This is a genomic window from Planotetraspora kaengkrachanensis, assembly GCF_016862895.1.
Lineage (GTDB): Bacteria > Actinomycetota > Actinomycetes > Streptosporangiales > Streptosporangiaceae > Planotetraspora > Planotetraspora kaengkrachanensis.
Genome location: NZ_BONV01000035.1, coordinates 56,678 through 159,293, shown reverse-complemented (window position 1 = coordinate 159,293; position 102,616 = coordinate 56,678). Strand labels below are relative to the sequence as shown.

Sequence of the window (102,616 nt, the reverse complement as noted above, 5' to 3'; positions counted from 1 at the left end):
ACTGACACACGACGGCAAGCTGCGTTTCTGGCTTCCCACGACGGCCAGTGGCTAGAAGCGATTTCGCTTCGGGCTCCGAGCGGTCATTCGCCCCGCACTTACGCGGGTGTGGATCCATCGTCAGACCCGGTCACCATTCCGTCCCGGCTGACAACTGCCCGCACGTCCCTCACCAAGGCGGCCGCGTCGGCCACAGTCTGCTCGATCTGCTGCGTTGACTCGCCAACGTGCCCCAGCAGCCTCTGCGCCCGGGCGGCGAAGTCCTGCGGGGCCATGGGCAGCCGGCCGGCCGAGGCCACCATGCCCTTCTCGTTGATCAGCCACCGGCCTGCGTGACCGTGCAATGCCTGGCAGGCGACACCCACGGCACGAAACAGGCAGCCGGCCGCATAAGCCGGGTCGACGCCGGCCGCGCCGTACCGGGCCAGTCCCACGGAGAAGTCCGCCTCCCAGAGCCCGTCCACGAGCGCGGCGCCCAGCGCCGCAGGGTACGCCTGAGTACTTTCCCGCAGGTCGGTGAGCTCCCCGCTGGGATCGGCCAGCACCCGGCACAGCGCCACCTCACCGGCATAGGCGTGGGAGTAGAACCCGAGCGGATGTCCGGCCTGAACTCCGTCGTAGCGACCTTCCCGGCAGCCGTCCCAGACCCGATGGACCCGGTCCAGATCGCGGTAGATCCAGTCGACTCGCCAGTCGCCGATGGTCAGCCAGCCACCGCCGTCGACCCATGGTCCCCAGCCACCGGGCTCGGTGACGCCGGCCTGTTCGCCGGTCTCCCGCACGGCGAGTGCTCGCAGCGCCGCCACGTCCAGATCGCCCCGGTAATACAGCCCAAGATCGATGTCTGAATCCGGGCGATGCGTGCCACGGGCCCGACTGCCACCGAGCACGACCGCGACCACCCCGGGGATCTCAACCAGCCGCTGTGCAAGCTCCCCCAGTGCCACACCATCCACAAGCACTCATGATCACACAGGGTATTGACCTAGGTGACGACCGGGAGATTCGAGCCCCTGGCGCTCGCAAGATCCTCGAGACCGAGCCACTGCGAGCGCGCATTCAAGACTTCATGCGCCACGGGCATAATGTGCGCTTCCAGCCTGCACCCTCGTCGACGCAGCCTCCGTCGCTCCCGACAAGCCCTTTTACGGGCACAAGCTGTCTCGCGAGGAAGCTCTCTCACACCCGATGTTGAAGGACTACTGGGAGACGGTCGATCACCTCCTTGAGGCGGAGCAAATGCTCCATGGCCATATCTACGGTCAGCCGAACTGAGGCAAGAGCTCAGCGCTGGACCAGCAGACTGCTTCGGGCTGATCCCTCGGAGCCGGAGTGCCAAGGGCGCAACTCGCGGCAAAATGATGCGTCTTGTGTCAGTGGTTCGATCTGGAACGGATACGGCATGGCATCCATCGACGGAGCACGCTCTATAAAACAGTGGCGGCGCTATCTCGCCGAGTACAGCGCCGAAGTGTTACGTGCCTCCTCTGACGACGACCTGCGCGAGGTCTCCGATCTGCAGCGGGCCGCATGCTGGTTGGGCTTCGACGGCGCCGACGAGGGCCGGCTCGCCACGCTCGAGCAGCATCTTGGCACTCGCCTGCCGCCCAGTTATCGGTCGTTCCTCACCGTGTCGGACGGGTGGCTGAACATCGGTCCGTTCATGTGGGCGATGCGCCCCTCTCGTGACGTCGGCTGGCTGCGTGATGCCGATGCCGGACTGTGGGAGATTCTGCGGGAGCACGGTACGGATGAGGAGATCGTCCTCGCGGACCGCGCGTTGCTGATCTCCGGGGATGGTGACGCCCAGTACTGGCTGCTCGACCCCGGCGATGTGTCCCCTGACGGCGAGTGGGCGGCCTACGTGTGGGCCAGCTGGTACCCCGGTTTTGGGGACCGGCATGAGTCGTTCGCCGTGCTGGTCGACGCCGAACGTGCGTCCTTTGAAAAGCTCAGTGGCCGCGAGGGTCGTGCGGTACATCCGGACGGTGCGGATGAGCTGATCGCCGTGGGCCGCGCGAGTGCCCTGCGAGGCGACGTCCACGCCGCCGCGGACGCTTTCGCGCGTGCCACCGTCAAAGGCTCGGGAGCGGGTGCGTACCTCGCCGTCATCCTGAACGCGTTCCTTGATCTGAACTACACGCACCACGAGATCCGCAACGACATCCTCGGCCACCCGCACGTGATCGAGGCGGTCGGTCTCGAACAGGTGCGTGCCGAGGCCGTACCGCTGTTTCTATATGGGCTGATTCGCAGCGGATCCTCAGTTGCCCCGTATCGCCGGCTCCTCACCGGAATCCTGACCGACGAGGAGATCGAGCGCATCGACGCGTTCATCCCACCGCAACTGCCCGAGCCACCCGATTTCCAGACGGCGCTGCACCAAGCCCGCACGCTCGCACGAGATGGTGCGACCGACCGGGCTTGGGCCGTCCTGGAAGCCGCCCTACCCCAGTGGCATTCCGACTCCCCGTACCGCATTGCCCCAGTCGTGCTGCTCACCGACCCGGCACTGCGCGAACTGGTCACGCCCGAACGAGCCCGAACCATCGTCACCGCACCGCGCGGCAACGAAGACTCCTGAGGACTCTCGCTCGGCACGGTGTCTGGCCGCGCGACCTGAGTGGACTCCGCAGGAGTCTCGTGAGCTTGTGCACGCGTGATCACCGGATGCGGACAGGTTGACCGCACGGTCATTACGCAACAAGAGGTTGCGGATCGCAAGCACGGACCACTAGATTCATTCGCAACCGATGGTTGCATATTGGAGGCCCGTGGTGGAGTTCGGAAAGTTGGAGCGCGAGATCCGCATCGACGCCCCACCGGAGATCGTGTTCGATGTGGTGAGTCGTCCCGAGCACATCAAGATGTGGTGGTCCGATGACGCGTCGTTCGACCGCGCGCCAGGCGCGGTCGGCGAACTGGTGTGGGGCGCCCACGCCGGGGTTGAACCGATCACGGTGGTCGACGTGGATCCGCCCCGCAGGTTCGCGTTCCACTGGATCGCTCCTGATGGCCGGCTGCCCGACGCAGGCAACTCTCTCCTGGTCACCTTCGAGCTCGAGCCCTCCGGTGACGGCACGATTCTGCGCCTGACTGAGAGCGGCTGGCGGGAGAAGGGCTGGGAGGCCGCCGTGCTCGAGGAGACCTTCCACGACCACGAACGCGGCTGGGACATGTTCCTGCCCAGGCTGCAGAGTTACGCCCCTTCCGTGGTGCCGCGATGACCATCGCCGTCGACGACGAACTCTGGTCGGCCATCGGCGACCCGATCAGGCGTCGCCTGCTCGACCTGCTGCTCGCGGAAGGAGTCGGTACGCCGACCAGCCTGAGCGATCGTCTCCCGATCTCGCGCCAAGCGGTCACCAAGCACCTGGGCGTCCTCGATCGCGCAGGTCTCGTGCACGCGACACCGATGGGCCGCGAGCGGCGCTACGAAGTCGACGAGGCGCAGCTCGCCCGCGCCGTCCGGCAACTGAACGAAGTCGGCAGGACCTGGGATGCGCGGCTGAACCGCATCAAGCGCATCGCAGAACAGATCCAGCGCCAGAAACACGACTGACCGGCAGACCGCCGGAAGAGATCTCCAACGACCTCCTCGACCGATGTCCTTTGGAGGACACATATGAGTGGATTGCTGCTTGGCGACAAGAACGCTGTGATCTATGGAGGCGGGGGCGCCATCGGCGGCGCAATCGCCCGGGTATTCGCCCGGGAGGGCGCGAGGGTCTTCATCGCCGGGCGGACGCAGGCGAAGCTCGACGCCGTGGCGCGTGATATCGCCGCGATGGGCGGAACAGTCGAGACCGCACAGGTCGACGTCTTCGATCAGCAGGCGGTCGAAAAGCACGCCGATGCCGTCGCCGAGACGGCCGGCGGCATCGACATCGCCCTCAACGCCGTGAGTGTCATGCACGACCAGGGGACTTCGCTGGCGGACCTCTCGCTGGAGGAGTTCATGCGGCCGATCGATGGCTTTCTGCGGACGCTGTTCATCACGAGCAAGGCCGTGGCACGGCACATGGGTCGCGAGCGTCCCGGCGTCATCCTGACCTTGTCCGAGCCGGGTTCCAAACTGGCTGTGGGCGGCATCCTGGGGCACAGCGTGAGCGCGGCCGGAAAGGAGGCCTTCTCGCGGGTTCTGGCCGCGGAGCTGGCACCCGGCAACATCCGGGTGATCTGCATCCGTCCACACGCTGTCGTGGATGCGCCGGCGGCGGGTTCCTACACCAAGGACCTCTTCAAGCAGACTGCGGCAGCGGCCGGGCAGTCGGTCCAGGAAATGCTCGAAGGCGGGGGGATGGTGCAGGGGACGCTTCTGAAGAGGCTGCCTACGCTCTCTGAAATCGCAGAGACGGCCGCGTTTCTGGCTTCAGATCGAGCTGGAGCCATGACCGGGGCAATCGCCAATCTGTCCGCCGGCGCACTCGTCGACTGAGGCCGCCATGTCCGATCAGGCCGAGAAGGCCAAGCTGCTTCGTTCCCTGCACATCCCGGGCGCTCCGCTGGTGCTGCCGAACGCCTGGGACGTGGGCAGCGCCCGCGCCGTCGTCGACGCGGGCTTCCCGGTGGTCGCGACCGCGAGCAACGCGATCGCCGCCGCTCTGGGCTACGACGACGGTGAGGGCGCCCCGAGCGAGGAGATGATGTTCGTCGCCCAACGCATCGCGGCCTCCGTCGACGTTCCGGTCACCGTCGACGCCGAGGCCGGCTACGGGATGGCTCCGGAGGAACTGGTCGAAGTGCTGATCGGGATCGGAGCCGTCGGCTGCAACATCGAGGACAGTGATCACGCCGACGGCGGCCTGATCGACGTCGGCGTCCGCGCCACCTACATCGCGCGGATGCGCGCGGCCGCCGGCCGTATCGGGGTGCCGCTGGTCATCAATGCCCGGATCGACTCCTTCTTCCCCACCTCGCCTCTGGCCGAGAATCAGAAGCGCGCCGACGCGATCAGCAGGGCTGAGGCGTACTGGTCGGCCGGCGCTGATTGTGTGTTCCCTCCCGGAGCCGGGCCGGACGACCTCCGGGTCATCGTCGCCGAGGTCGGCGCGCCGGTGAACGCCGGCCTTCCACTAGGACGCGGGTCGCTGGACGAGCTCCGTGCAATCGGTGTGGCCCGGGTCTCCGTGGGACCCCAGTTGTACCGCAGCGCACTCGACCACCTGCACACCGATCTCCAGCCCCTCCTCGAGGTCAGGGGGTGACGATGTCGAAGTCGGGGTCGGGGGCGTCCAGGAGGTCCATCAAGGTGGTGAGCGCCCGGCGGTCTCCGGTGGCCTGGACGCCGCCGAGGTCTCCGGAGGCGAGCAGGGCGAGCAGTTGGGGTTCGGCCAGGGTCACCGTGAGATCGGCAGGGGTCGCCTCGCGTGACCGGGTCTGGGTGAGGACCCCGTTGGCCAGGCTGGTCCTGATCCCCTCTTCGAGGTCGGTGAAGTTCCAGTCGATGGTCAGGCGGGTGTCCCAGGCGCGGGGACCGTTGACGCGGATGGCAAGGGAGTCGAAGATCTGCTCGGCGCTCAGAGCGCGGGCGAGGTCGGGGCCGGCGCTGTCGATGGGGTTCCGCGGCTTGTCGCCGCGCAGTTCCGCGGCGCCTTGCAGGTAGAAGTTCCGCCACGTGCCGTTCTCACTGCCCCGGCCGAGTCCGTCGTAGACCTTCGCCAGAAGTTCCCTGGCGGCGTTGTCGGTCGGGTCGGCGAACACGACGTAGTTGAGGATCTGGGCGGCCCACCGCCACTCCCCCGCCCGATAGGCCTCCTCGGCCTTGGACAGGATGTTCGGTGCTCCGCCCATGAGCTCCACGTGCCTGCGGGCCGACTCTTGCGGGGGAAGCTCCCACAGATGGGCCGGGTTTCCGTCGAACCAGCCCATATAGCGCTGGTAGACGGCCTTGACATTGTGGGACACCGAGCCGTAGTAGCCGCGAGCGTGCCATGCCCGGTCGAGTGCCGGCGGAAGCTCGATCATCTCGGCGATCTCCAGGCCGGTGTGGCCCTGGTTGAGCAGTCGCAGCGTCTGGTCGTGCAGGTAGGCGTACAGGTCGCGCTGTTGGGACAGGAACACGGTGAGCTCCCGCGTGCCCCACGTCGGCCAGTGGTGCGAGGCGAAGAGCACATCGGAGTCTGCGGCGAACATCTCGATCGCCTCGGTGAGGTAGCGGGACCAGGCCCGCGGATCCCGGACGAGCGCGCCGCGCAGGGTCAACACGTTGTGCAGATTGTGGGTGGCGTTCTCGGCCATGCACAGGGCCCGGCGGCCGGGGAAGAAGAAGTTCATCTCGGCCGGTGCCTCGGTGCCGGGAGTGAGCTGGAAGACGATGCGAACGCCGTCGATCACCTCATCCTGCCCGGTACGGGTGACATGGAGCGTCGGCTCGATCAGCGAGATCGTTCCGGTGGACGTGGTCTGGCCGAGCCCCGCGCCGATCTGGCCGGTGGCGCTCTTGGGCAGCGCGGCCCCGTACATGTAGATCGCCCGCCGGTTCATCGCGGTCCCGGCGTACACGTTCTCGGAGACGGCGTGCTCGAAGAACCCGGCGGGAGCGATGACCGGAACGTCCCCTCCGTCGGGCACCACTCCCCTGACGCCGCCGAAGTGGTCGGCGTGGGAGTGGCTGAAGACGACCGCGGTCACCGGCCGGTCTCCCCGATGCCGCCGGTAGAGCTCGGCCGCGGCCGCCGCACACTCGGTGGACAACAGCGGATCGATGACGATGACGCCCCGCTCCCCCTCGACGAAGGAGACGTTGGACAGGTCGAACCCCCGGACCTGATAGATCCCCTCGGCAACCTGGTAGAGGCCGTGCTTGGCGGTGAGCTGGGACTGCCGCCACAGACTCGGGTGCGCCGTGTCGGGGCACGGCCCGGTCAGGAACGCGTAGGCGCCGAAATCCCACACGATCCGGCCCCGGGCATCCCTGATCGTGTCCTGCGACGTCGTCCCGACGAACCCCCGGTCCGCGGCCTCGAAATCGGCCCGGTCCTCCAGCGGCGGCATGACAGTCACGGCATCCCCTCGAAAACCATCCGAACCGTCCATGGGTGTCAGCGTCCATCTTCGGCGCGAAACATCCTGCGGAACCCGGCCGTCAGACTCGTGTCGGACCAAAACGCGGTCAGTCTGTCGTCCGCCTGGCTGCGGGTGAGGATCGAGAGCCTCGATGAGGGCCGCGGTCGTGCCTCACGCCGGTGGTCGCCTTCCCTCCATCAGCGGCAGCCGAAGAACGAACCGGGCGCCGTGGGCGGAGTCCTCGATACGCAGGGTCCCCCGGTGGGCGTGGGCGATGTCGCGGGAGATCGCCAGGCCGAGTCCGCTGCCGGCCGCATCGCGGCGGCGTCCGTCTTCCAGGCGGACGAACCGCTCGAAGACCTGCTCACGGTAGGCCGGTTCGATGCCGGCTCCGTCATCGGTCACCGCCACGACCGCCAGGCCGTCGCCGGACGTGACGCATACGATCACGCCCGACTCCGCGTGGCGTCGCGCGTTGCTCATCAGATTGCTCAGCAGCCGGCTCAGCTGGGTCCGTGACCCGTGTACCCGGACGTCCCCGGTCACCCGAACATCCACCGGCACAGGGTGGGAGGTCGTCCGCGCCTCCTCCGCCACCAGCGCGCCCAGGTCGATCACCTCATGGGGCGCCGACTCGCCGCCGCGCAGCCGGGCGAGCAGCAACAGGTCGTCGATGATCGCCTCGAGCCGGTCGGTGGTCGACAGGGCTCGCTGAATCGTGTCGCGTGGATTGACGTGATCGGGGTAGAGCAGAGCCTCCTCCAGCTGAACCCGCAGGCCGGCGATCGGGTTGCGGAGCTCGTGGGACGTGGTGGAGGCCAGTTGGTACTGCCGTTGAACCGGGCGCAGTGACCGGCCCGTCACCCGCCACGTCAGCCATCCCGCCAGGACGGTCATGATGAACGCGGCCGCCGCGATGACGTACTCGAGGTCGTGCGTCGCCAGAATCGACGGCTCCACCGCGCCCGCGTACACGACGGGGGAATCGGCATTGGGTGAGATCCTGTCGGCCGTCAGCAGGACACACCGCTTGCCTTGAGGGCACTCGGTCCACCGTCGCAAACGGTCGCCGGGCTCCGGCCTGAATCTGCTGAGGCGCGCCCGCCCCGTCTGAGGGCTCGAACTCGTGATCCTGCCCCGGGCGTCCACCACTTGGACCAGGTCTACGTCGTCGGAAACGGGAATGGGGCGCGGCACATGGTCGCTCCGCACCTGCGCGCTCCACTGGAGGGCGGTCCTTTCCACGCTGAGGAACGCCTCGTCTCGAACCCTGTAGCGGACCGCCAGGTCCATGCCGGCGCCGAACACCACAACGATCATGAGGACGAGCAGCGTCACCACCGTCGCGTAACGCACTTGAATGACACACAGCGACGGCACCGCGTCATCGTCTCCCCGCGCGCCCGACCGGCTCTTCCGAGCAGCCGACGGCCACACACCATGGGCGATCTCGGCTGGGTGTCTCATCACGGCTGTGTCTTTCACGCTGATCACTGATCCACACGGACAATGGGCGGCTCAGCAGCGGCCGGTCCGCGAGTTCCTCCTCGCGTAGCCGCCGCCTCCTTTCCTGGAACATCGCCTGCCGCCCGTACAGCCCCGGCGATCCGTCCAGTACGACTGACGTGACCGAACTGGGGATGACGACCGGCCGCCGGCACCTGGCCGTACAGGCCTGACCAAAATTGGACGATATCGTCCACTTAACTTGGAGTTACCCACATTTGTCAAACCGACATATGGGGCAGCCCCGGATGTGCCGTGCCGCCGCACCAGGTCCGGACGACATGGGCGACGAGCTCTGATGGAGGATGGCGCGGCCCGCCTGTCTTGCGATCACATCGGCGATCAGGGTGATCACAGTTGCCGGGGTCGCGCCCGATCCGCGCCGTTCAGGTCGTCGCAGACGGGAAGATTTGACAGAATTCACACATAATCACAAAATGGACGAAATCGTCCATTGGAGACAGCGGCCTGGCGCGAGCACACCAGGTGGGAGCCGGCCACGATCTGATCGGCCGGAGAACGCGCCATCACTGCGGCGCGTGACGGCTGAGTGCCGGTCGATCATCCGCCAGTCGCGTCATCGGTATCCGGGCAGCGCGCCGGGTAGCGGATGGGAGCGCGAATATGAGAAGGGCCTTCGGTCACGAACCCGAGGCCGCATGTCTCGATGCCGGCTCCCACGGAGCGGGCCGTCCCGCCGGAGCATGCGCGTCCTGCCGCATTCTCCGCCTGGCGGCCCTTCGGCCGTTCGTCATCGCCGGGGCGTTCTGCATCGTGGTTCCAGTGGCATGGACCAGGTGGCGTGCGCGGGCCGGGGTCCTTGAACGGCTCGACCATGCGGACAAGCGCGCCGAACGAGCGCTCGACAGGCAACGGCAGTTCGCCGTGGACGCCGCACACGAACTACGCACACCTCTCGCCGGGCTGCGCCTGCAACTGGAAGACGCCCAGATGCATCCGGACGACACCGACCTGCGAAATCTCCTCGATCACGCTCTCCATGACCTGGGCCGGGTGCAGAACATCATCACCGACCTGCTCCTGCTGGCCGGGCTGGAGACGGGCGCCCAGACCACGATGGAAGAGATCGACCTCACGGCTCTGGTCCGGGAGGCGGTCGCCCACCGCCAGGGCGTGCAGGAGGTGCGGTTTCACCTCGATCCCGCGCTGAAGATCCGCGGCGTGCCATCGCACATCACTCGCCTGCTCGCCAATCTGCTCGACAACGCCCAGCGTCACGCCGCACGGACGATATGGATCGACCTGCGCCGCAAGGGCGACAGCGCCGAACTGACCATCGCCGACGACGGAGCCGGCATCGCCCCGACCGACCGCGAGCGGATCTTCCACCGTTTCGTCCGCCTGGACTCGGCCCGCAGCCGTGACTGCGGAGGCACCGGCCTCGGCCTGGCCATCGCCCGCGACATCGCCTCCGCCCACAACGGCAGCCTCCACGTCGAGGACTCCGCCTCCGGTGGTGCGTGCTTCGTCCTCCGGATGCCCCTGACCACGAACCGCTGATCAACGCCGCGAGGGACATTCGGCGACCCGGCTCCTTCATGGTCCTGCAACTGCCGTACATGAGGGACGCGACCACTCAACGGGCCGGCGGGAGTCACACGGAAAACGTCACCCCGGTCAGTTCCTCTGAGATCGTCCACAGCCGGCGCTGGGCGGCCATGTCGTAGGACCGCGCGCTCGACTCCACCACTTTCGGGTGTCCCCTGCTCTCCTGGAATCCGTCCGGACCCAAATACTGGCCGCCCTGAACGGTCGGGTCGGTCGCGGCGCGCAGCGAGGGCAGCGCCCCCATCTCGGCAGGCTGGATCAGCAACGGCCGGACAAGCGCGAACAGTGCCCGGAAGTACAGGGGCTGGCGCGCCACCGATGTCCTGGACCCACCGGTGTCGGATCCCCCGGGATGAGCCGCGACGGCGACGGTCTCCCCCGTTCCGGACAACCTGCGCTGGAGTTCGTAGGTGAACATCAGATTGGCCAACTTGGAGTTTCCGTACGCGGCGACCCGGCTGTACTCACGGGTGTTCCAGTTGATGTCATCGAAGTCGATCGGTCCGCCCTGCCGGTGCCCCGCACTGCTGACGGTGACCACGCGAGAGCCGGGAATTCGCAGCATCCTGTCGAGCAGCAGTCCGGTGAGAGCGAAGTGGCCGAGATGGTTCGTGCCGAACTGCATCTCGAAGCCGTCCGCCGTGGTCTTTCGCGGGGCGTACATGATGCCGGCGTTGTTGATCAGAAGGTCGATGCGATCACGGGTGGCCCGCAGTTCGTCGGCGGCCGCGCGGACTGAAGCCAGCGAAGCGAGGTCGAGATGTTGCACCGTGACGTCTGCACCGGGGGTGACCGCGATCTCGGCTGCGGCCCGTTTGCCCCTGTCCATGTCCCGTACGGCGAGGACCACGGACGCTCCTCGCGCGGCGAGCACCTTGGCGGTTTCGAAACCGATGCCGGTGTTGCCTCCGGTGACCACGGCGACGCGACCCCGCTGATCGGGCACGTCGGCGAGGGTCCACCGCTGTCGGGGCATGGTTCCTCCAGATATAATCGGGGCGCTCGTTCCGGTTAGGAACATACCGGAACGCACGCCCCGGTTGTCAAGGAGACCCGTTGTGACTGAGAAATCCCGGCCGCTGCGCGCGGACGCCGCCCGCAACCGCGCTCGCGTGTTGCAGGTCGCCTACGAGACGTTCGCCGAAGAGGGCGCGGGCGTCCCGATCGACGAGATCGCCCGCCGCGCGGGAGTGGGTGCGGGCACGGTGTACCGGCACTTCCCCACCAAGGAATCGCTGTTCCAGGCGATCGTGGCCGACCGGTTGCGGCAGGTCGTCGAGCGGGCACGCGAACAGGCGACAACCGACCCGGGAGAAGGGCTGTACGCGTTCCTTTTCCAGATGGCCGAACAGGGCGCGACCGACCTGGGGCTAACGGAGGCCTTCGCGGGAATCGGCTTCGACCTGGCGGCGGCCCTGCCCGACGCCGAGAAGGAGTTCACGGGGGTGATGACCGAGATCCTCGCCCAGGCCCAGCGTGCGGGGACCGTGCGGCCCGACCTGGATGTGGCCGACATCAAGACTCTGATCGTCGGCCTGCAGGCGATGCGGCGCTTCCGCGGCGACAGCGAGTTGATGCGCCGCGTCTACCCGGTGATCCGGGCCGGCCTGGCCGCGCCGGACTCGGCCGACGCGTCCCCCGCAAGCGGCACGGCACAAACCTCTTGATTAAGGCGCGAGCGGCATGACCTGGCTCAACGAGACGATCCGCGGTCGGCACATCAGTCTGACCACCTTCCGCGGGAACGGCCGGCCCGTCCCCACCCCGGTCGGGTTCGTCGTCGACGGCGACGAGTTGTTCGTGCTGACGGCACGGGACAGCGGCAAGATCAAACGACTCCGTAACAACACGTCCGTCGTGGTCTCACCGTGCGACGGCAGGGGGCGCATCGCCGAGGGCGCACCGAGCACGAGGGGCACGGCCCGGCTTCTGGACGAGACGGAGACGGCCCGAGTACGAAGACTCATGTCGCGCAGGTACCCCGCGGCTCGGTTGGTGTTCTGGTGGAACCGGTTCCGCGGTGACCGTGACCGTTGGGTCGGAATCGAGGTGACGCCATGAGCATTCAGCCGTGGGCTGGACCGAACCCACATCAACTATCATCACAAAGGCATCCTTTGTGATCACTGCCAGAGCTCAGGCGCAGGACTTCGATCCGGCCAGGGCCGCTCACGGCGGCTTCGGGCTCACGGTGACCGATTGGCTCTGCCGAAGTCGTAGTAGTCCGAGCCCAGAGATCTGTTTTGCCTGCCGTGTGCCGTCGGCAGCTTGATCGGCACCCATGCACTGACACGCCCTGCCGGCAGGCCGGAGCAAGGAGGGAACACGGTGTCCAGGCGCATGAGCACTCCGTCGGCGGCGCAGATCCGTTGGATCAACGCTGCCGCGATCTACGAGGCCATGCGTGCGCGGGAGTCCTGCACTGCCGGGGATCTCATGACGGCCACCGGTCTGTCCCGCCCGACCGTCCACACGACGTGCGACTGGCTCATCGCCCAGAATCTCGTGGCCGAGGTGGTCTCCGATCTCGTCCAGGACGCGCAGCCGGGCCGCCCCGCCCGCCGCTACCGGATCAACCCCCGCGCCGGGTTCGTCCTCGCGCTCGACATCCGGGAGAGCCGGGTCACGGGGGCCGTCGCCGACCTGACCGGCGGGATCTGCAGCGAACTGTGCCGCGACATCGCCGCCGACCCGAGCCTGCGATCACAGGCGGCCGTCCACGGGCCGTCGATCGCCCACGAACTCGTCGAACTCGCCGGTATCGATGCCGGCTCGGTGTGGCAGGTCTGCGTGAGCATCCCCGCGCCCGTCCAGTCTCGTGAGTACGCCCCTTCGACCGCCGCCCAGTATCGGGCGGACACCCGGGACGTGATCACTGAGCTCGAGCAAACCCTCCCGTGGCCGGTGGTCGCCGAGAACGACGCCAACCTGGCGATGATCGGCGAACAGTGGCAGGGCGCCGCACACCACCACGACAACGCCGTGCTTCTCGACGTGTGCGAGCACGGCTTCGGGGCCGGGCTCATCGTCAACGGCCGCCTCGTGCGGGGCAGCAGCGGCCTGGCCGGCGAGATGACGTCCGTCGACCTGCTGTCCGGAATGGGTCCCGCCGGAGGGGTGGCGCGCAAGGTGGCCCAGCTTGGAGCCGAGGCGGTCCGCGACGCCTCCGGTACGGGTCCGTCCCCGGCGCAGACGGGGGCGCTCTTCGACCTCGCGCACGGCGATCCCGAGCAGGTGACGGACGAGATGGTGTTCGCCGCACTCGACGTCGGCGACCCCGCCGCACGGAGAATCGCCGACCAGGTGGGCGCGATCGTGGCACGTCCCATCGCGATGCTGGCCACACTGCTCGACCCGGAACTGGTCGTCATCTGCGGACTGTCGGCCGAGGCCGCCGACCGGCTCATGCCACCGATCGAAGAGCAGACGCTGGAGCTCTACCGCAGGCTCGCCGCCCCGCCGCCGCGGCTCGCGCTGTCGGCCCTCGGCGGCAGGGCCACCGTCATCGGCGGAGTGCGCCGCGCGCTCAACGAGGTAGAGGGCCGGCTCTTCGGGTCACCTCACAGCGACCGCTGGCCGGCCACGGCCCTTCGCGCCGCCGACGCTCAGTAGTCGCCGGGTCCACCCTCCACTTCAGGACGCCCCCGCGGGCGGGCCTTCGATTCCTTCCGTACGCACCTGATCCACGGGCGCGGGATGTCCCTTCCGGTCCCGGCTTACGGGCGGACTCCCATGACGCGGACGCCGTCCGCGGGCAATGCCGGCCAGGCCGCCGTGATCTGCCCTGGCCATTCGCCATTCCGACCGTTGACGCCCCGATCTACGTGGGGCTATGGTATCGAAAAACCTTTAATAAATACCCCTTCGTAACATTGCGGTAACACCCCTTCAGTACTTCACAACACGACCGAGGCAGTCGGCATCGGGACCCACGAACAGACGCGGACCCTCCGCGGCGTCGAGGACGCCGCATACGAGACGCCCGCTCATGGGCGACCCCTCGCCCCCGGCGCTCACACCGGGGACGCCTCGCCATACCAAGAAAGACTCCAGTGAGACAGAACAAGCCGAACATCGCCGTTGCCGCCCCGCCTCTCACGGCGCCGGCCTCCCACAGTCGAGGCCCCACCGGACGGATCGCCTGGCCCAAGCGCTCGGGGCGACCAGGCTGAACAGGTCCCAGTTCGGCCTGATGGACCGGCACCGGATCGGGGCTCGCCGCTGCATGGGCCCGGATCCTCGACGCCGGCCACAAGATCAGGCAAAAAAACAGACATTAATGATGTAAACGTGACAATTGACACCCAAGCTTCTTGAATAGGAAGCTTGAACGCGGCCGAGCTCCAGCCACCGTAATCGGCGGCGGGTCCCCCCTGGCCGTGCTCCCGTCTCACCGGTCCCGCCGGTCCGTGACCTGGTCGGCGGCCTGTCGGCCCGATGGTCCATGGCCACGTGGTTCGCGGACCAGCCGGTGGCGGCGCGGCTGGAGATCCCACGCCAGGCCGGAGTCCGCGCCCGGCGGTCGACGAACTTGTCCATCCCTCATATCAGCCATCGCTGATCGATCATCCTGACCCGCGTCGCCTGGGAGGGCGGAGCGGTCCCTTCCGGAATTAGTGAGGAACAACCGTGCTCACACGCAAGCCCTACGTCTTCGCCGTCGCAGGCGCTCTGATGTTCGCCGCCGCGGCCTGCGGCAGCAGCGACGACTCGTCCGCCAGCGGGTCCTCCGGCGGAGGCTCGGGCTCGATCACTTACTGGGCGTCCAACCAGGGCACGAGCCTGGAGAGCGACAAGCAGATCCTCCAGCCGGAGCTCGACCGGTTCACCAAGGAGACGGGCATCAAGGTGAACCTCGAGGTCGTGCCCTGGTCCGACCTGCTCAACCGCATTCTGGCCGCGGCCACCTCCGGCAAGGGCCCCGACGTCGTCAACATCGGCAACACCTGGTCGGCCTCGCTGCAGGCGACCGGCGCGTTCGTCCCGCTCGACGACACCCAGCTGAACGCCCTCGGCGGCAAGGCACGTTTCCTCGGCCCGAGCCTCGCGGCGACGGGCGCCCCCGGACAGCCCCCCGTGGGCGCGCCCCTGTACAGCACGGCCTACGCCCTCTACTACAACAAGCACATGTTCAAGGACGCCGGCATCGCCGACCCGCCGAAGACCTGGGACGAGCTGGTCGCCGACGGCAAGAAGCTCACCAAGGACGGCAAGTGGGGCCTGGCCGTCGAGGGCGCCAGCGTCAGCGAGAACGCCCACATGATCTTCACGCTCGGTCAGCAGCACGGTGGTGACCTGTTCGACGGCTCGGGCAAGGCGCAGTTCGACTCGCCGGCGAACGTGGCCGCCGTCAAGCAGTACCTGAACTTCATCGCCTCGGACAAGATCACCAACCCGAGCGACGCCGCGTACTCCAACGGCACCGAGGCACTTCAGGACTTCATCGGCGGCAAGGCCGCGATGGTGATGTGGCAGTCGGCCAGCGGCACGCTGAAGACGGGCGGCATGACCCCCGACGACTACGGCGTCGCGCCGATCCCGCTGCCCGACCCCTCCTCGGGCGGCAGGCAGATCGACAGCATGGTCGGCGGCATCAACATCTCCGTCTTCGACAGCGCCGCCAACAAGGACGGCGCGCTGAAGTTCGTGAAGTTCATGACCAGCAAGCAGACGCAGCAGGACCTCAACAAGGCCTACGGCTCGCTGCCGACGGTCACCGACGCCTACGACGACCCGGCGTTCCAGACGCCGGAGATCAAGACGTACCAGCAGATCCTCGCCAACACGGCCGCGCCGCTGCCCCAGGTCACGAATGAGAGCCAGTTCGAGACGCTGGTCGGCAACGCGATGAACCAGCTGTTCGCGGACGCGGCCAGCGGCAAGCCGATCACCGACGAGACCGTGAAGGCCAAGCTCACCGAGGCCAACCAGCAGATGACGAACTGAGCCGACGTGCTCCGGGGTGCCGGGCGGTGGATGTCCACCGCCCGGCACCCGTGCCTGACCACGTAAGAGTGAAGATCGAAAGGACGTCCATGGTCGTGTCCGCCACGTCCCGGCCCGGCGGGGGGCGGGGATCAGGAGACCCGGGGGGGCCTCCGCCACCATCCGGTGCCGGAAGGGGCCGGGCCACCGCCCGGCTGTCGGTGAGGCTACGCCGTGTAGGCCTGCCGTACCTGCTGATCCTCCCCGCCCTCGTGCTGGAACTGCTCGTCCATCTGATCCCGATGGTCATCGGGATCGGCATGAGCTTCATCAAGCTCACCCAGTTCTACATTCGGAACTGGTCGGCGGCCCCCTCAGCGGGGTGGTCGAACTACCACTTGGCGGTGGACTTCAACGGCCCGGTCGGCCGCGCGCTGCTCCACTCGTTCTTCGTGACGATCACGTTCACCGTGGTGACGGTCGCGCTGTCCTGGTTCCTCGGGATGGCCGGAGCCGTGCTGATGCAGGGCGAATTCCGTGGGCGTGGCTTCCTGCGCGCGTTGTTCCTCGTGCCGTACGCCCTCCCCGTCTACGCCGGCGTGATCACCTGGAGCTTCCTGCTGCAGCGCGAATCGGGGCTCATCAACCACGTGCTGGTGGACCAGCTGCACCTGTTCAGCGACAAGCCCTTCTGGCTCATCGGGCAGAACAGCTTCTTCTCCATCATCGTGGTGTCGCTGTGGCGCTGGTGGCCGTTCGCCTTCCTGGTGCTGATGGCGGGCCTGCAGAACATTCCCCAGGACCTGTACGAGGCGTCGGCGATCGACGGCGCGGGATGGACGCGTCAGCTGCGCAAGATCACGCTTCCGATGTTGCGCCCGGTCAACCAGGTCCTGGTCCTCGTCCTGTTCCTGTGGACCTTCAACGACTTCAACACGCCGTACGTGCTGTTCGGGAAGACGGCGCCGCAAGAGGCCGACCTGATCTCGATCCACATCTACCAGAGCTCGTTCGTCACCTGGAATTTCGGCACCGGCTCGGCCATGTCCGTGCTGCTTCTGCTGTTCCTGCTGCTGGTCACGGCGGTCTACCTGCTCATCACCTCGCGGAGGAGGAGCGATGCGTGACCCCAGATGGCTGAAGTGGGTGCGCATCATCGGGCTCGGCCTGCTCGGCCTGTTCACGGTGCTGCCCATCTACGTCATGATCACGTCGTCGATCAAGCCGCTGAAGGACGTCCAGGGGGACTTCCACTGGATCCCCACGACGATCACCTTCAGCGCCTTCCGCGACATGTGGTCGACGGTGCCTCTCGCGCACTACTTCGTCAACAGCCTCATCGTGTCGACCATCGCGTCGGTGATCTCGGTGGTGGTCGCGATCTTCGCCGCCTACGCCGTCAGCCGCTTCAAGTTCGCCGGGCGCAGGGTCTTCTCGATCACGGTCCTGTCGACCCAGATGTTCCCCGGCATCCTGTTCCTGCTGCCGCTCTTCTTGATCTACGTGAACCTCGGCAGCGCGATCGGCGTGGACCTGTACGCGAGCCGCACCGGGCTGATCATCACGTATCTGACGTTCTCACTGCCGTTCTCGATCTGGATGCTGGTCGGCTACTTCGACTCCATCCCCGTCGCGCTCGACGAGGCGGCCAAGGTCGACGGAAGCGGGCCGGTCGGCGCGCTGATCCGCGTCGTGATCCCCGCGGCGACCCCCGGCATCATCGCCGTCCTCATCTACGCGTTCATGAGCGCGTGGGGTGAGGTGCTGTTCGCCTCGGTCATGACCGACGAGTCGAGCCGGACGCTCGCCGTCGGCCTGCAGGGATACGCCACGCAGAACAACGTCTACTGGAACCAGATCATGGCGGCCTCGCTGGTCGTCAGCATCCCGGTGGTGGCCGGGTTCCTGCTGCTCCAGCGTTATCTCGTGCAGGGGCTCACCGCCGGCGCGGTCAAGTGACCCGTCCCGATCCGCACGACCCGATCCATCACCGCACTTACGGCACAACCAGGGAGAACAACACCATGAAGTCGCACGGGGGCGACGGCCCGGACCTCGCTGCCTTCGGAGGGGACTTCGTCTGGGGCGTGGCCACCTCGGCCTACCAGATCGAGGGCGCCGTCGACGAGGACGGCCGACTTCCGTCCATCTGGGACACCTTCAGCCGCGTGCCCGGCGCGACCGACGGAGGCGACACCGGTGACGTGGCCTGCGATCACTACCACCGGTGGCAGGAGGACGTCGGCCTGATCAAGCAGCTCGGCGTGGACGCCTACCGGCTGTCGATCGCCTGGCCTCGGGTCGTGCCCACGGGCTCGGGAGCCGTCAACGCCAAGGGACTGGCCTTCTACGACCGGCTCGTCGACGCGCTGCTCGAGGAGAACATCCGGCCGTTCGTGACTCTCTACCATTGGGACCTGCCGCAGGCGCTCCAGGACGAGGGCGGCTGGCCACGGCGGGACACGGCCTACCGCTTCGCCGACTACGCCGGCGCCGTGGCGGAGGCGCTCGGCGACCGCGTCGCCGACTGGACCACGCTGAACGAGCCGCTGTGCAGCTCGTGGATCGGTCACCTCGAGGGCGCGATGGCGCCCGGCCTGAAGGACCTTGAGGCCGCCGTGCGCACGTCGTACCACCTGCACCTGGGCCACGGGCTGGCCACGCAGGCCATCCGAGCCGTCGCCAAGAGGTCGCCCTCCGTCGGCATCGTCAACAACCTCAGCCCGATCGAGCCCGCCACGGACGGCGACGCGGACCGCGCCGCCGCCCTGCGCATGGACGGGCACGTCAACCGGTGGTGGCTCGACCCCATCCTGGGCCGGGGCTACCCCGAGGACATGGTCCGGGTGTACGGCGTCGACCTGCCCATCCAGGACGGCGACCTGGAGACGATCGCCCAGCCCCTCGACTACCTGGGGCTGAACTACTACTTCCGGCAGATCGTGACCGACGACCCCGATGGGCCCGCGCCGTACGCGCGGCAGGTGCCGGTGCCGGGCGCGACGACCACCGCCATGGGCTGGGAGGTGAACGCGGACGGGCTGGAGCAGCTGCTGCTCCGCCTGACCCGCGAGTACGGCGCCGAGCGGATCTACGTCACCGAGAACGGCTCGGCCTGGGACGACGAGGTCACCGCCGACGGGACAGTCGAGGACCCCCAGCGGGCCGCCTACCTCGAGGACCACCTCGCCGCCTGTGCCCGGGCCGTCCGTCAGGGCGCACCCCTGGCCGGGTACTTCGCCTGGTCGCTCATGGACAACTTCGAGTGGGCCTACGGCTACGCGAAGCGGTTCGGCCTGATCCACGTCGACTACGAGACCCAGGTCAGGACCATCAAGGCCAGCGGTCACCGCTACGCCGAACTGATCCGCGCCGGCAAGGACCCGCACGTGGGCTGAGCCCCCGTCAGGTCGTTCCGTGGTCCGTCAGATCAGGCATGCTCTGACGGGCCACGGGAACAGTGGCCGGCGCCGGCGTTCGACCCGGCATTGAGCGACCAGGAGCAGTTCCATGGACAGATACCTTCTGCCGGAACAATCGGCGGAGTTGTACGTGCTTGATGTGAACACGGGTGACCGGAGGCTGGTGTACCGGTCGTCGGACCTGCTGTTCGAGGCACCCAACTGGAGCAGCGACGGGCGATGGCTCGTCGTCAACGCCGACGGGCTCCTGTTCCGTCTTCCCGCATCCGGCGGAACCGAGCTGGAACAGATCGACCTCGGCGGTGTGCCGCCGATCAACAACGACCACGTTCTCAGCCCGGACGCCGCGACTGTTTATGTGTCGGCCGAGGACGGTCATATCTACGCGGTGCCCATGGCGGGAGGCCACCCCCGGCGCGTGACGAACGACCACGGACCGGATTTCGCCCACTACCTGCACGGGGTCTCTCCGGACGGCACGTCATTGGCGTACATCGGGTTGCGACGTCGCGACGACCGGCCGCCCGTCACCAACGTGTACGTCATCCCCGTCGCCGGCGGAGCCGATCAGCAGTTGACGGACGACGGCTTCCCCGACGACGGATCGGAGTTCGGACCCGACGGCCGGTGGATCTACTTCAATTCGGAACGTGCGGCCTCCGTTCCCGGCCACGCACAGTTGTTCCGCATCACAACGGATGGATCGACGACGGAGCAGCTCACCGGCGACGAGCGGGTGAACTGGTTTCCACATCCGTCTCCGGACGGCACGCGGATCGCCTACATCAGCTTTCCGCCCGGCACGCTCGGCCATCCGGCGAACGTCGATGTGATCGTCCGGATGCTCGATCGCGACGGTGTCCACGATCTCGTCCACCTGTTCGGCGGCCAGGGGACGATGAACGTGCCGAGCTGGGATCCGACCGGCGACTCGATCGCCTACGTTGCCTATCCCCTGGGCGGCGACACCGGAGACGAGGACTGACCGTCGACGTGCGGGCCCTTCCGGCTGCCGACGGCCGGTTCGCGCTCATCGGCACGAGCGGATGTGTCGCCGGGCGACACATCCGCTGATCGGCCGCTCACTTCCCGGTCGGCTCCAGCACGAAGACGGGGATCTCACGGTCGGTCTTCTGCTGGTAGTCGGCGTAGGGCGGATACGCCGCGACCGCCCGCTCCCACCAGGCCGCCTTCTCCTCGCCCGTCACCTCACGGGCCGTCATCTCCTGACGCTGGGGCCCGTCCTGGAGCTCCACCGTGGGGTGCTGCGTGAGGTTGTAGTACCAGACGGGGTGCTTGGGCGCTCCGCCCTGCGAGGCCACCACGGCGTACCGGCCCTCGTGCTCGACGCGCATCAGCGGAGTCTTGCGGATCTTGCCGCTCCTGGCGCCCAGACTGGTGAGGATGATCACCGGCATGCCGGTGTCCAGGAGGGTCGTGCCCCGGGTACCGCCCGAACTCTCGTACAGCTCGACCTGGTCCCGTACCCACTGCGCCGAACTCGGTTCGTACTCTCCTTCAAGAGCCATGACATCCGTCCTATCTCGCGTACAAGTACTGTCACGTTCGTGGTCCGACGGTGCCGCCGAACCTCGCATTCAACACCAGCCGGCCATGCTTTCATCCGGAGCACGCACCCCGGACGCCATGACGTGTCTTCCCTGTTCACGAGTCATCGAGTAGGCGCAGGGCCGACTCCAGGAGCGGTTTGTCGATCATCTGCCCGCCGACCCGGACGGCTCCGCCCTCGCCGGCCTTCTCCAGCAATCGGCGGGCCCAGGCGAGTTCGGCCTCCGTGGGGGTGAACGCCTGGTTGACCGGCTCTATCTGGCGTGGGTGGAGGCAGAGTTTGCCCCCGAAACCCAGCCTGCGTGCCCGGTGGGCGTCCGCGGCCGCATGGGCCGGGTCGTCCAGGTCGGTGGTCACCCCGTCGATCGGCGCCGCGATCCCCCGGGCACGCGACACCACCACCAGACGGGATCGGGCGTAAACGAACTCGTCGTCGGTCGCACCGATGTCGAGGCCGAAGTCGACGTTGCCGAAGGCGAGCCGGACCACGTTCGGATGGGCGGCGACGAGTGACGCGTTCTCCAGCCCGGCGGCGGTCTCCACCAGTGCGACCACCGGGCTCCGAATCCCGTCCAGCGCATCCGGGGTCTCGGCCTTGGGCACCATCACGCCCAGCAGGCCGGGCCGGCCGGCGATCGCGGCGAGGTCGTCGTCGTGCCACGGGGTGCCCGCCCCGTTGACCCGCACGTATGCCAGGTGCCGGATCAGCGCGTCCGCGACGGCCGCACGAGCGGCGGGCTTGTTCTCCGGCGCGACGCCGTCTTCGAGGTCGAGGACGCCGACGTCCGCACCGCTCGCGGCCGCCTTGGCGAACCGGTCCGGGCGGTCGCCGGGCGTGAACAGCCAGGACCGTTCTCTCATGGTCGTTCCATCGTTAGCAGCACCTGCCAGGAGCGCTCAGTCGCGAGCGAGGCCGAGCAGCAGGCCGTCGGCGGACACCGCGGGGCTGCTGGTCAGGAACAGCGGCGTACCCGCCTCGGGCGCGCGGACCTCGGCGAACACCTCTCCCCATACGTCGCTCATGGTTCCGAGCAGCCCGCCCGCCGGCACGGCCTCCCCCACCGTCACCGCGGGCTGCCACCAGCCGGCCTGGTCGGTGCGCAGCCAGTGCCAGCCCTCGTGCCGGCGGGCGTCGCGCACCGGCCACGGATCGCCGTCCAGCACGCCGATGGACCTGGCGATGTTGGTCAGCCCGGCCAGGTGCCTGTCGACGGCAGCCCGGTCGAGCAGGCCGTTCTGACCGGATTCCGCGATGACCGCCGGGATGCCGGCGTCCGCCGCGGCCGCGGCCGTGCTGCCCGCCACCGTCCGCTCCACCGCGACCTGCCGGACGATGTGCCCCGCGCCGTAGGCCAGGGCGAGGTCGAGCGAGACCTCCTCAACCGGCGAGGCCTCGAACATGGTGAACGGCTCGAGCGCCTCGGGCAGGTCGCCGGCGTGCATGTCGACCAGGTAGTCGGAGCCGAGGACGAACGTGGTGAAGACGTGGTGGGCGAGCACCTCGGTGAAGGTGCCATGGGGGTCGCCGGGGAAGCTCCGGTTCAGGTTCTTGCCGTCCGCCGGGACGACGAACGGCGTCCTGGCCCAGAACCCCGGCACGTTCAGCAACGGGACGGCGACGATCCGCCCGGAGACGGCGCTCACGTCGAGATCCCGCACGAATTCGCGGACGGCCGCGATCGAGGCGTACTCGGCGCCGTGCACGCCGGCCAGCACCGTGAGCCGCGGCCCGTCGCCGCGACCCTCGATGTCGAAGTACGGAATGTCGAGCCCGTCGAGTCCGGGCAGGCTCAGCAGCCGGCGAGTGATCATCGCTTCACCTCGAGATCCGGCAGGGCCTCGGCGATGAAGTCGCGCATCGTCCGCTGGAACAGCTCCGCCTCCTCGAACTGCGGCGAGTGCCCGGACTTCTCGAAGATCACAAGCTCGGACTTGGGGATGAGCGAGGCGATCGTCTCCGACGACGACACCTGGGTCACCCAGTCGTGGCGGCCCACGGTGACGAGAGTGGGGCAGGTGACGGACGGAAGCTTCGGCTTGACGTCATAGATCGGCGCGTTCTGCTGGAAGCACCAGTTGTGCGCCTCGTGACGGTAGATGCCGGCCTCGACTCGAGCCGACGCCGTCACCGGGTCGTACTCGAAGTCGTACAACGGGATCAGCTCGGCCCAGCGGGCCTTCAGATCCTCGTCGTCGTGGATCCGGCCGGTCCAGTACCGCTCGTAGTTCTCCCAATCGAGCTCCACCCGGGTCTGCCTGCGTGCGTTCTCGTGGGCGAGCTTCAAGTTGTTCCAGTCCGGCGAGGTGTCGCGCAGGATCATCGCGCGCACCCGGTCCGGATACGCGATCGCGTACTCCATGGCGATGAACCCGCCGTAGGAGCCACCTGCGATCACGATCTGGTCCGCCCCCGCCCACTCGCGCAGGGCGTCGACGTCCGCGGCCCACTGCGCGTGCGAGTACGGCGGGACGCCCTCGCTCAGCCCGCAACCCCGGGCGTCGAACACGATCACGCGGAACAGGTCGGAGAGCGGGCCGAAGGTCGACTTCGGCTCTGCCAGCGAGCCGATGCCTCCGCCGCCGTGGTGTGCGATCAGCACCGGGGCGCCCTCCTCGCCGAGGACCTCGACGTTAAGGCGCGCTCCGTTGATGTCTACGAACATGGTCACTCCTCACTGTTTGGCGCCCGGTCAGGCGGCCGCCGAATCGATCCAGGCGTTGACGACCTGGTCGAGCACGCCGAGCGGGATCGCGGCGTTGCCGAGCACGGTCCCGTGGAAGGCGCGGATGTCGAAGCGGGATCCGAGCCGCTCCTCCGCCAGGGTGCGCAGGCGGCGGATCTCACGTCGGCCGATCATGTACGCCAGGGCCTGGCCGGGCCAGGAGATGTAGCGGTCGATCTCGTTGCGGACGTTGGCGCGCGTGGTCGCGGTGTTGTCCCACATGAACCGCATGGCCTGCTGCCGCGACCAGCCCATGTGGTGCATGCCGGTGTCGACCACCAGCCGGCACGCCCGCAACGCGTCGAACGAGAGCATGCCCAGCCGGGCGAGGTCGGAGGTGTACAGGCCCATCTCGTCGGCCAGCCGTTCGCTGTACAGGCCCCAGCCCTCGACGTACCCGCACACCTCGGCGTCCAGGAAGCGCCGGTACGCCGGCAGATCCGTCAGCGTCTGCGCGGAGGCGATCTGCAGATGGTGGCCCGGTGTGCTCTCGTGGAAGGCCAGCGCCTCGTATTCGTAGGCGAACCGCTCCTCCGGGGCGACCGTGAGCACGCAGTGGGCACCGGGACGGGACCCGTCGCCGGCCGGCGGGCGGTAGTGCGCGAGCGCGGCGTTGCCGGCTTCGATCGGGTTGATCTCCTCGATGACGCAGTCGGCGATGTCGTACGTGGGGAACCAGTCGTCGCGGGCCTCCTCGGCGCGGCGCAGCGCGTCGGCGACCGTGTCGACGATCTGCGAACTGGCGCTGAAGCGCAGTGAACGGTCGTCCCGCAACCGGGAGAGGATCTCCTCCACGTCGGTCGTGCCCAGCGCCCGGCCGCCCAGCTCGGCCCACTCCTGCCGCAGCTCGGTGAGGCAGTCCAGACCTATCTGGTGGATCTCCTCCGGGCTGAGGTCGGTGGTGGTGTGCCGGCGCACCGCGTTGCGGTAGCCGTCCTCACCGCCGGGGACGAAGCGGATGCCCACCTGGTCGTCGGGCCGGGCCACCGGCAGCAGCTCATCCTCGATGCCGGCGAGCAGCCGCCGCATGGCCGGCCGTACGGACTCCTCGACGATCGAGGCCGCGCGGGCCCTGACCCGTTCGTGGTCGACGCCGTCGGGCAGGCGCGGGCTGAGCAGGGTGTCGTCGGCCAGGCTCAGCGCGAGGTGCCCGTTGAGCTGGTCCATGGCCTGGCCGACGCCGACGCGGGTCGGGATCCGCCCGTCCGCCTTGGCCTCCCGGTAGCGGTCGAGGACGGCGTCGAGGAACGCGGGCAGGGCGGCCAGTCGCTGGAGGTACTGCTCGACCGCCGGGGCGTCGGTGATGGACGCGGCCGGGACCGACATGAACATCATCGCCTGCGGCGCCGAGTAGCCGTCCGCGGACGCCGTCGTCTCCCACAGCGCGTGCTCGAGATCGGACCGCACGCCCCAGGCGAGCCGGCCGAGTACCGCGTGGTTGACACGGTCGGCCGCGTTGAGGCCGTCCGGGTCGATCTCCTGCAACCGCCGTTCGATGTCCGCGACCTTCGCGGCGTCGGCGGCGGCGCCCGCACGGCTGGGGTCGGGCACCAGGCCGTCGAAGCCCGAGACGCCGAGCATCGTGGCGCTGAACGGGTCTGCCGTGTGCTTCACCTCGAAGAACTCCGCGCTGAGCTTCGCGAGCCTGTCGTTCGGCTCGCCGCTCACCTGGACGGGGGGCTGGTCGTCGGTGGCCACTGGGTCCTCTTTTCTACCGGCCGGGTTCCTGATCGATTCCTAGGGGGCTGATGCGGGAGGGCGCGGTTCCGGCCCGCCCGCGGCTACGCCCAGATCCGCTGGAGCGCTCGGAGGATGTTGCCGCCCAGCACGGCGGCGATCTCGCTGTCGGAGAACCCTTCTCGCACCAGCCATCCGGCGATGTTGGCGAAGTTCTCCGTCGGGTTCTCCAGCCCGTCCACGTACTCCACCTTCGGGAAGGACGGGCCCGCGGGGGCCGCGGCGCCCACCTTCAGCAGGTGCCCGAAGACGGTGTGCAGGCCGACGTGGTCGCCGTACAGGGTGTCGGGCCCGAACGCGACGTGGTCGATGCCGACCAGATCGAGGCAGTACCGGAAGTGGTCCATCACCGACAGGATGGTGTGCCGGGGATGCGCCTCGGACAACGTCGTGTGGGGTGCCGCCGACATCCCGATGACGCCGCCCGTCTCCGCCACGGCCCGAAGGACGTCGTCCGGCTTCATCCGGGGCGTGTTCCAGACCGCACGGGCTCCGGCGTGCGTCATGAAGACCGGGCGCTCGCTGACCGCGCAGACGTCCAGGCCGGTCCGGTCGGAGGAATGCGAGATGTCGACGGCGAGGCCCAGTTGGTTCATCCTGGCGACCGCGCGTCTGCCGAAGTCGGTCAGGCCGCCGTCGGTGGTCTCGTTCAGGCCGCTGCCGAGCGCGTTCGCGTCGGAGTAGGCGATGCCGATCTGCCGCAGACCGAGCCCGTAGAGCACGTCGAGCCGGTCGATCTCGTTCTCGATCGGCGTGGCCGCCTCCAGACCGAACAGCAACCCCACCTTGCCGGACCGGTGGGCGTGTTCGATGTCGTCCATCGTCCGGATCACGATGACGTCGCTCTGGTGGGCGATGTCGGCCTGGCGCATGCCGAGGTCGGTGATGATGTCGAGCCAACGCCATGGCGCGTTGCCGGTGACGCAGGCCGTGCCGTCCATCATGTTGTCGAACACGACGGTCATGCCCGACGCGAGGAGCCCGGCGAACGCCGTGTGCTGCCGTCCCGTGCGGTTGTACTCCGGCGTCTGGCGCATGTCCGCGGGGAACCGTACGGGATGGTCGTGCAGGCTGATCACGATGGTGTCGCGCAGCAGCCGGCCGGCCCGTTCCCGCTCCTGCTCGCTCAGCCCGCCGCTGTACGGCGGAACGCGGCCGAACTCGGGGGCCAGGTCGAAGTCGGGGAGATCGGCACCCGGCCTGAGATAGCCGTACGACCGGTACATCAGGCCGATCCGTTCCGGATGACGGGAGCCAGCCGGTGCGGGCCGTCGGCGAGCAGGCGCCACAGGTGCTCCCAGGCGCGCATGCCCTCACGCAGCCGGGAGATCCGCATGAACTCGTTCGGCGCGTGCAGGTTCTCGTCCGCCGTGGAGAAGGAGAAGAACAGCGTCTTCGCGCCGAGCGCCTCCTCGAACAGCGCGGTGGCGGGCAGCGTCCCCGCGATGACGGCCAGCAGCACGTCCTGGCCGGGGTAGACGTGCGCGAGCGCCTCGGTGGCGGCGCGGATCGCGGGATGGTCCTCGGGGATCGTGTACGCGGGGACCCCGGCCTCCTCGGGCCGGACGGTGACGCGGACGCCGGGGACCTTCTGGGCGAGCACGTGGTCGGTGATCGCCTGGAGCACCCGTTCCGGTCGCTGGCCGGGGACGAGACGGCAGGAGATGTGCCCGGTCGCGATGTGCGGGATGACCGTGTACTTGCCTCCGGCCCTGACGCCGTTGATCTCCAGTGTCGGACGTTCCCACAGCCGTTCCAGGGTGCTGTAGCCCGCTTCGCCGAAGACCTCGTCCAGGCCGAGGCTGTTCCGGTAGCCGTCCTCGTCGAAGGGCACCGCCGCGATGGCGGCGCGGCGCTCGTCGGTCAGTTCGGGGATGCCGTCGTAGAAGCCGTCGACCGCGACCCGGCCGTCGGCGGCGTGCAGGCCGGCCAGGATTTCCGCCAGTGCGTGGACGGGGTTGGCGACGGTGCCGCCGAACCGGCCGGAGTGCAGGTCGGCGTCGGCCCCGGTGACCTCGACGTCCAGGGTCACCAGGCCTTTGGACGCGATCGACAGTGAGGGCTCACTGGGACGCCACATGGCTCCGTCCGCGGAGATCACCAGATCGGCCGCGAGCTCGTCGGCATGCGCGCGCACGTACTCCGGCAGGTGGGGGCTGCCGATCTCCTCCTCGCCCTCGAAGAGGAACTTGATGTTCAGCGGCAGCGCGCCCTCCTGCTCGATGAACGCCTGCGCCACCTTGAGCACGATGAACACCGGGCCCTTGTCGTCGGTGACACCGCGCCCGCGGATCACGTCGCCGTCGGTGACGAGCTCGAACGGCGGGGTCCGCCACTCGGCGAGGTCGCCCGTCGGCTGCACGTCGTAGTGGCCGTACACGAGGATGGTCGGAGCATCCGGTGCCCCCAGCCAGTCGGCCCGCACCGCGGGGTGACCCTGGGTCTCGACGACGCGCCCGCCGGCGAACGACAACTGCGCGGCGAGCCATTCGGCCGCGGCACGCATGGTTTCGTGAGTGGCGTCCCGGCTCACGCTCGGGACCGCGACGTAGGCGGCCAGTTCGTCGACGTACTCGGCGTCGGTCGCATCAAAAGAGAGCATGTCCACCATCAATCGAGATTGTCTGACCGGTTATCCAGGACGATTCCTCGGACACGAAGAACCGCACGCCGTGGGCGATGTCCTCTGGCCTGCCGAGCTTGCGTACGGCGATGCCCTCGACGAGCGCGGCCTGGCCCTGCTCGCCGTAGCTCTCCCACTGCTTGATCGTCGTGGGGTTGGACAGGACGAACCCCGGCGCGACGCAGTTCACCGTGATGCCGAACGGGCCGAGCTCGTGGGCCATCTGGCGGGTGAAGCCGATCTGCCCGGCCTTGGAGCTGGCGTAGGCCTGGATGCCGGTGAGGCTGACGCTGCGGCCCGCGCCGGAGGAGATGTTGACGATGCGGCCCCAGCCGCGCCGTTTCATGCCCGGCGCGACCGCCCGGGTGCACAGGAAGGTGCTGGTCAGGTTGGCTGCGACGACGGCGGCCCAGGCGTCATCGGTGATCTCTTCGATCGGGTGGTGCACCTGGCCGACGACCCCGCCGGCGTTGTTCACCAGGATGTCGACGTCGCCGATCTCGGCGAAGAAGGCGTTGACCGCGGACGAGTCGGTGAGGTCCGCGATGTCCTTGTCGACACCGTGCACCCGCACGCCTTCGGCCTCCAGGGCGGCGGCGATGGCCGACCCGATCCCGTGGGCCGTTCCGGTGACGACGGCGACCCTGTCCTTTTCCTCGCTCACTTGATCCATCCCTTCTCGAGCAGTTCGCGGACCTCGGCCACGCCGGCATCCCACACGGCCCGCATGTCGTCGTCACCGCGCTGGTAGGCCCCGCCCAGACTGCCGTCGGGGGCGAGTTCCTTCATCTCCCGCGCCGTCAGGTTCTCCACCAGCGCCCTGGGCAGCACGGGGGCGGCGCCGTCGGGGATCTCGACTCCGGCGACCCTGGTCCAGGGGAAGTTCTCCAGCCAGGAGCCGTGGAACTGGTCGTCGTCGAAGCGGCTCGCGGCCTCGGCCGTCCGCGGCGCGTTGTACCAGCTGTGGAACACGACCTGCACCCGGTCGGCCCGGGGCTGGGAGATCCATTCGCGGATGAGTCCGGCCACGGGTGCGTTGCCTCCGTGGCCGTTGACCACCGCGATCCGCCGGAAACCCTGGGAGGCGAGGCAGTCGAGCAGGTCGCGAACCACCTCGATGTAGGTGGAGATGCGCAGGCTCATGGTGCCCGGGTACTCGGTGAAGTACGGCGCCATGCCGAACGGCAGGACCGGCAGGACCGGCACACCGAGCGGCTCGGCCGCCTCCACCGACACCCGTTCGGCCAGCAGCGCGTCCGTCCCGAGCGACAGGTACCCGTGCTGCTCGGTCGAGCCGACGGGTAGCACGATGCGGTCGTCGCGCCGGAGGTAGTCGGCGATCTGCATCCAGTTGCTGTCGAAGACCCGCACCGGTCCTCACGCTCCGTTCTGGTCGTCCCGTGAAACGCCCGCACATCCGGCTTGCGAAGTGAAAGCCGAGTCGATCTCCTGACTAGTCATCTGTAAGGGGATCTGGGTCCCATACTAACCATTCGCCCCACCTTCATCACCAATCACCCCTCAAATGCTTATCTGATCATCTGGGCTGCGCACGCCCGAACGACCACCGCCGTCACGGGAATGCCGGTGTGTTCACCCTCATACCGGGTAGTTCGCAGGATTTGCGCTCTCCGCACGTCCAGCCGGGTAGCCTTCCCGCCATGTCCTCTCGCCGCCGTGCCACCGCGCCCAACGCCTCGAAATCTCCGTTGCGCGACCTGACCGACGTGCCGCCCCAGTCACCGCCCGTACCGCTCGACGAAGTGGACCGGCAGATACTCGTGCTGCTCAGCGAGGACTCCAGGCGCTCGCAACGTGCGCTGGCCCGCGAGCTGGGCATGTCCGCCCCCTCGGTGAAGGAGCGCATCGCGCGACTGGAGCGCCTGGGCGTCATCCGCGGCTACGGCGTGCGTCTCGACTGGAGCGCCGCCGGCTTCCCGATGACGGTCTACCTGACCATCACGGCGGTACAGGGCTACCAGCAGAAGGAACTCGTCGAGAAGCTCGCGCTCATACCGGAGCTCGAAAGGCTCGACATCGTCACCGGCGCCATCGACCTGCTCGCCACGCTCCGGGTGCGCGACCACCTGCATCTGCGGCACCTCCTCATGGAGCGCATCTGGCAGATCGAAGGCGTGCAACGCACCGAGACGTCGCTGAGCCTCGTGGAGATCGGGCCGAAGGACCTGGTCGGAGAGTTGTTGTCGAAGCCGGCCGACGGCCCGGCCTGACGGGGCCGGACACACCGGCGGTCATCCGCCGGGCTTCGGCCCGTGCGCGGGCCCGAAGCCTCGCCGGTACACCATCACCGTCCGGTTGAAGGTGATGACGACGGTCCCGTGCTGGTCGGTGCCGGTGGTCCGCACGGTGACGATCCCGACCTCCGGCCTGGATCGCGACTCCCGCACCGCCAGCACCTCCGACGAGGAGTAGACCGTGTCCCCCTCGAACAGCGGGTTCGGCAGTCGAACCTCGTCCCAGCCCAGGTTGGCCATCACGTTGTAGGACACGTCGTTGACCGACTGCCCGGTCACGAGCGCGATCGTGAAGGCGGAGTTGACCAGTGGCCGGCCGAACTCCGTCTGCGCGGCGTAGTGCGCATCGAAGTGCAGGCGGGCGGTGTTCTGGGTGAGCAGGGTGAACCAGACGTTGTCCGCCTGTGTGACGGTGCGCCCAAGCCCATGCCGGTACACGTCACCCACCTCGAAATCCTCGAAGTAGCGGCCCTGCCATCCCTCGCGGAGGGTCATGTCAGCTCTCCTCCTCCGACGGCGCCCCGCGCAGCCGCGCGATACGGCCGGCGTCGTAACCGAGCACCTTGGTGAAGACGTGGTCGGCGTCCTCGTCGCGCCGAGGAGCTCGGCGATGGCGGCCTTCTCCGGAACCCACTCTCAGCGGGCTCGCCACCTGCCGCACGGTCCCGAAATAGGGGTGCTCGGTCTCGACCACCATGCCGCGGGCGACCGTGTGCGGATCGCGCAGGGCCTGTGCCACGGAGTTCACCGGCCCGCACGGCACTCCCGCTTCCCGGAGGAGCCCCAGCCAGTGCTCGCTCGTGTTCGTGGCGAACACGGTCTCGAGTTCCGCGAGCAACGTCTCGGAGTTCTCCCTCCGGGCGGCGAAGTCCCGGTACCGGGGGTCGTCCGGCCACTCGGGATGACCGACGACCTCGGCGAGCCTGCGGAAGAACTTCTCCTTGGGACAGGCGACGACCAGCCAGCCGTCTCCGGTGGGGAACGCCTGGAAGGGAACCAGGGACGGATGGGCCGAGTGGTGCGTCCGCCTGGGTTCGAAATCACCGTTGAGCTGCCATGCGGCCGGATATGTCAGCATCGAGATGGCCGTGTCGAAGAGGCTGACGTCGCAGTCGGCGCCGATCCCGTCGCGACGTGCCGCGTGTAGTGCGGCCAGAATCGACGCCGCCGCCACCAGACCACCCGAATAGTCGACCAGGGAAAGGCCGGACTTGGTCGGCGGTCCCCCGGGCTCACCGGTGATGTCCATCCAGCCGGCCATGCCCTGAAGCACGTAGTCGTAGCCGGGCTCCGCGCTTCGCGGCCCCGTCATACCGAAGCCGCTGAGCGAGCTGCAGACGATGGCGGGGTTGAGATGCTTCAGGTCGTCGTAACGGATGCGCAGCTTGGCGGGGACGTCACCGCGCAGGTTGGAGTGCACCACGTCGCTGACCTTCACCAGGTCCTCGAAGACGGCGCGACCCTCCGGCGTGGAGATGTCGAGGCTGAGGCTGCGTTTGTTGCGGTTGAACGTCTCGAAGAACAGGCTGTCCTCACCGTGCTGCTCGGGGACGACGTACCGGCCGATGTCTCCACCGGTCGAGGGGTCCTCGATCTTGATGACCTCGGCCCCCAGGTCCGCCAGGTGCACGCTGCCGAACGGCCCCGCCCCGTATTGCTCGATCGCGATGATGCGGACATCCGCCAGCGGCATCACGGCAGAACCCCCTCTCCGCGCGCCGTCGCGAGCGCCGCGACCCGCGCCATCTCGTTTCCCACGATCATGAGTCCCTCATCCACTCCCATGCCGGGTTTGGCCAGCACCTGTCCCGCGGCGCAGGCCATGGCGACGTTGGCGCTGACCTGCGCCGACCGGTCCGTCTCGTTGCAGGTCCCGCCGCAGTACGCGACGAGTCCGCGATCACGGACCAGCAGCAGCGCCTCGATGGTGTTGTTGATGCCGCCGAGGTCCGGCGTCTTGACGTGGATCACGTCGGCGGCCTCCTTGTCGACGAACATCTCGATGTCCTCGAGGGTGTTGCACCACTCGTCGACCGCGACCTTCACCTGTGCGCCCCTCCGGCGCAGGGCGGCCCGCAGGAGGACATACGTCTCGATCTGCTCGTCCCTGCCGCCGGCGTCGATGGGGTGCTCGACCACGAGCTCGTACGGCGCGGCGACGTCCCCGAGCCGGGCCAGATAGGCGGCGACCGCCTCGACGTCCCCGTCGAAGGCCAGGCCCACGGTGCCGTAGGTGTCGAAGTGCAGCCGGGGCGTGTACGCGCCGTCGGGACGCAACTCCCCGATTCTGGACACCAGCCACCGCAGGTAGTCCTCCAGGAGTTCCCCCTGGCGGCCCAGCTTGGTGTCGACGTTGTTGATCAGAGCGTGCGGAAGGACGTCCACCTGTTTGAGGATCATCTTCTCCGCGTTGGCGTATCGGTCGTCGCCGGTCTGGGCGAACATCGGCACCGGCCGGAGTTCCACGCCCGTCGCGTATTCGTCGCGCACGACCTCGGCCATGGTCAGCCTGCGGCTCTGCGCGACCGCGTCGAGCACCGCCTGCGTCACGCCGTACCTGACGGCCGTGTGGAGCGGTCCAGTAGCCGTACGCAGGGTGTCGACGCGCCCGGCCAGCTCGCGGAACGAGTCGAGCTCCGCGCCCACGAGCAGGGGGACGAGGTGCTCCTCGACGTCCCGGCGGGCGGCCGCCGCATCGAACAGCGGGTCGCGGCCACCGGCGCCGCTGTACTGCACCGCGGCGCAGTCGCCGTGTGCCACCGAGCCGTCCTCCAGCAGCAGGAGCACCGACAGCGCCTCGCCGGCCTGCCGGATCGCGGAGAACCCCGGGGTGATCGGGTCTCCCCGGTAGGCGAAGCCGTCGTGCTCGGCGCCGGCTCTGATGGCCGCCTGATCGTCGGCGAAGAATCCGGTGCGGATCGGTCGCGTGAGAACTTTCGCGATCCTCATTCGACCAGCCCCCGGCACAGCAGTACGACCGTGATGAAGCTCTGGTAGATCCGCAGCGGGTCGTCGCCGGTGATGACCGCCGACAGGGCTCCGGTCCGTTCGACCCCGGCGATCCTGGCGGCCAGCTCGCAGTAGTCGCTGCTGCGGAAGGAGATGCCGAGGGTGACGGGCAGGTCGATGGACGGCGGCGCCGCGCCCGGCAGGTCGGCGACGGCGGCCCGTGCCCGCTCGCGGATGAGGTCCCGCGCCGCCTCCGGGTGCAGCGCCTCGGCGGAGAAGCGGGTGATGGACTTCTTGACCACCGCGGTCTTGATGCCCGGGCAGAACCGCTCGGTCTCCTCGGCCGTCGTGACGTCGCCGGTCACCAGCACCATCGGTACGCCGTACGCGCGGGCGACGAGCGCGTTGATGCCGGCCTCACCTGCGACGACCCCGTTCACGGTCACCTCGGCGAACGCCGAGGGGAAGTAGGTGTGCGACAGGACCGAGCCTTCGCTTCCCATCGACCCGTGGTAGGACACCAGGAAGACGGCGTCGAAGCTCTCGTCGAGGCCCTGCATCATGTACATCGGCTTGTACCGTCCGGACAGATAACTCGCGCGCCCGGCGAGCTCGTCCGGTTTCAGGTTGGCCATCTTCGAGTGCGCGTCGTTCACCAGGAACTCGGTGGCCCCGGCCTCCGACGCGCCCTCGATCGCTGCGTTGATCTCACCGGTCAGCAGACCGGTGTAGTAGGGGTACTGCGATCCGCCGATGACGCACTGATCCCAGTCGACGACTCCGGCGGTCCCTTCCATGTCGGAAGAGATGAAGATCTTCAAAGCACGCTCCTCGGGTGGAACTCCGGCTCTGTCGAGGTCTCGGTCATCACCGCGTAGACCGAGCCCTCCTGCCCCGCCGCGGCGCCGTGCCGGCCGTCCGGCGTCAGCGCGATGCAGCGCAACTCGGCGCGGAACTCGTCCGGCAGGCCGGCCGCCTCGGCCAGCATGGCCAGGCACGCCTCGGTGGGCTCCAGGCCGTGCGCCAGATCCGCGACGATGCCGCGGGCGCCCAGGACACGCATGCTCAGCTCGCCTCGGCCGGTGCAGGCGGCGCCGCCGTACCGGAGGTCGGCGTAGTTCCCAGCCCCCGGGAGGGCGGAGTCCCCCACCCTTCCCGGATATTTCCAGGGATAGCCGCTGGTGGACACGCCCACCACCAGTTCGCCGGAGGAGTCCAGGGCGAGGATGTTGATGGTCCCCCATGGTCCTTCGTGCGGGGCGAACCGGTTGACCAGGTCGAGCGCGGTCCTGCGGTAGAGGTCGTCACCGGCCTGCGCGGCCGTGCGCTCGCCTTCGACGGACTCGTCCGAGGGCTGCAACGCGTACAGGAACAGCTTCCTGGACTCCTCGGTCAGCAGGTCTGCCCGGGTGAACCCGTTCTCCTCGGCGAACAGCTCGGCCCCGGCGCCGACGAGCAGGCTGTGCTGCGGCAGCCGTTCGAGTACGGCACGGGCGATGGAGATCGGGTTGGGGAAGCCCTTCACCGCGCCGACGCCGCCGAAGGCCCGGGTCGAGCCGACCATCAGGGACGCGTCGAGCTCCACCACCCCTTGGGCGTTCGGCAGCCCTCCGGTGCCGACGTAGTGGTCGTCCAGGTTGTCCTCGCACCGCCGCAGTCCGGCCTCGACCGCGTCCAGCGCGGAGCCGCCGCGGGCGAGGATCTCCATGGCGGCGGGCAGACCGTTCTCGCTCCGCTCGCTGCCGATGACGATGGGACTGGTCACGCGACGGCTCCTTCGGCCCGCTGGGACATGTGGACGCACGCGGCCCACCTGGCGGGATCGCGTGGATCGGCCAGAAGCGGCGGCTCGGCCGCGCACGCGGCCACGACGGACGGGCAGCGGTCGGCGAAACGGCACGGGTGGGTGCCGCCGCTCGCCGAGGACCGCGCGACCTCCTGCCTGACGGCGTCGAGACCGGCGGCAGTCTCCTCCTCCTCCGCCTCCGCTTCGGCCTGGCTCTCCGCGTCGGCGAGCCGGGGGACGGAGCCGATGAGCAGCCTGGTGTACGGATGGACCGGGTCGTCGAACAGGGTGTCGGTGTTCCCGGTCTCGACGATGCGGCCGCGGTACATCACGGCGGTCCGGTCGCTGATCTGCCGCACGACCGCCATGTTGTGCGAGACGAAGACGACCGACAGGTGGAGCGTCTCCTTGAGGTCGGCGAGCAGGTTGATGATGTTGGCCTGGACCGACACGTCGAGGGCGGACACCGGTTCGTCGGCGACCAGCACGGTGGGTTCCAGCGCCAGCGCCCGCGCGATGCCGACGCGCTGCCGCTGCCCGCCGGAGAACTGCCGCGGGCGCTGTTCGAGGGCGCGCTCGGGCAGACCGACCAGGTGCATCAGTTCCCTGCTACGCTCCCCCACCCTGTCGCGCGGGACCAGCTTGTGGAAGCGGAGCAGCTCGGACAACATCTGCCCGACCGTCATGCGCGGGTTCAGCGAACTGTAGGGATCCTGGAAGACCATCTGGATGGCGCGCTGCTGAGCCCGCGTCCGCTTCTCCGGCAGGATCTCGCCGTCGTAGCGGATCGTGCCCGCGGTTGGGCGGTAGAGGCCGACGACAGTGCGGGCGAGGGTCGACTTGCCGCAGCCGGACTCTCCGACCAGGCCGAGGGTCTCCCCTCTGTGCAGCACCAGGTCCACGCCGTCGACGGCGGGGTTCACCACCGGCTTCTTGCCGAAGAGCCGGTCGGTCACCGACACGCTGGGCGTGAAGTGCCGGACCAGTCCCTCGACCGAAAGGATTTCGTTTCCCGCCGTCACTGCTGGCTCACCGCTTCTTCCGACACCATCGAGGTCCACCGATCCGCCGTGTCGATGCGCCGGCAGGCGCTCACCCTCCCCGGTCCCGCGGCCACCGGCTCCGGTTCCCACTCCCGGCAGGCGTCCTCGGCGAACGGGCACCGGGGGGCGAAGGAGCACCCCGTCACCCCCTCGCTGAGGTCCGGGGGCCGCCCGTCGATCGTCAGCAGCCTGGCGACCCGCCGATCCGGGTCGGGCACCGAGCGGAGCAGGGAGAACGTGTACGGATGCCGGGGACCGGTGACCAGGTCCAGCAGGTCGCCGGACTCGACGACCTTGCCGGCGTACATCACGTACAGCCGCGAGCAGGTCTGGCTGACCACGGCGAGATCGTGGCTGACCAGCAGCAGACCGACGTTCTCCTCCTGCTTGAGCCGGCGCAGGACGCCGAGGACCTGGGCCTGGATCGTCACGTCGAGGGCCGTGGTGGGCTCGTCGGCGAGGATGAGCCGTGGCTTGGTCGACAACGCGATCGCGATGCAGATCCGCTGGCGCATGCCACCCGACAACTGGTGCGGATACAGCTGGTAGCGGCGCTCGGGATCGGCGATCCCGACCTCTCGCATCAGGTCGACGGCGATCGCCCGCGCCTCGCCGCGCGACTTGCCCAGCTTGCGCAGCGGCGCCTCGGCGATCTGGTCGCCCACGCGCATCACGGGGTTGAGCGCCGTCAGGGAGTCCTGGAAGATCATGCTCATCGTGTCGGTCAGCCGATGCTTCAGGCTCTTGGCCGGCAACCCGGTGACGTCCTCGCCGTCGATGAGGATGGTGCCGGAGACGACCTTCGCCGGGCGGGGAAGCAGGCCGAGCAGCGCGCGGAGCGTGAGGCTCTTACCCGAGCCGGACTCCCCCACGAGCCCGACGGACTCGGCGGTGCCCACCGAGAAGGACACTCCGCGGACCGCGTGCAGCCGTGCGTGCGGCATGGGGATCTCGACGTGCAGGTCGCGCACTTCGAGCAAGGGAGGGGTCATTGGTTCGCCTTCTCCACGATGCCGTCCGCGATGAGCGCGAGCGCGAGGCCGGTGATGATGATGGCCAGACCCGGGATCGTGGACATGTACCACTTGTCCAATATGAACTGCTGACCCTCCTGAATCATCGTCCCCCAGTCAGGGGTGGGCGGCGGCACGCCGAGGCCGAGGAATCCCAGGGTCACGATCGCCAGCAGGGTGAGCACGATGTCGCTCATCGAGAAGACGACCGCCTGCAGGACGACGTTGGGCAGGAGATGCCGCAGCAGGATCCGCCACGTCGGCAGTCCGCTGGCCCGCGCCGCCATGGCGTACTCCTGCTCCTTGGCGACCAGCACCTGACCGCGCACGATGCGGCAGTACGCCACCCAGCCGACCAGGGTGATCGCCGTGTAGATGCTCGTCGTCCCCGGTCCCATGGCGAAGACCAGCGCGATGACCAGCACCAGGAACGGGAAGGCGATCACTATGTCGACGATCCGGCCGATGACGGCGTCGATCCAGCCGCCGAACCATCCCGCGATCAGACCGATCAGACTGCCGAGGATGAGCGGCGAGATGACCGCCAGCACGCCGACCCGCAGGTCGACACGGGCGCCGTAGAGCAATCGGGCCAGCACGTCGCGCCCGAGTTCGTCGGTGCCGAGGAGGTGGCCCTTGGCGCCGGGTGCGAGAAAGGCGTTCGCGAGGTCCTGCTTGAGCGGATCCTGGCTCGTCAGCAGTGGAGCGCACAGCGCGCAGGCGACGATGAGGCCGAACAGGATCAGGCCCGCCACGAGCGGTGCGTTCCACCGCCCGCGCCTGCGGCGGCGGTTGCCGGAGGCCGGCAGGGCGGGGGCGATGGTCGTTGCCGCGCTCATGCGAGCTTGACCCTCGGATCGAGGGCCGCATGCGTCACGTCGGTCAGCAGGTTCACGACCACGACCATGATCGCGAAGACCAGAGTGATTCCCTGCACGGTGGGAAAGTCCCTTCCCAGGATGGAATTGATCATCTGCTGCCCGATTCCGGGAAGCGAGAAGACGCGTTCGACCACCAGCGTCGATCCGGTGAGGTAGGCGATGTTCACGCCCAGGACCGTGACGGACGAGACGGCGGCGTTGCGCAGCGCGTGCCCGAGCACCACCCGTGCGGTGCTGATGCCCTTGCTGTGCGCCGTCACGATGTAGTCGCTGCCCAGCACATCGACCATGCTGGCCCGCAGGCTGCGGATCAGGATGGGCGACAGGGTCAGTGCGATCGTGATGCCGGGCAGCACGATGCCGCGCAGATGGTCGACCACGCCGGTGCCGTAGCCGGCGACCGGGAACCAGCCGAGTTTCAGCCCGAAGACCAAGATCAGCATGATGCCGAGCCAGAAGGCCGGCATGCCCAGTCCCACGACCGGGACCGCCCGGATGATGTTGTCGACGACTCCGTTGCGCCGCGCCGCGGCCAGAACGGCCAGCGGCACGGCGATCAGCAGAGTGAAGACGGTGCCCGAGATCAGCAGCCAGATCGTCACCGGCAGGCTGACCGTGATCAGGTCCACGACCGAGCTGCTGTACACGTAGGAGTACCCGAGGTTGCCCTGCAGCAGGTGGCCGAGGAACGTCAGATACTGACTCGGCAGCGAATCCTCGAGACCCATCTGCTCGCGCAGTTCCTTGACCGCCTGCGGGGTGGCGTGGACCCCGAGCAGTGTCGCCGCCGGGTCTCCCGGTATCAGCCGGATCAGAAAGAAGACGATGAACGAGATCCCGATGAGCACCGGGATCAGCGACACCACTCGCTTCAGGATGTAGACGAGATACCTCATCGTTTCTCTCGCTCCAAGTGCTCAGTCGGCTTCTGCCCTGCTCAGAGCGAGACGTCTTCCATGTGGTAGGTGCCGGTGGGCAGGACCTTGAAGCCCTGGACGTTGGCGGCGCGCGAGTACGGGAACGGCGTGTAGAACAGGAACGCCAGCCACGCGGACTCGGCGGCCTTCGCCTGAAGCTCGCTGTACAGGGCCTGGCGCTTGGTCGAGTCGAATTCCTTCTCCGCCCGGTGCACCAGGTCGATGATCTCCGGATCGTTGAAGCCGGTGTCGAAGGAGTGCCCGCCGGTCGTGGGGTCGAGCGCGAACTGGGCGAGCTCGTCGGGGTCGGCCAGGTCCATCGTCCAGTACGAGTGCGCGATCTCGTAGTCCAGCTTGTTGGTCAGGTCGTGCTGCGCGCTCGGGTCCACGTTCTGGATGTTCATCGTGATCCCGAGTTCCTTCAGCGACGCCTGCATGACCTGCGCGATCGCCGCGTCCACCGCGTCGCCGGACATCGCCAGCCACGTGGTGGTGAAGCCGTTCGGCACGCTCGACTGGGCCATCTCCTCCTTGGCCTTGGCCATGTCGTACTGGATGCCCGGGGTGTTCTTGTCGTAGTACGGCGTGGACGGCATCATGAACGAGTTCGCCGGGGTGCCGTTGCCGAACAGGATGCTCTTGATCAGCGATTCCCGGTCGACGGCGTAGGAGATCGCCCGGCGCACGTGCACGTCGTCGTACGGCTTCTTCTGCTGGTTCATCATGATGTAGTCCGTCCTGGTGGACGGGAACACGTCGACCTTCAGGTTGGGCGTGCTCTTGACCTGAGCGAGGCTGGAGAACGGCGGAGCCTCGTTGATGTGTGCCTGCCCGCCCTGCAACTGGATCGCGCGGGCGTTGCTGTCCGCGACCACCTTCCAGGTGACCGAGTCCAGGTACGGCTTGCCCGCCTGCCAGTAGGACGGGTGCTTCTTCAGCGTGAGGGAGCTGCCCTTCTGCCAGGTGCCCCACATGAACGGGCCGGTGGCGATCGGGGCGGCGTAGAACTCGTCCTTCGTCTTGCCGGCGTAGTCCTTGGGGATGATTCCGTTGTTCGGGCAGCTCAGGTCGGCGAGAAGCGGCGCCCAGGGGTACTTGGTGGTCACCACGACGGTGTAGTCGTCCGGCGTGGTCACCTCCTTGATCGCGGAGTTGATGAACTCCCAGCCGCCCTTGGTCTTGCTCGACTCGTCGATGGAGAACTTCACATCGGCGGAGGTCATCGGCTGGCCGTTGTGGAACTTCACGTCCTTCCTAAGCTTCAGCGTGCAGGACAGGTTGTCCGGCGACATCTCGTAGCTCTCGGCGAGCCAGGGCTTCACCCCCTGGCCGTCGTCCGTCATGGCCACCAGCGGCTCGTACATCTGGACGTAGATCCAGATGGAGCCGTTGCTGAAGACCGTCGTCTTGTCCATGTTCACCGCGTCGTGGTCACGGACGATGACCAGGTCGCCTCCCTTCTTCTTCCCCCCGGAGGCGGGGGTGGAGGCGGTGTCGGTGGACGACCCGCAGGCCGCGAGCAGCGGCGCGGCCGAGAACGCTCCGATGCCGAGCGCGCCCAGCTGCAGCAGCCGGCGCCTGCTGATGGCAGGGACACGGAGGCCCTCGGGAATATCGTCGAACATGCCAGCTCCTTCGTGATTTTGCGATGGGCGGAGCGGTCGCCAAAGTCGGTCTGGGGACATGAGGGATGTAGCGGGTCCGCGGTCGGGCACGCCTGGACCTGTCCACCGTGAAACATGGGAGCACGGGAACGTTTAGGACATATTACGCACGAACCACCTGTCATACGTAAGGCCTTACGAGCAACTTTCGCATCAGTCGCCACGGGGATGGGCCGGATAGATCTCCAAAGTGCTTTGGTAAGGTCCGGCGGCAGGACGTTCTCGGACCAACCGAGATGAACTCCCCATGAGTGGATTTCCCCATGCAGCTGACCATCATCGGAGCCGGCGCGATCGGCGGGACGATCGGCGCCCACCTCATCAGGGCCGGGCACGACGTGCTGTTCTGCGACGCGGACCCCGCGCACGTCGAGGCGATCAACCGCGACGGGCTGTCCATCGAAGGCCCGGTCGAGAACTTCACGGTGACCGCGCATGCCGTCACCCCCGACGACCTGCCCGACCGCCTGGATCGTGTCGCGATCGCCGTCAAGAGCCACCACACCGAGCAGGCCGCCGAACTGCTACGCGGCCGGCTCGCCCCGGACGGCTACCTGGTCAGCTTCCAGAACGGCCTGACCGCTGACATGTTGTCCGCCGTGGTCGGCGTGGAGCGGCTGATCGTGAGCTTCGTGAACTTCGGCGCGGACGTCCTCGGTCCCGGCCGCATCATGCAGGGCAACGTCGGCACGTTCCGGGTCGGCGAGCTGTCCGGCGAGATCACCCCGCGGCTGCGCGAACTGGTCGACGCCCTCCCGTACGCCGAGGCCACCGGCAACATCATGGGGTTCCTGTGGGGCAAGGAGGCCTACGGCGCCATGCTCTACGCAGGCGCCGTCTCCGACCTGTCCATCGCGGACTCCCTGGAAGACCCGCGGTGGCGGCCGCTCATGCTCGCCGTCGCCAGGGAGGTGCTCGCGCAGGCTCCGGTGGAGCCCGAGGGTTTCGACGGTTTCGAGCCGGCCGACCTGGAGGGCTCCCTCGCCCGGCTGGTCGCCTTCAACCGCGGCAGCGCCAAGTCGCACAGCGGCATCTACCGGGACCTGATGGTCCGCAAGCGGAAGACGGAGGTCGACGACCTGCTCCGTGATCTCGCCGGCCCGCTGACCACCTACGCCGGCCAGATCATCAAGGCGATCGAGCGGGGTGAGCGGACGTGCGAGGTGGCCAACCTGGATCTCCTCGCCGCCTACGAGCGCGCGGAGCGGCTCGGCCGTCCCCTGAACGCCGTGGTCGAGCTGTTCCACGCGCCCGCGCGCGCCGCGGGCGGGCCGCTGCACGGCGTCCAGATCGCGGTCAAGGACCTGATCGACATCGCGGGGCACCCGCGCGGCAACGGCAACCCGGAAGCGATGCGCGGGCGGCCCGCCCCCGCGGACGCCCCCGTCGTCGCGTCGCTGCGCGCGGCCGGCGCCGACGTCTTCGCCGCCACGTCGTTACTCGAGTACGCCGCGGGCGCCGTCCACCCCGGCGTGCCGGAGGCGATGAACCCCTTCAATCCCCGGCGGACCGCCGGCGGATCCAGCGGCGGTTCCGCGGCCCTCGTCGGCGTCGGCGCCTGCGCGGTGGCCCTCGGCACGGACACCGGGGGGTCGATCCGCATCCCGGCGCACTACTGCGCCACCGTCGGGTTCAAACCGAGCCACGGCGCGCTGCCACTCGACGGCGTGCAGGCGCTCTCCCCCACCCTCGACCATGTGGGCCTGCTCGCCCGCGACATCGCGACCACGGTCGCGGTCTTCTCCGCGCTGACGGGAGACACGCCAGCGGAACTCACGAAAACCACGCTCCGCGTCGGCGTCCTGCGCGGGCAGCTCGAACGTGCCGAGTTCGAACCCGACGTGGCGGCAGCCGTACGCGACGCGATCGAGAGTCTGCGTAACGCCGGCTGCACGATCGTGGAGGTCGACGGCTCGGCCTTCGACGAACTGGAGAAGACCTTCTCCGACATCCTGCTGTTCGAAGCCTGGCAGGTCCACGGTGACCGGGTGACGACGTCTCCCGGCCACTACGGCCCGGAGACCTTGCGGCTGCTTCGTTCCGGATCAGCGGTGAGCGAGGACGACTACCGCGCGGCCATGGCCGCGCGCGAGCGGTTGCTGCCCGCCGCCGCGGAGGTCTACACGGGCGTCGACGTCCTGCTGACCCCCGCCGCGCCATTCGTCGCGCCCGTCACGACGCCTCCGGTCGACACTCCGCAGGGCGCCGCGGAAGGTCTGTTCACCGCCGTGCACAACCTCACGGGTGCCCCCGCGCTCGTGTTGCCCTGCGGCTGGAGCGCCGACGGCCTGCCGATAGGTCTCCAGTTGTCGTCCCCGCTGGGCACCGACATGGACCTGCTCGCCGTGGCCGCTCACGTGGAGTCGACGCTCGCCGTCGACGCCCGCACCCCCGCCCTGCACTGATCAACCCTCAACGGAGGCGATTTCCCGATGCGCGCCGCGCTCTACATGTCCGCGGGCAACGTCGTCGTCGACGACGTGCCCGACGCCGCCGTGTCCGAACCGACCGACGCCGTCGTCCGGGTTCTGCGTGCCGCCGTCTGCGGGTCGGACCTGTGGTCCTACCGCGGCGTCATCACCCGTGCCGAACGATCCCGGATGGGACACGAATTCATCGGCATCGTGGAGGAGGTCGGCGACGACGTTCGCACCTTCCGCCCCGGCGATCTGGTCGTCGCGCCCTTCAAGTGGTCCGACAACACCTGCCCTGCCTGCCTGGACGGAATCCAGACCTCATGCGAGAACGGCGGCACCTTCGGCGCGCCGGGCACCGACGGCGGCCAGGGAGAGGCCGTGCGGGTTCCGTGGGCCGACGGAACCCTGGTGGCGGTGCCCGGAGGCCTGGGCGGCGTCGACGAGTCGCTGTACCCCGCGCTCCTGGCCGCCTCGGATGTGATGGGCACCGGCCTGCACGGAGCCGTCATGGCAGGTGTCACCGAGGGGTCGACGGTCGCCGTCATCGGCGACGGCGCCGTCGGGCTGTGCGCCGTGCTCGGCGCGAAGGCCGTCCTCGGTGCCGACCGGATCTTCCTGATGAGCAGGCACTCGGACCGCGCCGCCATCGGCAAGTCCTTCGGAGCGACCGACATCATCGCCGAGCGAGGCGATGAGGGGATCGCCGCGGTGCGCGAGCAGACCGGCGGCCTCGGGGTGCGGCATGTGATCGAGGCGGTCGGCACTCCGGAGTCGTGGGCCATGGCGATCGGCATGGCCAGGGACGGCGGCTCGATCGGCGCGGTCGGCGTGCCGCACACGGCGCCGACGCTGCCGCTCTTCCAGCCCCTCATCCACAACCTCAGCCTGAGCCTCGCCATCGCCCCCGTACGCCGCCATCTCCCCGACCTGATCTCGCGGATCACAGCGGGAACCCTCGACCCCGGCGTGGTGTTCGACAACGTCCTTCCCCTGGAGGACGTCGCACAGGGCTATACCGCGATGGCCTCCAGGACATCGATCAAGACCATGCTCGTCCCGGCCACCTGACACCGTCGAGGCACGGAACCCGATCCACGGAGAGCGACGCCGTGCACCGCGTGGCCGAGACGCCGGAATGCCGTGCCCGCCATCAGCGACGGCCGAGGGCGCGCAACTGCTGCGGGGTCAGCGAAGAGACATTCTGGTCGATGGGAGTGTCGGTGTACTGGTGGATGATCCATTTCTTCCAGTCGGCCGGCGGTGCGACACGCTCCGTAGCCGGGCCGTAGGCGGCCACCCACAGGGGATAGCCCGCCAGGCCGTGGCCGTAGGTGTCGGCGAAGTCCCGACCGCTGTAGAAGATGGGGGCGACACCGGTCTCGGCCTTCACATGGGCCAGCCACGTCTTGGCCCAGGCGTTGACGTGGGCGACGGACTCGCCGTCGGTGGTCTCCAGGTCCAGCACCAACAGGTCTCCGCGCTTGGCGGGCTGCTCGTTGACCACGGACAGGAAGTGGTCCGCCTCGGCGACGGGATCGTCGCCCGGGTGGCCGTAGTGATAGGCGCCGCGCACGATGCCCTTGCCGGCCAACTCCCGCCACTGCCGGACGAAGGAGGGGTCGCGGAAGTTCAGGCCCTCGGTCGCCTTGACGATGCCGAACTTGGCCGGGCTGGCGCTCCAGTCGTAGTTCGACTCGTAGCCGGAGACGTCCTGGCCGTAGGTGAGCGAGGTGGCGTGCGCAGAGCCGGTCAGAGCGACGACGGGCGTGATCATAGACACGGCCACGCTCATACCGGCGACGACGGAGCGGACACGCCTGCCGGCGAGGTTCAGCCGGATCTTGAGCGAAAGCACGGGCGAGAGGATCCGATGGGTGGGCATGAAAGATTGACTCCTTGCTTTCATGGCGCCTACCAGGCTGGGCTGGTCGACGGATTCGGGCAGGAAGTGCTCTGCGGGCCGGCCGGCAAAAGACGCGCGGCCCGGGCGACGAACGGCGCCGGCTGGGACAACGAAAGCCCGTAGCGGCGTATACCGTATACACAAAGGTACACAGAGCGTCATATATCTGCAAATCAGGCAAAACCGGGCGAGTGGCAGGCGTCATCGCCCGGCAGGCCGAGTCCGGGACATCGCCGATGGCTCAGGCGGAGCGCAGTGCGTCGGTCGGGGCGAGGCGGGCGGCTCGCGTGGCCGGGTAGAGGCCCGCGAGCGCGCCGATCAGTACGGCTGCTCCGAGGCCGGCGGCGATGCCCGTGGGCGGGATGAGCGGGTGCCAGTGGTGGTTGATCGCGGTGATGTAGGTCGCGGCCGAGCCGAGGATCGTCCCGGTGAGGCCGCCGAGCGTGGCCAGGAGCAGCGATTCGAGCAGGAACTGGGTGGCGATGTGCGGGCGGGTGGCGCCGAGGGCGCGGCGCAGGCCGATCTCGGTACGGCGTTCCAGCACGGAGATGACCATGACGTTCGCGATGCCGATGCCGCCGACGAGCAAGGCGACCGTGCCCAGGCCGAGGAGGAGGGACGTGGTGGAGTCGGCGACGAGCAAGCGCGATTCGAGCGCGTCGGACGGGCGGGTGACCGCGACTTCCTGGGGGAACTGGGGGTTGACGGCACGGGCCAGCAGGCCTGCGGTTTTCGTGACGTGTTCGGTGGCCGCGCGTAGGTAGAGGAGGGTGGGGTGGCCGGTGTAGCCGAGTGAGGCGGCGATGCCGGTGCCGATGAGCGCGGACCGGTCGATCTCGGGGGCGAGCTCGACGGGCTGCAGGATGCCCGCGACGGTGAACCATCGGCCGCCGAGCCAGACGCGGGTGGCCGGATCCAGGTGGGCGATGCCCAGCGTCTCGGCGGCCCCGTGGCCGAGCACCACGACCGGGTAGCCGCTGGTGGCCGGGGTGAGGAACCTCCCAGCTGCGAGGTGGCCGTCCAGGGTGGACAGCAGCGTCGTTTCGGTGACCCGGACCTCCATCCCGCCCGACTGCCCGGCGGGGATGCGATCGTTGCGGTAGACGCCGGTGTCGTGGAGTTGGGCGGTGGCGGTGACGTGTTCGACGCCGTCGGTGCGGGCGATGCTCGTGCGCGCGGTCGGTGGTAGTGGTTCCTCGTTGCCGCCGAGTTCGGCCACGGTCAGTAGGTTGGTGCCGAGACGGTCGATCCGGTCGAGTAGTTCGGATTGGCTGGAGCGGGTGATGCCCAGTACTGCCACGATCGCGGCGATGCCGATGGCGATGCCGAGCGTCGACAGCGCGGTCCGCGTCCTGCGGCTGCGCAGCCCGACCGTGGCCAGCGGCACCAGGTCACCGGCGCGCAGCCGGGAGACGGGCGTGGTCATGACTCACCGCCGATCCGGCCGTCGTGGATCTGGACGCGACGGGTGCAGGCGGCTGCGACATGCGGATCGTGGGTGATCACGAGCAAGGTGACGCCGTCGGCGTTGAGATCGCGGAGCAGGGTGAGGATCTGGTCGCCGTTGGCCGAGTCGAGGTTGCCGGTGGGTTCGTCGGCCAGCACGAGGGCGGGACGACCGACCAGGGCGCGGGCGATGGCGACCCGCTGGCGTTCGCCGCCGGACAGCAGGCGGGTCAGATGGCCGACCCGGTGGGACAGGCCGACGCGCTCCAGCGCGTCCATGGCGGCGGTACGGCGGCGGCGCGGCGGCAGGCCGCGGTAGAGCAGGCCGCCGGCGACGTTGTCGAGGGCCGTGAGATGGTCGAGCAGGAAGAACTGCTGGAAGACGACGCCGATCGTGTGGGCGCGCAGCCCCGACAGCCGCCGGTCCGACAGTGTCTCGATGCGCTCCCCGGCCAGGTGGACCGACCCCGCGGTAGGACGGTCGAGCCCGGCGGCAAGGTTGAGCAGCGTGGTCTTTCCCGATCCGGACGGGCCGAGGACCGCGACCATCTCCCCGGCCCGTACGGTCAGGTCCACCCCGCGCAGCGACTCGACGGGAGGCGTCCCCGGATAGGTCTTCACCGCGCCCTCGAAGGACAGCACCACATCGTTCATGGGGCGGTTCATGAGATCGTTCATGAGATCGTTCATGGGGCGGTTCATGAGACGGGCACCTCCACCTTGGCGCCCTCCTCGATGCCGGTCACCTCGACGGTTCCCGACTGGTCGTCGTAGAGCCCGGGCACGACCTGGACGAGCCTGCGGGCGGTGCCGTCCAGCACCGCGACCTGGTAACCGCCGTTGGAACCGGCCAGCAGGGCGGTGACCGGGACGGTCAGCACGTCCTGTCGCCGCTGGCTGATCACGTCGACGTTGACCGGAGCCTGGTCGAGTTGGGCGAGTTCTCTGCCCGGCTTGACCAGGCTGATCGTCAGCGGGATGGTGGCCGGGCCCTCACTACCCGGCGGCCCCTGCTGCTGCTGGGGCGGCGCGGTCGCCACTTTCCCGATGGAACGGATCCGCCCGTCATAGGTGTGTGAAGATCCGTAAAGGGAGACGCTGACCCGGTCTCCCACATGCACCTGCGACCGCCGATCGGTCGTCAGGGAGACCCGGACGACCTTCGTCGTGGAGCTCACCACGAGCACCTGAGCGCCCGGCCCGGCCAGAGCGCCCGCGGGGCTGTGGATCTGCGTGACCCGCACAGCCCCCGGCAGGAATATCACGTCGCCGGGCTCCAGTCGTCCCGTCCGGGACGCGTAGGACAGGCCGCGCGCCTTCTGCCAGCGCCGCACGGCCGCCGCGGTGGAGGCGGAGAAATGCCGGTCCACGGTCCCCGGTTCCATGCCCAGCGCGGCCAGGTTGCGTTCGAGTTGCTTGACGTCGGCGCCGTCGGTCATGCCCAGTGCGAAAGCCCGGTAGGCGGGCGTCCGGCCATACAGCAGGACCGTGGACGCCGCCCCGACGGCGAACAGGCGGCCGCCGCGCTTGATCACCGCACCCGGTGCGGGAACCGAGGTGATCACTCCGGGCGGGAGTTGGCTGACGATCGTGAACGACCCGTCGTAGCCGAGGGTCCCCCCGAGCGGCATCCGGGCGACGATGTCACCCCGGCCGACCGTCACCGACGTGACGGCCACTGGCGATCCGCTCACCTTGGGAGCGGCAGGATCCTGACGGGTGATCGCCCAGGCACCGGTCCCGGCCGCCGCGACCGCGGCGACGACAACGAGCACGCGCGTGGTCCTCATGAGCTGAGGATCCTGCCGGACCAGAACTGCTCGCACGCGACCATGGCGGTCCTGATGCGGTTCGATTTGCCCTCGGCCTGCAGCGGCGTCCCGGACAGCGGGAAGCTCCCGTCGGCCTTGGGATCGGGCCACTCCGGAAGTCCGTGCTGGCGAAGGCATTTCGCCAAGTTCCGCAGGGCGGGCACGTCCTTCGGACCCGGGTCCCCCACTCGGGGCGGCCTGCTCTTCCTGGGTGGGGATGCGTCCGACATCTGGTTGAGGAGCGACTTGCACTCGGGGAAGCCCTCCAGCGAGCGGAACACGGTCTTCACATCGCCGTTTCCACCGGGAAGGTTGAAGACGATGTCGTCGCCTTCGGCGTTCACGACCGGGTCGGGGAAGTTCGGGTGGCCGTGGGTCCGGGCGCACTGGGCCATTTGCCTTCCGATCGTCATCAAGCGCTGGACGTTGTTCTGACTGGGCGAGGGGGACGGACTGTCGGCGCCGCCGGCGGCCGAGCACCCGGTGATGCACACCAGGGCCAGGGCCGTACAGGCAAGGATGCGTTTCATGCTCCCAAGGCTGGACGCGCCGCCCGGGCCGCCGCGTCTGCCGTCCGGCGGACCCGGATGTATATCTCACGACAGATCCGCTTTTCATTACGGCGCGGATACCCTGCCGCCATGCGCACGTTCCTGGGCGACTGCGCCATGGTCATCGTGCTGGCCGTGACCAGTGCGCTGCTGGGCGCCGACCCCTTCTTCAACACGCCGGCCCAGCGCAAGATGATCAGCGTCTACGGGTCGGTGGACGACTGGCGACTGCAGATTCTCTGCTGGTGGCTGGCGGCCCTGCTCGCGGTCGCGGCGGTCTTCGCCCGGCACCGGTGGCCGCTGGCGGCGATGCTGCTAGCCACAGCGTGCGCGGCCTCGCACCTTCTCGGCTGGCCGGCGATGATGCTGGTCTCGCCGAGTCCCAAAGCGATGCTTGGCAGCGATCTGCTGCCCCTCGACCTGGTCGTTCTGGTCGTTCTGTACGCGCTGGCGAGTGCCGCCGGCACTCGCAGGCTGTCGCTGGCGGTGCTCGTCACCCTCGAAGCCGGGCTGGTCGGCATCGGCCTGGTCGGCCCTCTCATTGACACCCCAATACTCACCATCCTGGCGAAGACCAACCCGGCGAAGAGCCCTGTCGACAAACTCGCTCTGGCGGACCCGCTGGCGGACGTGCTGTGGCAGGCGCTGTCGTATGCGGTAGTTCCAGCGCTGCTGCTGGGCATCGCCTGGGCCGCGGGTGACAACGCCCGGACCCGCCGTTTCCACCTGGCCGTCCTGCAGGCACGGGCGGCCGACCTGGAACGCGAACAGGAGCAGCGGACGGCCCTGGCCGTCGCGACCGAACGCGGACGGATCACACGCGAACTCCATGACGTCGTCGCGCACGGCCTTTCCGTGATGGTCGTCCAGGCCCAAGGGGCGCAGGCGGCTCTGCACCGGCATCCGGAACGCAGCGAGGTCGCGCTGGCCAATGTGATCACTACGGGACGGGCCTCGCTGGCCGAGATGCGCCGCCTGCTCGGCCTGGTACGCGCCGACCCGTCGCTCGCTCCCCAGCCCAGCCTGGCCGCGCTCCCCGACCTGATCGAGCGCGTCCGGTCCAGCGGAACCCCGGTCACGTTCGCGATCATCGGCGAGCCCGCCACGCTGCCCGCGGGCATCGAGTTGTCCGCCTACCGGATCGTCCAGGAGGCGCTCACGAACGCCTTGAAGCACGCCCCGCCGGGCAGCCGCTGCAGCGTGGACCTGTCCTTCAATCCCGACACCCTGCACATCCGGGTCGCCGATACCGGCGCGGGTGGGGGGACACCGGTCTTCGGCAACGGGCTGCGCGGCATCGCGGAACGGGTGGCCGCACTGGGCGGGACGTTCCGGGCGGGACCGGCCGACCACGGCGGCTTCGAGGTCACCACGGTCCTGCCGGTGGCGGCCGCATGATCCGGGTCGTGATCGCCGACGACCAGGCCCTGGTCCGCACCGGCTTCCGCATGATCCTCGACGAGACCGACGACATCCGGGTGGCCGGTGAGGCCGCCGACGGCCTCGCGGTGCTGTCGGTCGCCGCCGAAGAGGCGCCTGACGTCGTCCTCATGGACGTCCGGATGCCCGGGATCGACGGCATCGAGGCGACCCGCCGCCTGCGCTCCGCGGAGTCCGGCCCGCATGTGATCATCCTGACCACCTTCGACCTGGACGAATACGTCTACGCGGGCCTGCACGCGGGTGCCGCGGGGTTCCTGCTGAAAGACACCCTCGCGGCCGACCTGGTCGCCGCGATCCGCACGGTCGCCGCGGGTCAGAACGTCGCCGCGCCCACGGTCACCAGCCGCCTGGTGAAGCACTTCGTCGACACGGCACCGCGCCCGGCGGACGGCTCAGGCCTGGCCCTCCTGACGTCCCGCGAACGCGACGTTCTTTCACTCATCGCCCAGGGCATGTCCAACCTGGAGATCGCCGACCATCTCGTCATCGGTGAAGGCACGGTCAAGACCCACGTCAGCCGCATCCTCGCCAAGCTCCAACTCCGCGACCGCATCCATGCCGTCATCTACGCCTACGAAAGCGGCCTCGCCAACTAGGGCCTGTACGGAGTTCGGATCTTCAGGGGGTGTTCACGAGGAGGGCCGGCCTGGGACGTGGCAGCCTCGAGGGCACTCGCTTCGCTTCGTGCTCTACGCCGTCGCCTCGACGGCCGAGCCCGCCGCGGCCTGCTCCCGCGTGACGCGGTGGCGTCGGGTCGGCAGCCCGAGCGTCGGGTTGGCGACGCTCCAGGCGGCGCCCTTGCAGATCAGCTCCTTGTAGAGGGCGGCGAGCCGTCCGGTCAGGACCGCCCGTACGGCGCGATCGTCGGCGGTGACGTACTGGATCAAGCCCTCCTTGCGGCCCAGAGAGATGCACTGGTTGAAGTAGCGGATCGGCACGTTCGGGAGCTTCCCGCCGGTCAGGCGCGCCGCGATCGCGTCGGCGGCCTGCCACGCGGTCGGACTTCCCGAGGCGCACGACATCCGCAGCGGCTTGTCCCCGGGGCCCATCACCATGGCCGCGTCGCCGACGGCGTACACGTCCGGGTGCGAGACCGAGCGCATGGTCCCGTCAACCACGATCTGGCCGATATCGGTGACCTCCAGGGCGGTCGCCTTCGCGATCGGGTGGACCGCGAAGCCGGTGGTCCACACGGCGACCGCGGCCGGGATGGCCTTGCCGTCGGCGGTGGCGACGCGGTCGGCTTCGACCGCGGTGACGGCGGCGTGCTCATGCGCGGTGATCCCGAGCCTGCCGAAGACCTTCCGCAGGTGCTCGCGGCCCTTGGGCGAGAGCCAGTCGCCGAGGCCGCCGCGGGCCGCGAGGGCGACGTCGAGGTCCGGGCGGGCCTCGGCGATCTCGGTCGCGGCCTCCAGGCCGGTGAGGCCGCCGCCGACGACGACCACGGTCTGCCCGGCGTCGAGGCGGGCCAGGCGCTCGCGCAGCCGGAGTGCTCCGGGGCGGCCGGCGATCTCATAGGCGTGCTCGGCGGTCCCGGGGACGCCTTGGGCGTTCCAGCCGCTGCCGAGGGCGTAGACGAGCGTGTCGTAGGCGAGTTCTTCGGCGCCGTTCGCGTCGACGACGGCGACGGTCTTGCGGTCGACGTCGACGCCGGTGACTTTCGCGAGCCTCAGTTCGACGCCGGTGCCCGCGAACATCTCACTGAATGGCCGGGGCTTGAGGTCCTGGCCGGTCGCCAGCTGGTGCATGCGGACGCGTTCGACGAAGTCGGGCTCGGCGTTGACGAGGGTGATGGCGACGTCCTCGCGGCGGAGCCGCTTGGCGAGGCGGCCGGCGGCGATGGCTCCGGTGTATCCGGCTCCGAGGACGACGATGCGGTGCTGCATTCCCTTGCTCCTGTCTTGCGCGGGTTTGCCACATGAACCGGGCGGCCCGCCGTTTCCTGACAGGAACGCGATGTGAAGCACCTCACATAGCGATCAGAAGGCGTTGAACAGGGGCTTCCCGTGGTCGGCGGCCGCCCAGTGCGCGGTCGCGCGTTCGAGCTTGTCGGGGTTGACCTGGTTATGGCACGCGGCGATGCCCTCGGCCGTGACCTCCAGGCACATGACGCCGATGACCCGGCCGTCCACGACGGCCACGACGGCGGGGTCGCCGTTGGCGGTCCAGGCGTAGACCTCGGGCGTGCCGCCGGCCAGGGCGCGCTTGGCCTCGCCGGGTTTGAACAGGCCCCTCAGGAACTTCGCGACCGCGACGGCGCCCGCGACCGCCTTGGCGCGGGCCGGGACCTTCCCGCCACCGTCACCGATCGAGATGGCGTCCTCGGTGAGCAGGCGCACGAGCGGTTCGATCTGGCCGCTGGTGGCGGCCGCCAGGAATTCCTCGACGATCCGCCGGGTGGAGGCCTCGTCGATCTCGGTGCGGGCCTTGCCGTCCGCGACGTGCTTCTTGGCGCGGTGGAAGATCTGCTGGCTGGTGGCCTCGGTGATGTCGAGGATCTCGGCGATCTCCCGGTGCGGGTAGTCGAAGGCCTCCCGCAGCACGTACACCGCCCGCTCGTTGGGCGAGAGGCGCTCCATGAGGGTGAGGACCGCGTACGAGACCGATTCGCGCTGCTCGGCGGTCTCGGCCGGGCCGAGCATCGGGTCCCCGGCGAGAAGCGGCTCGGGAAGCCATTGGCCCACATAGGTCTCTCGGCGCGCCCGCGCGGAGGTGAGCTGGTTGAGGCACAGGTTGGTGAGGACCTTCGTCAGCCAGGCCTCGGGGACCTCGATGCGGTCGATGTCGGCGGCCTGCCAGCGCAGGAACGTCTCCTGCACGGCGTCCTCGGCCTCCCCGGCGGAGCCGAGGAGGCGGTAGGCGATGGCCTCCAGCCGCGGCCTGGAGGCCTCGAACCGGTCGACGTCGTTCGCGGTCAAGGGCATGACGCGATCCTAGATCGCGCGGCGCGAGTCCGCCGCCGCCGCGATGGCGCCTCGCCCAAAACCGGTCTACAAGGTGCTGGACAGGCTCACCAGCACGCAAGAGCGGGGCCCCACGACACGTGCGAAACGCCCGTCGGAAGAGTGAATGGCCGCTGCCCACGATCGTCAGCCCGAGGTCGGAGGTTCTACGTCCAGCACCGCCTTGCCCGCGATACGCCGCTCCAGCAACGCTTCGGCGGCCTCGGTTACGCGTTCCCAGGGGCCGCGCCAGCCGACTTCCGGAGAGAGCCGCCCAGCCGCCACGAATCCGAGCAAGGTGGCCAGGTCGGGGCCGACCTCGTGGACGTCGCCGAACGAACTGATCGTCTTGACCGGTCCGACGGAGAAGAGCGAGTTCGGCACGAAGACCGCCGGCTCGCCGGACGCCCAGCCGATGCTCTGCACGTCGCCACCCGGTGCGAGAAGCGCCCAGGCGGCGGCCAGTTGTGCTCCGCCCACGGTGTCGAGGATGAGGTCGACCGGCCGGTCGACGCCCTCCAGGCCGATCACCACCTCGTGGGCGCCTGCCAATGCCGCCAACTGGACCGCGTACCGGCCGACGCCGCCGGCCGCTCCAGTGATCAGTACCCGCCGGCCGAGGATGGGGCGGGAACGCAGTGTGCGCAGCGCCGTGATGCCGGCCATCGGCAAGGCGGCAGCGTCGGCCAGGTCTACCTCGGCGGGCACTTCGGCCGCCGCGGTGACGTCCACCGTCATCCGCTGTGCCCATGCTCCGGCGCCGAACGCCGCGACTCTGGCGCCCGCCGCCGGCCCGGTGCCGTCCGCCGCGGCACGTACGACGACACCTGCCGCGTCGTAGCCGTGCACGGTGCCAGCGGGGCGCTGACCGGCGAACAGTATCTCGCCGCGGTTGAGCGAGATGTGCCGGACATCAAGCACCAGTTGGCCGGGCGCGGGCCGGGGTTCGGCAGCCGTTCCCAAACGCTGGGAACCGGGCGCATCGGGGTCGACGACGAGCGCACGCATGTCCATCGAAGGGCTCCTCAGGGGACCGGCGTCATCCGGACCGATGGTCCGGTGGCTGGGCGGCGGCGAGGTCATCCGGCCGCCTCACCGCCGGCGCCATTCGTCCGCGAGCAACCGGTAGGAACGAACCCGGTCCTCGTGGTCATGAGTGATTTGCTCGCCGAACTGCAGGCGGCCACCGGCGTCGCGTACCTGTTCATCTCCCACAACCTCGCCGTGGTGCGGCAGATCGCCCACCGGGTGGCCGTCATGCGGGCCGGCCGGATCGTCGAGATCGGCACGCCCGGCGAGCTCTTCGACCGCCCGAACCACCCCTACACACGGGAACTGCTCACGGCCATTCCCGGCGGGCGGCATGCCTGACGGCGCGCGACCGGCCCGCCGCGCACGCTCAGGCGGCGATGGGCGAGTAGGCGCCGGCGTCTCCCTTGCGGACCACGCTGGTGTCGCCGTTGATGCCGATCGGGATGTCGCCGGCGAGCGTGATCCGGTGCAGCAGGCGGGGCAGGTCGTCGTAGTCCGCGACGGCGTAGTGCTGCGTGGCCCGGTTGTCCCAGATGGCGATGTCACCGGCCCGCCAGGTCCACCTGACCGTGTTCTCCAGCCGCGTGATGTGCCGCTGCAGCAGGGCGAACAGATCCTGGAAATCGGCGCTGCTCAGACCCTCGAATGACCTGACGAAGTGGCCGAGGAGCAGGGACGGCTCGCCGGTCTCCGGGTGGATACGGACGACGGGGTGCTCGGTCTCGAACTCACTGCTCCGGAACGCCTCGCGATACTCCTGCTCCTTGACGTCGATCCCGCCGATCTGCGGGCGCTGCGCCGCGTAGTCGTACAGGTTGGAGTGCACCGCGCGCAACTGTCCCACCAGCGCCTGCAGACCGGGGTGCAGCCGCCGGTACGCCTCGACCGTGTTGGCCCACACCGTGGTCCCGCCGTAGTGCGGGAGCGTGACGGCGCGCAGCACACTGATCGCGGGGATCCGGTCGACGAAGGTCACGTCCGTGTGCCAGCTGTTGGCCTTGCCCTGCTCGGAGTCGATCGGGAGCACGGCCTCCCCGTCTCCGGTCACCGTCGGGTGCGGCTTGGTGACGGTTCCGAGCAGCCTGGTGAACGCGAGCTGGTCGGCGTCGGTGGCGTGCCGCTGGTCGCGCAGGAAGACCACACGGTGGCGCAGCAGGGCGGCGCGAAGCTCGGCGACCGCGGCCGGGGCGGCGTCGCCGCCGACCCGGATGCCCGCGACGACAGCGCCGATCACGCCGCCGACCTGGGTGACTTCGATGTGCCGGAAGGAGTCGTCGACGTGGGCGGGCGTCGCGTCATGAAGCTGGGTCATTTCCCTGACACCTTTCGAGGACGGTGTGTGCGGGGCCAACCACAGCGTCTGTCACACCGACCACAAAGTCAACTATTCCTATAGGTTGACTAGGGAATAGTGGCGCCCCAGGTGAGGGACAGGCCGGTGGCGGCGCGTTCGGTACGGATCTCCATCATGCTGCCGAGGATGGTGGCGTGGTCGGACACCACGGGCGTGGCGTCGAGCGTGTAGGTGATCCGGGTGCTGACGAGTACCGGGCTGCCCTGCGGCTCGTTGAGGTGGCGGGCGGCGGCGGGGTCGAGCAGTCCGGGCCGGACCACCTCTGACGCCTGCGCGACCGTCACTCCCGCGTCGGCGAGGGCCGTATAGAGGGAGACGGCGGTGAAGTCGCGGTCGCGGATCTGGTCGGCCACCGGCCGGCGGACCCAGGACACCTGGTGTACGGCGGGGCGTCCCGCGAACTCGCGGACCCGCTCCAGCCGCAGTGCGCTGTCGCCGGGACGCAGCCGCAGCTCCGCGGCGATGCGGGCGGGGGCTCGGCGCACCGCCCGCCCGGCCACCGCGGTGCGCACATCGTGGCCCTGTTTACGCAGGTCGTCGACCAGGCTGCGGAGCGAGTCGAGCTGGTACGCCAGATGGGGTGGAGCGACGAACGTACCCCTGCCGGGCTGCTGCACGATCAGCCTCTCGTCGCTGAGCTCCCGCAACGCCTGGCGCAGCGTCATGAGGGTCACCCCGTAGGAGGCGCTCAGCTCCCGTTGCGGCGGCAGGGCCTCACCGGGGGCGTAGTGTCCCGACCGGATCTTCGCGGCGAGGTCGGCGGCGATGGCGCGGTATCTCGCCTCGTGCCCGGCGTCGGGGGTCATCGTGCTCGGTCACACTCCTGGTCGAGGGCTTGCCGCAGGCTCGCGAGGAAGGCGCGCAGGTCGTCCGGCCCGGCCCCGTCGAGCACCCGCCGCATGACCGCGGCGCCGACCACCACGCCGTCGGCGTGCCGACGGGCTTCGCGTGCCTGGTCCGGGGTGGAAACGCCAAATCCTAGCAAGACCGGCCGGTCGGTGACGCGCCTGATCCGCTCGGTGAGCTCCGCCGCCGAAGCGGCGAGGGCGGCCCGCTCACCGGTGGTGCCCATCAGCGACACCGCGTAGACGAATCCGCGGCTGCGGCACGCGATCTCCGCCAGCCGCGGCTGCGGCGTCGCCGGCGACGCGAGCAGGACCAGTTCGATCCCAGCGGCGGCGGCCACGTCCGTCAGTTCGTCCGCCTCGTTCACCGGCAGGTCGGGCACGATCAGGCCGCCGACGCCGGCCCGGCGCAGCGCTGCGCAGAACGCCTCGGGGCCGTCGTGCAGCACCAGGTTGTAGTAGGTGCTGACGACCAGCGGCACGCCCAGGTCCGGCATACCGGACAGGTCGGCGAGGATCCGGCGGGTGCTCGCCCCCCGCGCCAGTGCCGTCTCGCTCGCCTGCTGGATGGTGACGCCGTCCAGCGTGGGGTCGGAGAAGGGCAGGCCGAGCTCGATCGCGTCCGCCCCGGCGGCGGCGAACGCCCGCAGGTAGTCCGTCCAGCCGGGCGTGATCCCCCCGGTCACGTACGGCATGAGCAGGCCGCGGCCGGTGTCCCGGCGGGAACGCAGGTGGCGTTCGACCGCGCCCGCGCCCGCGGCCAGGGTGGGGTTCGTCACAGCAGCTCCTTCAGGGTTGAGACGTCCTTGTCGCCCCGGCCGGACAACGTCATCAGCACCGTCGATCCCGAGGGCAGGTCTCCGTCACCCGCCGCGCGGATCACCCAGGCGAGGGCGTGCGCCGATTCGAGCGCGGGGACGATGCCTTCGGTACGTGCCAGCCGCACCGCCGCGCCGGCCGCCTCGTCGTCGGTCACCGTGACGTAGCGGGCCCGGCCCAGGTCGCGCAGGTGCGCGTGCTCCGGGCCGACGCCCGGATAGTCGAGCCCGGCGGCGATGGAGTGCGCCTCGGTGATCTGCCCGTCGTCGTCCTGCAGGAACAGCGAGCGGCAGCCGTGCAGGACGCCGAGCCGGCCGCGTGCCGCCCCGGCGCCGCCCTCCGCCTCGACACCGACCAGGCGCGCCGGGGTGTCGGCGAATCCGGCGAACGTGCCGGCCGCGTTGGAGCCGCCGCCGACGCACGCGACCACGTAGTCGGGGACGCCGGTCCGCAGCTCGGCGGCGCACTGCCCGCGGGCCTCGTCGCCGATGATCCGCTGGAACTCCCTGACCATCCATGGGTACGGATCCGGCCCGACGACCGAGCCGATGCAGTAGTGGGAGTCGCCGGTCGCGCCCACCCAGTGCCGCATGGCCTCGCTGGTCGCGTCCTTGAGGGTACGGCTCCCCGTGGTCACCGGGACCACCTCGGCGCCCAGCATGCGCATCCGGAAGACGTTCAGCGCCTGCCGCTCGATGTCGCGCTCGCCCATGAACACCGTGGCCTCCAGCCCGAGCAGCGCGGCGGCGGTCGCGGTGGCCACCCCGTGCTGGCCCGCTCCCGTCTCGGCGATCAGCCTGCGCCGTCCCATCCGGGTGGCAAGCAGGGCCTGGCCCAGCACATTGTTGATCTTGTGGGAGCCGGTGTGGGTGAGATCCTCGCGCTTGAGGTACAGCCGCACGCCCAGCGCCTCCGAAAGCCGTCCGGCCGGTGTGAGCGGGGTCGGCCGCCCGGCGTGCACGGCGAGCAGTCGCGCCAGGGCGCCGCGGAAGCCCGGATCCACCCAGGCCTCACGGAACGCCTCATCCACCTCGCGGCACGCCTCGACCAGGGACTCCGGCGCGTACCGTCCGCCGTACTCGCCGAATCGGCCCCGCTCTCGGGGCTCGCCCATCGTCCCGTCCAGCGGGACCGGCCACGGCGACATGTCTCGCATGCCATGCTCCCATCGTTCTATAACTCTTCAATGAGTTCTATAACAGTGAGTGTGGCATGGGCGGCGTGGACGCGCCACCACCGGTACCCGGCACGGCAGTCAGGAGGGCCTTCGGCGGCGAATCGCGGCACGAGCGTGCGGATCAGTTCCTTCGACGGGCTTCATGCATGACGCATGGTCCCCGTTCAGCCTGTGCATGGCGGCCGCTACGCTCGGAGACACCATCCGCCCCGCCGCGGGTCGCATCGGGAGGACCTCAGTGACCGAGCCCGTCCGCTCCTGGCCACGCCTGCTCGCAGCGCTTCTGCGGGGGCACGACCTCAATGCGGACGACACCCGATGGGCCATGCGACAGGTCATGGACGACGCGGCCGATCCCGCCCAACTCGCTGGATTCCTGGTCGCCCTGCGTGCCAAGGGTGAGAGCAGCGCAGAGCTCCGCGGAATGCTCGACGCCCTTATGGAACGGGTCGTACCCCTCCCAGTAGACGGCGCGGACGTCGTCGACATCGTGGGTACCGGCGGCGATGGCGCCCACACCGTGAACGTGAGCACCATGGCGGCGATCGTTGTGGCCGCCGCCGGCGCCCCAGTCGTCAAGCACGGCGGCCGATCGGTGTCCAGTAAGGCCGGTTCCGCCGACGTCCTGGAAGCCCTGGGCCTTCCGCTCGATCTCACGCCTGACGACATCGCCCGGTGCTTGCGCGAGGTCGGTATCGGCTTCACCTTCGCCCCGCGTTTTCACCACGGGCTGCGTCACGCCGTCCCGGTCCGCAAGGCGCTCGGCGTCCCCACCGCCATCAACTACCTGGCGCCGCTGACCAACCCCGCCAGTCCCCGTGCCGCCCTTGTCGGCTGCTCCAATGTCGCCCTTGTCCCGGTCTTGGCGCGTGTCCTCGCCGAACGGGGTACCAGCGCCCTGGTCGTGCGCGGAGAGGACGGGCTCGACGAAATCACCACCGCCGCCCCCACCAACGTCTGGATCGCCGACATCGACGGCGTCCGGGAGGAGACGCTGGACGCTGCCGCCTTCGGACTCCGGCGCAGCACACCGGACGCGCTCCGCGGCGGTGACGCCGCCTACAACGCCTCGGTCGTCCACCGAGTCTTGGCGGGTGAGCCGGGCGCCGTCCGCGACGCCGTTCTCGCCAACGCCGCCGGAGCCCTCGCCGCCCACCGCAACCTCGGCGGAGGCCTCCATAACGCCTTCGCGACCGGTTTGGAGGAAGCGCGCCACGCCATTGATAGCGGCGGCGCCGCCACCACCCTCCAGAACTGGCTGAAGCTCGCGTCATCTCTGGCCGGCCAGCAGCGCTGACCAATTATGACCGGCCCCACGCGTCCCAGGGTCCCGTCGTAGGCGTTGTGACTTCTTGCTCACGAAGCGCTGGTCATGCCCTGACGTTTGTCCAGGTGAAGGCTCATGTTCAGTGCATGGATGTGCACTGAAGGGCTGGGCTGGGCAACCCGGATGTCACTCAGTTCGACTCGGCCACTACTGAGGGCGCGTGGTCCGTTCGGACATGCCACCTCTCGACTTCCCTCGGTGCATTCAGTAGCCTCCGGCGGGATGATCATGCGCACGCGTTTGGACAGGCCGAGCGACGGTCGGCGACGCCGGTGGGCCGCGGTGGCAGTCCTGCTGGCTCTGTGCCTGGCCAGTGCAGCCACGTCGGCATGCGCTGCGGCTACGGGATCAGGGCATGCGGGCATCACCCCACTCTCGCCAGGCGCCCCCTTGACGCCTTCGCCTGCCGACTCCTCGCCTCGCGTGTGGCCGAGCGACTTCGAGTTCGACGCGAGGATCCCGATAGCCCCGCAGCCCTCCGCATGGGAGTGGCCTGTGGGAAGCCGGGGCGACCTCGTACGGCGGGCCCTGCTGAGGCGATTCCACGATGCGACGGTCCTGGACGGGGTGCCGGCCGAGGCGCTGCCGTTCACCAGCGAGCGGATCGCGGATATGGGTCAGACGCAGATCGGCGCCCCGCCAGTCGACCACCCGGAGTGCCAGCAGTGGACCCAGGGCATTTGGAGCACCGTCACCTCGCTGAAGAAAGAGCCCGACGGAGTGCTCGGCGGTGCCTTCCTCGTCGACTCCACCAAGGGCGCCTTCGGTGGGCCGGCGCTGAGCGAGTCGATCGTGTACGCCCCCGGTCCCGCCCTGGACCGCCTAGAGGCCGGCCCGCCCGATTCGTGTGCCACCGTGCGCCTGACCGACGGGCAGAAGAGGTGGACACATCGCTACGAGCAGGTCGCGCTACCGAGCCCCGCGGGCGCGAAGGCGTACCGTCTGTGGGACCCATCCGGAGCCAACGCGGCGACCTGGGCCGCCCTGATCCGCCACGGTGACTACCTCATCGAGGTGCGCCTCATCGTGCTCCCCTTTTCAGCAGACGTTCCCGACGACATTGCCGGCGATCGGGCCATGCTTGCCGACCTGACCAGTCAGGCATACGCAAGGGCCGCGTCGATCCTGAAGTGACGATCACATGGGCCTGAAGGCCGGGTTCTAATCCCTGCGTTTTCTCTGAACTGCGACTGCTCTCCGAAACCGGGCCTGAGCTGGGATTTCATTGTCTAGCAGTTTGCCAACGGTTCGGAGATCTCGCGCGCCGGCGGAACAGAGACGGAACAACGGCCCCTCCCGACGACAGTCACCCATCGGCGTTGTCGCGCATCTGGTCAGTCACAGGGCGCCGCAGCCACAGCCGCGCGTTGGTTGGAGCGAGGTCCTCCAGTTGACGCTTGATAAAGCAGATGCTTGAGTACCCCGCATGGGAATCACTATCGAGGATCAGCGGCTCGATGCCATGTTCACGGCGCTCAGCGACCCCACCAGGCGCGACATCGTGGTCCGGCTGAGCGCGGGCGAGGCGACGGTCAAGGAGCTGGCGGAGCCGTACGCCATGAGCATGCAGGCCGTGTCGCAGCACATCCGGGTGCTCGAGCGGTCCGGCCTGATCAGCCGAGGGCGGCACCGGCAAACCCGGCCGTGTCGGCTCGAACCGGCGGCGCTGGAGGCCGCTGTCTCGTGGATCGAGGAGAGCCGGCGCACATGGTCAGAGCGAATGGACCGGCTGGAGACGCACCTCGCCTGCTTGCAGAAGGGTGCGAACCAGTGAACGACGACGAACTCGTCTACCGGCGGGTCTTCCGCGCGCCGCGCGAGCTGGTGTGGCGGTGCCTCACCGAGCCCGCCGAGCTCGCGCATTTCTGGGGTCCGCGCGGCATGGTCACCCCGATCGACGGCATCATCGTCGAACTCCGCCCCGGCGGCCGCTTCGAGACCCTGATGCTCGGCGAGCTCGGCAGCCACCGGATGGTCGCCACCTTCACCGAGGTCGTCCCGCCCGAGCGGCTCGCCTGGGTCGAGCCAGCGAGCGGGATGCACACCACCACCACGCTCAACGACCGCGGCGACGGCACAACCGCGGTCGTCATCCATCAGCGGTACGTGCCCGAGGCGATGCGCATGCCCAATGCCCGCGCTGGCTTCCTCACCTCCCTCGACAAGCTCGAGGAGCACCTCTCCCACCACGTGCAAGGAGACCGATCGTGACCGACCTGCAGTCCTGGGTGGCGCCGACCTACGACCGGCTCGCCGACCTGCTCGCCGCCGCGGCCATCGGGACCTGGGACGCCCCGTCGCTGTGCGAGAAGTGGCTCGTGCGCCACGTGATCGCGCACGTGACGATGCCGACGCGGCTGACTCCCGCGCAGTTCGGGGCCGAGATGGCGGCGGCGGGCGGCGACTTCACCGTGCTCTCCGACACCGTGGCCGCGCGGGACGCTTCGTTGCCGGTCGCCGACCTCCTCGACCAGCTCCGATCGCCGAGACTGCATGCGTGGGAGCCGCCGGGCGGCGGTGCAGTCGGTGCACTGAGCCATGCCGTCATCCACTCCCTGGACGTGACGATCGCGCTCGACCGGCCCGCGGTTGCACCGGGAGAAGCTGCGACCGCCATCCTCGACCAGCTCACCGCCGCCAACGGCACCTGGTTCGGAGTCGACCTGACCGATGTCCGGCTCGAGGCCGCCGACACCGACTGGAGCTGGGGAAACGGCCGGCTCGTTCGAGCCGACAGCGGCTCGCTAGTGGCATTCCTGAGCGGCCGCGCGCTGCCCGACGGCCGGAGACTGCCCCGCGGCTGATACACCGGGGCTGATGCCTTCAGGTGAAGACCCCAGGACAGCACGTCTGCGGACGTCCAACACGACTCCACGTGTTGCCGTACTGCGAGATTCAGATTGCTTCGGCCTGCGCTGTTGGTCCGGTCTGTTGAGCGTCCGCAGCCGTAAGGCTGGGTTGCTGTTGCGCCCGGTCTGACGTCCGCACATCGGCAGAAGAGGAAGTGTCGCCGGCCTAGCCGTGATCATGTAAAGCATCAGGCGGGGCCGAAGCGTCAAGCATCAACCGCGGTCTGACATTGTCCTGCTTCGGTTGATGCTTGACATTGCGGCCTCGGTTGACGGTCGACATGATCAATCCGGAGGCGTGCCTGATTAGTAGTGCGCGAGGACCTGGGTAACGGGGTGGCCGACAATGCTGGCCATGTCGGCGAGTTCCTGGGCGTCGAGTTCGTATTGGGCGCGAGTGGGGTTCATGGCACTCACCTCGAATCGCGCGAAGCCGACCGGCCAGTCGTAGTGGAGCGTATCCAGCCCGACCACGGCGCCACAGCAGGGCACCGTCATGTCCAGGTGGTCGAAGCTCACGCCGCCGTTTTCCCTGACCACGTCGCCCAACCAGTCCACGCTGATATCACTTCGGCAGCGCGAGCACGTGATCTGGCTGGTGTTCTCGCCAGCGTCTATCAGGGTGATCCGGTCGTAGAACTCATAGTCGACATACTCCACGGCATCGCCGGGACCAGAGAAGAGCCCGGCGACGTAGGCCACGGCCGCGCCGGCGACCTCGGGGCTCGGCTGCCAATTCAGGTCGGTCGGAATCAGACGGATGTACATATCACTCACGGCGCCCAGGATGCCCGATGGCGTCACGAAGGCCCGAGCTTGGGGGTCAGCCTTGCTGTGATCATATAAATCATCACCCGAGACCAATCCGTCAACCATCAACCGAGGTCCGACAGCGGTGCTGCCTCTGTGGTCCCGTCCCTGGACGTGGGCAAGCGCAGTCCTGGTGCCTGATCAGGAAGGCCAGTTGGCGGCCGAGACCAATCCCGAGGGTCGTCGAGCAGGACCTTGCCGTCCGAGAACGTGGCCCGCTGAAACGCGACCTTTCCGCCCGAGAACGTAGCCTCGCCGAACAAGATCACGCTGTCCGAGAACGTGCCGCCCGCGAGTCCCCGCGGTTTCCTCGTTGACCGTCTCGACTGGCACATCTGTGGCACGCAAGTGATCGTGCAGTGCACTCGTCAGCAGTACCCGCCACTGGCCGCTGGATAGTCTCCGGGATGACGGACAGCGAGTTGATCGTTGACCTCCGCGGTCGGGAGGTCGAGACACTCAACGACTTCTGGAACGCATCCGTTGGCGTTGTCACGCAGTTCGTCACGCAGAGGAGCCCGCTGGTCTACTTGCATCCCACTCTGTGGCAGACGGATAGCGGCACGCCGCAAGGTCTTCGGCAAGGTCCTCCAAGGTGAGGTCGGCGTTAAGCAGGGTGACCACTGCCTGCGTCAGCGGACGGAGAGCATAGATGTGCCGCACCGCATCCAGGTTCACGGGAACTTCGTAGTAGTCCTCAGCGAACCGCTGGAACGCCTCCGGAGACGGATCGATAAGCAGCGCGAACAGGTGCGCGGAGCCGTCGGGGTCCCTCTCAGCCTCCGGATACTCGATCTCTCCCACCCGCCAACGGTCGTCGGCATCCTCCCGCCACAGGCAGACGGTCACGACCGGCATACCGTCCTCATCGCAGAACGCGGGCTCCTCCACACAGTGGTGGAAGGTGTCCGGGACAGATTCCAGCAGCCCCGGCCACGGGCCGTCGTTCCCATAAGGGCTCATCACCGCCTCGTGATCGAAACCGCGGATATACGCGCCGCCGGCCAAGAAAACGATGGAGTATTCGTCTCCCGAGCCGTTCCGCATCGATGCCATCTCCTCCGCCGGATCCCAGTTCGCGTCGAAGGAGTGGTAGCGGCTCTCCCAGTCCGGACTCAGGACCGCCTCCAGCACCGCCATAGAGCGGCACAGGTCGCGAAGCACCGGGACATCCGGCAATAGCCGGGCCACGTCATAAGCAGTCATAAGGATCATCTAATCGGACGTCGGCGACATCCTCTCGGTGCATCCTCTCTCAGGAGCCCGCTCTCGCAGTTGCACCGCGGCGGGACTGATCGGGGTTAGGCGGCACGCCTAGAGTCGGCCTGTAGGCCGGGTTCAGATTGCGCACGCTCTCTACCTGCACGGATTCGCTCTGAACCACAAGCGACCTGGGAAAACGCTTCCGTTCGTTGTCATCGCTTGCCAGCACTCTATGAAAGCCGTGTGCCCCCAAAGCGCCCCGGCCCTCTCTGCCCTGGACTCGCTGACGATCGAGGCAAACGTACAATGCCGATCATGGCTGATGTCTCGACCGACTCGACGGTTACGGGTGTGGAGTTCTCGCGACCGGAGGGGCGGGTTTCCCGGGCGATGCTTACCGCGATCATGGCGTGGGTCGCGGCCTTCGTCGCCGGTGCCCTGGTGAGCGGGCAGGTCATGCATGAGTGTGATTTTGATCTGTACAGGAAATCCTGGACCACTGCATGTGGCCCAACGGGTATGTGGCTAACCGTAGGTAGCTTCGGATGGCTTGCCACTCCCCTTGTTTGGCTGGTAGTGGGGCTCTTCGTCGGCTTGGCGCCTAGGCGGTTTATCCGGCTTCGACGGACAGCAGTTCAAATAATGCCTGGCCTGCCAATGGCCATTATTGCGCTGTGGGCTCTCGTCTTCGTCTTCTATTGGCTGGGGGTCCGCTGAGAGAGCGGTCCACTAGCTCGGGCGCGGGGCGGCACGAAGCGCCCCATTGAACCTGGGACCTCTTCCTTATCAGGGAACGGCACCGATGGTTTGGCGGAATGATCTGGACGGTTGGAGCGAACGGCCCTCAGTTGACGAAGCGCGTCCTTGAGCGCCGGGTCAAGAGAGCTCATCATCGTGGCGTCTGGTCACAGTCACTCCGGGCGGGCCTCGATCGGAGTACGCGGGTCAGCTTGAATCTTCTGCAGCCGCCGTTCCCAGAGCGAGATGCCTACGCCCGCCCCGAGCCACGCGGCCATGATCAAAGTGCCCCATGGCACATCAAGCAGCAGGAAGGACAAAAGGACGAGAGGCGCAGCGAGAGCGAGTGCCGCGAACAGCACCGCCCGGATGATTTCCTGACGTCTGGTCACGACTCCTCCGACCGCACCGGGCGGGCTACGAACGACTCCATGCTCTTCTCCGTGCAGATCAGCCCTCCCTCGCGGAGCGCCGTCAGCGCCGTGTGAGCCGTCATGCCGATCCCCCTGTGCCCTCCCTACCTCGCCGGCACCGTACCAAGCGAGGTCGACCTTGAGACCAGGCCGGGTGACCTCTTCGGTGTGAAGTAAACAGAACGCGCATCCGCTCTGCGGCACAAGTGGCAGTCACCTGCGCGAACATCCGCGAGCGTCGACCACATGCCGGCGCCGAGCCCGCGCCGATCTGATGCCGGCGAATGCGTCCGATGGCGCATGTCACCGGTGAACATCAGTACGTCGCTGGCTCGGCCGGGTCGGACTTGTGATCAAGCGGATTCGCCTCAGGGAACCGGCTGCTGAGTCGGCACCCCATTCCGGCCGGAGCAAGCGGATCTCACCGATCGCTCGCAGTCGATGGGCTCTGTGCGGGACGAAGGCCGGCGGCCGCTTCCACCGGTGCCCGGCGGCCCAGGGCCAGGCCGAGCGCGGCGAAGGCGAGCATCCAGGCCATGAGCGTCAGCCGGCCGACGGTGAAGGTGTCGTCGCCGAACAGGAAGACACCGGGCAGGACGAGCAGGAAGACCGCCAGGCCGCAGGTCAGCGGGGCGTACGCGGCCCATCCCGTCCACTGCCTGGTCTTGATGGTGGCGATTCCGGCCAGGACGAACCCGATGCCGATGAGGATGCTGGTGATGCCGTAGCCCGTATCGAGGGCGTCGGTCTGCGACGTGGGATACGCGGAGTCGGCCAGCACGATCGCGCCGGCCTCACAGAAGGTCAGCCCCACGAGACCCACCATGGCCGTCCACGAACCGGCCCGGCCCAGACCGCCGCCGGCGGCACCGGAGCGGATGAGCCCGAACACACCGGCGAGCAACAGCAGGTGGTTGACGATGATCAGACTTTCCGAGACGGCGAAGGCCCCCGGAGTGTGCGGGTAGCTGTACCGGTCGGTGCCGACGGAGGGCGACACGAAGAGGCCGACCAGCGCGACGAGCACGCCGACGATCGCGCCGGCCAGGCAGAGCCGGCCGGAGACGCGCACGAAACCGGGCTGCGTCCCGGTTGCGGAGGTGATGTTCATATGCCGGACGGTAGAGAACGGTCGGCGCGACGCCATCCGGGAAACCACTCAGCGAAGTACTCAGACCCCCCACACCGTCCGGACCGGAGTTTACGATCATTCAATGGAGGTCTTCGTCGGCCGGGTCCGAGAGCTGGCAGCTCTGGAAAGGCGTGTGGCCGCGGCCCGCGAGGGCAGCGGTGCGCTGGTCCTGGTGGAGGGCGAGGCCGGTGCGGGAAAGACGGCTCTTGCCCATTCGGTCGTGCATCTCGCGCGGCGTGCCGGTGTGCGGACGGTGTGGGGTGCCTGCCGCGAGGGTGAAGGCGCACCCGCGTACCAGCCGTGGGTCCAGATCCTGCGCGAGCTGGGGCACTCCTCCGCATTGCCGCTCGACCCGGCGGCCGCGGAGACGGGCAGCCGCTTTCACCTTTTCGAGGACGTCGTGGGTGTGTTGCGCGGCGCGGCCGAAGATGCCGGCCTGCTGCTGGTCCTCGACGACCTGCACTGGGCGGACGTTCCGTCGATACGGCTGCTGCAGGCGGTCGCGTCGGCGGTCGCCGACTCCCGGTTGCTCGTGATCGGGCTCTATCGCGCCGGCGACGGGTTCCCGCACGCGGGCCCGGCCGAGGCGCTGCTGCCGTTGACCCGGGAGCGGGCCTCCACCCGCCTCAGCCTGGGGGGCCTCGCCCCGGCCGAGGTCGCCGAGCTGGCTGAGCATGTGCTCGGGCATCGCCCGGCGCGTGCCCTGCTGCGGACGGTGGAGGAGCGTGCTGAGGGCAATCCGCTGTTCGTGCTGGAGCTGCTGCGGCTGGTCGAGACGGCCGGGACCCTCGACCTCGGACTGCCCGGCGGCGTGCGCCATGTCGTCGGACGCCGCCTGGACGGCCTCCCGGCCGCGACCCGCCGGCTGCTACGGCATGCCGCGGTGCTGGGTCGCGACTTCACCGGCGAGGCCTTGGGTGCGCTCGTCGGCGAGAGCGTCGAGGACGCGCTCGACCTCCTGGATCCCGCACTCGCGGCGGAGGTGATCCGCGCCGACGGGCATTTTCTGCGCTTCACACATGTGCTGACCCAGGAGGTGCTGTACGCCGAGCTGCCCACCGCCACGCGCCGCCGGCTGCACGCGCAGGCGGCCGACGTCGTCAGGTCGATGAGTGCGCAGGACGTTCCGGTCGACGCCCTCGCATACCACCTGCGTCAGTCCGCTCCGCTCGGCAACGCGGAGGAGGCGCTGCGGGTCACGCGTGCGGCCGCGACGAGGGCACGCGCCCAACTGGCCTACGAGCACGCGGCCTTCCAGTACCGTGCGGCGCTCGACCTGCTGACGCTGCTGCCGAACGGCGCCGCTCAGCAGCCGGAACTGCTGCTGGAGCTGGCACGATGCGAGTTCCGTTCCGGCGCGGTCGAGGAGGCGTGGCGGTCGTGCCAGATCGCGGCCGACCTGGGGCGGGCGACGGGCGAGGGAGCGGTCGTTGCGGACGCCGCGACCGTGTTGCGCGGCATCTCCAACTCGCCGGTGACGGCTGCGATCCACGTGATGTGCCGGGAGGCGCTGAACCTGCTGGACGGCTCCGATGAGGTGCGCGAGGCGAAGGCGCTGGCACAGCTCGTCATCACGGCAGACCCTTTCGCCGAACGCGGAGAGAGCGACCTGGGCCTGCGCGCCCTGCGGACGGCCGAGGCGACCGGCGATCCCGACGCCCGGTTCCTGGCCATGCAGGCGCGCTACACCGAGCTGGCCGACGGCCGGCACGTGCTGGAGCAGCTGTCGATCGGTGAACGCGCGATCCGTCTCGCGCGCGAGACCGGACACCATGAATACGCGGCCTGGGGACACACCTGGCGGCTCGACGCGTTCTGGGAGCTGGGCCGACGAGTCCAGCTCGACACCGAACTGAAGGCGTTCGGCGTCGTGGTGGCTCAACTGCGAGAGCCGCTGTGGCGGTGGAGGCTCATCTTGACGCAGGCGGCGGTGGCGCTGCTGGAGGGCCGGTTCGAGCAGGCGGGTGGGCTCGCCGACGAGGCGCTGGCGATCGGATTACGCGCCGGCCACGAGGGCGCGGCGTTCATCCACCTGGTCTTCCGCTCGCATCTGGGCCTGCAGAACGGGGCGGGGCTCGACCAGGTCGAGGCCGCGGTGCGCGGGTTCGTGGAGACCGGCCCGTACCTGGCGCGGAGCTGGCACGCGCTCGTGCTCACCGGCATGGGACGACGTGACGACGCCGAAGCCCTGTGGGAGGCGATCACCCCGCATCTGGCCGCCTTCCCCCGTGACGCACCGGAGTGGATCGTCTCCGGGGCCGGGAACGCCCAGCTCTGCGTCGCGTTCGACGACCGCGTCACGGCCGCGGCCGTCTACGAGGCCCTGCTTCCGTACGCCGACCGGCAGGTGGCCCCCATAGCGCACAACCCGAGCTCCGGCCCCGTGTCGCTGTATCTCGGCATGCTCGCGACGCTCCTGCGCCGGTGGGAGGTTGCAGGGGATCATCTGCACGCCGCGCTGGCGTCCTGCCAGGCGATGGGCTCGGCGCCGTACGAGGCGTACACACGATTCGAACTGGCCAGGCTGCTGCGACTGCACCCGCCGTCGGGCGCGGGCGCGGCCGCCGAGGAGCATCTCGACGGCGCGCTGCGGATCGCCCGCCGCCTGGGCATGCCGTCGCTGCTGGCCGACGCCGAGGCGCTGCATGAGGCCCGGGGACGCGCGGGCGTGCTCACCCCACGCGAGGAACAGGTCGCCGAACTCATCGCCGAGGGGCTCAGCAACCGGCAGATCGCGCACCGCCTGCGCATGGCGGAACGCACGGCGGAAAACCACGTCACGCACATCCTGACCAAGCTCGGCTTCGACTCCCGCGCCGGCGTCGCCGCCTGGTACACCGCGCGCAGGCACGCCGGCTGAGTACCGGCCTGAGTGATCCCCCCGATGGCAGCCGGCATCGAGGTGCCTAGCCTGACCGATGGCGTAGCCGATCGAGCGGCTGAGGGAGGATCCGGCGTCATGCATGCGGTGATCGGAATCTGGACGGTGGACCCGGCCTGGCACGACGAGCAGCACCGCCTGCTGCGGGAAGAGATCATCCCGCTCGTCAGGCGCCAGCCCGGGTTTCTGACCGGCTACTGGATGCACGATCCGGAGAGCGGCAGGAGTCACACGACGGCCGTTTTCCACGACCTGGAGTCGGCCGGCAGATTCAAGGCACTTGTCGAGAGTGGTACCCGGCAGGCCGCCCGGGTCGGCGTCGTCAGCGCCGTCCTCACCACCGTGGACGTCGTCGCCCACGCGGAGCACCCGGACAGTCCTCCGCGCTGAACCCGCCCCAAGGCCGACATTTCGCGATTCGGTGGGGTTGTATGATGAGCTTGTATAACAACTCCCGCCGCACCCCGGAGACGATGCCACGTGGTCGACCGCCTCTCCTTCCTGTCCGAGGAGATCCCGCGAGACACCGGCGTCCCACTGCGGGCCCGGGTCCACAGTCGCATCCTCGACGCCATCCGCTCCGGAGTGCTGCCGCCCGGGTCCATGATCCCGACGGAGACGGAACTCGGACAGCTCATGGGGGTCAGCCGCACTGTCGTGCGGGAGGCCCTGATGCTCCTGGACGAGGATGGTTTCCTCTTCTCCCGCCGTGGCGTCGGACGCTTCGTGGCCGACACCCTCCCGCCGATGGGGCTCGAACGCATCAGGCCGCTCGAGGAACTCCTGAGCACGCCGGCATCTCCGGTCGTGCTCAGCCGCAGCGAGGTGACGCTCCAGCATCAGTCCGCCACCTTCGTCACCGAGGGACTAGGACTGCCGGCGAACGCCGCGACTTGGTTCTTCGAGACCGTCCTGTCCCGCGACGGCGAGGCGGTCGCGCTCAGTCAGGAGCACTTCCCTGCCGCTGGGGCGATCGACGCCGGCACCAGCGACGCGATCGCCGCCATGCGGACGGCCGACAGCGGCAGCCTGCTGTCGATCCTCCTGGACAGGTACGGGCCGCGGATCGGCCCCGGAGCCGTCCGGATCATGCCGGGCGTTCCCGGTGAGTCACGTGCGGCGCTCCTCGGAACCCCCGCGAGCGAGCCCGTCCTGATCATGACGCAGACGGCCGCACTGAGCGGCGCCCCGTGCTACCTCGCCAAGCACCTGGTCCTCAGCCGGGCAGGCCACCTGTCCATCCTGCAGACCGGGTAGCGGCGCCCTTCCCAGCCCCTCCCCCGGCCCCGCTCACGGCCCGAGCGCCGGGCCGCGACCGTCATCCACCCCGCTGCAAGGATCACCATGCCGTACACCGTCGTCCTGCGCCGTCCCTACGTCGGCCGTCTCCTGGGCGGCTCCCTGATCGGGCGCCTCCCCGCGGCGATGGCCGCCCTGGCCATCGCGCTGACACTCCGTCAGGCAGGCGCCGATTACGCGACCGTGGGTCTGGTCACCGGAACCTTCGCCGTGGCGCAGGCGATCGCGGGGCCGCTCCTGGGACGCTGCGTCGACCGGCTCGGGCAACCGAAGGTCCTCACCGCGTCGGCGATCGTCGCCTCAGGCGGATACGCGGTGCTGGCGCTGGCACCGCACAGCACGGCGCTCGCCTTCCTCGGCGCCGTCATCGCCGGAGCCGCCACCCCTCCCCTCGAGCCGTGCCTGCGCGCCCTGTGGCCACAACTGGTGGAGCCCCGCGAACTGGAATCCGCCTACTCCTTGGACGCCGGCGCCCAGGAACTGCTCTTCATCGCCGGACCTCTGGCGGTTACCGGCATCGCGGCGGCGGGGTCACCCCAGGCGGCCCTGTGGGTGTCGGCGGCTCTCGGCCTCGTCGGCGCCCTCGTGATGAGCACCTCGGAGCCTTCACGATCATGGGCACCGGCCGTGCGGACACCGCACTGGCTAGGCGCTCTGCACAGCCCCGCCCTGCTGCTGCTCATCCTCGGCCTGGCCGGAGCGGGATTGGCCGTGGGGTCGTTCAACGTCTTCAGCGTGGCCTATGCCGACTCCCACCACATTCCGGGCGGAGCCGGGACCCTGCTGGCGCTGAACGCCACGGGGGCCCTCATCGGCGCGATCTGCTACGGGACCTACGGCGCACGCCACTGGCCGGCCACACCCGCGCGGAAGGCGGCGCTGCTGGCGTTCGGCATGGCGGCCTCCTACTGGCTGGTGGCCCTCGTGCCCGGGCCGGCCGGCATGGCGGTGGTCGCCGTCGTCACCGGGGTCTTCTTCGCGCCATTGCTCTCCGTCTCCTTCGGCATGGTGGGCGACCTCGCCCCTGAGGGAACCGTCACGGAGGCGTTCTCCTGGTTGGTGACGCTGGTGGGCGCCGGCATCGCCGGCGGCTCGGCCGCCGGTGGATCGCTGCTGCTCCACGGCGGGCCGTCTGTCGCCGCGGTGATGGGGGCGTGTGGAGTCACCGCGGGCGCGGCGCTTATGCTCGCCGGTCGGCGGATGTTCGTCACCTCTCCCGCACAGGCCTGACACCGGCTCCCGACCAGCCCGGACAGGGCGGCCCGCCTGCCGACCATCACGAGCCGGACAACGCGTGGCGATGGGGCGACTGGGAGCACTCGGCTCGGGCGTCCACATCGTCTGAGCTTGCCGTTGACGTGGCATATATGTCGCGTAATCTATTTGCGACCGCGACGCGACGACTTCGATCAAGAAGGTGCCGGTGCCCCATCGCATGAGACCCACCGAAGAACTCCGGTACCTCATCCTGGCCGCCCAGCGAGAGGGGAATCGGCTGCTCCTCCAAGCCCTGCGACCGTTGGGCATCACCCCTTCACAGGCCGAAGTGATCCGTATCCTGCAGGACCACCAGCCGCTCGCCCTCAACAGCCTCGGCGACCTGCTGGTCTGCGAGAGCGGGAACAGTCCCAGCAGGCTGGTCGACCGGCTCACGTCCGCGGGCTTGGTCGACCGCCAGATATCGGCTTTCGATCGCCGCCACGTCGAATTGACCCTCACAGAGGAGGGGCGGCGGCTCGCCGGGCAGATCACCGCGATCGAAGAGGACCTCTACCGGTCCATCGACGCCGCTGTCGAGGGGCGCGACACCGATCAGATCACCGGCTTTCTCCGAGCATTCGTCGCCGACCTGCCGGCCGGTCGGGCCCTGGCCCGCCGCATCGCCTCTTGAGAAGCCGGCTGAGCGAGTGACAGTCGCGAAGTGGATTTGGCGCCGCCGGCGTCTTTGACTTCCTGCAGCGCCTCCGCGCCCGAGTCATCATGACTGAGTTGCGGACCGGCGCCAGTCGGCTGCGGCAGGCGGCGGCCCCCGTCGCCCCGGCTCAGCGGGCGATCTCCATCGAACGAACATCAGGGCAGCGTGAGAACGATCTTGCCGGTGGTGTGGCCGGTCTGGAGGAGATCGTGGGCCTTGGCGACGGCGTCCAGTGGGAAGACGGCGGCGATCTCAGGGAGCAGTCGGCCCGCCTCGGCGAGTGCCGCGAGTTCGCGCAGTCCCGCCTGGTCCGACTCGACGACCATGAATGTGGCGCGCCTTCCGACAGCCCGCGCTTCGTCTGCCAGATAAGCCTCGCCGGGAGAGGCGAGGGACACCACGATGCCGCCCTCGCGAAGAGTACGAAGCGAGCGCGGGCCGTACGAGCCGCCGATGGTGTCGATCACCACGTCCAGGTCGCTCAGCACCTCGGCGAAGTCCACCTCCATGTAATCGATCAGCTCGTCCGCGCCGAGCCGGCGTAGAAACTCGTGCTTGGCGGCGCGAGCCGTGCCGATGACGTACGCCCCGCGTGCCTGGGCGATCTGGACCGCGATGTGGCCGACGCCGCCTGCCGCGGCGTGGACGAGCACGCGCTGCCCCGGTCTCACATCGGCGATTTCGGCGAGTGCCTGCCAGGCGGTCAGGCCGGCCAGCGGAAGCGCTCCTGCCTCCTCATGGGTGAGAGAGGCGGGCTTGCGCACGAGATGCCGCGCCGGGGAGACCACGTACTCGGCATGCGTCCCGGCCGGGAGCGGGTGGCGTGGCAGGCCCATGACCTCGTCGCCCGGCGCGAAGAGTGTGACGCCCGCGCCGGCGGCCTCGACCACGCCGGACACGTCCCAGCCCAGCCGGACGACCCGCCCCGCCAGCCCGCCGCTCATCCTGTGCCAGACGTCCGTCGGGTTGACCGCAGCCGCGCGCACGCGGACCAGCACTTCCGCCGGGCCCGGCTCGGGCCGGTCCACATTGGTGATCTTCAGCACCTCGGGCCCGCCGAAGTCGTCTTGGACCACTGCGCGCATGACCTGTCTCCCTGTCTGGAGCCGTCCCGGCCGGACCGCCGGGTCCGCTCAGGCTGCCATCCGAGAGGAAACCTCGGCGAGTGGCTAGATCGCCAATATGTGGAAGGATCTGGCCATGCATCGCGTCGCAGTCCTGGCCCTGGACGGCGTGTACCCGTTCGAGCTGACGATCCCGCAGCGGATCTTCGGCACCGCGACAGGAGCCGAAGGAAAGCCGCTCTATGAGGTGGTGACCTGCGGCGTCACCGCTGGACCCGTCCGGACCAGCGCCGACTTCAGCATCAACGTGGATTACGGCATCGACGTCGTCGCCACGGCCGGCACCGTGGTCATCCCGCCGTTCGTATGCGACCCGGAGGACACACAGGACTGGCTACCCGAACCTGTCGCCGCCGCGCTGGCCCGGATCCGCCCCGGGACGCGAGTGATGTCCATCTGCACGGCGTCCTACGTGCTCGCCGCCGCGGGTCTGCTCGACGGCCGTCCCGCCACCTCGCACTGGAACGTCGCCGAGCATTTCCAGCGGATGTTCCCGCAGGTCGATGTGGATGCCAACGTGCTGTTCGTGGACGACGGAGACGTCCTTACAGCCGCCGGTGTGGCGGCGGGGATCGACCTGTGCCTCCATCTTGTGCGCCGCGACCACGGAGCCGAGATCGCCAACCAGGTTGCGCGGCGCTGTGTCGTACCGCCGTGGAGGGAGGGTGGCCAGGCGCAGTTCATCGAACGACCCGTCCCGGAGCCGACGGCCTCATCCACGTCCGCGACCCGCGCGTGGGCCCTCGAGCGCCTCCACCGGCCTATCTCCCTGTCGGAGATGGCCGGGCGCGCCCAGATGAGTGTCCGTACCTTCTCCCGCCGCTTCCGGGAGGAGGTCGGCGTGACGCCGGGTCAGTGGCTCATCCGACAGCGCGTCGAACACGCCCGCCGCCTGCTGGAGACCACCGACCTCCCAGTGGACGGAGTCGCTGTGGAGGCGGGTTTCGGAACAGGCGCTTCGCTGCGGCAGCACATGACCGCAGCCTTGGGCGTATCGCCCACCGCGTATCGCCACACCTTCCACGCGGCGATCCCCGCCGCCCGACCAGACCTCGGGCCTCGCGCAGGAGATGATCACAGTGCCGGACCGGGCCGGGGTGCTTCAGTCGGAAGAGCTCGTTGCTGAGGCGCGCCCGGGCCTGGCACGAGCGCCCGTCCGGCCGGTTGTCGTGAGCGTCAGCCTCACGTGCCGTCGGTCTTCGCCCGTGAGTGCGGCGATGGTGGCGTGTCACGAAGCAGGCCGACGGCATGTGTCCGCGCTGTTCCCTCTTGATCGGCCGGCCGGGACGGGAGACGGCCGAAGCCGCGTCACCGTACGAATCCGTTCCCCGCGTCAGGAGACTCGAGGATGTCCTTCAGAACCTGCAGATTCCGGGCGACGGCACCGGTCATGCCACGGGCCAGCAGGCCGCTCGGCATGCTCAGTACCCTCGCCTCGAGTTCCATCTCGTTGACCAGGTCGGTCGCGGTGGCGGACCTCTCGAGATCGTAGATCGCGCGCCCCTGGAAGGACCCGAAGCCGCCTTCGATCACGAGGCGGCGGTCGCGCTCGTACTCAATGATCTCGAGCCGTTCCCACATGGGCCTGGGCAGGGTGCGGAACTGCTCGAACACGGTGCCGAGACGAACCGGTCCCGGCGTGACCGGTTGAGTTCTGCGAATCGCATGGTTCCACGCGGGCAGGTTGCGCAGATCGGCTAGATAGTCGAACACCACGCTGACCGGACGCTCGATGCGTAACGTGTTGCGGAACCTGACGTTCCTTTTCGTCCGTGAGGATCCGAACAAGCCTGTGATCATCGTTCACTCCTTTGGTGAAATGCCGGACAGGTGAGCCCGGGCGGATCGGATAACGCCGGTCTCATGCGCTCGGGACGTGGTCGAGCGTCTCGGCGAGGCGGTCGGCCGCTCCAGGGTCGTGGGCGGCCAGGACCGTCAGGCCGGGCATCGAGCCACGCAGGGCGTTCACCTTGCCGACCGCGTCGCGCATCTGCCTTTTGTCGCCCACTCCGGGCAGTCGGCCCATGGCCAGGAGATCTGCGTCGTAGGTGAGGTCGCCGACCAGCATCAGGGGGGCGTGGCCTGGGCGGCGGATCAGCATGGACAGCGAGCCGGGTGTGTGCCCAGGAGTGGGCAGGAGCACGATGCTTCCGTCGCCGAACAGGTCGTGGCCGTTGTCGAAAGGTGCCAGGGCCGGATCCGCGAGCGGCTCGGGTGTGATCGTTTTCCAGTTGAGCCCTGGCAGGTCGATGTGTGACGGCATCAGGCCGCGGGCCTCCGGCAGCGGCTTGTGCAGGGACTGCCACTCGTCCTGGCTGATGACGATGTCGGCATGGCCGAGCAGCGGCAATCCACCGATGTGGTCCTGGTGCAGGTGTGAGATCACCGCGGTGTCCACGTCGTGGATGGCGTACCCCAACCGGGACAGGCCGGCCGTGAGTGTCTGGTCGGGTTCGACGACGAATTTGGCGAGACGTGAGTAGATCAGCCCGTTGATTCCGCCGGGGAAGTAGTCCGGGTCGGTCACCGAGGCGCGGTCCTGCCCGGTGTCGAACAGCACCACGCCATCTCGGTGCTCGATCACATAGACGTTGATCGGCCGGGGAGCGGTCCACCGCGTCGAGGTGAACAGCCAGAAGTAGACGTTCTTCCACGTCGGCCCGACATGCTCAGGCCTGATGGCCACCGAGCCGGTGCTGATGACGGATACACGCGCGATCGGATCGGTCGAGGGGGTCATTTCGCAGCCTTTCCCAGATTGCATGTCGTGTCATTAAATTACACGACATGCACAGGTGGAACAACAAGGGCTACCTGTGGGTCCATCGAGGATTCATTCCGGGCTGTGCTCGTGATGCCGCAGTCGGAATCGAGGTCGTCCCGACACGCACCGAGCTGGGCCTCGGCCAGAACCGAGAGGCTGAAGTTGAGCCAGCCCATCCGGCTCGCCCCGCCGATCAGGGCGACGCCGTAGAGCGGCGGAATCCCAACCGACGCGCTGAGCAGGGTCACGGGAACTCCCCACCGGCGATCGCTCATCGAGTCCAGCCGTCGCCTGCTGACTTCGCGATTCCACTGGGCGAAGCGGGCCCACCGGGTGTCCAGGTTGACCGGCTTCGGCTCTTTGGTCTTGCGGGCCGCGAACCCAGGCCGGTATCGGACGGCGAGGAACATGGCCAGTTTGCCGATCGTGGGGGCGGCCTCGGCGCTCGTTTCCGTGATGCGCAGGCCAAGCCGCAGCAGGGTGCCGTTCGGGGCCGCGCTGAGCGTCAGGTTGCAGTGGCCGGTGAACGAGACCGCCCCCGCCGTATCCAGCACCGAAAGGTCGAACACGAGGAGCTCAAGTTCCTTTGGACCTGTCCTTCGGAGCAATACCGCCCTTCGGCATCGCGGTACTCGAGAACCGCGCCCGCCCGCCTGCGGCTCGAGAGCGCAGTCGGTGACCGCCATCGGCGGCGGGGCCACCAGGACGCCAGGGTCCGAGTCCGACCCAATGCCGCCAGACGACGTCCTGGGCGCGGCCGGCACGCGCTCGAACGAAAAGGTGCGCCCGTCCAATGCGTACGTTGGACTGTCCTGCGGGTCAAAGGAACCGGCAATTGTGCTGACGCTCTGGATCATCGACGGACAACAGTTTTTTGAGAATTTAATGAAAAGTACATCGGACTGACGCGGCAGGTCGGACGCAATGCGGGCGAGTCGAAGTAGACCTAACCATTCTCTTCCAAAGAGAGGGTCACAGGGCTGTATTGTTCCTCCCCGAGAGAAAGGGTGCGCTCCTCGATGAATTGGCAAAACAGCGTAAGTAAACTTCCACCTGTGGCTGCCGTCCTGCTGCTCACCGTGGCCCTGACCACCGGTTGCAACAGCCAGGCGGCGCCCCCCGGCGCCTCCGGTTCGTCCCAGTCCAGCGGTCTCGAGTCGGCAACCGAGACGGATACCGTCTCGGCCGCGGGGGCCGCAATGTCCACGCCGTCCACGCCTGCCAAGCCGTCCACGTCGGCCAAGCCGTCGACGTCGGCCAAGCCGTCCACCCCGGCCAAGCCGTCGGCACCGTCCTCGCCGACACCGTCGCGCAGCGCGGCGGCCAGCACCGTTCGCGGCGGCTGGGTGCCGGTGAACCAGGCCGCATGGAAGCAGGCCCTGGACGTCTACCGCAAGGTCGCACCCAAGAAGGTCCCCGCGGGAATCGTGCGAGTCCCCGAGTTCCACACCGACTGCTCGGTGTCCTCCCAGGCGGCGGACGACCCGATCGTGCTGCCCGGTCTGCCTGGCGCCTCCCACATGCACACTTTCTTCGGTCCGAAAGTGAATGCCACCACCACGCCGGCCAAGCTGCTCGCGAGCCCCACGACCTGCAACGCGCCCGGGGACCACAGCGCCTACTGGGTTCCGCAACTGCTGCGTGACGGCAAGCCGGTCCCAATGAAGAACTTCCGCGTGTACTACGGCTCCCGGCTCAAGGACCCGTCGACGGTCGTGCCGTTCCCCCCGGGTCTGGTCATGGTGACCGGTGACGCCAAGCGACAGGTGGCGACGCCGAAGGGCGCCTCCGGCCAGTTCTGGTGCGCCGGCAGCGCGGAGACCGGACGCAGCGCCGACGGCAACTGGCCGGTCTGCGCGAAGGGCGGCAATCTGATTCGTCAGGTGACGTTCGAGGACTGCTGGGACGGCAAGCACATCGACTCGCCCGACCACAAGTCGCACATGGGGCCGGCCACCAACGGCAAGTGCTCCGGCAAGTACCCGGTCGCGGTCCCCAACATCTCGCTCATGGTCGGCTACAACTCCCTCGGCGGTAACGGCCTGAAGCTGTCGTCGGGCATGGCGTCCTCGATGCACGGGGACTTCATGAACGCATGGAAGCCGGAGAAGCTCGGCGCGCTGGTGAAGATCTGCATCAACGCGGACGCCAAGTGCGGCACCACCCCCGGCTGGAACAGCTGACCGATCCCCACGTCGCACGACCGTGCCGGTGATTCCGCGATTCGCAGGGTCACCGGCACGGTGGACGCAACCATGTTCATTAACGGCATGCGCCGTGCTGCGCGCCAGGTTGGTCCAGTCGCATGGCGCCGACGTGACGCCGCCAGTCTGCTATTCGGCCTCCTGGCAGGTACCCGGACGGGACTTCCACCGGCAGGCGACGAGCTTACGGACACAAAGATCCGCCGCAATGTCACGTCGTCAGCGCCGTCCGCCGGGCGCACGAAAGATCGCGGCTGGCATATTTCCGCAAGGGAATGATGTCGCGTTCCCAGGGAGCCTTTGTGGATCGTTCCCCATGTCGTGTGGTTCGTTCGTTGCCAATCGCATTCGGCTCGATTTTTCTGTGATTCGGCGAGTCTCCACAGCGTCTCCATAGAGAAAGGACTCTCTGCACGGAGAGCGTTCTCGTCATGGCCTCACGGTCTGAGACCGAGCAGATCCGGTGCACGGGTGCCGGGCCGGCCGTCCATGCCGCACGATCTCCTCCGGCGGGACGCACCTGCTGACCGGTCTGTTCGATCCGGCCGGAGACGTCGTCCAGAACGGCCTGTCCACAACCCTCTCCCACCAAGGACCTCATCCCTCATGAGTGAGACTGTCCCGCGCGCCGTCGCATCCGGTGGCAAAGCACGTCGAGCCGGCCGTGTCATGGCCGTCGGCGCGCTCGCCGCATTGCTGGGCGCCGGCTTGGTGTCCGTGACCGGCACGGCCACCGCATCTGGGCCTCGCTTCTTCCGAGATCCGAGCGCCCCTGGCGAGAGGAGCTGACATGCGAGCGGGCACGATCGGTGCGCCGATCCTCGCAGCGGTCACGGTGTTGCTCGTCACGCGGTGCGTCGCCGCCGGGCCGGCCGCCCATTCGAGCCATCTGGCAGCGCAGGCGCAGGCCGTACAGCCGATTCCGGGCGGCGCGCCGGCACCAGCGGTCACCTCGTCGGACTCCTTCAACGCGACCGACGTCGCATGGTTGCAACTGATGATCCCGATGACCGAGCAGGCCGTGCGGCTCTTCGATCTGGCCCTGGACAAGACCTCCAACCCGGAGATCGTGTCGTTGTCCAAGACCCTCGGCGCCGCGCATCGCGCCGAGCTGGGGCGCCTGCACCGCCTGCTCGACCGGTCAGGCACGCCGTACGTGAACGTGCACGAGGGACACAACATGCCGGGCATGGTGACGGCGGCCGATCTCGAAGTGATCAACGCGGCCGACGGCGCGGCGTTCGACCGGCTCTTCGCCCAGCACGCGCGCGACTTCCTCAGGCAGTCCGTGCTGGTGGCGCGGGGAGAGCAGGACGCGGGGGCCGACGCGGACACCAGGGCGTTCGCCGCGACGATGGCCGAGGCTCACGCGGGTGAGCTCACCGGGCTCGAAGGCGTCGGGCAGTGAGGAACGCCGCGGCCGTGCGACCCGTTCACGACGGCAAAGCCGTTCCCACCGCGCCCAGGCGGCGCAGGATGCCTGAACGGGCAGCGGCGCCGCACGCGCATCCGCTGGTCGTGCTCATCCTGATCGCCGGAGGCGCCATCGCCGCGACCTCCGGATGCTGGTCGGGGATGGGCTCGGTGAACGGGCTGGACGGCTGGCTCGCCTGGGCGGGCCGGCTCACCGGCCTGCTCGCCGGATATGCCTGCGCGATTCTCGTGACGCTGGTGTCGCGGACGCCGCTGCTGGACCGGGGGATCGGCTCTGACCGCCTGGCCCGCTGGCACGCGGTGATCGCCCGGCACACGATCGTGCTCTCGCTCGCGCACATGGTTTTCGCGACCGCTGCCCGCGTCGACGGCTCCGGAGCGGGCCTGCTGGGCAACTCCGTGGGACTGATCGTGGACGGGCCCGAGTTGCCGGAGGCGACGGTCGGTCTGGCGCTCCTCGTCGGCGTCGGGATCGTCTCGGTCCGGAAGGTGCGGCGCCGGCTGCCCTACGAGCTCTGGCATTACCTGCATTTCGTCACCTATGCCGGGATCTTTCTGGCATACGGGCACCAGTTGCTCGGGCCGGACTTTCTCGGCGACCAACTGGCCACAGCCCTGTGGCTGGCTCTTTACGTGTCTGCCACCATCCTGCTGATCTGGTATCGCTTCCTCACGCCCGTGCGCCGGGGTCTGCGTCACCGTCTCACGGTGGCCGAGATCCGCAGGGAGTCGCCCGGCGTGGTGTCGGCCTACCTGATCGGCGAGCACCTGCGCGAGCTAGGCGCCGAGCCCGGGCAGTTCTTCCGCTGGCGATTCCTGACTCGGGGCTTGTGGTGGACCGCGAATCCCTACTCGTTATCCGCTCCGCCCAACCCCCGCTTCCTGCGGATCACCGTAAAGGCGGTCGGTCACCACAGCCGCGCGCTCGCCGGTCTGCGGCCCGGTGTCCGGGTGTGGGCCGAGGGTCCGTACGGCGCGCTGACCGCGGCTCGCCGGCGGCGTCCCCAGGTGCTGCTGGTGGGCGGTGGCGTGGGCATCAGCCCGCTGCGCGCGCTTTTCGAGACCTTGCCGGGCCAGGTGACGCTGGTCTACCTGGCTCGCCGGGACGAGGACCTGGTCCTGCGCAACGAGCTGGACGCCATCGCGGCAGCGCGGGGCGCCAAGGTCCTTTACACCGTCGACGAGACACCCGGATCACGGCGCGGCCGTGCCGTACCGCTGACCGGACGGTCACTGAGGGCCCTCATTCCCAGCCTGGCCATGCACGACGTGTACCTGTGCGGTCCCGCCGGGATGACGACCGCGGCCCGGCATGCCCTACGTCGCGCCGGTGTGCCTGATCGCCGCATTCATTTGGAGCAGTTCGACTTCTGATCGACCCTGCGGGCGCCTATTGATCATCCGTCCGGATCAAGCCGCATGTCGACGCTCCCTGAGGACGCCACCGAGTCGATCATGCGGGGTGGAGGACCCGGAGTGCTGGAGCGTTACCAGCGGACGCACACCTACGCTGGTCAGTGGTTGCCGTCCTGGTAGAGGCCGGCTTGAGCGACGTTCGTTCGCGCGGCCCGAGCTGCTGGCGGCCGGGACCGGCTCCCAGGCCTGAAGCCTTGAACCGGGGAGGAAACGGGCGGGCCGCCATCCGGTTACTGTTGCTCCGCATGACTCACACCGAGATCGAGATCAGCGCGGAGCTCGTGCGGGATCTGCTGCGCGACCAGCACCCCGACCTGGCCGATCGCCCGTTGCGGCTCGGCGCGCGTGGCTGGGACAACCAGCTCTGGCGGCTCGGTGACGACCTCGCCGTCCGATTGCCCTGGGCGACGCAGTCTGCGGACGCGCTGCTGCGTAAAGAGCACACCTGGCTGCCCGTCCTCGCCCCGCGCCTTCCTCTGCCGGTTCCGGTCCCGCAGCGGCTCGGCGAGCCCTCCGCTCTGTTTCCACGACCCTGGATCGTCACCACGTGGGTGCCGGGGGAGCCTGCCGACCGCGCCCCCGTCACGCGCGCTGCGGAGGCGGCCGACGTCCTGGCCGCCTTCCTGACGGCTTTGCACCAGCCCGCCCCCGATCAGGCGCCCGCCGGCCGGGACCGCGGAGGGCCGCTGGCCGACTACTCCGAGGGGTTCGTCAAGGGGCTCGCCTCGGCCACCGAGATGGGGTTGATCCCCGACCCGGACGCCGTCCGCGCGGTCTGGGACGACGCCGTCGCCGCGCCCGACTGGGCCGGCCCGGCGCTATGGCTCCACGGCGACCTGCATCCGGCCAACGTCCTCACCGCGGACGGCACCATCTGCGGCGTGATCGACTTCGGCGACCTCTTCGCGGGCGATCCGGCCGGCGACCTCGCCGCCGCCTGGAGCCTGCTGCCGGACGGCGCCGCCGACCGCTTTCATGACGCCTACCAGCCGGCCCCGGACGCCGCGACCCTGCGCCGCGCCCGCGGATGGGCGGTACGCCGCGCCCTCGGCGGCATCCATATCGGAGAAGCCGGCGTCCGCGGCCGCCCAGGCGGCAAGGCCACGTGGGGCCCACCCGCCCAGGCGGCACTGCGGCGCCTCATTGCAACGGCCCATCGCTGATCGATCGGCTCTGCACACGCTCGAATACCTCGGCGCCGTACGTGAGCGGCAAGGCAGGGATCGCTGTTTCAGGATCGCGTTCGAACGCTGCACCGACCTCCCGCCGCCGATGCGGCGGAAGCACCCTGAGTGAAGATGACATCTGAAGCGGCCATAGTGTCGTGCCATGAGCGACTTCGAGATGGGCGCCGATGGGCCGGGGGTGATCGTCGTCGGGGTCGACGGCTCGGATACCTCGCTCCGCGCGGTCGCCTACGCTTGGGGGCTCGCCCGTCGCCAGGGCTTTAGGTTGATCTTCGTGTTGGTCGTCGGCACGAGCACGATGACGCCGTTCCTGCCCGACGCGACCGTGTTGGCCATCGAGGCCGGCGAGGGCGTGCTCGCCGACCTACGCGAGCGGATAGAGAAGGCCGGGTCCGCCTATCAGCCGGTCACGTACAGCTTCAGGTCCGAACGCGGTGACCCCGCATCCGCCCTGATCAGGGTGAGCAACGAGGTCAAAGCCGACACAGTGGTCGTGGGCGCGTCAACTCAGGCCGCCCACCGCCTCATCGGCTCGGTGGCGATCCGCCTCGTCCGCGCCGGCCGGTGGCCCGTCACCGTCGTGCCCTGACGCGACCCCGCCGTGCGTGCTGTGACTTCCGGACTCGGCACAGGGACGGGCGACACTCAGCGTTCAGGCCGGTTCGGTGTCGACGTTCGCCGATCGGAGGGGGATCCGCAGGACGAAGTGAGCGCCCCTGTCGCTGTCTTCGATCGTCAGCGTGCCGCTGTGACTTTCCGCGATCTGTCTGGCGATCGGAAGGCCGAGGCCGGTGCCGCCGGAATCCTTCCTCCTCCCGGCCTCCAACCGTACGAAACGCTCGAAGACCGTCTCACGATCGCCAGGGGCTATCCCCTCGCCGTCATCGATGACCTCGAGCACCGCCGTGCCCGCGTCTGACCCCGTATCGCCGCCCTGACGGGACACCCGGACGGTGACCTTGGAACTCGCATGCCGTTCGGCGTTGGCGACCAGATTGTTGACCAGCCGCGCGAGCCGTCCCCGATCGCCTTTCACCACCGCTCCCGGGGCGGCCTCACAAATGACCTGTTTGCCGGACCGGCGAGCGCATTCGGCGGTGGCGAGCTCCGCCAGGTCGACCCACTGGCAGGTCGTGGGCGCCCCGGCGTCCAGCTTCGCCAGCATGAGAAGGTCGGACACGATCGCCTGCAACCTGTCCAGATCGGCGAGCAGGGTCGAACCCAGCTTGACCACGTCAACCTCGTCCGGGGCGAGCAGCACATCCTCGATCTCTGTTCGCATCGCGGTGATCGGGTTGCGCAGGTCATGAGAGACGTCGAAGGTGAACTGACGCTCCCGCTCCATCATGGCCTGCAGCTGATCCAGCGTCCTGTTCACCGTCGTCGCCAGATCATGGGCCTCCCGGTAGGAGCGTGACGGCACCGGGACCCGTTCGCTCAACCGTGTGGGTCGCAGGTGACCCAGCTCGGCCCGGATGAGTCTCACCGGCTCGATGTATCCGACGATGATCCGATAGCTGGCGAAGACGATGAGGCCGACGATGATCACCGTGCCGGCGACCAGTAGCAACGCCAGGAGGGGATCGACGTAGAAGGGGACTGCCGGTGCGGCGCCGTAGACGGTCCACGTGTTGCCGCTGTCGGTGGCTATGACGGCGACGACCAGGGCGCACTCCCCTGCCGGGATGGCCCTGCCGCAGATGACCTCGGTCCGCTCGCTCTCGGTGTTGGCGGGCAGGAAGCTCGCGATGGGCGGCCGTCCGCGCAAGTCCACGGTGGAGGCGATGACCCTCCGCTGTGAATCGAGCACCTGGACGTAGGGAATCACCTGATCGGAGATCGGATTTCGTAATTCTCCCCGGGGGATGAGAGAAGCGACCTCGGTCGCCATCCCGGTCACGGTGGCCGTGCGCGACTCAGTCGCCAGGCGATGGACGATGAACATGACCATCCCGGACATGAGCGTGCTGAGCAATGCCACCGCTACGCCGAGAAACAGCATCAGGCGAGCTCTCTCCGTATACCGCCGAATGCTCACTGACCTGGGCCCCCTTTCCCGTGACCAGTCCAGCACGTGGCGTATGTCCCCTCTGCGCAGGGGGTGGCCTTGACCAGGCCTTAACCGTAGGCGGGGCCCTTTGCCGGCACTCCCCGGGCTATGTGTTCCACTGGCCAGAGGGGCCGTTTTGGATGAGCACGCGATACCAATTGCCCATTACGACCCGCATCACGCTGTTCGCCGGCGTAGTGGCGGGCCTGCTCTGCTCCCTGCTCGCCATAGTCCTCATGATCGCCATCAACCGTTTCGCCGTCGCGGACGCCACTGAGGAGATCACCTCGGCCGGTGGCCGCGTGGCCGTGGAAATGGAGCGGGGCCGGTTGGGCTACCCCCTTGCAGAACGTCCGGGACGCAACATCCAGGTCGTCGACCCACAGGGTCGGGTGGTCGCTTCGACCTCGAAGCTGCAGGGCAAGCCGGCCATGGCGACATTCACTCCCGACGGAAAGAACAGCGCCACCTCCGTCGTGTGCGGCGGAGTCTTCCCACCTGGCGATTGCGACATCGTCGTCGCGCAATGGGCCCACCGCGCCGGCGAGAGATGGCTCGTCTACAGTTCCTCCCCCTCGATCCCTCCGTGGGTCGACCCGCGGCTCGCCGGGGCGGTGGGAGGGAGCGCGCTGGCACTCGCCGCGGCCATCACCTACCTCGGCCGGCGCAACGCCCGGGCATCCCTCAGGCCGGTGAAGGCCATCCGAGCCGAACTCGAGGAGATCAACGCGGCCGCTCCGCACCGCCGGGTGCCGGTGCCGGCCGCCGATGACGAGATTCACGACATGGCCGAAAGTGTCAACCGCACCCTGAGCCGGCTGGACACCACCCTGCGACACCTGCGTCAGTTCCTCTCCAACGCCTCCCACGACCTGCGCAGCCCGGTGGCCGCCATGCGAGCCGAGTTGGAGGACGCCCTGCACGCACCCGAGGAGACCAGTGTGGCCACGGTGGTGCGCAGCGTTCTCGTCAGCGTGGACCGGCTGCAGGCGATCGTGCAGGATCTGCTGACCCTCGAACGCCTGGACGCCGGGGTGCCGGGCGCACGCGACCTGATCGACCTGGCAGAACTCGTCGCCGAGTGCCGGATCCGCCGCGATCGGGCGAAAAGGATCGAGTACTCACTCGGACCCGGCGCCGTGGTGATCGGCGACCGGTCACAGCTGGCTCGCGTGGTCACCAACCTTCTCGACAATGCCGAAAGGCACGCCGAAACCATGGTCGCCGTCACGGTGCGGCACGAGCCGGGAGGCCAGTGCGGCGATCAACGCACGCCGTACGGCGCCGCGGTGCTGGAGGTCGTCGACGACGGGCCCGGCATCGATCCAGACAACCGCGAGCTGGTGTTCCAGCGGTTCACCCGGCTCGACAGCGACCGATCCCGCGGCGCCGGAGGAACGGGACTGGGCCTGGCGATCGCGCGCCAGATCGCCGAGGCCGCAGGGGGGACCCTGCGGATCGAGGACAGCTCCCGCGGCGCACACTTCGTCCTTCGCCTTCCGTGTGCGCCATCGGCGAGCGGCCCTACCGATCCCGCTCCCCCCGGCTAGTGCGGTGACCACCGCGTGAACCCTTGATCAATTGAGCGGGTTCAGGGCACGCGAGCGCTGCTGGATGCCTGGTGCGCCGTACGGATACACCGACGCGATCGGCGAACTGGCCTCGGCGAGCAGGTCCGTCTCCTTCTCGGACAGGTGCAACCCGGCGGCGCCGAGGTTGTCGTCGAGTTGTTCGAGCGTGCGTGCGCCGAGGATCACCGACGTGACCGCAGGCCGGTCGGCCACCCAGGCGAGCGCCACCTGTGACATGGACACGCCCCGCGCCTCGGCGACCTGGCGCACCGTGTCGATGACCTGCCAGGTGCGCTCCTGCGCGTTGCGCGGGGCATAGGCCTCCATGCCACGCTGAGGGTCCTCGCCGAGCCGAGTCGCCCCGGTCGGCACATGGTCACGTGCGTACTTCCCGGTCAACCAGCCACCGGCCAACGGCGACCACGGCAGGATCCCGATGTTCTCGTTACGGCACACGTCGACCAGCTCGAACTCGATGTCACGCACCAACAGGTTGTACTGGGGCTGCAGCGTCACGATCGGCGCGAGCCCACGGAACTGCGTCAGCAGCGCCGCCTTCTGCAACTGCCAGCCGAGGAAGTTGCTGACGCCCGCATAGCGGATCTTGCCGGCACGCACCGCGTCGTCGAAGAAGCCGAGCGTCTCCTCGATCGGGGTCAGGGGATCCCAGGCGTGGGCCTGGTAGAGGTCGACGGCCTCGACCCCGAGCCGCCGCAGACTCGCTTCCAACGCCCGAGACAGGTTGGTGCGGGTCAGGCCCGCGTCATTCGGCCCGCCCCCCATCGGAAAACGGCCCTTCGTCGCGATGACGAGCTGATCCCGTACGCCCGGCCGGGCCGCCAGCCAGCGACCAATGATCTCCTCGGACAATCCGCGGGAGTACACATTGGCGGTGTCGATGAAGTTGCCCCCGCGCTCGACGAACCGGTCGAGCTGAGCATGCGACACCTCCTCGCTGCTCTCATTGCCGAAAGTCATCGTGCCCAGGCACAGCGAGGACACCACTGTGCCGGTGCCTCCCAAGGTGCGGTACTCCATCGTTCTGCCTCTCACTACGAGATCCATATCGGCGTTCTGCGCGACCGGATTGAGTTGTCCAACAGAAGAAACCGATCCACTCCGTCGTCAGCAACGATGATGCCTGGTCGACATGAGCACGCCCTGCGGGGGGCAGCGCAATTCGACGGCACGGCCGTCGACGAGGTTCTTCAGCGCAGGGACGCCGTCCGGGCCGACACGTTGGCGGTCAGGCGCCGCAGGCTGGCCCGCGTCCTCTCGAACTCCTCCGGTTCGCCAGGTGGATCGTCACCGATGGGGCGGCCAAGGGGCTGGACACGGCGCGGATCGCGATCGCCGGCGATTCGGTCGGCGGCAACATGACCGCCGCCGTGACCCTGATGGCCAAGGAGCGCGGCGACGTGGCCTTCGTCCAGCAGGTGCTGTTCTACCCGGTCACCGACGCGTCGTTCGACACCGACTCCTACCACCAGTTCGCGGAAGGGTACTTCCTGCGCCGGGACGGCATGCAGTGGTTCTGGGACCAGTACACGACGGACCCGGCGCAACGCGCCGAGATCACCGCCTCGCCCCTGCGCGCCACCGTCGAGCAGCTGAAGGGGCTTCCCCCGGCGCTCGTCATCACCGGCGAGGCCGACGTGTTGCGCGACGAGGGCGAGGCGTACGCCAACAAGCTGCGGCAGGCCGGGGTGCCGGTGACCGCCGTACGTTTCCAGGGGATCATCCACGACTTCGTGATGCTCGACGCGCTGCGGGAGACCCACGCCGCCGAGGCCGCCATCACCCTGGCCCTCGGCACCCTGCGCAGAACGCTTGCGTGAACGTGCCCGCGATGGCAGGTACCGCACCGACGCGGTCCCGTGGTGAGTGGTCAGTCAGGCAGAATCTCGACGTACCCGTCGCCTCCGTGTACGCGGATCCGCTGCCCATCGGGAATCAGCCGGGTGGCGTCCACCACACTGACGACAGCCGGCAGGCCGTACTCCCGTGCGATCACCGCGCCGTGTGTCATCAATCCTCCGACCTCCGTCACCAGGCCCGCGACGGCGACGAAGAGGGGCGTCCAGCTCGGGTCCGTGTGGGCCGTGACGAGGATGTCACCCGGTTCGAGATCAGCCTGGGCCATGTCCAGGATGACGCGGGCGCGCCCTTCGACGGTCCCGGCGGAGACCGGGAGGCCGATCAGGGCGCCGGTCGGCACGTCGTCGCGTCGGTACGCCCCGGCGATGGCCTCGCCGTCCGATGTCAGCACCCGGGGCGGCGTGAGCGCGTGGTACGACCGGAACGCGTCCTTGCGCTGCCGGATCAGCTCGTCATCCACCCGGTTCGAGCGCACGACGTCGTGGAACTCCTGGAATGTGAGGTAGAAGACGTCCTCCTTCTCGGGGAGCACGTCGGCCTGCACGAGGCGCTCGGCCTCTTCCAGCAAGGCCTGCTTGTAGACGAAGTAGCGGCTGACGATGCCGTACTTCGGGTACTCCCGGTAGCCGATGAAGGTCCGGACCCGGTCGATCATCCGCTTGGTCTCGTCGGCCTTCTGCTCCCCGTCCGGCAGTGCCCGCAGGCGTTCGAGCACCTGCTGCGCCTTCTTCTGCGCCTCCTGCCGCCCTTGCTCGAAGCGCCGCTTGGCGGCGCCCGGCTCGAAGTTCCTGACGTTGTCGAGGATCACGGGCACGAGCGTGGTGGGGCGTTCACTCCAACGCGGCCTCGTGATGTCGATCTCGCCGACGCAACGCATGCCGTACCGGTCGAGGTAGGCCTCGATGGCGTCGCGCGCTTCGGTCCCGCCCGCGAACTTCGGCAGCTCGTCCAGGAAGCCGTCGTCCTCGACGCCCTGCAGGAACGCCACCACTTCGGGATGCGGGCGGATCGCGTCGGCGACGTCGAGCAGTGCCAGTCCCATCTCCGACGTGACGTTGCCGGGGGCGGACAGCGTGAGGGTGTCGGCCGCGTTCTTCTCGCCCAGCCATTCCTGCAGCCGGTCGTTGAGCCACCAGGTGGCCTCCATCCCCGCCATGATCGCCTGCATGTTCAATGGATCACCGAGGACCCTCTTGTGCTCCTGGAATGCCTCCAGCAGGAAGTCGAACAGCGCCGGTCCGGTCTTCGTCCGGATGTCGCGGCGCAGGGCGGCGATGGAGGCCTGGCTGCGCTCGACCAGCTCGGTGACGATGGCCGGATCGGTCTCGATCGGGGCGGACGCGCCGCCGGCGGGCGGCCCGCCGGGGCCGGCCTCAGGGAGCGTCGGGACGAAGTCGTGGCGGTCGAGGACGGTCTCCAGCGCGTCCCTGGTCAGCGGATCGGATCTCCCCACCATCTCCAGGAAGCCGGCGCGGCTCGCGGGCGAGGCCAGGCGCCGGGTGGCGTCGACGAACAGCCTCCCGCCGGCCTCGAGCATCGGCGCCATGGCCGTCAGCCGCCACATGGAGAGCCCCAGCGGCTTCATGGGGTCGGTCATCATCTGCTGATGACCAACGGAGAGGTAGATGTGGTCATCCCGGTCGCCCGCCGCGGGGATGGGGAACAGCGTGGTGATCGGCCGGCTCTGCACGATCTGGAAGTCATCGTCGACCAGGCACCATTCGATGTCCTGCGGGCGGCCGAAATGCGCCTCGATCCGCCGTCCGAGCTGCACGAGCCGCACGACCTGCGCGTCCGTCAGCGCCGGCTGCTCCTGTCGCCGCGGGTCGATCGCCACTTCCTGCGTCCCGCCCGCCGGCAGGGCGTGAACGGCACGCTGTTTGGCGGCGACCGCCGCTGCGACGACCTCGCCGTCGCGCACCTTGAAGACGTCCGGGTTCACCAGGCCGGAAACCAGGGCCTCGCCGAGGCCGAAGCCGGCGTCCACGGTGGCGACCTTCCGGTTGCCCGTGACGGGGTCGGCCGTGAACAGGATGCCGGCCGCATCCGGGAAGACCATCTGCTGCACGACCACGGCCATGTGGACCGTACGGTGGTCGATGCCGTTGCGCAGGCGGTAGGTCACGGCCCGCTCGGTGAACAGCGACGCCCAGCACCGGCTGACGTGCTGGAGGACCGCCGCCGGCCCCACGACGTTCAGGTACGTGTCCTGCTGGCCCGCGAAGGAGGCCGTCGGCATGTCCTCTGCCGTCGCGCTGGATCGCACGGCGTAGGCGGCTTGCTCGCCGAACCGGGCGAGCGCGCGGGTGATCGCCGCCGCCGGATCGCCCGGGATGGCGATCCCTTCGATGCTCAGGCGGATCTCCGCGCTGAGCGTGCGGATCGCCTCCCGGTCATCCGGGTTCAGGCGCGACAGCTGATCGAGCCGATCGCCGATCGACGGCGCTTCCGCCATGATCCGCCGGAAGGCGGCCGTCGTCACGCAGAACCCAGCCGGCACGCGGATGCCCTCGATCCGTGACAGCCCGCCCAGGTGCGCGGCCTTGCCGCCGACGACCGCGACCTGCGTCTCGTCGATCTCTTGAAGATCCAACACGTACTGCTCGATCATTGGGATTCCGCGTCCCCCGTACATCGACGACACACCCACGTCGTGCCCCCCATTTCGTCGTCGGTGCTGTGCCCGGCCGTCGATTCTGCGGCAAGACCCGGGTCTTGCCGCAAGCCCCCCTGTGCGCTATACGTTGGAAGTGGCAAGGAGATCTCACTCCTTGCCCTTTTGTCGTCCGCCGCGGACTGATCAGAACAGCGTGTATCCGCCGTCGATGACCATCACCGCGCCGGTCATGAAGCTGGACGCCGGGCCGGCCAGGAAGACCACCGCCGGACCGAGTTCCTCGGGCAGTCCGTACCGCTTCATCGCGGCCGGCTCGACACACCACTCGCGGTACTCCGGCTGGTCCACCGGGGACGCCTCGGTGAGGATGTAACCGGGAGCCAGCGCGTTCACCCGCACTCCGCGTGGCCCCCATTCGGCGGCCAACGCCTTGGTCAGCTGGTGTACCGCCGCCTTGGAGGCCAAGTACGCCGGCTGCCATCGAGGCCGGTTGACGATCATGGCGGACATCGAGCCGACGTTGATGATGCTCCCGCCGCCCCGTGCGACCATCTGCGCGCCGACGGCCTTGTTGCAGTACCAGAGCCCGTCCAGGTTGGTGGCCAGCACCTCCCGCCAGACTTCGTCCGGGGTGTCCAGAGCCGGTCGGCCGATGCTGATGCCGGCATTGTTGACCAGCACGTCGATCGGGCCCAGTTGCCCAGTGACCGATTCCACCATCCGGTCGACCTGAGCCGGATCGGTCACCTCGAGGCTGACGGGCAGCGCCGTGATGCCGGCGTGGCGAAGTTCCTCCGCCGCTCGTTCGGCAGGAGGGAGGGTACGCGCGGTCACCGCGACCGCGGCGCCCGCCTCGCCCAGTGCCTGGGCGAGTGCCCGTCCGATGCCGCGGCTGGCACCGGTGACCACGGCGACCTTGCCGCGCAGAGAGAACGAGTCCAAGACGGTCATGATGTGTTCCTGTCGGTCTGATGGCGTACGGCCCAGCGCAGCGTCATCGCTGAACGAGTCGTCCCACGGGGCATTGGCCGGGAGCGGCGGAAAGGTGCTGCGGGATGCAGTCCTCGTCGCACATATAGCGCAGGCCGGATTCGAGGCCGCACCCAAGCAGGTCAAGACGACGCATACAGGGCACTGTTGCTGAGTCACCGTCCTTTCGGCGACCCGGCCCGGCCGTCCCCAGCCGATCTCGCCGGCTCCCCCGCGGCATGTTCAAGCTGGTCTGTCGTCAGACTCACAGGGTGCTATGCGGTAGTTAGTCGCTTTTCAGCATGATTGTGCCAATAGTGTTATCTGAGTGGTTAGGGAAGCAGAGATCCAGGGCAGCGCAGGACGAATGCTCGTCGCAACCCGCTCGGCCCCCTCGCCCTCATCGTCCAAAAGCACGCGGCAGTCCTGGCTCGACACCTTGCGCGGATTCGCCGCGCTGATCGTCGTCTTCGAGCACTCGCTCGACGCCCTGCTGCCCGAGATCCGACGATGGGTCAGCCCGTGGTTCGACTTCGGACAGTACGGCGTGCTGGTTTTCTTCCTGGTCAGCGGTTATGTCGTGCCGGTTTCGCTAGAACGCCGAGGCAGTGTCCGCGGGTTCTGGATCACTCGCTTCTTTCGTCTCTACCCCCTGTGGGGGCTGGCAGCGGTGGTCGGCACCGTGTTCGGCACCGCCGGGGTCTATTCCGCCCTGCCCGCTCAGGCTGCCAGGCAGCCGGTGACCTTCACCCTGGCACACATGACGATGCTGCAGGACCTGCTCCAGGTGCCCAGCGTCGTCAACGTCTTCTGGACCCTCTCGTACGAGATGGCGTTCTACCTGCTCGTGACCGCGATGTTCGTGTTCGGCGTCCACCGGGCCAGCACCCGCGCCTCGCTGACGTTCGCGGTGTGCGCGCTCATAGCCGGCGCCCTCGTACCGGCGGGCTGGCTGTCCCACAACATGGGACAAGGCGTGGTGGAGGTCGCGGCCGTCGCGCTGGTCGGCGGGATCGCCGCCGCCCTCAGCACACACCACGACGTACGGCGGCACGGCGCCGCCCTCATCGCCGTCCTCGCCCTCATACTCCTCACCCTCAACAGCAGAGTAGGCGCGTGGCAGAGCCTGATCATCCTGGCCACCATGTTCGGCGGAACCGCCATCCACCGTATGGAACGGTCGCCCGCCGGATGGGTGAGATCGCGCTGGATGATCGGGCTGGTGCCCGTCCTCTCCGTCACCGCGGCGGTGGTACTCGGGCCGGGGTGGGGCATGTCGGAAGCCGAGCAGCACGCGTTCAAGTGGAGCTGGTCCACCGCCGTCGTCGCGGCATGGCTGACGTTCGCCGCCGGTCTTGCCCTGCGCCGTCGAAGGCTCCCGCCCCTTCTCGTGTGGCTCGGCCTGGTGAGTTACTCCATCTACCTGTTGCACCCTCTGATCCTGCAGGTCGTCAGAAGGCTGACTGTGGATCCTTCGGGGATCCCGCTGCCGGTGCGGCTGGCGTGGGAGGCAGCGCTCTTCACGACGGCGATCGGCTGTGCCGCGCTGAGCTACCACTTCATCGAGAAACCCGCCCAGCATCTCGGGCGCCGTCTCGCCCGCGCCGCCGACGAGCGGGAGCGGCACAGGTCACACCTGGAAGGCGCCTCCCGCGAGAGCCGGGCGAACGTCACTCCGGCGCGGGAAACTTCAAGCCGAGCTGGCTGTAGCACTCCAACTGGTCGTAGTAGCCGCGCTGGCTGACGATGTGGTCATGCTCCACCGTGAAGACCCAGCAGCAACGCACACTGACGCTGCGACCGGTCGCCTCGAGCACCTCGCCCTCGGCCAGCAGGAACGGCCCCGTGTGAGTACCTGTGACCGTTCCCTCGACCACCACGTTGTCGTCGCAGACCAACTTGTCCCACACCGTCACCCGTAAGTCCGGAAAGCCTTCAACGATGTGCCCGCGGAAAGCGACGATCTCGTCCCAACCTTCTGCCTGCATCTCGGGCGCCACGATGACGGCCCCTGGGACGTAACACTCCAGCAGCGCTCCCTGATCATGGGCATTGATCGCGCTCATCAACCGATCGATGACATCGGGCATCGCGGACCCCCTTCCGGAACAGAATCACGCTACCAATCTGGGGCGAACCCACTCCCTGGCCCTGCCTGCGGCTTTACCCGCACTCCCCCGGCCCCGGCTTGGCAGACCTTGCTCGTGAGAGAAAAAGAAGCACGTAGAGGGCGCCAATGGCGATGACTCCCCGTACCGCGCCCCCGATGTGCTGATCGATGGCCAGGGAGTTCAGTTCCGCGATCAACCCGCCGGTGGGGCTTCCCAGGACGGGGTCCTGCTGCAATGGCCTATACATCAAGCCGAGTTGCCGGTACCACTGCTCTCCGATCAACGGCCAGGTCAGCAAGACGGTGACGAGCACCGTCTGGACGGCGACGCCGCCGAGAACCAGCCGCGCACGGGTGGCCGAGCCCAGCGGCACAGGCAGCGGATCGATTCCGGCGGCCACCCAGAAGTAGAGGAGGCCCGTAGCCGTGAACGTCAGCTGGGTCGCAAGATTCACGGCCTGACTCGATTGGGAGTATCCGAACCAGTCGGTCGCATAGAACGAGAACACCGGGATCACGTAGGCGAGGAAGCCCACGATCGGTTTGGTCGCCCACCTTGCGAAGCGGTTGCTCAGCACGTCTGCCGGTCGGCCGAGAGCCTGCAAGGTCAAGGTGACCGGAGCGCCACCGGCCAGCAGCACGGGACCCAAGACCGTGATGACCACGTGCTGGACGGAGTGCAGGGAGAACATCACTCGTGCGTAGGTTCCGATACCGGTCACCTCTACCAGCGCGAGCATTCCGAGACCCGTGAACCACGCCCATGTCCGTCTTCGCGGCCATGCGATTCCTCTCATGGTCACGCGGCGAACCCCCACCGAATACGCCGCCGCGGCAGCGAGGAACAGCGAAATCAGGAAGGGGTTGGGGCGCCACTCGGTGATCAGCCGGGTGAACGTGAAGGGAAGCACCTCGTATCCGAGTAGGTGCCGGAGGTAAAGCAGTTCACCGCTCTGCACATTTGTTGCCGTGACGGGAGACACAGCGGGAGGTGCGGTACGAGACAGTGCGACCGCGAGTCCGATCGTCGCGCCCATGACCGCGACCTCGCCGGCGGCGAGCCGGAAAAACGGCCGCTTGGACTGCCCGCTTGCCAGTCCGGCCATCGTGGTACGGCGATGTCTCCAGCCGACGTATCCCAGCACGAACAGCGCCAAGATCTTGCCGCCGAGCAGCAGGCCGTACCGCGACGTCCATAACTGAGACGGCTCACCAAGCCGAAGCCAGCCGGCGACCGCACCCGACAGGGCCACCGCGATGAAGCACGTCAGCGCGACACGGCTGAAACGGCTGATACTGGAAGGTAGAAGTTCGCGCTCATTGCGCAGGTAGAGCAGGACGCCGACCAGGCCCCCCATCCACACCGCGACGGCGACGATGTGGACCATCATGGCCGATACGGCCAGGTCGTGGTCGACGGCCGACGTCGCGTGCCCGGCGAAGGCAGGCGGCACAAGCCCGAAGACGCTCGCCGCCAACAGCGCACGCGCCCATCCGGTTCGCGACACATTGCGACACACGGCACCGATGACGAGGGCGATCAAGGCGACGATAAGGAAAGTCCGTCCCTGCGTGATCGACAGGGTCAGATCCGCCACCGCCGCGACGGAGCCGATCTTGGAAAGCGGCACTCCTGAGACGTCAGACGCCGTCAGGACGACCACGAACGCGGTACTCACCGCCCAGCCCAGCGCCCATGTGCCCGCGGCCCGGATGCACCGCGTGGCAGCCGGGCTCAGCTCACCCGCTGATGTCGGCACCAGGACCGTCCCGGTGAACAACGCGCCGACGGTCGCCATGGCGCACACGTCGTGCGCAAGACGAACCAACGGCAGGGTCCAGGTGACCACGGCACCCGCCGTAGGCAGGAGGTATGCGAGATCACCATCGGCTCCGGCTCCACCGACCCACAGGCCCAGGACCAGGATCCCGATGCTGCATGCGGCGGCACCGGCGAAATATCCGCGAACAGTCCTCCTCTTCTCAGTGACTGTCCTCATCCACATCTCCCCGTCGCCGCATGGACAGCGCGCCGACTCCTATGAGGGCGAGGGCGGCGATTCCCAGCGCAATGAGCGCTCGCGTCCCCAGGCCCTCCGTTTGTGTAGCCGGCCGCGCCATGGAGGGCACGTGCGCTCCAGGCGGTAGCGCCACAGTTGGAGTAGGAGAGACATCCCGACCCGATGGCGACGGCTTCTCGTCCGGAGATTCGTCTGAAGAGGCGGCCTCGGCCGTCGCGGTAAGGGCTGACGTGGTCAGCGTGAAGGAGATCTGCCCCTTGATCGGATGACCGTCAGCCGACACCACTCGGAAGGCGACGACGTACCTTCCCGCTGCCTGGAGCGGCTTCAGCGATTGGCGAACCGTGTCGCGTTTGATCGCAACTGATCCATCCTCGTATCGCTTCCCTCCTGGCCCACTCACGATCACCGTCGCGAATTGAGGAAGAACCGTGTCGTTGAAATCCAGCAGGATGGTTCGGGGTGCGGTGTGCGGCTCGGACTTGTCCTTGGGATTGCTGGCCTCGAGAACGTTGTGGGCGAAGGCGCCCTGGGCCGCAACCGTTGACGCGCAGCCAAAGGAAACGATGCAGAACAGCCCTACCAACGCCCGGCGAACCGACCGTCGAGACATCACACCTCCTAGCGCGGCGGCTCAAGCCTTCTGTCCGGGTGGAGCACGGCGGCTCTAATGTCCCTGCGTCGTTTCCATCTGTCCGCCGAGCTGACCGTGCAGCGATGACAAGAGGTCCGGGCTCGCGATGACGGCCCATCGGTTGCCGACGAGATACGCCCCGCCGTACGACTGGGCGGAGTCCAGCCAGTCCCGCTTGCCCTTCTCGGTGGCGAAGCTGGTGATGGTGTAGCGCCCCCGCGGTGTCTGGCAGATCGCCTGACGCAGTTCGTCGGCATCGATCTGTACGTTCGGGCTAACGCAGCCGCTCTTGGCGGCCAACTGCTCGACGCTCAACGGCGGACCGGCACCCAAGGTGTGGGTACCGAGGGCGTGGCCCTGAACCGACGGATGGCTCCCGCCCTCAGATGAACAAGCCATGGCGAGCGGCAGAGTGAGGAAGACGGTCAGCCTGCGGAGCCTCAGACCCCAGTCCCGGCTCATCAGGCTGGGAGTGTGCTGTAGTCGACGAGTCGGGTGCTCTCCAGCGAGCTCGTGCGGGTCATTGACTTCACAGCACTCCCTCCACGGACGCCGGCGGATCCAGGCGCTCGGTGGGAGGTACGCAGAGCGTGTTTCCACGGTTCATTGAAAGCAGGTGACCCCTGGGACCGCATCTGGGGCGGCCGGACTCCAGGAGTCCAAGGACGATGAGTTTCGCCGTGGTTGCCGGTCTGTATCCCCAACACGCGATCAGCCGCACTCGAGGAGAGCACCATGACCGCTACCTACACATTCGACGTCTTTTCCAGCCTCGACGGCTTCGGTGCCGCCAGTGGCGACTGGACCGGTTACTGGGGCAAGCAAGGCCCCGAGCTCCTCGACCACCGCCTCGCCCTGTACGGCGAGGAGCAGCGGATGGTCTTCGGGGCCAACACGTATCGGGCGTTCGCGCGGATGCTGGCCTCGAGCACCGAGGAGTCCGAGGCGCGTGACCCATGGGTCACCCGGATGAGGAGCCTGCCGGCAACGGTGGTGTCGACGACACTGGAAGGATCCCTCGACTGGCCGGATGCGAACGTCGCGAGCGGCGATGCCGTCGACGTCGTCGCTCGGCTCAAGGAGGAGTCCGAGGTGCCGTTGCGCTCGCACGGCAGCCTGTCGATGAACCGGGCGCTGATGGCCGCCGGTCTGGTCGACCGCGTCCAGGTGACGCTCTTCCCTGTGATCACCGGTAAGACCGGGCTGGACCCGATCTTCCAGGGGGCGGCCGACTTCGACCTCGAGCTGATCGAGCGCCGGACGCTCGACGGCCACATCCAAGAGTTCATCTACCGCCCCACCCTGCATGTCTGAGTCCATCCACGTTCGGCCGAGACGCCTCGCCGTACCCACGGCGTCCCTTTGTCAAAGGTGTCCGCCAACTGATGGAACGTTCCCAGCGATTCCGGGACCGCCGCCGGCCACCCGGGCGGTCCACCGGAACACGACAGAACCAGGGTTCCGGCCAGTGTCCTCCCTGGGGTCCCCGAGCGGCCTGGCCCAGGAGAGTTGATTTCGAATACCCCGAGCCCTCCGCCGTGACGGTCGCCCTGCTCATCGCGTATCCGCTGATCGATGCGCGCAGTGCACCGTCGCCGACCGCGCTCGCCCGAGGCGGACCCGAACACATGAGGAGTACCGAGTCGATGAAACATCCGCCCATTGGCTGCTGGAGACACGACTGTGAGTGAGCCGGAGAGCGGCCCGCCGATCGCGCGCCGGGTGATGCTCTCGATGCTGGGCCTGGGCGCCGCCGGAATCGCCGCCGCGCCTTTCGTACAGAACGGCTGGGAGCGGGTCCTCGGGGCCGTCTCCCAGCACGACCCCACCGGGCTCAGCGGGCTGCTGCCCAACCCGGGCGGCTTTCGCTACTACAGCGTCACGGCCTCGGTGCCCAGGAAGACCGCGGCCGATTACCGGCTGGAGATCGGCGGGCTGGTCGAGCGGCCCGGGACGTACACGCTGGGCGACCTGCGCGCGCTGCCCCAGACCCGAATCGTCGGCGAGGCGAGGTGCACCGACGGCTGGCGGGTGCCGGACGTCCCCTTCGCCGGGGTGCTGCTCTCGGACCTGCTCGACGCGGCCGGGGTGCGCGCCGAGGGCAGGGCGGTCCGCTTCACCTGCTTCGACGGTGTCTACACCGAGAGCCTCACACTCGAGCAGGCCCGCCGGGCCGACGTGCTGATCGCCCTGGACATGCTGGACGAGCCGCTCACCCACGAGCACGGCGGTCCCGTACGGCTCTACGTGGCCCCGATGTACTTCTACAAGTCGGCCAAATGGCTGTCCGGCATATCCGTCACCGACAAGGTCATCCCGGGTTACTGGGAGGAGTACGGTTATGACGTCGACGGCTGGCTCGACCAGGAGGCCTGAGTCGTTGCTCCGGCGGTTCAGCCGTGGCGAGCGCCTGGTCCATCGATCCATCGCCACTCTGATGTCGCTGTGCGCGGGGTCGGCGGCCTGCCTGTACTTCCCGCCGCTGGCTCAGCTGGTCGGCCGTCGCCATCTGGTGGTCGTCGTCCACGAGTGGTCGGGGCTCCTGCTGCCCGCGCCGGTCCTCCTCGGTCTCGCCTCGCGCGCGTTCCGCGCCGACCTGCGCAGGCTCAACCGGCTGGCGCCGTACGACGGGCAGTGGCTGCGCGCGGTACGCAGGGGCACGCCGGGACCGCGCCCGGCCGGCAAGTTCAACGCCGGGCAGAAGATCTACGCAGGCTGGATCGCCGGAGCCGTACCGCTCATGACGTTCACCGGACTGCTGATGTGGTTCACCGGGGCTCTGCCGGCGATCTCCCGCGCGAGCGCGATCTTCGTGCACGACGTGACGGCGTTCGCCATCGCCGTCGTCGTCCTGGGGCACATCCGGCTGGCGTACCGGGACCCCGAGGCGAGGCGCGGGATGCGCACGGGCTCGGTGACGACCGCGTGGGCCAGAAAGAACCATCCCCAATGGGCCGAAGAGCCAGGTCGACGACGAACCGACTCGTCAAAGTGCGCGCCGCGATGCAGCGGAGGCGATGCTTCTTCTCACGCGGAAGGTCGTTGAAATGGACAGGCGTACGTTCTCCAAATTGGTGGTCGGCGGAGCCGCCGCGGCGGCTCTCCCCACCGGTTTCTCCGTGGCGCCCCTGCTGGCGGCACGCGGCTACCGTGTGATCGTCCCCTACCTGCGCGGACACGGCTCGACGCGCTTCCTGTCGACCCGGACGTCCCGCAACGCCCACCGGCCGCGATCGCCCTCGACATCATCGCGCTGATGGACGCGCTGAGGATCGAAAAGGCGATCCTCGGGGGCTTCGACTGGGGGTCTCGGACCGCCGACATCATCGCCGCACTCTGGACGAAGCGCTGTACGGCCCTCGTGTCGGTGTCCGGCTACCTGATCACGAATCGGGAGGCGAACCTGGAACCGGAAGCGGCTCGCCGCGGGCCCGAAGATCGCCGTGCCCACGATCACGCTCGACGCCGAACTCGACCCCCTTCACCCCCGCGGGAAACGGCTCCTCGTACCGCGACAACTTCACCGGGGCGTACGAGCATCGGACCCTCCACGGGGTCGGCCACAACGTCCCGCAGGAAGCTCCGGAATCGTTCGCCAGGGCGGTCGTCGACGTGGACCACTTCTGAGAACTCCGCGTAGCGGCTCGGCGCACGGGGGCCGGCCCGGTTGGCGTCCGGGCCGGCCCCGTGTGTTGGGGTGGGTGTGCGTTACGGCGCGGTGACGCCGTCGAGGATGCCCACCGCGTCGGTGCCCGGGGTGACGACCAGCTTGCGGGTGAGGGTGTAGGAGCCGCCCGCCGGCACGTCGACGTTGAAGCGACTCATCACCCAGTTGCCCGCGGCGTAGACGTCGAAGGCGCCGGCCGGCGTGCCGTAGACGAGACCGAAGACCTGCGGGTCGGTCCCGGTCATGCCGATGTACGGCTTGGTCGGGGCGTAGGCCGCCGTCGCGCCCGGCGTCACGATGCCGGCGCCCGGGATGACGCTGGCCTGGCCGGCCGCGTCGTGGTCCATCGCGTCACCGGTCCACACGTTGAGGGGAGCCGAGCCGGAGTTGCTCAGCTCCGTCGAGACCGTGGCGAAGTCGTCGCCCGGCTTCAGCGTGTACGTCGTCGCCGCCGTCAGACCCGTGAAGCCCTTGACCGGCCCGGATACCCGGACGACGGCCTTGTCGCCGGTCGCCTGGACGATCTGGACGTCGGTCGCCGCCACCGACCGGATGTCCCATGCGCTGGTGCCGGTCGGCTGGGTCGCCGAGACGTAGGGCAGGTTGATCCAGTCGAACTGGTCGGCCATGCCGCGGACGGCGATGTCGACCGGCTTGCCGCGGGTGCCACCGGAGAGCTGCGAGTCGTTGTAGGCGTCGGCGATCGCCATCGAGAGCTTGTCGTTCTCGAGCATGACGTCGCCGTAGCCCGCCTCGACCAGACCCGAGCCGATCTGCTTGCCGTAGCCCGCCTCGACCGTGACCGGGCGCAGTGCGACGTCGGCGACGCCGCTGCCCGCCGCCGGCACGGTGACCGTGCCGGTGGCCGTCTGGTAGCCCAGCCTGGACACCCGGACGTCGTACTGACCGGCCGGGGCCTTGACGAGGTACTTGCCCTGGGCGTCGGTGCTCGTGCTCGTGACCACTGTGCCGGCCTGCTCGAGGGTGACCCGGGCACCGGAGACGGCGGCGCCGCCCGCGGTGATCGTGCCGGCCGCGCGAGCGGCGTCCGGGACGGCCGCGTCGTGCAGGTCGATCTCGTCGGCCCACTTCGCGATGTTGCCGGTGGGGTCGCCGCCGGCGGTCGCGTAGTCGGTCAGGTGGTAGAAGCTGAACTGCTTGGTGGCACCGGGCGCCATCGTGGCGTCGTAGTAGAGACCCTCGATGTAGCCGTACGCGCCGACCGCGGTCGGCGTGTCCAGTGCCCACGCGAGACCGTGGGCAGCCTGGCCGTTCGTGGTGGCCGCGTCAGCACCGACGTAGACGTATTTCCCGGTCCAGCCTGAGGTCTTCAGACCCGGGTTGACGCCGCTGAACCCGGGGAGCCGGCCGTTGTCGGCCGAGCTGTCGGGGTCGATCATGTAGTTGAAGTAGCCCTGGTAGCCCGTCGTACCGGTGTTGGTCAGCTTGACCGTCATCTTCACGATCGGAGAATCGGGCAGGGTTTCGTAACGGACCTGCGCCTTGATGGCCGGGTCCGCCCGGTACTGACCGTTGCCGACCACTGCGGCGCCGTCGACCGAGAGGTCGGACAGGTCGAGCTGGTCGTTCGGCCGGTCCCACGAGTCGGGCGGCGTGAGGCTCGGACGCAGCAGCATCTCGCCCCAGTCGAGGGTCTCGGCGCCGTTCGCGTCGTTGAGCATGAGGTCCGACAGCGCGCCCTGGCCCAGACCACCGGCGAGGTTGTTACCGCCGACGCCGTTGTCGCCGGCGGCGTACGGCGTCACGGACGCCCGGATCTTGTCGTTGGCCAGGTAGTAGTACTCCTTGCCGGTGACGACGTCCGTGCGCGTGCTGCCGTTGCCGTAGTCCGGCGCGTACGTCGACTTGCCGGCGGTCGGGTGGACCACCTTGATCAGCTTCAGGTCGGCCGTCACGTTGCCGGTAGTGCGGACCGTGACGCCGGCCGTTGAGCGACTGTCGGCGATCAGGCCGCGCTTGGCCGCCGTGACGGTCCAGGTCGACGCCGGCAGACCGATCCGGTAGTGGCCCTGGGCGTCGGTGGTGGTCACCGCGGTGTCCTGACCGGCGGCG

The 102,616-nt window shown here is 68.7% G+C and carries 95 protein-coding genes and 1 pseudogene (1 of these 96 only partly in view); 44 read left to right on the top strand and 52 right to left on the bottom strand.

Annotation, left to right across the window (positions count from 1 at the left end):
• Positions 1 to 98: 98 nt before the first annotated feature.
• Positions 99 to 956: a nucleotidyltransferase domain-containing protein gene (locus Pka01_RS30565; RefSeq protein WP_239115570.1), complete on the bottom strand. Its 858-nt coding sequence runs from the start codon at positions 954 to 956 to the stop codon at positions 99 to 101.
• Between the two features lie 446 nt (positions 957 to 1,402).
• Here Pka01_RS30565 and Pka01_RS30560 point away from each other — a divergent pair, with 446 nt between their 5' ends.
• The 5 genes from Pka01_RS30560 to Pka01_RS30540 all read left to right on the top strand — a co-directional run bounded on the left by Pka01_RS30560 (position 1,403) and on the right by Pka01_RS30540 (position 5,207).
• Positions 1,403 to 2,584 (top strand): SMI1/KNR4 family protein, encoded by a 1,182-nt coding sequence (locus Pka01_RS30560; protein WP_203886389.1) that lies wholly within the window; start codon positions 1,403 to 1,405, stop codon positions 2,582 to 2,584.
• Between the two features lie 193 nt (positions 2,585 to 2,777).
• Positions 2,778 to 3,227, top strand: a complete 450-nt coding sequence (locus tag Pka01_RS30555) for an SRPBCC family protein (protein ID WP_203886388.1) — start codon at positions 2,778 to 2,780, stop codon at positions 3,225 to 3,227.
• Positions 3,224 to 3,562, top strand: coding sequence for an ArsR/SmtB family transcription factor (locus tag Pka01_RS30550; RefSeq protein ID WP_203886387.1), 339 nt, complete (start codon positions 3,224 to 3,226; stop codon positions 3,560 to 3,562). The genes Pka01_RS30555 and Pka01_RS30550 overlap by 4 nt, the downstream gene beginning before the upstream one ends.
• A gap of 63 nt (positions 3,563 to 3,625) precedes the next feature.
• Positions 3,626 to 4,438, top strand: coding sequence for an SDR family NAD(P)-dependent oxidoreductase (locus tag Pka01_RS30545; protein ID WP_203886386.1), 813 nt, complete (start codon positions 3,626 to 3,628; stop codon positions 4,436 to 4,438).
• Between the two features lie 7 nt (positions 4,439 to 4,445).
• Positions 4,446 to 5,207 carry an isocitrate lyase/PEP mutase family protein gene (locus tag Pka01_RS30540; protein WP_203886385.1) on the top strand — a complete coding sequence of 254 codons (762 nt, stop codon included), beginning with the start codon at positions 4,446 to 4,448 and terminating at the stop codon, positions 5,205 to 5,207.
• On the opposite strand, the gene Pka01_RS30535 is transcribed toward Pka01_RS30540, so the two are convergent.
• Positions 5,197 to 6,996 (bottom strand): alkyl/aryl-sulfatase, encoded by a 1,800-nt coding sequence (locus Pka01_RS30535; RefSeq protein ID WP_203886403.1) that lies wholly within the window; start codon positions 6,994 to 6,996, stop codon positions 5,197 to 5,199. The two genes, Pka01_RS30540 and Pka01_RS30535, sit on opposite strands and share 11 nt — an antisense overlap.
• Positions 6,997 to 7,179: 183 nt before the next feature.
• Complete coding sequence (locus tag Pka01_RS30530) at positions 7,180 to 8,364, bottom strand: sensor histidine kinase (protein ID WP_203886384.1); 1,185 nt, start codon at positions 8,362 to 8,364, stop codon at positions 7,180 to 7,182.
• A gap of 933 nt (positions 8,365 to 9,297) precedes the next feature.
• Between Pka01_RS30530 and Pka01_RS30525 the strand changes: the two genes are divergently transcribed.
• Positions 9,298 to 10,035, top strand: coding sequence for a sensor histidine kinase (locus Pka01_RS30525; RefSeq protein WP_203886383.1), 738 nt, complete (start codon positions 9,298 to 9,300; stop codon positions 10,033 to 10,035).
• Positions 10,036 to 10,129: 94 nt separating this feature from the next.
• On the opposite strand, the gene Pka01_RS30520 is transcribed toward Pka01_RS30525, so the two are convergent.
• Positions 10,130 to 11,059: an SDR family NAD(P)-dependent oxidoreductase gene (locus tag Pka01_RS30520; RefSeq protein WP_203886382.1), complete on the bottom strand. Its 930-nt coding sequence runs from the start codon at positions 11,057 to 11,059 to the stop codon at positions 10,130 to 10,132.
• 82 nt (positions 11,060 to 11,141) lie between these two features.
• On the opposite strand from Pka01_RS30520, the gene Pka01_RS30515 reads away from it, so the two are divergent.
• The 8 genes from Pka01_RS30515 (at position 11,142) to Pka01_RS30480 (ending at position 20,415) form a co-directional block, all read left to right on the top strand.
• The gene (locus Pka01_RS30515; RefSeq protein WP_239115568.1) at positions 11,142 to 11,750 is read left to right on the top strand and encodes a TetR/AcrR family transcriptional regulator; all 609 of its coding nucleotides are present in this window, start codon (positions 11,142 to 11,144) and stop codon (positions 11,748 to 11,750) included.
• A gap of 16 nt (positions 11,751 to 11,766) precedes the next feature.
• Positions 11,767 to 12,144, top strand: coding sequence for a PPOX class F420-dependent oxidoreductase (locus Pka01_RS30510; RefSeq protein ID WP_203886381.1), 378 nt, complete (start codon positions 11,767 to 11,769; stop codon positions 12,142 to 12,144).
• A 267-nt stretch (positions 12,145 to 12,411) separates the two neighbouring features.
• Positions 12,412 to 13,695, top strand: a complete 1,284-nt coding sequence (locus Pka01_RS30505; protein WP_203886380.1) for an ROK family transcriptional regulator — start codon at positions 12,412 to 12,414, stop codon at positions 13,693 to 13,695.
• A gap of 1,017 nt (positions 13,696 to 14,712) precedes the next feature.
• Positions 14,713 to 16,029, top strand: coding sequence for an extracellular solute-binding protein (locus Pka01_RS30500; protein WP_203886379.1), 1,317 nt, complete (start codon positions 14,713 to 14,715; stop codon positions 16,027 to 16,029).
• Between the two features lie 200 nt (positions 16,030 to 16,229).
• Positions 16,230 to 17,135: a carbohydrate ABC transporter permease gene (locus Pka01_RS30495; protein ID WP_239115566.1), complete on the top strand. Its 906-nt coding sequence runs from the start codon at positions 16,230 to 16,232 to the stop codon at positions 17,133 to 17,135.
• The gene (locus Pka01_RS30490; protein WP_203886378.1) at positions 17,128 to 17,967 is read left to right on the top strand and encodes a carbohydrate ABC transporter permease; all 840 of its coding nucleotides are present in this window, start codon (positions 17,128 to 17,130) and stop codon (positions 17,965 to 17,967) included. Before Pka01_RS30495 ends, Pka01_RS30490 begins: the two co-directional genes overlap by 8 nt.
• Positions 17,968 to 18,032: 65 nt before the next feature.
• Positions 18,033 to 19,406 (top strand): GH1 family beta-glucosidase, encoded by a 1,374-nt coding sequence (locus Pka01_RS30485; RefSeq protein ID WP_203886377.1) that lies wholly within the window; start codon positions 18,033 to 18,035, stop codon positions 19,404 to 19,406.
• Positions 19,407 to 19,518: 112 nt separating this feature from the next.
• Entirely contained in the window at positions 19,519 to 20,415 is an 897-nt protein-coding gene (locus tag Pka01_RS30480; RefSeq protein WP_203886376.1) for a TolB family protein, read from the top strand.
• 97 nt (positions 20,416 to 20,512) lie between these two features.
• Here Pka01_RS30480 and Pka01_RS30475 read toward each other — a convergent pair whose 3' ends face one another.
• The 9 genes from Pka01_RS30475 to Pka01_RS30435 form a co-directional block, all read right to left on the bottom strand.
• Positions 20,513 to 20,959 carry a nitroreductase family deazaflavin-dependent oxidoreductase gene (locus Pka01_RS30475; RefSeq protein ID WP_203886375.1) on the bottom strand — a complete coding sequence of 149 codons (447 nt, stop codon included), beginning with the start codon at positions 20,957 to 20,959 and terminating at the stop codon, positions 20,513 to 20,515.
• Positions 20,960 to 21,095: 136 nt separating this feature from the next.
• Positions 21,096 to 21,860: an HpcH/HpaI aldolase/citrate lyase family protein gene (locus tag Pka01_RS30470; protein WP_203886374.1), complete on the bottom strand. Its 765-nt coding sequence runs from the start codon at positions 21,858 to 21,860 to the stop codon at positions 21,096 to 21,098.
• Positions 21,861 to 21,896: 36 nt separating this feature from the next.
• Complete coding sequence (locus Pka01_RS30465; protein WP_203886373.1) at positions 21,897 to 22,811, bottom strand: succinylglutamate desuccinylase/aspartoacylase family protein; 915 nt, start codon at positions 22,809 to 22,811, stop codon at positions 21,897 to 21,899.
• A complete protein-coding gene (locus Pka01_RS30460; protein WP_203886372.1) occupies positions 22,808 to 23,662 on the bottom strand; it encodes an alpha/beta fold hydrolase in 855 nt (284 codons plus the stop codon). The genes Pka01_RS30465 and Pka01_RS30460 overlap by 4 nt, the downstream gene beginning before the upstream one ends.
• Positions 23,663 to 23,689: 27 nt before the next feature.
• Entirely contained in the window at positions 23,690 to 25,420 is a 1,731-nt protein-coding gene (locus tag Pka01_RS30455) for a DUF885 domain-containing protein (RefSeq protein ID WP_203886371.1), read from the bottom strand.
• Between the two features lie 83 nt (positions 25,421 to 25,503).
• Positions 25,504 to 26,685 (bottom strand): dipeptidase, encoded by a 1,182-nt coding sequence (locus Pka01_RS30450; RefSeq protein ID WP_203886370.1) that lies wholly within the window; start codon positions 26,683 to 26,685, stop codon positions 25,504 to 25,506.
• Positions 26,685 to 28,061 (bottom strand): dipeptidase, encoded by a 1,377-nt coding sequence (locus tag Pka01_RS30445; RefSeq protein ID WP_203886369.1) that lies wholly within the window; start codon positions 28,059 to 28,061, stop codon positions 26,685 to 26,687. Before Pka01_RS30445 ends, Pka01_RS30450 begins: the two co-directional genes overlap by 1 nt.
• Positions 28,048 to 28,746 (bottom strand): SDR family NAD(P)-dependent oxidoreductase, encoded by a 699-nt coding sequence (locus Pka01_RS30440; protein WP_203886368.1) that lies wholly within the window; start codon positions 28,744 to 28,746, stop codon positions 28,048 to 28,050. Before Pka01_RS30440 ends, Pka01_RS30445 begins: the two co-directional genes overlap by 14 nt.
• Entirely contained in the window at positions 28,743 to 29,453 is a 711-nt protein-coding gene (locus Pka01_RS30435) for a creatininase family protein (protein WP_203886367.1), read from the bottom strand. Before Pka01_RS30435 ends, Pka01_RS30440 begins: the two co-directional genes overlap by 4 nt.
• A 290-nt stretch (positions 29,454 to 29,743) precedes the next feature.
• Between Pka01_RS30435 and Pka01_RS30430 the strand changes: the two genes are divergently transcribed.
• The gene (locus Pka01_RS30430; protein WP_203886366.1) at positions 29,744 to 30,313 is read left to right on the top strand and encodes an Lrp/AsnC family transcriptional regulator; all 570 of its coding nucleotides are present in this window, start codon (positions 29,744 to 29,746) and stop codon (positions 30,311 to 30,313) included.
• A 21-nt stretch (positions 30,314 to 30,334) separates the two neighbouring features.
• Here the strand turns inward: Pka01_RS30430 and Pka01_RS30425 are convergent, their stop codons facing one another.
• The 10 genes from Pka01_RS30425 to Pka01_RS30380 are packed head-to-tail and all read right to left on the bottom strand — an operon-like array spanning position 30,335 to position 40,551.
• Positions 30,335 to 30,832, bottom strand: coding sequence for a MaoC family dehydratase (locus Pka01_RS30425; RefSeq protein WP_203886365.1), 498 nt, complete (start codon positions 30,830 to 30,832; stop codon positions 30,335 to 30,337).
• Position 30,833: 1 nt separating this feature from the next.
• Positions 30,834 to 32,030 carry a CaiB/BaiF CoA transferase family protein gene (locus Pka01_RS30420; RefSeq protein ID WP_239115565.1) on the bottom strand — a complete coding sequence of 399 codons (1,197 nt, stop codon included), beginning with the start codon at positions 32,028 to 32,030 and terminating at the stop codon, positions 30,834 to 30,836.
• Positions 32,030 to 33,286: a methylaspartate ammonia-lyase gene (locus tag Pka01_RS30415; RefSeq protein WP_203886363.1), complete on the bottom strand. Its 1,257-nt coding sequence runs from the start codon at positions 33,284 to 33,286 to the stop codon at positions 32,030 to 32,032. Before Pka01_RS30415 ends, Pka01_RS30420 begins: the two co-directional genes overlap by 1 nt.
• Complete coding sequence (locus Pka01_RS30410) at positions 33,283 to 34,107, bottom strand: M55 family metallopeptidase (protein ID WP_203886362.1); 825 nt, start codon at positions 34,105 to 34,107, stop codon at positions 33,283 to 33,285. Before Pka01_RS30410 ends, Pka01_RS30415 begins: the two co-directional genes overlap by 4 nt.
• Complete coding sequence (locus Pka01_RS30405; RefSeq protein ID WP_203886361.1) at positions 34,104 to 35,051, bottom strand: glycosylasparaginase; 948 nt, start codon at positions 35,049 to 35,051, stop codon at positions 34,104 to 34,106. The genes Pka01_RS30410 and Pka01_RS30405 overlap by 4 nt, the downstream gene beginning before the upstream one ends.
• The gene (locus tag Pka01_RS30400; RefSeq protein WP_203886360.1) at positions 35,048 to 36,094 is read right to left on the bottom strand and encodes an oligopeptide/dipeptide ABC transporter ATP-binding protein; all 1,047 of its coding nucleotides are present in this window, start codon (positions 36,092 to 36,094) and stop codon (positions 35,048 to 35,050) included. The genes Pka01_RS30405 and Pka01_RS30400 overlap by 4 nt, the downstream gene beginning before the upstream one ends.
• Positions 36,091 to 37,107 (bottom strand): ABC transporter ATP-binding protein, encoded by a 1,017-nt coding sequence (locus Pka01_RS30395; protein WP_203886359.1) that lies wholly within the window; start codon positions 37,105 to 37,107, stop codon positions 36,091 to 36,093. The genes Pka01_RS30400 and Pka01_RS30395 overlap by 4 nt, the downstream gene beginning before the upstream one ends.
• Positions 37,104 to 37,967, bottom strand: coding sequence for an ABC transporter permease (locus Pka01_RS30390; RefSeq protein WP_203886358.1), 864 nt, complete (start codon positions 37,965 to 37,967; stop codon positions 37,104 to 37,106). Before Pka01_RS30390 ends, Pka01_RS30395 begins: the two co-directional genes overlap by 4 nt.
• Positions 37,964 to 38,905, bottom strand: a complete 942-nt coding sequence (locus Pka01_RS30385; RefSeq protein WP_203886357.1) for an ABC transporter permease — start codon at positions 38,903 to 38,905, stop codon at positions 37,964 to 37,966. The genes Pka01_RS30390 and Pka01_RS30385 overlap by 4 nt, the downstream gene beginning before the upstream one ends.
• Positions 38,906 to 38,946: 41 nt before the next feature.
• Positions 38,947 to 40,551 (bottom strand): ABC transporter substrate-binding protein, encoded by a 1,605-nt coding sequence (locus tag Pka01_RS30380; RefSeq protein ID WP_203886356.1) that lies wholly within the window; start codon positions 40,549 to 40,551, stop codon positions 38,947 to 38,949.
• 302 nt (positions 40,552 to 40,853) lie between these two features.
• Between Pka01_RS30380 and Pka01_RS30375 the strand changes: the two genes are divergently transcribed.
• Complete coding sequence (locus Pka01_RS30375) at positions 40,854 to 42,995, top strand: amidase family protein (RefSeq protein WP_203886355.1); 2,142 nt, start codon at positions 40,854 to 40,856, stop codon at positions 42,993 to 42,995.
• Positions 42,996 to 43,022: 27 nt separating this feature from the next.
• Positions 43,023 to 44,075, top strand: a complete 1,053-nt coding sequence (locus tag Pka01_RS30370) for a zinc-binding dehydrogenase (protein ID WP_203886354.1) — start codon at positions 43,023 to 43,025, stop codon at positions 44,073 to 44,075.
• A gap of 82 nt (positions 44,076 to 44,157) precedes the next feature.
• Here the strand turns inward: Pka01_RS30370 and Pka01_RS30365 are convergent, their stop codons facing one another.
• From Pka01_RS30365 to Pka01_RS30345, 5 genes are all read right to left on the bottom strand, one after another.
• Positions 44,158 to 44,889, bottom strand: coding sequence for a glycoside hydrolase family 25 protein (locus Pka01_RS30365; RefSeq protein ID WP_203886353.1), 732 nt, complete (start codon positions 44,887 to 44,889; stop codon positions 44,158 to 44,160).
• A 262-nt stretch (positions 44,890 to 45,151) separates the two neighbouring features.
• Positions 45,152 to 46,336, bottom strand: a complete 1,185-nt coding sequence (locus Pka01_RS30360) for an ABC transporter permease (RefSeq protein WP_203886352.1) — start codon at positions 46,334 to 46,336, stop codon at positions 45,152 to 45,154.
• Positions 46,333 to 47,010: an ABC transporter ATP-binding protein gene (locus Pka01_RS30355; protein ID WP_203886351.1), complete on the bottom strand. Its 678-nt coding sequence runs from the start codon at positions 47,008 to 47,010 to the stop codon at positions 46,333 to 46,335. Before Pka01_RS30355 ends, Pka01_RS30360 begins: the two co-directional genes overlap by 4 nt.
• A 44-nt stretch (positions 47,011 to 47,054) precedes the next feature.
• Positions 47,055 to 48,146 carry a peptidoglycan-binding protein gene (locus tag Pka01_RS30350; protein ID WP_203886350.1) on the bottom strand — a complete coding sequence of 364 codons (1,092 nt, stop codon included), beginning with the start codon at positions 48,144 to 48,146 and terminating at the stop codon, positions 47,055 to 47,057.
• Positions 48,143 to 48,697, bottom strand: coding sequence for a hypothetical protein (locus tag Pka01_RS30345; protein WP_203886349.1), 555 nt, complete (start codon positions 48,695 to 48,697; stop codon positions 48,143 to 48,145). Before Pka01_RS30345 ends, Pka01_RS30350 begins: the two co-directional genes overlap by 4 nt.
• Positions 48,698 to 48,808: 111 nt before the next feature.
• On the opposite strand from Pka01_RS30345, the gene Pka01_RS30340 reads away from it, so the two are divergent.
• Positions 48,809 to 50,116, top strand: a complete 1,308-nt coding sequence (locus tag Pka01_RS30340) for a sensor histidine kinase (RefSeq protein WP_203886348.1) — start codon at positions 48,809 to 48,811, stop codon at positions 50,114 to 50,116.
• Positions 50,113 to 50,757 carry a response regulator gene (locus tag Pka01_RS30335; protein WP_203886347.1) on the top strand — a complete coding sequence of 215 codons (645 nt, stop codon included), beginning with the start codon at positions 50,113 to 50,115 and terminating at the stop codon, positions 50,755 to 50,757. The genes Pka01_RS30340 and Pka01_RS30335 overlap by 4 nt, the downstream gene beginning before the upstream one ends.
• A 93-nt stretch (positions 50,758 to 50,850) precedes the next feature.
• On the opposite strand, the gene Pka01_RS30330 is transcribed toward Pka01_RS30335, so the two are convergent.
• From Pka01_RS30330 to Pka01_RS30320, 3 genes are all read right to left on the bottom strand, one after another.
• Entirely contained in the window at positions 50,851 to 52,047 is a 1,197-nt protein-coding gene (locus Pka01_RS30330; RefSeq protein WP_203886346.1) for an NAD(P)/FAD-dependent oxidoreductase, read from the bottom strand.
• Positions 52,048 to 52,140: 93 nt separating this feature from the next.
• Positions 52,141 to 53,085, bottom strand: coding sequence for an RNA polymerase sigma-70 factor (locus Pka01_RS30325; protein WP_203886345.1), 945 nt, complete (start codon positions 53,083 to 53,085; stop codon positions 52,141 to 52,143).
• A 165-nt stretch (positions 53,086 to 53,250) separates the two neighbouring features.
• Positions 53,251 to 54,117, bottom strand: coding sequence for a zinc-binding dehydrogenase (locus tag Pka01_RS30320; RefSeq protein ID WP_239115562.1), 867 nt, complete (start codon positions 54,115 to 54,117; stop codon positions 53,251 to 53,253).
• A gap of 138 nt (positions 54,118 to 54,255) precedes the next feature.
• On the opposite strand from Pka01_RS30320, the gene Pka01_RS30315 reads away from it, so the two are divergent.
• Positions 54,256 to 54,474, top strand: coding sequence for an ABC transporter ATP-binding protein (locus Pka01_RS30315; protein ID WP_203886344.1), 219 nt, complete (start codon positions 54,256 to 54,258; stop codon positions 54,472 to 54,474).
• Positions 54,475 to 54,502: 28 nt separating this feature from the next.
• Here the strand turns inward: Pka01_RS30315 and Pka01_RS30310 are convergent, their stop codons facing one another.
• The 4 genes from Pka01_RS30310 to trpB form a co-directional block, all read right to left on the bottom strand.
• On the bottom strand, positions 54,503 to 55,447 hold the full coding sequence (locus Pka01_RS30310; protein ID WP_203886343.1) for a TauD/TfdA dioxygenase family protein: 945 nt from the start codon (positions 55,445 to 55,447) through the stop codon (positions 54,503 to 54,505).
• Between the two features lie 89 nt (positions 55,448 to 55,536).
• Complete coding sequence (locus tag Pka01_RS30305; protein ID WP_203886342.1) at positions 55,537 to 56,295, bottom strand: GntR family transcriptional regulator; 759 nt, start codon at positions 56,293 to 56,295, stop codon at positions 55,537 to 55,539.
• Complete coding sequence (gene trpA / locus Pka01_RS30300; RefSeq protein ID WP_203886341.1) at positions 56,292 to 57,113, bottom strand: tryptophan synthase subunit alpha; 822 nt, start codon at positions 57,111 to 57,113, stop codon at positions 56,292 to 56,294. Before trpA ends, Pka01_RS30305 begins: the two co-directional genes overlap by 4 nt.
• Positions 57,110 to 58,309 carry a tryptophan synthase subunit beta gene (gene trpB, locus Pka01_RS30295; protein WP_373318196.1) on the bottom strand — a complete coding sequence of 400 codons (1,200 nt, stop codon included), beginning with the start codon at positions 58,307 to 58,309 and terminating at the stop codon, positions 57,110 to 57,112. The genes trpA and trpB overlap by 4 nt, the downstream gene beginning before the upstream one ends.
• A 259-nt stretch (positions 58,310 to 58,568) precedes the next feature.
• Here trpB and trpD point away from each other — a divergent pair, with 259 nt between their 5' ends.
• The 5 genes from trpD to Pka01_RS30270 all read left to right on the top strand — a co-directional run bounded on the left by trpD (position 58,569) and on the right by Pka01_RS30270 (position 62,461).
• A complete protein-coding gene (gene trpD, locus Pka01_RS30290) occupies positions 58,569 to 59,627 on the top strand; it encodes an anthranilate phosphoribosyltransferase (protein ID WP_203886340.1) in 1,059 nt (352 codons plus the stop codon).
• 420 nt (positions 59,628 to 60,047) lie between these two features.
• Entirely contained in the window at positions 60,048 to 60,791 is a 744-nt protein-coding gene (locus tag Pka01_RS30285; RefSeq protein WP_203886339.1) for a hypothetical protein, read from the top strand.
• 292 nt (positions 60,792 to 61,083) lie between these two features.
• Positions 61,084 to 61,431: an ArsR/SmtB family transcription factor gene (locus Pka01_RS30280; RefSeq protein WP_239115561.1), complete on the top strand. Its 348-nt coding sequence runs from the start codon at positions 61,084 to 61,086 to the stop codon at positions 61,429 to 61,431.
• On the top strand, positions 61,428 to 61,868 hold the full coding sequence (locus tag Pka01_RS30275; protein ID WP_203886338.1) for an SRPBCC family protein: 441 nt from the start codon (positions 61,428 to 61,430) through the stop codon (positions 61,866 to 61,868). Before Pka01_RS30280 ends, Pka01_RS30275 begins: the two co-directional genes overlap by 4 nt.
• Positions 61,865 to 62,461, top strand: a complete 597-nt coding sequence (locus Pka01_RS30270) for a maleylpyruvate isomerase family mycothiol-dependent enzyme (protein WP_203886337.1) — start codon at positions 61,865 to 61,867, stop codon at positions 62,459 to 62,461. Before Pka01_RS30275 ends, Pka01_RS30270 begins: the two co-directional genes overlap by 4 nt.
• Positions 62,462 to 62,812: 351 nt before the next feature.
• Here Pka01_RS30270 and Pka01_RS30265 read toward each other — a convergent pair whose 3' ends face one another.
• Positions 62,813 to 63,283, bottom strand: coding sequence for a hypothetical protein (locus Pka01_RS30265; protein ID WP_203886336.1), 471 nt, complete (start codon positions 63,281 to 63,283; stop codon positions 62,813 to 62,815).
• 537 nt (positions 63,284 to 63,820) lie between these two features.
• On the bottom strand, positions 63,821 to 64,522 hold the full coding sequence (locus Pka01_RS30260; RefSeq protein ID WP_203886335.1) for a hypothetical protein: 702 nt from the start codon (positions 64,520 to 64,522) through the stop codon (positions 63,821 to 63,823).
• Positions 64,523 to 64,834: 312 nt separating this feature from the next.
• Here Pka01_RS30260 and Pka01_RS30255 point away from each other — a divergent pair, with 312 nt between their 5' ends.
• Positions 64,835 to 65,236, top strand: coding sequence for a hypothetical protein (locus Pka01_RS30255; RefSeq protein ID WP_203886334.1), 402 nt, complete (start codon positions 64,835 to 64,837; stop codon positions 65,234 to 65,236).
• Positions 65,237 to 65,430: 194 nt separating this feature from the next.
• Here Pka01_RS30255 and Pka01_RS30250 read toward each other — a convergent pair whose 3' ends face one another.
• Positions 65,431 to 65,649 carry a hypothetical protein gene (locus tag Pka01_RS30250; RefSeq protein WP_203886333.1) on the bottom strand — a complete coding sequence of 73 codons (219 nt, stop codon included), beginning with the start codon at positions 65,647 to 65,649 and terminating at the stop codon, positions 65,431 to 65,433.
• Between the two features lie 442 nt (positions 65,650 to 66,091).
• Positions 66,092 to 66,781, bottom strand: coding sequence for a hypothetical protein (locus tag Pka01_RS30245; RefSeq protein WP_203886332.1), 690 nt, complete (start codon positions 66,779 to 66,781; stop codon positions 66,092 to 66,094).
• A gap of 103 nt (positions 66,782 to 66,884) precedes the next feature.
• On the opposite strand from Pka01_RS30245, the gene Pka01_RS30240 reads away from it, so the two are divergent.
• The 5 genes from Pka01_RS30240 to Pka01_RS30220 all read left to right on the top strand — a co-directional run bounded on the left by Pka01_RS30240 (position 66,885) and on the right by Pka01_RS30220 (position 72,873).
• Entirely contained in the window at positions 66,885 to 69,662 is a 2,778-nt protein-coding gene (locus Pka01_RS30240) for an ATP-binding protein (protein WP_203886331.1), read from the top strand.
• Positions 69,663 to 69,761: 99 nt separating this feature from the next.
• Positions 69,762 to 70,073: a hypothetical protein gene (locus tag Pka01_RS30235; protein WP_203886330.1), complete on the top strand. Its 312-nt coding sequence runs from the start codon at positions 69,762 to 69,764 to the stop codon at positions 70,071 to 70,073.
• A 90-nt stretch (positions 70,074 to 70,163) separates the two neighbouring features.
• Positions 70,164 to 70,940, top strand: coding sequence for a GntR family transcriptional regulator (locus Pka01_RS30230; RefSeq protein ID WP_203886329.1), 777 nt, complete (start codon positions 70,164 to 70,166; stop codon positions 70,938 to 70,940).
• Between the two features lie 63 nt (positions 70,941 to 71,003).
• Positions 71,004 to 72,212, top strand: a complete 1,209-nt coding sequence (locus Pka01_RS30225) for an MFS transporter (RefSeq protein WP_308442298.1) — start codon at positions 71,004 to 71,006, stop codon at positions 72,210 to 72,212.
• A 205-nt stretch (positions 72,213 to 72,417) separates the two neighbouring features.
• On the top strand, positions 72,418 to 72,873 hold the full coding sequence (locus tag Pka01_RS30220; protein ID WP_203886327.1) for a MarR family winged helix-turn-helix transcriptional regulator: 456 nt from the start codon (positions 72,418 to 72,420) through the stop codon (positions 72,871 to 72,873).
• Positions 72,874 to 73,052: 179 nt separating this feature from the next.
• Here the strand turns inward: Pka01_RS30220 and Pka01_RS30215 are convergent, their stop codons facing one another.
• A complete protein-coding gene (locus Pka01_RS30215; protein ID WP_203886326.1) occupies positions 73,053 to 73,982 on the bottom strand; it encodes an NADP-dependent oxidoreductase in 930 nt (309 codons plus the stop codon).
• 115 nt (positions 73,983 to 74,097) lie between these two features.
• Between Pka01_RS30215 and Pka01_RS30210 the strand changes: the two genes are divergently transcribed.
• Positions 74,098 to 75,147, top strand: coding sequence for a GlxA family transcriptional regulator (locus tag Pka01_RS30210; protein WP_203886325.1), 1,050 nt, complete (start codon positions 74,098 to 74,100; stop codon positions 75,145 to 75,147).
• Positions 75,148 to 75,329: 182 nt separating this feature from the next.
• Here Pka01_RS30210 and Pka01_RS30205 read toward each other — a convergent pair whose 3' ends face one another.
• The 3 genes from Pka01_RS30205 to Pka01_RS30195 all read right to left on the bottom strand — a co-directional run bounded on the left by Pka01_RS30205 (position 75,330) and on the right by Pka01_RS30195 (position 77,354).
• Positions 75,330 to 75,821, bottom strand: a complete 492-nt coding sequence (locus Pka01_RS30205) for an SRPBCC family protein (protein WP_203886324.1) — start codon at positions 75,819 to 75,821, stop codon at positions 75,330 to 75,332.
• Positions 75,822 to 75,882: 61 nt separating this feature from the next.
• On the bottom strand, positions 75,883 to 76,761 hold the full coding sequence (locus tag Pka01_RS30200; RefSeq protein WP_203886323.1) for an N-acyl homoserine lactonase family protein: 879 nt from the start codon (positions 76,759 to 76,761) through the stop codon (positions 75,883 to 75,885).
• 38 nt (positions 76,762 to 76,799) lie between these two features.
• Positions 76,800 to 77,354, bottom strand: a complete 555-nt coding sequence (locus Pka01_RS30195) for a hypothetical protein (protein ID WP_203886322.1) — start codon at positions 77,352 to 77,354, stop codon at positions 76,800 to 76,802.
• 486 nt (positions 77,355 to 77,840) lie between these two features.
• On the opposite strand from Pka01_RS30195, the gene Pka01_RS30190 reads away from it, so the two are divergent.
• The 5 genes from Pka01_RS30190 to Pka01_RS30170 all read left to right on the top strand — a co-directional run bounded on the left by Pka01_RS30190 (position 77,841) and on the right by Pka01_RS30170 (position 83,615).
• On the top strand, positions 77,841 to 78,968 hold the full coding sequence (locus tag Pka01_RS30190; protein WP_203886321.1) for a DUF1996 domain-containing protein: 1,128 nt from the start codon (positions 77,841 to 77,843) through the stop codon (positions 78,966 to 78,968).
• Between the two features lie 811 nt (positions 78,969 to 79,779).
• Positions 79,780 to 80,397, top strand: coding sequence for a DUF305 domain-containing protein (locus Pka01_RS30185; RefSeq protein ID WP_203886320.1), 618 nt, complete (start codon positions 79,780 to 79,782; stop codon positions 80,395 to 80,397).
• A 68-nt stretch (positions 80,398 to 80,465) separates the two neighbouring features.
• Positions 80,466 to 81,797: a ferredoxin reductase family protein gene (locus Pka01_RS30180; protein ID WP_203886319.1), complete on the top strand. Its 1,332-nt coding sequence runs from the start codon at positions 80,466 to 80,468 to the stop codon at positions 81,795 to 81,797.
• 287 nt (positions 81,798 to 82,084) lie between these two features.
• Positions 82,085 to 83,002, top strand: coding sequence for an aminoglycoside phosphotransferase family protein (locus tag Pka01_RS30175; RefSeq protein ID WP_203886318.1), 918 nt, complete (start codon positions 82,085 to 82,087; stop codon positions 83,000 to 83,002).
• 166 nt (positions 83,003 to 83,168) lie between these two features.
• Entirely contained in the window at positions 83,169 to 83,615 is a 447-nt protein-coding gene (locus Pka01_RS30170; RefSeq protein WP_203886317.1) for a universal stress protein, read from the top strand.
• 63 nt (positions 83,616 to 83,678) lie between these two features.
• Here the strand turns inward: Pka01_RS30170 and Pka01_RS30165 are convergent, their stop codons facing one another.
• Positions 83,679 to 85,028, bottom strand: coding sequence for a sensor histidine kinase (locus Pka01_RS30165; protein ID WP_203886316.1), 1,350 nt, complete (start codon positions 85,026 to 85,028; stop codon positions 83,679 to 83,681).
• Positions 85,029 to 85,234: 206 nt separating this feature from the next.
• On the opposite strand from Pka01_RS30165, the gene Pka01_RS30160 reads away from it, so the two are divergent.
• On the top strand, positions 85,235 to 86,626 hold the full coding sequence (locus Pka01_RS30160; protein ID WP_203886315.1) for a sensor histidine kinase: 1,392 nt from the start codon (positions 85,235 to 85,237) through the stop codon (positions 86,624 to 86,626).
• 27 nt (positions 86,627 to 86,653) lie between these two features.
• Here the strand turns inward: Pka01_RS30160 and Pka01_RS30155 are convergent, their stop codons facing one another.
• The gene (locus tag Pka01_RS30155; RefSeq protein WP_203886314.1) at positions 86,654 to 87,685 is read right to left on the bottom strand and encodes an aldo/keto reductase; all 1,032 of its coding nucleotides are present in this window, start codon (positions 87,683 to 87,685) and stop codon (positions 86,654 to 86,656) included.
• A gap of 254 nt (positions 87,686 to 87,939) precedes the next feature.
• On the opposite strand from Pka01_RS30155, the pseudogene Pka01_RS30150 reads away from it, so the two are divergent.
• Positions 87,940 to 88,485: pseudogene (locus Pka01_RS30150) on the top strand (alpha/beta hydrolase); the annotation flags it as partial.
• Between the two features lie 50 nt (positions 88,486 to 88,535).
• Here the strand turns inward: Pka01_RS30150 and rph are convergent.
• Together rph and Pka01_RS30140 are read right to left on the bottom strand one after the other, a co-directional pair.
• Positions 88,536 to 91,136 (bottom strand): rifamycin-inactivating phosphotransferase, encoded by a 2,601-nt coding sequence (gene rph, locus Pka01_RS30145; RefSeq protein ID WP_203886313.1) that lies wholly within the window; start codon positions 91,134 to 91,136, stop codon positions 88,536 to 88,538.
• Positions 91,137 to 91,325: 189 nt separating this feature from the next.
• Positions 91,326 to 92,093: an SDR family NAD(P)-dependent oxidoreductase gene (locus tag Pka01_RS30140; protein ID WP_203886312.1), complete on the bottom strand. Its 768-nt coding sequence runs from the start codon at positions 92,091 to 92,093 to the stop codon at positions 91,326 to 91,328.
• Between the two features lie 346 nt (positions 92,094 to 92,439).
• Between Pka01_RS30140 and Pka01_RS30135 the strand changes: the two genes are divergently transcribed.
• The gene (locus Pka01_RS30135; protein WP_203886311.1) at positions 92,440 to 93,855 is read left to right on the top strand and encodes an acyltransferase family protein; all 1,416 of its coding nucleotides are present in this window, start codon (positions 92,440 to 92,442) and stop codon (positions 93,853 to 93,855) included.
• On the opposite strand, the gene Pka01_RS30130 is transcribed toward Pka01_RS30135, so the two are convergent.
• The 4 genes from Pka01_RS30130 to Pka01_RS30115 all read right to left on the bottom strand — a co-directional run bounded on the left by Pka01_RS30130 (position 93,782) and on the right by Pka01_RS30115 (position 97,191).
• On the bottom strand, positions 93,782 to 94,201 hold the full coding sequence (locus tag Pka01_RS30130) for an ester cyclase (RefSeq protein WP_203886310.1): 420 nt from the start codon (positions 94,199 to 94,201) through the stop codon (positions 93,782 to 93,784). The two genes, Pka01_RS30135 and Pka01_RS30130, sit on opposite strands and share 74 nt — an antisense overlap.
• A gap of 73 nt (positions 94,202 to 94,274) precedes the next feature.
• Complete coding sequence (locus Pka01_RS30125; RefSeq protein ID WP_203886309.1) at positions 94,275 to 96,071, bottom strand: bifunctional copper resistance protein CopD/cytochrome c oxidase assembly protein; 1,797 nt, start codon at positions 96,069 to 96,071, stop codon at positions 94,275 to 94,277.
• A gap of 133 nt (positions 96,072 to 96,204) precedes the next feature.
• Positions 96,205 to 96,855, bottom strand: a complete 651-nt coding sequence (locus tag Pka01_RS30120) for a copper resistance CopC family protein (protein ID WP_203886308.1) — start codon at positions 96,853 to 96,855, stop codon at positions 96,205 to 96,207.
• Positions 96,856 to 96,909: 54 nt separating this feature from the next.
• On the bottom strand, positions 96,910 to 97,191 hold the full coding sequence (locus Pka01_RS30115; RefSeq protein ID WP_203886307.1) for a hypothetical protein: 282 nt from the start codon (positions 97,189 to 97,191) through the stop codon (positions 96,910 to 96,912).
• Positions 97,192 to 97,611: 420 nt separating this feature from the next.
• Between Pka01_RS30115 and Pka01_RS30110 the strand changes: the two genes are divergently transcribed.
• From Pka01_RS30110 to Pka01_RS30095, 4 genes are all read left to right on the top strand, one after another.
• Positions 97,612 to 98,190: a dihydrofolate reductase family protein gene (locus tag Pka01_RS30110; RefSeq protein ID WP_203886306.1), complete on the top strand. Its 579-nt coding sequence runs from the start codon at positions 97,612 to 97,614 to the stop codon at positions 98,188 to 98,190.
• A 369-nt stretch (positions 98,191 to 98,559) separates the two neighbouring features.
• Positions 98,560 to 99,252 carry a molybdopterin-dependent oxidoreductase gene (locus tag Pka01_RS30105; RefSeq protein ID WP_203886305.1) on the top strand — a complete coding sequence of 231 codons (693 nt, stop codon included), beginning with the start codon at positions 98,560 to 98,562 and terminating at the stop codon, positions 99,250 to 99,252.
• A complete protein-coding gene (locus Pka01_RS30100; protein ID WP_203886304.1) occupies positions 99,218 to 99,922 on the top strand; it encodes a cytochrome b/b6 domain-containing protein in 705 nt (234 codons plus the stop codon). Before Pka01_RS30105 ends, Pka01_RS30100 begins: the two co-directional genes overlap by 35 nt.
• Position 99,923: 1 nt before the next feature.
• Positions 99,924 to 100,133 carry a hypothetical protein gene (locus Pka01_RS30095; protein ID WP_203886303.1) on the top strand — a complete coding sequence of 70 codons (210 nt, stop codon included), beginning with the start codon at positions 99,924 to 99,926 and terminating at the stop codon, positions 100,131 to 100,133.
• Positions 100,134 to 100,584: 451 nt separating this feature from the next.
• Here Pka01_RS30095 and Pka01_RS30090 read toward each other — a convergent pair whose 3' ends face one another.
• Positions 100,585 to 102,616, bottom strand: partial view of an outer membrane protein assembly factor BamB family protein gene (locus tag Pka01_RS30090; RefSeq protein WP_203886302.1) — the 3' end only. Its footprint extends 2,687 nt past the window's final position; only the last 2,032 of its 4,719 coding nucleotides appear in the window; its start codon lies beyond the right edge, outside the window; the stop codon is at positions 100,585 to 100,587.

Coding starts and splice junctions, on each gene's coding strand:
- Pka01_RS30485 (WP_203886377.1), top strand. CDS start 18,033: ATGAAGTCGCACGGGGGCGACGGCCCGGACCTCGCTGCCTTCGGAGGG.
- Pka01_RS30130 (WP_203886310.1), bottom strand. CDS start 94,201: ATGCCCGATGTCATCGATCGGTTGATGAGCGCGATCAATGCCCATGAT.
- Pka01_RS30180 (WP_203886319.1), top strand. CDS start 80,466: ATGCCTGAACGGGCAGCGGCGCCGCACGCGCATCCGCTGGTCGTGCTC.
- Pka01_RS30165 (WP_203886316.1), bottom strand. CDS start 85,028: ATGCTGTTTCTCGGCGTAGCGGTGGCATTGCTCAGCACGCTCATGTCC.
- Pka01_RS30545 (WP_203886386.1), top strand. CDS start 3,626: ATGAGTGGATTGCTGCTTGGCGACAAGAACGCTGTGATCTATGGAGGC.
- Pka01_RS30245 (WP_203886332.1), bottom strand. CDS start 66,781: ATGAACATCACCTCCGCAACCGGGACGCAGCCCGGTTTCGTGCGCGTC.
- Pka01_RS30390 (WP_203886358.1), bottom strand. CDS start 37,967: ATGAGCGCGGCAACGACCATCGCCCCCGCCCTGCCGGCCTCCGGCAAC.
- Pka01_RS30260 (WP_203886335.1), bottom strand. CDS start 64,522: ATGACTGCTTATGACGTGGCCCGGCTATTGCCGGATGTCCCGGTGCTT.
- Pka01_RS30365 (WP_203886353.1), bottom strand. CDS start 44,889: ATGCCCACCCATCGGATCCTCTCGCCCGTGCTTTCGCTCAAGATCCGG.
- Pka01_RS30340 (WP_203886348.1), top strand. CDS start 48,809: ATGCGCACGTTCCTGGGCGACTGCGCCATGGTCATCGTGCTGGCCGTG.
- Pka01_RS30325 (WP_203886345.1), bottom strand. CDS start 53,085: ATGCCCTTGACCGCGAACGACGTCGACCGGTTCGAGGCCTCCAGGCCG.
- Pka01_RS30220 (WP_203886327.1), top strand. CDS start 72,418: ATGAGACCCACCGAAGAACTCCGGTACCTCATCCTGGCCGCCCAGCGA.
- Pka01_RS30120 (WP_203886308.1), bottom strand. CDS start 96,855: ATGTCTCGACGGTCGGTTCGCCGGGCGTTGGTAGGGCTGTTCTGCATC.
- Pka01_RS30175 (WP_203886318.1), top strand. CDS start 82,085: ATGACTCACACCGAGATCGAGATCAGCGCGGAGCTCGTGCGGGATCTG.
- Pka01_RS30415 (WP_203886363.1), bottom strand. CDS start 33,286: ATGAGGATCGCGAAAGTTCTCACGCGACCGATCCGCACCGGATTCTTC.
- Pka01_RS30420 (WP_239115565.1), bottom strand. CDS start 32,030: ATGCCGCTGGCGGATGTCCGCATCATCGCGATCGAGCAATACGGGGCG.
- Pka01_RS30320 (WP_239115562.1), bottom strand. CDS start 54,117: ATGGACATGCGTGCGCTCGTCGTCGACCCCGATGCGCCCGGTTCCCAG.
- Pka01_RS30470 (WP_203886374.1), bottom strand. CDS start 21,860: ATGAGAGAACGGTCCTGGCTGTTCACGCCCGGCGACCGCCCGGACCGG.
- Pka01_RS30360 (WP_203886352.1), bottom strand. CDS start 46,336: ATGACCACGCCCGTCTCCCGGCTGCGCGCCGGTGACCTGGTGCCGCTG.
- trpB (WP_373318196.1), bottom strand. CDS start 58,309: ATGCGAGACATGTCGCCGTGGCCGGTCCCGCTGGACGGGACGATGGGC.
- Pka01_RS30445 (WP_203886369.1), bottom strand. CDS start 28,061: ATGCTCTCTTTTGATGCGACCGACGCCGAGTACGTCGACGAACTGGCC.
- Pka01_RS30095 (WP_203886303.1), top strand. CDS start 99,924: ATGGACAGGCGTACGTTCTCCAAATTGGTGGTCGGCGGAGCCGCCGCG.
- Pka01_RS30315 (WP_203886344.1), top strand. CDS start 54,256: ATGAGTGATTTGCTCGCCGAACTGCAGGCGGCCACCGGCGTCGCGTAC.
- Pka01_RS30185 (WP_203886320.1), top strand. CDS start 79,780: ATGCGAGCGGGCACGATCGGTGCGCCGATCCTCGCAGCGGTCACGGTG.
- Pka01_RS30475 (WP_203886375.1), bottom strand. CDS start 20,959: ATGGCTCTTGAAGGAGAGTACGAACCGAGTTCGGCGCAGTGGGTACGG.
- Pka01_RS30540 (WP_203886385.1), top strand. CDS start 4,446: ATGTCCGATCAGGCCGAGAAGGCCAAGCTGCTTCGTTCCCTGCACATC.
- rph (WP_203886313.1), bottom strand. CDS start 91,136: ATGATCGAGCAGTACGTGTTGGATCTTCAAGAGATCGACGAGACGCAG.
- Pka01_RS30450 (WP_203886370.1), bottom strand. CDS start 26,685: ATGTACCGGTCGTACGGCTATCTCAGGCCGGGTGCCGATCTCCCCGAC.
- Pka01_RS30355 (WP_203886351.1), bottom strand. CDS start 47,010: ATGAACGATGTGGTGCTGTCCTTCGAGGGCGCGGTGAAGACCTATCCG.
- Pka01_RS30350 (WP_203886350.1), bottom strand. CDS start 48,146: ATGAGGACCACGCGCGTGCTCGTTGTCGTCGCCGCGGTCGCGGCGGCC.
- Pka01_RS30235 (WP_203886330.1), top strand. CDS start 69,762: ATGCATGCGGTGATCGGAATCTGGACGGTGGACCCGGCCTGGCACGAC.
- Pka01_RS30215 (WP_203886326.1), bottom strand. CDS start 73,982: ATGCGCGCAGTGGTCCAAGACGACTTCGGCGGGCCCGAGGTGCTGAAG.
- Pka01_RS30305 (WP_203886342.1), bottom strand. CDS start 56,295: ATGACCCCCGACGCCGGGCACGAGGCGAGATACCGCGCCATCGCCGCC.
- Pka01_RS30330 (WP_203886346.1), bottom strand. CDS start 52,047: ATGCAGCACCGCATCGTCGTCCTCGGAGCCGGATACACCGGAGCCATC.
- Pka01_RS30550 (WP_203886387.1), top strand. CDS start 3,224: ATGACCATCGCCGTCGACGACGAACTCTGGTCGGCCATCGGCGACCCG.
- Pka01_RS30460 (WP_203886372.1), bottom strand. CDS start 23,662: ATGTTCGTAGACATCAACGGAGCGCGCCTTAACGTCGAGGTCCTCGGC.
- Pka01_RS30560 (WP_203886389.1), top strand. CDS start 1,403: ATGGCATCCATCGACGGAGCACGCTCTATAAAACAGTGGCGGCGCTAT.
- Pka01_RS30345 (WP_203886349.1), bottom strand. CDS start 48,697: ATGAAACGCATCCTTGCCTGTACGGCCCTGGCCCTGGTGTGCATCACC.
- Pka01_RS30205 (WP_203886324.1), bottom strand. CDS start 75,821: ATGATCACAGGCTTGTTCGGATCCTCACGGACGAAAAGGAACGTCAGG.
- Pka01_RS30520 (WP_203886382.1), bottom strand. CDS start 11,059: ATGCCCCGACAGCGGTGGACCCTCGCCGACGTGCCCGATCAGCGGGGT.
- Pka01_RS30200 (WP_203886323.1), bottom strand. CDS start 76,761: ATGACCCCCTCGACCGATCCGATCGCGCGTGTATCCGTCATCAGCACC.
- Pka01_RS30140 (WP_203886312.1), bottom strand. CDS start 92,093: ATGACCGTCTTGGACTCGTTCTCTCTGCGCGGCAAGGTCGCCGTGGTC.
- Pka01_RS30255 (WP_203886334.1), top strand. CDS start 64,835: ATGGCTGATGTCTCGACCGACTCGACGGTTACGGGTGTGGAGTTCTCG.
- Pka01_RS30490 (WP_203886378.1), top strand. CDS start 17,128: ATGCGTGACCCCAGATGGCTGAAGTGGGTGCGCATCATCGGGCTCGGC.
- Pka01_RS30510 (WP_203886381.1), top strand. CDS start 11,767: ATGACCTGGCTCAACGAGACGATCCGCGGTCGGCACATCAGTCTGACC.
- Pka01_RS30335 (WP_203886347.1), top strand. CDS start 50,113: ATGATCCGGGTCGTGATCGCCGACGACCAGGCCCTGGTCCGCACCGGC.
- Pka01_RS30155 (WP_203886314.1), bottom strand. CDS start 87,685: ATGGAGTACCGCACCTTGGGAGGCACCGGCACAGTGGTGTCCTCGCTG.
- Pka01_RS30480 (WP_203886376.1), top strand. CDS start 19,519: ATGGACAGATACCTTCTGCCGGAACAATCGGCGGAGTTGTACGTGCTT.
- Pka01_RS30465 (WP_203886373.1), bottom strand. CDS start 22,811: ATGATCACTCGCCGGCTGCTGAGCCTGCCCGGACTCGACGGGCTCGAC.
- Pka01_RS30170 (WP_203886317.1), top strand. CDS start 83,169: ATGAGCGACTTCGAGATGGGCGCCGATGGGCCGGGGGTGATCGTCGTC.
- Pka01_RS30280 (WP_239115561.1), top strand. CDS start 61,084: ATGGGAATCACTATCGAGGATCAGCGGCTCGATGCCATGTTCACGGCG.
- Pka01_RS30100 (WP_203886304.1), top strand. CDS start 99,218: ATGACGTCGACGGCTGGCTCGACCAGGAGGCCTGAGTCGTTGCTCCGG.
- Pka01_RS30110 (WP_203886306.1), top strand. CDS start 97,612: ATGACCGCTACCTACACATTCGACGTCTTTTCCAGCCTCGACGGCTTC.
- Pka01_RS30210 (WP_203886325.1), top strand. CDS start 74,098: ATGCATCGCGTCGCAGTCCTGGCCCTGGACGGCGTGTACCCGTTCGAG.
- Pka01_RS30240 (WP_203886331.1), top strand. CDS start 66,885: ATGGAGGTCTTCGTCGGCCGGGTCCGAGAGCTGGCAGCTCTGGAAAGG.
- Pka01_RS30395 (WP_203886359.1), bottom strand. CDS start 37,107: ATGACCCCTCCCTTGCTCGAAGTGCGCGACCTGCACGTCGAGATCCCC.
- Pka01_RS30425 (WP_203886365.1), bottom strand. CDS start 30,832: ATGACCCTCCGCGAGGGATGGCAGGGCCGCTACTTCGAGGATTTCGAG.
- Pka01_RS30375 (WP_203886355.1), top strand. CDS start 40,854: ATGCAGCTGACCATCATCGGAGCCGGCGCGATCGGCGGGACGATCGGC.
- Pka01_RS30430 (WP_203886366.1), top strand. CDS start 29,744: ATGTCCTCTCGCCGCCGTGCCACCGCGCCCAACGCCTCGAAATCTCCG.
- Pka01_RS30385 (WP_203886357.1), bottom strand. CDS start 38,905: ATGAGGTATCTCGTCTACATCCTGAAGCGAGTGGTGTCGCTGATCCCG.
- Pka01_RS30380 (WP_203886356.1), bottom strand. CDS start 40,551: ATGTTCGACGATATTCCCGAGGGCCTCCGTGTCCCTGCCATCAGCAGG.
- Pka01_RS30535 (WP_203886403.1), bottom strand. CDS start 6,996: ATGCCGCCGCTGGAGGACCGGGCCGATTTCGAGGCCGCGGACCGGGGG.
- Pka01_RS30370 (WP_203886354.1), top strand. CDS start 43,023: ATGCGCGCCGCGCTCTACATGTCCGCGGGCAACGTCGTCGTCGACGAC.
- Pka01_RS30310 (WP_203886343.1), bottom strand. CDS start 55,447: ATGACCCAGCTTCATGACGCGACGCCCGCCCACGTCGACGACTCCTTC.